Genomic DNA, 115,343 nt, shown 5'->3' with positions numbered 1-115,343 from the left:
TTTTTTATACTTCCTTCTCGCCTAATGGAACGGGAAGAAGTAACTCATCCATGATGACATACGTAATATTATTTTACGCATAATAGAAACATGCGCAAAACTATCGGAATAAATCGCACTTTGACCGTACGACCCACCCGGTACATGCTGAGCAAACTCAGCAAAACGTGGGTCAGTGATCTTAAGTTGTACTGGAATTCGCCCAGCGATACGACCCGTTAAGCCAAGTCGAATCATAGTACCATTCGCTTGCACTTCACCTTCAGCTAGCACAGGCAATACTTTAACTACTTCACCAGTAAACACTTTACCCGGTAAGGCATCAAAAGCTATCTCTGCTTCAAAACCTGCTTTTAAACGCATCGCACTGTTTTGGCGATACCAACCGATATAAGCAAATGAATCATGCTGTACAAATACCATCGCCGGACGCAGTGGCATAGGCACAACGTACAAACCTGGATAAACTAACATCTGAGTAACGTATCCGTCACTTAGTGCACGTACTTCAGTACGATCTAAATCGTATTGTGCATCACCGAGTTTAGCGGTTAAATCATCCATTTTAGCTTTGGTAATATCCACATCACGTTGCTTACCAATCTTTCTTTTTTTCAGCTCTACTGCTCGATCATAATCTAACTTAGCAGAAACAAGTTGGGCATTTAACGAGTCAACTTTGTTTTGAAAAGGAACAGGGTCAATCGTAAATAACAAGTGGCCTTTTTTAATCGGCACATTTGCTTCAACATTAACCGAAATAACTTTACCGCGAACAGCCGGTACAACAGGTGTTGATACAAAGTATTCACGTGATGTTTCAGAATAAGGGTGGTTATAGTTCATTAACATGATCAGCGTACCGATCAATATAATGCCGCCTAACACGGCTGTTGGCACAGTCCATTTGTTCAACGGGATTTTGAAAATTTTAAAAATAGCGACACAGATAGCTGTGTAGGTTAATACCAGTATTAAATCCATTATTTACTTCCCTCTTGATCGGCAATGATACTGCCCTCAATCTCACTGAATGAGTCATGTGTTGTTTGTGGCTCTGGCGCTCTATTTTGTTTGCTTTCTTGCAATGATTTTTCTAATTTTTCAATGCGTTCGTTGAGCACTTTAAATTGTGCTTCATTGGCGCTGTTATCGACTGCCACATTGCCTTTTTCACTGAATCCCCAGCCTCTATCTTCACGATAAAGTGTTGCCCAGATCCATAAGAAAGGCCATAAAACATGTAAGGTAAATAAACTAACCCAGCCAGCCACGTGTAATGCGTCTTGCTGTGGGTGATTGCGGTGCTTAGCAATCTCATAAGGGATATCATGAATGACAATAATGCCGTAGAAAAGGGTCAGGGCGACAAACACTAAGATGCCAAGTGCGAGGTATTCGAGCATAACAAACTCCATTTTATAAAAAATTGGAGCAAGTATGGCAGATATAAAAAAACCTATATTGATATTTGTCTGATAGTTTCAATACAAATCACAAAATAGGCTTTAAAAAAGAATAACTTGTCGAAATTATGTCCGACTTATTCTATTAATCTTCAAATAGAGGCATTTTTTTCAGGTAAGTTGTTAGTAGCACGATACGTACACCATTAACACGCCCTTCAATTTGATCAGGGTTATCTAAGATTGAAATATTACGTACTGGCGTACCACGTTTTGCCGTAAAACCAGCACCTTTAACATCAAGGTCTTTAATGAGCGTAACATTATCACCCGCTACTAACACAGTGCCGTTAGAGTCACGCGTTGGTGCAACTTCTTCAATGTTATCCGCCGCAACACCGTATTCAGCCCATGCTTTAGTTTCATCTTCCATATAAAACATATCAAGCAAATCCTGCGCCCAACCTTCCGTTTTTGCTAAACGTGTTAATACACGAAAGGCAGTCACTTGCACAGCAGGTACTTGGCTCCACATACTGTCATTTAAACAACGCCAATGGTTATTATCCATCGGTGTTTCTTTATCAAGTTGTGATTGGCATGTTTTACAGACTAATACTGATTTATCTGAATTAGGCTCTTTAGCCGGTGGCACTTCAAAAATTGATAGCTCATCCGTAGCAGCACAAAGTTCACACGCGGAATTGTTACGTTCTTTTAGCGCCGTTAAAATTGGCATAGTTTATAACCTTAAAAAATTGAGGGATAAAAAAGGCGACATTATGCGCCTCTTTGTAACTAAACAAAAGTAACAATTACTGACAAACACTCACTGTATTACCTAACACGGTTTCATTGATGACATTTACTAATGAGTATTCACTAAAATCAACGTCATCATTATTACGCTGATAAATATCCTGCTCGAGTGATTTCATCATCATGCCACCGGCATTAGAAAGTGCGTAATTGGTTTTTTCTACAATCGTTGGAATGCCATTATAATTTCGACGCTCACTTTCATCAACACAGGCATAGCTAATATCATCACGAATCAGGTAGTCATAACTTTGCACCGCATTACCACGCGAATAAAAAGGCACACCTAAAACTAATTTGTTTTTGACAACACAACGCTCGGTCCAATAACTCAGTGCGTCTTTAGCATCTTGCAGGGACGAATGCAGCGAATCATTATTAGTTGAATCAAAAGCTAATACATTAATAAAGTTAACATATTGAAAGTTATCGGTTGAAATCTTATTAGCGGCTTTATCATCTTCACCAGAAGGCGCTGTTATACTTAAAAACTTACCTTCCTGCGTTAATTCATCAGAAAGCGCTTCGAGTAACGCTTTAAAGCTATCTGATTCTGATTCTGAATCGATGTTTTGCCAGTTAATATCAACCCCATCTAATTCATAGTCATCAATAAAATCGATAAGATTATTTACAAATTTTTTGGTCAGCGTTTTATCATTAGCGATTTGATTAAAAATAGTATTATCGGCGTCTTGCCACTCTCCAATCGAAATGGCAACTTTAACGCTTTGCGCATGGGCTTCCAACACCAGATTTTCTAAAGGCTCCTCATCTGCAGGGATAACCAAAGTGCCATCGGCATTTAAAACAATGGACGTGTAATTCACATGTGTTAATGAAGAAAAATTGATCAAGGTTAAGTTGTCATTATCACTATCAATTGCATCGGGAGTCCAATAAGCGACTTTTTTAAAAGTGACAGGCGTTGTATCTTCGAGACACACTTCTGGGTCTTTAATCCAATTATCGCCAATCACGTCGGTAAATTGATTATCTTCACAGCCCGCAAGCACGAATAACAACAATAAAGGTAAGATTTTATAAATAGGTACCACGATAAACTCCATTATTTTCTATGATATGCAGAATAAAAATAATATTACTTACCTAATAAGATGAAGCAAGCTAAAATAGCTAATTACTTTACTTACACCTTAATTTAGGCAGATTCTATGAATGAACTATTAACGATTGCAGATCAAAATTTGGTTTTGCACCGTCACCCAAGAAACAAAAAAGAAACATTACAGGCATGGGATTCTGCTGATGAGTACTTAATTAACCACTTTACCGAAAATGAACTTGAAAAACAGTTAGGTGAAGATGGTCAATTATTGATTATAAACGATAGCTTTGGCGCATTAAGCTGTTTTTTCCAAGGCATTGAACGTACTACGATCACTGACTCATACCTTTCTTTAAGTTCTATTAAACTGAACATGCAGCGTAATAGCTGTAGCGAAGATAACTTTTTAGTACAGGATTGCTTACAAGCATTCCCTGAAAATGTAAAAGTAGTGTTAATTAAAGTGCCTAAAACGAACTCTTACCTTGAGTACCTTTTACAGCAACTACGTGCAGTGGTATCTGAAGATACGATTATTGTGGCAGCTGGTAAAGTGAATATGATTCACAACTCTACTTTACAACTTTTTGAAAAGTACATCGGTAGCACTAAAACATCACTGGCTAAAAAGAAATCTCGTCTTATTTTTAGTCTTGTTGAACGTCAAAACGTACCAGAAGATGACATTGCGGTTACTTGGGAACTTGAAAGCCAAGAATGGAAAATTCATAACCACGCAAACGTATTCTCACGTAATCACCTTGATATTGGTGGTCGTTACCTGATGGAAAACTTACCTCAAGGTAAGTTTGAAAAAATCGTTGATTTAGGCTGTGGTAATGGTGTTGTTGGTATGACAGCAATGGAAACTTACCCTAAAGCACACGTCACTTTTATTGATGAATCTTACATGGCGGTTGATTCTGCTCGTATTAACGTGATTAAGAACTTTGAAGAAGAACAAAGTGATAATGCACGTTTTGTTGTAAACAATGGCTTGCTTGGTTTTAAAGGCGGTAGTTACGACCTTATTCTTTGTAACCCTCCTTTTCACCAGCAACAAGTGATTACAGACCATATTGCTTGGAGCATGTTCAATGAAGCACGTTTCGCGTTAGCTGATGGTGGTGAGTTAGTGATTGTTGGTAATCGTCATCTTGATTACCAAGATAAACTAGAGCGTATTTTTGGTAACTGTGAATTAGTGACTGAAAACAAAAAGTTTATTATTCTACGCGCAGTTAAAGAAGACTAATATTTAACTTAGCTTAGTAAAAAAGCAACTCAATTGAGTTGCTTTTTTTATGCCTAAAATCTGTGATTACTTGATTCAATCTCCGTATAACAATGAACATCACCCCGAAGCTACTTCGTTACACAGAGGGCACGAAGAAACCCTAAAAATGAGATGATTATTTAACCTTGCTGTTGCCATTGCTTTCAAAATATAGACATAAAAAAACCGTTAAGCGAATACTTAACGGTTTTGAATAATCATTGAATGCTATAATTCGTTACTTAGAACAAACCAATCGCATTAATGAATACGAAGATAATCGCAATCGGTGCTACATAACGTAATAACACCATAATCACTTTAAACTGACCTTCTGATAAATCGAACTCTTCTTTTACAAACTCGTCTTTCATAAACCAGCCTACAAACACAGAGATTAATAACCCCCCTAGCGGTAACATGATATTAGCCGTTAAGTAATCAAGACCATCAAAAATCGTTTTACCTTCGCCCATAAATGGCAGTAACGTCCACTCTTCACCCGATAGAGAGAAGATAGTAAGTAAGCTTAATAACCAAATAGCAACACCGGCTACAATAGCAGCTGTACCACGTGTTAACCCTTTACGCTCTACTAAATAGGCAGCAGCAGACTCAAGTAATGCAATAGCCGATGTAAAGGCAGCAAATACAACCATGACGAAGAATAATGTACCAACAACATCACCCATTGGCATTGAACCAAAAGCGATTGGTAATGCTTGGAATAATAAACCAGGACCTGCGCTTGGCTCTAGACCATGTGCAAATACGATTGGGTAGATAGCAAGACCTGCGATAAGTGCAACCACCGTATCCGCAACCGCAATCATGATAGAAGTTTTAGCGATTGATACACCTTTAGGTAGGTAAGCACCGTAAACCATCATGATACCTGACGCTAAACTTAACGTGAAGAAGGCATGACCTAACGCAGTTAATACACCATCAATGGTTAATTTAGAAAAATCGACATGGAACATGAATGCGAATGCAGCCGCAAAGTCACCCACAATTGACGAGTAAATCATAATACCAACAAGTAATACGAACATTGCAGGCATCAAATACGTTACCGCTGTTTCAAGGCCGTCTTTTACACCTTTAGATAAAACGTAAATAACAGGAACAACAATTAACGTCGTGTAAATAAGTAATTTAGGCACACTAGTGACTAGCTCACCAAACAAACTACCAATTGCGCTTGCATGTGTTGCTGGATCAGCAGCTGCCGCGCTGAACTCACCCGTACCCGCATAATAGACGTAAGCGACAGCCCAGCCCGCAATAACAACGTAGAAGCTTAAAATAAGAGAACCCGCTAACACACCCATTGAGCCAATCACTGACCAATGAGATGATTTTCCGGATTCAGTTGCCACCATAGAAGCGGCATTTGCAGGTGTAGAACGTCCGCGCTTACCAATGGCAACTTCCGCCATCATCACAGGAATACCAATGAACAAAATACAAAGTAGATAAACTAAAACAAAAGCACCACCCCCGTTTTCACCCATTATATAAGGGAACTTCCATAAATTACCTAGGCCAACCGCGGCGCCTGTTGCCGCAAGAATATAGGCGTATTTGTTTGACCATCGATTCGAAACATGGGTTTCAGTTTTCATTTTAATCCCTTAAATGTAATAAATATGCTTCTTTATAGAGAATTCGACAGTGTATTTCAAGCTTCTGAAAACGGAATATTTACCAACAAATGACAAACAAAAAATCACAGGGTGACTAAAAACTCACTAAAGTGAATTTAAATTCAATAAAGAACAGGAAAGGTGAGTTTTAATTCACTTGAGGGAAGTGTGTTACAACAATGTTAATAGTTTCAAATGGGATCTTAAGCAATCTGAAATGATTGCCTGCTGTTCTCACCGGCTATTTCTACCAAACTTAACTTATCCAAGGTCACTTTAATAATTTGAAATTGTGGCAATGATTTTCGCTTGGTTAATTGATGAATTTTGTCAATAAGCATGCACAGGGCGAAGTCTTTTTCATCTTCTAGCACCAGGTAATGCGCTGATTCATGTTTATCTTTAGCGGTTAAACTGATGTGCACCATAGGTTCGATATTTGCCGTATTTATCGACTCACTATCGGAGAATAACCAACTTTTAGGCATGATAGGTTTATGAAATAACTCAATGGCGAGGATATGTAAAATGATATTACAAGCAAACTCATCTTGGTAATCTTCAAATGCAGCACTCTCAAAAAGCTCTGTGTAACGTGCAACATCATCCACAGTGAAAGGCATAGGCATTGTATCGGGTAAAACCAGCATATTATTTTTATAGGTGATATCAACAAGATAATCACCCATTTGTAATGTTAGAAGGTCTCTCTGTGTATCAAAAACCCACTGCCAATTGGACTTTGGTATAAAATCCATGTTTCACCCGATGTTATTAAATGATCTTAAAATCTTAACGCTTGATTAGTATTTAATCAAATATTGTTTACTATTTGCTTAACCAATGGCGGTCCTTGGTAAATAAAACCGCTGTATATTTGTACTAAACTTGCACCCGCTTCGATTTTTTCTTTGGCTGCAATCACACTATCAATACCGCCAACGCCAATAATAGGCACTTCACCTTTAAGGTGTGAAGCAAACTTTTTAATCACTAATGTACTTTTACTTTGTACTGGGCGTCCACTTAAACCACCCGCTTCTGATGCATGTGACATCCCTTTAATCATACTGCGATCAAGCGTTGTATTAGTTGCAATCAAGCCATCAAATTTATGTTCAAGCACTGAGTTAGCAATTGACTCAATCTCTTCATCACTTAAATCAGGTGCAACTTTAAGTGCGATTGGTACATATTTATCATGTTTTTTATGTAGCTCTGCTTGACGTGTTTTTAATGATGATAATAAATCATTTAATGCGTCACCGTATTGTAAAGAGCGTAATCCTGGCGTGTTTGGCGACGAGATATTCACTGCGATGTAATCAGCATGTGCATACACTTTGTCCATACATAAAAGGTAATCATTTTTCCCCTCTTCAACCGGTGTTGAAAAGTTTTTACCGATATTAATACCGATGATACCTTTGAAATTACTTTCTTTAACATTGTTAATAAGGTTATCAACACCATGATTGTTAAAACCCATACGGTTAATAATACCTTCAGACTCTAATACACGGAAAATACGTGGAGAGTCATTACCAGGTTGCCCTACAGGTGTCACAGTACCAATTTCAATGTGACCAAATCCCATCGCGCCAAATGCATCAATACATTCGCCATTTTTATCTAAACCGGCAGCAAGACCTAATGAGTTAGGAAAAGTAAGGCCCATTACTTCTACTGGACGCTGTTGCACTTTTTGACGATAAAACATGTCCAACACAGTACCGTGTGTCATTTTTAACTGTTTTAACGATAAATCATGGGCTTTTTCAGGGTTTAGTAGGAATAAAAAACTACGCATAATGCGGTATAACATAATAAAGGCCTTTAAAATAAGTGGGATATATACCCAAGCTACTTGAAGATGCAGGAATCAGCCAGTTGAGAGGTAGCCATATTCAAGGCATGAAGTTGAAGGTTTAGTCATTCTAAATCAATGCTTCATAACACTGAAGAGGGTTACCTCTCACCTGGCCCTACGGGAGGTTCGCTCGAAAGCCAGCTCTGCGTTACAACATTCGAAAAGGGAATAACCCTTATCTTCATGTCGCGCCTTAATCTGACATCCGAGCGATCCTCTGAATCTGCATCTTCATCTTCAGGTAGTTTGGGTATAATAATTGGCGCTATTGTACCGCTATCCCCATGTTATACCAAGTGCATTAAATATGTGATCTTGTATTACGCAGGAAAAAGCAGTGCTATCAAGGCATGAGTTACAGGAAGTCGTTGTTCTCTTTTTACAAAATCATCAGGAATTATTTTGAACCGCTTTAGCTGGCCACAACGTAGTGAAGAACAGGACGTACTGAGTGATCATGCATTGTCATGAATGACCACAATAAGGATAGTTAATTATTTTATAGTTAATTATTTTATAGTCAGGTTTTGATAAGCATGCACACGTAATCGCCAGCCTTTTAACCAACGAAACTCATCTCTAGGCGCATTTTTTACACGACGCGTGAGCATTTCATCAGCCGCTAAGCCAAAACTGCGTAATGGATTATCGTAATTTTTAGGCATCGCAAGTAACACTTGTTTTAACCCCCAGCCTTTACCTTGATAACGCTCTTTTTCATTCACGCCTTCGCCTTTAAAATTCACATAATCAAGTAATGTGAATACTGCTTCTGGTGTTTTAAGACGCTCAAGGTTTTTGCTGATTGTTTTTTGCTCAGTAGCGGTGCTTTTTTCAAGAATAAGTGGAATGGATTTTTCTAAACGTAGAACAATAAAACGGACTTGTAATGCTAATTGCTGGCTAAGTATTAGACGTAATTCAGTGAGTTGTGGCTCATTAAATGCGTTATAAAACTCTTCTCGAGATTGCCAAGGTGCTACTTTTAATTCAGTCAACCAGTGAGGTAGTTCAACGTTATTCTCTAGCATAAATTGCACTAATTGCGGGAATTGCTCTTTGAACGGGCCTTTTTCAGCAGTGGGATACCAAATGAAATGTCCAAGTCCTAATGAAGGAAAGTCTTCCCCTCTATTCCACGTGGTGAGGTGTTCAATTTTTTGTTGCCCTTCATTTTTCCAGATTAAGTAACCTAACTGCTTAGCTTGTTCTGTTGTTAGATTAACCGTATAGGGCGCACTGAATAGCGAGAAACTAGAAAGGGATAATAACAGCAGAAAAGCGAGTCGAAACATTTGGCAGACCTAAAAAATAAAATAATGCCATTAAACCACAAAATGAAAACTCATGCTCTCCATAATTGATTCACGTTTTTCCTGTGCTGCAATTTGTGTATATGCATTCACAGCACCCTGCTGTTTCGGGCTCGGTTGATCATAACCCAGACTTTGGTGCAGTGTATCTTTTTGTTTTTCAGAGAGCACCATTGAGAACTGTTCAGACTTCGCTTTTTTTACAACAGGTGTTACTTCACTAACGCTCGCAGAAGGCGCACTTTTTGTGCTAGCGCCTTTGCTCACATTAACGGGTGAAGTCATAAATGTTGTGTTATTTACGATTGCCATCTAATACCTTACTCAGTTCTCAATGTTAATTTAATTCAATTCAATTCAATTCTTATATAACCATCGGTTATTCACGACCTGGTAGTTTTTTCCAGGTTACTTTATCACGTAAATAAACAGGAACGGCTAACTCAGGCTCAACGGCCAACCCTTTTTGGACATCATGACAGACTTGATCGAGCATGTATTTAGACGATGGGAATTCGATATCTAATAACTTACCCATATTAAAATAGTCTAAAAGTACAGGATATGCCTGCCAGCCACTGCCAACTAATCCAGAATTTTCAACAACTGTTAACTCAAGAGCCAAAAGATCCTCGGGTTTAATCACCACTTCTTCAGCAACCAGTGTCATCAAATCACCAATCAACTGATAATGGCCAAAATAGACTTCGCCCATGCGCGCATCAATGGCAGCATAAACATTTGATACATCGTTTGTTTTATACGCTTGCTGTGCCATCGCTTGTAATGTTGACACCCCAACCATTGGTTTTTCAATACCGAATGCTAAACCTTGTGCAATACTAATGCCAATTCTCACACCCGTGAAACTACCAGGGCCACGCCCATAGGCAACAATATCTAAATCATTCACAGATAAATTAGCTTCAGCTAAAACAGACTCTACCGTCGGTAGGATTTTTGTTGTGTGCTCACGAGGGGCAAACATAAAACTATCGAAGATGACTTTCTCACTACCATCCTGTTTTAATATCGCCACTGAACAAGCTTCCGTAGAAGTATCAACACATAATATATTTAATTTTTGAGACATTTTTAACCCTGTTTTATTATCATTGCCCAGAATAACGCCATTATAAAAGCTTGTTTCTGTATGTGAAAGGCATACTGCTGTTAATCTATATTTTTTAAGAAAGCAATTGCGTTATCTAGTGAACGAGTACGCGGCATGCACGGTAAACTATTCAAGAAAAGATTACCATATTTACGTGTTACCAAACGATTATCACAGACAATCAATACCCCCTTATCTTGCTCTGCACGAATTAAACGCCCGATACCTTGTTTGAAGGTGATCACCGCTTGTGGTAATTGCACATCAAAGAAAGGGTCTTTGCCCTTTAACTGCGCGTCTTCAATACGTGCTTTTAAAAGGGGCTCTTCGGGCGAGCTAAAGGGTATTTTATCAATGATCACGCATGACAACACTTGCCCACGAACATCCACGCCCTCCCAAAAACTGCCTGTTGCCACTAAAAGCGCATTACCGTGGTCCACAAATTCATCAAGCAAGGCTTGTTTACTCTTTTCACCTTGCAGTAAAACCGGCATGGTCAGTGTTTGTCTAAAACCTGTCGCTAGTTGATTCATCATCGAATGACTGGTGCATAAAAAGAAACAACGTCCTTTGCTTGCTCGGATAACAGGGGCTAACTGTTCAACTAATTTTGTTGCCAGTCCTGGTGTGCCCGGCTCTGGTAATAGTCGCGGTACAACAAACAAGGTTTGATTAGCATAATCAAAAGGACTATTAAGCTGTAAGCATTTACTATTCTGCAAACCTAACAACTCAGTGAAGTGATTAAATTTTCCTTTCACGGAGAGCGTTGCCGAGGTAAATACCCAAGCGGCTTCTTTTTTCTGACATTCTAATTGAAAACGATCTGCAACACTTAGCGGCGTAATATTTAAAGAGAAATGTTGTCTTGTACAATCAAACCAATAACTAAAACCACTCTCATTGACGTCATTTAATTTTTTAAACAGTAAGGTGAATTGATTTAATCGCTCATAACAGTGATCCAATACTTCACTTTTTCCAAGGCGCTCAAGTAACACTTCATTTAAAAAATTCATCACTTGCAATAAACGTTGTGCATGCAATTGCATAACACGTTCTTTTGATTTGTCACGCCAACTACCTGTGCCTTTATCAATGGCAAAGGCTAAACGAAAATCAAGCGTGGCCACGCGCAGTTGTTCTGCAGCTTTAGATATTTGTTTTGCTTCACGTAATTCGGTGCGATAAACAAAATCAATTTCTTTGGCTAATTCGACTAATTGACGGCTTGAAAGTGACTCTCCAAAATAGAGACTCGCAATATCAGGGAGTTGATGTGCTTCATCAAAAATGTAACTGCTTGCATCGGGGATTAATTCTCCAAAACCCGTTTCTTTTACCGCTAAATCCGCAAAGAAAAGGTGATGATTAATCACCACGAGATCCGCATCCATCGCTTTTTTACGCGCTTTAACAATAAAGCAATCATCAAAGCTTGGGCATTCTCTGCCGAGGCAGTTGTCGTTGTTACTGGTAATCGCAGGGATAATAAAGGCATCTTCTGCTAAATCATCTATTTCAGCAATGTCCCCTGTTTTCGTTGAAAGCGACCAGTTTTTTATTTTAACCAGTTCTATTTGTAACGATTTTTCTTTATGTTTACTTTCTAACATAAAGCGACTTAGGCGTTCATTACACAGGTAATTACTGCGCCCTTTTAACAAGGTCACTGTGCCCGTGAAATTAGTCGCTTTAACCAATAACGGAAGATCTTTGATATAAAGCTGTTCTTGCAACGCTTTACTACCGGTAGAAATGATGATTTTTGACGCATTACTTTTATCAAAGCTCAACAGAGCAGGCGCTAAATAAGCAAAGGTTTTACCCGTGCCTGTTTCAGCCTCTACGACTAAAGGCTGTTTGCTTTTAATCACCGATGCGACAGCTTCCGCCATCTCGACCTGCGCATCACGCGCAATAAAATGGGGTAAAATTTGACTTAACGCACCCGATGGTGAAAAAAATGATGAGATCAAAGTGACAACTCTTGATGGCTGATTAATTGACTGTATTCTACAGCCATAAGGGTAATTTAATAGGGTTAAAATTGATGCTAGATTTACCAGGTTTACTTGGGCTTGAATTTAAAACCATTAACGCGATGGTGAGACTTTATTGTCAGCGCTTTCATACGCAACAGGGAGAATGTACTGAATGCAGAGACTTTCTGATTTACGCAAATGAGAAACTAGACAGATGCCCCTACGGTCAAACTAAACCGACCTGTAACCAATGCCCTATTCATTGTTATAAAGCAGAGCAGCGCGCGCAAGCCAAAACAATTATGCGCTACGCAGGCCCAAGGATGTTAATTTACCACCCTATTCTTGCCATTAAACATTTACAGGCAGAAAAAAGAGTGGTGCCAAGTGAAGTTCCTGAGCAAAAAAGTAACCGTCATTTACGAAAGCTTAAACCGTAATATCAATGACAGATTGTGATTCCGCGTCGTGAACCGTTTTTTCTTTGATATGTATTTTTTTGAGATTATGCGTGCTTTCAGCAACATCTTCCGGGGAGCTATTATTTTTTCTATTTGAAGGTTGGTATTTTTTAAGTTTTTGATTGGCAATTTTTGAATCGCTAAAGGGCTTAAAAATATAAGTGCGGTTAATAAATTGTGTAATTAAATGCTGACTCATTGAACCTCTCCCGTCGATAACCTCAAATAAGAAATAATATAACTCTCTATAAAGGTTATCGGCAGAAGTGATCAATGCTTAAATGAAAAACGACAAATAATTGATTATTATTTGTTAACCACGTAATAAAGCCATTTCGCGTAATATTTGCTTTTCTTTATCAGAAAGAAAGGCTTGCTCTAAACCGTTGATTTGAGCTTGACGAATCTGCATTAGGCTTAGACCTGCATTGGGAGCCGCCACTTCATATTCAAAAGGCAATTCAATGCCTTCAACAGCGGGATCATCCGTATTAAGTGACGCGCTAATACCATGCTCTAGGAAAGTTTTAATGGGATGATTTTTAATATCAGCAATGGTGCTTGTTTGTAGGTTTGAGGTAATGCATGACTCAATACCAATTTGATGAAGCGCTAAATAATCCATCAGTTTAGGATCTTCAATCGCTTTAACCCCGTGACCAATACGCACAGCGCCTAATTCATTAATGGCTTGCCACATACTCGCAGCACCGGCAGCTTCACCCGCATGCACAGTGACTTGTAGCCCTGCATCACGCACTTTTTTGAAATGTCCTACAAAAAGATCGCCCGGCTTACCCAGCTCATCACCCGCTAAATCAACCGCAACGAGATTATCTTTTTGTGAAAGTAATCCCTGCAACTCTTGTGAACAGGCTTCTTCGCCAAAAGTACGACTTAAAATACCAATCAAATTAGCTTTAACATTAAAATCACGGCAACCCGCTTGTACGCCGTCAACCACTGCTTCAACAACACCCGCAATCGGTAAGTTATGTTTCATCGCCATGTAATAAGGTGAAAAACGCAGTTCTGTATAATCAATACGCGCATTTTTAGCATCTTCAACATTTTCATAAGCCACACGACGACAGGCATCAAGATCACCTAATACAGCAACTCCCCAATCAAGCTTTGATAAGAAAGCCACTAAATTTGCTTCTGTTTCTACTACTTGCACAAAAGGACGAAGGGATTCAACCGTAAAAGCCGGAAGATCTAATGCAAATTTTTGACCGAGTTCTAAAATGGTCTGAATACGAATGTTACCGTCAAGGTGGCGATGGATGTCGGTAAGTGGCAAGTTGGTAGTGATCATAGTAGAGTCCCTTAATGTGCACGATGCAGCCATCATGCTAAATAGCTGAGTAGTCTTATTGTATATATAAATTATTGGACAGTATAATGTAACACTGGCTAATTTATCATCGCTTTATTGTGTTATTTCACTGTATTTTTAACAAAAAACAATTCAATTACATAATCTGTTGGTTATGCTAAAACTTGTATTTACTAACCAGACCTTTACAATGCCATTTTTTAAAAAGCTAGGAACCAATTATGAACCGCAAGAAAAAATTAAATAAGATTTTAAATTCACGTATAAAAAAAATGAATGCAAAAAAAGGCCCTAATAGTAAGGCAACATATGTTTCTAAAGCAGAACGTGAAAAGTTAGCACTTGCTCAAGAAAATGAGACTGAACAAGCCATCACAGAGTAAAAAATCATAATTATTGCGTGCTCGAGGTTAAAAAATGCACCTCGACGTAATAGCCACGATCTTCAATCACACTGTGGTATTTCCAACCAAATTGTTTGCTTAGTTTGTTAATCAATTTTAACCCTAAGCCAAAACTAATAGGTTGATCCTGTGAACAGCTGCTCGCTTCAGCGTTAACGTTACGAATACTAATGAAATTAGTGCCTTGCTTAATGGTTACTATACCATTATCAGTATGTTGAAAAGCATTACGTAACAGATTAGCCACCACAATATGACAGCCTCCCAGTGGTAATTCCAGCTCACTGTTTAACGTCTCTAACTGCACCGAAACTTGCTTACCAAATAACAAATAACGCAAGCTATCAACGGCAGACTCAACCAAAGTATCTAGGCGCAATAAGCTATAACTCACCGAACGTTCATCTTCGCGACTTAACCATAATAATGTTTCGGTTATATGCAACATAGTTGAGTTAGCACGCGTGATACGGCCTAACACCACTTGTTGTTGCTGTTCGGATTTATTGGCTTGTTTCATTTTTTCTAATAGCGCAAGATTACTGTTAATCACAGTAATGGGAGTGCGTAATTCATGGCTGGCATTACGTAAAAACTGATGCTCTCTCTCGAGAGTCACTTGCACTGAATTTAAACTGCCGTGGATAATCTTTGCCAGCGAATTTAATTCAATATAATTAAAGTCAGGAGGCGCTAGCTGTAAACTCGTTGCAGTAAGTGATTTAGCCCAGTCTCGTAGGCGCTTAACAGAATGGTTTTCGTAAAGTACTATCGCCATCACCACCGCTGTAAAAATAATAATAGCGATAATCGCCAGTATAAAAATCAATGATGTGTGCGCGGTGCCAGAAGCATTAATTAATGCGGAATGTGAAACAAAACGGAGTAGCCCTTCTTCATTAGTGAATAAAGAAACAATAAAGATAGCATTAGGCACTGAAAAAATACTATCGCGAGTGACAACGACACATACGTCATTTAATTGCAGGTTAGCTTGTGCACACTTCGCTTGAATATCGACAGGTATATCTTGCCAGGCACTAGCAATCGAGAAAACTAATACCGACACCGGATTACCGTTACTCACCCCTTCCACTTTTGCCAGTTCACCCATGGTTAATAGCAAACTCACTTTGACACCGTCAATAAACGAAAAATAGGCGAAATAGGCAAAAGACAAAATCAAACTAACACCGAGTAATAAAATGCCTAATAAAGAAAAAAGACGTCGATTAGTTTTTTTTTAGGCTGGCTTTTATTGGCCGTTATCGTGTCTTTATTGATTGTTTTATCGTTACTCATGCGGTTGATCCAACCTAAACGCAAAACCATGCCCTTTTATGGTGTGTAACAACTCACTTTGTTGAACTAAATCAAGCTGTTTTCGTAAATGATGTATATGTACTTTTAAGCTATTACTATCGGGGCTAGCATCTCCCCAGATACGCTCTATTAATGTATTACGGCTGACCGCATTAGGGCTATTCGACATGAGTAGGGTTAATATTTTTAGCCCTGTCGGGGAGAGTTTTAATAATTGATCATCGCAATAGACGGTTTTATCTAAGAGATTAAGCTTCAATTTACCAATCGTCAGTGACTTCATTTGCCCACTACGACGTCGTGATAATGTACGAACACGTACAACAAGTTCATCCATATCAAAGGGTTTGACTAAATAATCATCAGCCCCTGCATCAAAACCTTTAATTTTATCGGCGAGCGCATCACGTGCAGTCAGCATGATAACGGGGGTATCAATGCCTTGTTCTCGAATATTCCGACACAGTGTTAAGCCGTCCATTTGTGGCAAACCAAGATCCAGAATGATCACTTGATAAGCATTTTCTGTGATTAAATTTAATCCAGAGACACCATTATTTGCATAATCACAGCGTATATTTTCAAGTGAAAAATAATCAATAACCCCACTAGCAAGGTCAATATTATCTTCAACTAAAAGCAGGTTTAGCATATTTATTAATCTTTTAAATTAAAGTAACAAGAGGATATGAAACAACCGAAGGCGAAAAACACTAATTACATGACTATTTTTAAAAATATTAACCCAACCTTAACCTTCGCAATGCTAAAGTCCGGCTTAACCTACAATATATTTCAAACGAATCTCTAATGGACTCTTAGTAATGAACAAATTTATCGTTCTATTTTACCTCGCATTTCTTCCTGGCTGCTCAGCTATTGTCGAAAGTGTCGAAGGCGTCACTGAAAAAGTACAAGAAAAACAAGACAACGAACAGCGTCAAGTAACTGCAAGCACCCATAGCAGTTCTCCAATTCCAGGAGACCCTTATTATGCACCGATTGAACCGCGTAGAGAACCCGCGCCAATCGAGATAACGGGTTCTTTATTTAATATTCATATTGCCAGTGATTTATACAGTTATTCACCAACATTTGCACTAGGCGACACGATTAATGTGCTATTAAAAGAAGAAACCGTTGCCACTAAATCAGCTAAATCGAATCTTTCGAATGAAAATGATTACACACTGGATCCTATTACAGTGCCCGGTGGCAGCATGACAGTAAATGGTAAAGTGGTCGAACTTGGTATGAGTCAAGACCAAAACTTTGATGGTGAATCCGGTAGTAGCCAACGCCACAACCTTTCAGGAAGAATTACTGTCTCTGTGGTTGATATTTTAAATAATGGCAACTTAGTCGTCCGCGGTGAAAAATGGTTAGTGATCAATAACGGTAAAGAATATATCCGCCTTACCGGTATTATTAGACCATTAGATATTTCAGAAGAAAATTCAGTTGAGTCATATCAAGTTGCCGATAGTCGCATTGAGTTTAGTGCAACAGGTGAACATGCCGATGTGCAAACACGTGGCTGGTTATCGTCCTTATTCAGTGGTAGTTTATGGCCGATTTAAGGGTTAAATAATGCGATATATACAACAATGTAGTTTAATCATCAGTGTATTACTTAGTTGCTCATTTAGTCTGCAAGCAGCCTGGTTTACCGGAAGTGGCAGTGCAGAACTGATCCCGGGTAACATGGATAAGTCTCGTGATAAAGCCATCTCTAATGCATTACTTACGGTTGTGCATCAAGCTGGAACGAGTGTAGAAACACGTCAGGTTGTAGAATCAGGCCTGCTAACCGTTGATGAAATCGTTGTACGTAGTAATGGCGAAATTCATGATATGCGCTTACTTAGCGAAAAAGTGATCGCTGGAATTATACATGTCACCATTGAAGCCGATTTATACCCCTTTTCTAGTTGCCCGCAAGAGAAATACGCTAAACCTATCTTTGTTGGCCCCTTCCATTTAGAGTCTCGACAACATGCCCAATTAGGCGGTATTTACGAAAGTGATGAAGCCATTTCACAACGTTTGTATTATCAATTAAAACGCCAGTCATCGAAAATAGACCCACGTTACGTAATGGCCCAACAAATAGCCTTCACCCGTGATTCTCATTATAATAATGAATTACAAATATTAGATATTGCCCCGCAGATAGCCAGTAAGTATAACGTTCAATATGTGTTATTTGGCACGATTGAAGATATGTCAGATTTTTATGAAACAACGAATTATTTATTAATTAAAAATACGGTTCATAAACGTCACTTTCAGATGAATGTTTTTTTGGTTGATGCGATTAACAATACCACCATATTTCAAAAAAATTACGCAGCAACCAGCGAGTGGCCTTATAAAATGACACATCGCTTTGATGTTAAAGGTGCGGAGTTTTGGCAAACAGATTATGGCAAGATAATTGATGAAAACATCAATAAAGTGGTCAAAGATATTCAGAAATCACTTTATTGCAAACCCACAATGGCCACGATTATTTCGCAATACAACGATCAAGTGATCATGAATATCGGGCACAATAATGATGTTGAGAAAGGCGATAAATTTCAGTTAATTCGTAGCCAATATCAACCTCAAGGTACGATTTTTATTCCCGATGATATTTTACTGACGGTCGTGTCGGTACAAGCAAATCGTGCCATTTTAAAAACAATCGATCCAACTGATATGAATAACATCCAAATTAGAGACATGTTAACGCCTGTTGATGAATACACATTGCAGCGATTAGCAGAAAAATATGAAACTCAACAATCAACTGATAAAGGTGAATGGTAATGTCAACTTTAAGCGCACTTAACAACATTCAAAATAAATTCTCAGATTCAGCATCAAGCAATAGTACAGCGAAAGAAAAATCATCTGGAGGCGAAGCCTTTAGCAAAACCTTAGGTTTTGCAATGAAAAATAAAGCAAGTGTCCTACCTGCACCTGCAAACCAAGCATTAGATGCAGGCCTCAGTATGCTTGGCCAAACACCCAAAGCAGGTCCAGCTTCAATTAAAGACAGTCTTGAAGGTGTCTTTGGTGAATTAAGTACCGGTATTGCAGGCTCTTTTGCTGCGGCTTTAGCCGGTGAAGACAGTGCAACGGCGGTAGCGCCAACGGCTGAGAGTATTAAAGAGAAAGCGGCAAAAAACAACATTGCGCCTCACCCTGAATGTTTAGCCCATGATCCCATTGATGCCAACCCATTATTAACGGCAGCAAACCTTACAGACACTAAAAAAGCGATCGACAGTATTGCGCCTTTGATGCCTGATAATAAAGTGATGCCGATAGCGAATAGTAGCTTGTCGACACTTGAAGATTTATTGTTAGATAATGAAGACGAAAAAGAGCAACGAAAAGGGTAAACATAAGGTTGAATAATCAAAGATAGTGCATATTTATTCGATATTTATCTTACTTATACTGAAAAAACAGTTCACTTTTCAGCCCTAGATTGGTAATCTACATTCAATTAATTTAAAGAGATTTACGTAACCGTGAAAAAAGTTATTCTGAAAGCACAGCATCACCATCATACTATCTAATCTTTCAGGATTTTGTTCTTGGGAGAGGTTTTATGTGCTTCCAACGGTTACCAAAAAATATAAACCCTCGGAAGTAAATCTCCCGAGGGTTTTTTAGTTTATAGCCCCGTTGTTTTAACCCGGTAAGATTAATTACCCGTTAAATAAAATGGGCACACAGCAAGGAAAATGACTATGTCAGAGCAACGTTTAAGAATCGCAATACAGAAGAAAGGCCGTTTAAGTGACTCAACGGTTAAACTACTAAAAGCATGTGGTATCAAAGTTAATCTAAATACTCAGCGTTTAATTGCACACAGTGAAAATATGCCGATTGATATTTTACGTGTACGCGATGACGATATTCCAGGCCTGATTATGGATGGCGTTGTTGACCTTGGTTTTATCGGTCAAAACGTACTTGAAGAAGAAAGCATGATGCGTGCTGTTGCCGGTGAAGCGACTGCACATAAAGTAGTAAAAGAGCTGAACTTTGGTGGTTGTCGTTTCTCACTTGCCGTTGACAATGATTTTGATTACCAAGGTGTTCAATCACTTTCAGGTCTTCGTATTGCAACGACTTATGTCCATATCCTTAAACGTTTCATGGAAGAAGAAAACGTACCTTACACATCTTGTATGCTAACTGGTTCAGTTGAAGTTGCCCCACGTGCCGGCCTTGCTGATGCGATTTGTGACCTTGTATCTACTGGCGCAACATTAGAAGCAAACGGTCTTAAAGAAGTTGAAGTTATCTACCGTTCAACGGCTGTATTGATGCAACGTGAAGAAGCACTTTCTGATGAGAAACAGGTACTAGTTAATAAACTACTAACACGTATCGATGGTGTACAAACGGCGAAAGAGTCTAAATACATCATGCTTAACGCACCAAAAGCAAACCTACAAGCCATTACAGATTTATTACCAGGTTCAGATTTACCAACGGTAATGGAATTAGCAGGTAGTAGCGACCACGTTGCACTGCACGTAGTAAGTAAAGAAAACCTTTTCTGGGAAACAATGGAACAACTAAAAACATTAGGCGCAAGCTCGATTTTAGTTTTACCAATTGAAAAGATGATGGAGTAAACACCATGTCTTCTGGTCTGAATGTAAGCGAAACACAACCAAGTGGAATGAAAACCGTCAATTGGACAGGTTTATCAGATACGCAGCAAACACAATTATTGGCACGACCTGCAATGGCAGATTCAGCAGCGTTAGGTAATACCGTTGCTGATATTATTAGCGCAGTTCGCCGTCAAGGTGACAGTGCTGTCATTGAATTGACTAAACGTTTTGATAAACTCGAAGGTGATAATTTCACCAAAAATGTGACGGATATCGAACAAGCAACAGCGCGTTTAGGCTCTGATATTAAAAATGCGATTAAAACAGCTTATGAACAGGTTGTTAAATTTCATCAGGCTCAAATACAAGATGTTATTCGTGTTGAAACAATGCCTGGTGTTGTCTGTGAAATGCATACTCAAGCAATTGAATCCGTTGGTTTATACATTCCAGGAGGCAGTGCACCACTTCCTTCAACCGTGATCATGACCGGTGCACCTGCGCAAATTGCAGGCTGTACACGTGTTGTATTATGTACACCACCACCGATTGCAGATGAAATTTTATATGCTGCATCATTATGTGGTGTGCATGAGATTTACACAGTGGGTGGCGCGCAAGCCATTGCTGCGCTAGCTTACGGCACAGAAACAATTGCTGCTGTTGATAAAATATTTGGCCCGGGTAACGCATTTGTTACCGAAGCAAAACGCCAAGTCAGTAATGATTTTGCAGGCGCGGCTATCGACATGCCAGCAGGCCCTTCTGAAGTATTAGTGATTGCCGATAAAGATGCAGATCCTGCCTTTATTGCTGCCGACCTATTATCTCAAGCAGAGCACGGCCATGACTCACAATCAATATTAGTCACACCTTGTGCGACCATTGCAGCACAAACTGCCATTGAGCTTGAAAAGCAACTTGCTGTGTTAGAGCGTAAAGAGATTGCTGAAAAAGCAATTGCACATAGTGTTAGCATTGTTTGTGAAGATATTACTGAAGCCGTTGAAATATCAAACCGTTACGCACCAGAGCACCTTATTGTGCAAACAGAAGATCCTCGTGCGTTACAACCTAGTCTGAGAAATGCAGGTTCTATCTTCTTAGGTGCTTGGACACCTGAGTCGGTCGGTGATTATGCCAGTGGGACTAATCATGTATTACCGACTTACGGTTATACAAAAACCTATTCAAGCCTAGGTTTAGCAGATTTTGTTAAACGCTACACAGTGCAAGAATTAACAGCAGATGGTTTACGTCGCTTAGCACCAACAGTCATTTGTCTTGCTGATGCAGAAGGGTTAACTGCGCACAAAAGAGCAGTGACAATACGCATGGACAAACTAAATAAAAAATAGTAATTAGCTGTTAGCTGACAACTGACAGCTTCTAACCGATACACTAAATCGATGTAGCGGTTATCATTTCAAAATTTGTTAGTTAGGGAAGATTTAATAGATGAGTGATATAAAACACCTCGCCCGTGGCACCGTGCAAGCATTAACACCTTACCTTTCAGCGCGTCGTATTGGCGGTAAAGGTGATGTTTGGTTAAATGCCAATGAAGCACCTGATTGTAGTGAATACCAACTAGACTCGAGTAACCTAAATCGTTACCCAGAATTTCAGCCTCCAACGTTAATACAAGCCTACGCAGATTACGCTTCAATTAATGGCGCATCTATTTCACCTGAGCAAGTGCTCACCAGTCGTGGCGCCGATGAAAGTATTGAAATTTTAATTCGTACTTTTTGTGAGCCCGCGTCTGCATCAACAAGTGGCGACAGTATTTTAATCTGTCCACCGACTTACGGTATGTATGCAATTAGTGCAGAAACCTGTGGGGTCCAAGTTGACCAAGTGGCTTTAGATACTCATTTTGATGTTGATTATGTTGCGGTTGAGCAAGCTGTCAATGCACCTAATAGCCAAGTTAAAATTGTGTTTTTATGCGCGCCTAATAACCCAACGGGTAATATGCTCGACAAAGCAAAATTGGTCGATTTATTACACGCAGCAAAGGGTAAAGCACTGATTGTTGCCGATGAAGCGTATATCGAATTTTGCCCAACGCTTAGCCAAGCAGACCTTATCAACAACCATGAAAACCTGGTTATCACACGTACTCTGTCTAAAGCCTTTGCATTAGCTTCTATCCGATGTGGCTTTACCCTTGCACAAGCAAGTGTTATCGAAATGATGAGTAAAGTGATTGCGCCCTACCCAGTGCCTGATCCTGTCGCACAAATTGCAACACAAGCCCTCTCTATACAAGGCTTAGAAGTGATGCGTGAACGTGTTGCCATTTTGAATAATAATCGCATGGTATTAGCTAATTCGTTACAACAACTAGATTGTGTCACCGAGCTATTCCCAGCAACCGGTAATTTTGTATTAGTGCGCTTCACTGACGCTAAAAAAGTGTGGCAAGCATTCTCTGAGAATGGCGTTATTATGCGCGATTTCGCGAGTAAAGATCGCTTAGAAAACTGTATTCGTATCACTATCGGCAATATCGATGAGATGCAAGTAACACTCAAAATATTAAACTCACTGTAGGAAACAAAAAATGAGCCAACAAAAATTTCTTTTTATCGATCGTGACGGTACATTAATTGATGAGCCTATTAGTGATAAGCAAGTAGATAGCTTAGAGAAACTAGTTTTCGAACCTTACGTCATTCCAAGCCTATTAGCGTTACAAGATGCGGGTTTTATTCTTGTAATTGTGTCTAACCAAGATGGTTTAGGGACTGAAAGCTACCCACAAAGTGACTTTGATATTCCACAGAATAAAATGATGGAAATCTTCGCTTCTCAAGGTGTTAATTTTGAAGCAACACTGCTTTGCCCGCATTTTACTGAAGATAACTGTGCATGTCGTAAGCCACACTTAGGTATGGTTAAAGAATACTTACAGTCTGGCCGTATCGACCATAAAAACTCTTACGTGATTGGCGATCGTCATACGGATATTGGTCTTGCTGACAACATGGCAATTACCGGCCTTCTTTACAACAAAGAAACACTAGGCTGGAAAGAGATTGTTAAACAGTTAACGACCAAGCGAGGCCGTGTAGCATCTGTCACACGTACGACAAAAGAAACTGACATTAACGTATTTGTTGATTTAGACACCACCGGTGAAAACGTGATTAATACAGGCATGGGGTTCTTTGACCATATGCTGGATCAAATCGCTACACACGGCGGTTTCCACATGAATGTTGATGTTAAGGGTGATTTACACATTGATGATCACCACAGCGTTGAAGATACAGCCCTTGCATTAGGTGAAGCGTTAAACATCGCATTAGGTGATAAACGTGGTATTGGCCGTTTTGGATTTGTGCTTCCAATGGATGAAACAAAAGCCAGCTGTACACTTGATTTATCAGGTCGCCCTTTCCTTAAATTCAAAGCAAATTTTCCACGTGAATTAGTCGGTACAATGTCGACTGAGATGGTTGAGCATTTCTTCTACTCTTTAGCACAAGCGATGCGTGCAACACTGCATTTAGAAGTTGAAAACGGTAATGCACATCACATGGTTGAAGGTTTGTTTAAAACATTCGGTCGTACTTTACGCCAAAGCGTCACCATTATCGGGACAGACCTGCCTTCAAGTAAAGGTGTTTTATGATAGTCATTATTGACACTGGATGCGCAAATTTGTCTTCAGTACGTTTTGCTATTGAACGCCTTGGTTATCAAGTCACAGTAAGTAAAGACCCTGCTATTTTGCAACAAGCTGACAAACTTTTCTTACCCGGAGTAGGCACGGCGAAGGAAGCAATGGCAAACTTAATTGAACGTGATTTAGTAAACCAAGTATCAAAATTAACACAGCCTGTATTAGGTATCTGTCTAGGAATGCAAATGTTAGCTGAAGGCTCTGAAGAGTCTTTTTGTGAGCAAAAAATCATTAAAACACTCGGTCTGGTTGACGGTTTTGTTAAAAAAATGGATGTTGCTCCACTACGCTCTCCACACATGGGCTGGAACCAAGTAACACCAGAAGTAGGCAACCCACTGTTCAAAGATATTCCTGCTGGCAGTTACTTTTACTTTGTGCATAGCTATGCATTACCAGTAAACGACAATACGATCGCAAGTTGTGAATACGGCACGCCCTTTACGGCAGCCGTTAATAAAGACAATTTTTATGGGGTGCAATTTCACCCAGAGCGTTCAGGAAAAACAGGCACGCAGCTAATTAAAAACTTTTTGGAGCTTTAAAATGATTATCCCAGCATTAGACTTAATCGACGGTAAAGTAGTGCGTTTGTACCAAGGCGATTACGCACAAAAAACAGTTTACAGCGATGATCCACAAAGCTTATACACTATCTACAACGAACAAGGCGCCGATTGGTTGCACTTGGTTGACCTAGATGGCGCAAAAGATACTACTAAACGCCAATTATCGGTTATTGAAAGCTTAATCAAAAATACGCCCGCTAAAGTTCAAATTGGCGGTGGTGTACGTACTGAAGAAGACGTTAAAGGTCTTTTAGATGCTGGTGCACATCGTGTTGTTATCGGCTCTACAGCGGTTAAAGAGCCTGCAATGGTTGCTGGATGGATGGAAAAATACGGTCCTGAGCATATCGTGTTAGCACTTGATATTAATATTGATGCCGACGGTAACAAGATTGTTGCCGTTTCTGGCTGGCAAGAAGACAGTGGTCAGACGATTGAGTCACTGCTTGAAATCTACTTAAAAGTGGGTTTAAAACATGTACTCTGTACTGACATTTCTAAAGACGGCACCTTAACAGGCTCTAACGTTGATCTGTATAAAGAGATGGTTGTTACCTTCCCAAGTGTTGCTTGGCAAGCGTCTGGCGGTATCGGCTCTTTAGAAGATATTGCTGATGTAGCCCGCTCTGGCGCACAAGGTATGATCGTTGGTCGTGCATTGTTAGAAGGTAAATTCAACGTTAAGGAGGCGATTCAATGCTGGCAAAACGCATAATTCCTTGTCTTGATGTTAAAGATGGTCAGGTCGTAAAAGGGGTTCAGTTTCGTAACCACGAAGTCGTCGGTGATATTGTGCCTCTTGCTAAACGTTACGCTGAAGAAGGCGCTGACGAATTAGTATTTTACGATATTACAGCCAGTTCTGATGATCGTGTTGTTGATAAAAGCTGGGTATCACGTGTTGCTGAAGTCATTGATATTCCTTTCTGTGTGGCAGGCGGTATTAAAACTGAAGAAGATGCGCGACGTATTCTAGAGTTTGGCGCAGATAAAGTATCTATCAACAGCCCTGCGCTTGCAGATCCAAGTTTAATCAATCGTTTGTCTGCTAAATTTGGCACACAATGTATTGTTATCGGCATCGACTCTTACTTTGATGAAGCCACTGGTCAGCATCAAGTTAAACAGTTTACGGGTAACGAAAAAGCAACGGTAACCACGAAGTGGAATACTTTTGATTGGATTAAAGAAGTACAATCACGTGGTGCGGGTGAAATCGTATTAAACGTGATGAATCAAGACGGCGTTCGTTGCGGTTATGATATCGAGCAATTGAGCACGGCACGTGCCATTGCAACAGTTCCATTAATCGCTTCAGGCGGTGCGGGTGAAATGGTTCATTTTGCTGAGGTATTTAATACGGCAGACGTTGATGGCGCATTAGCGGCAAGTGTATTCCACAAACAAATAATTAATATTGGTGAGTTAAAATCTTACCTTAAAACACAACAGGTAGAGATCAGACTATGAGTTTAACAAAAGCGAGCTTAATGAACGAAGAACAACTAGCATCACTTGATTGGGCAAAAGTTGATAACCTAATGCCAGTCGTAGTGCAAAACCGCACATCAGGTAAAGTACTCATGCTAGGTTACGTTAATGAAGCATCATTAGCAGCAACACTTGAATCTGGAAAAATGACTTTCTTTAGCCGCACAAAACAGCGTTTATGGTGTAAAGGCGAAGAGTCTGGTAATTTCTTAAACGTATTAGAAATTAGCTCTGATTGCGATAACGACACGTTATTAGCGATTGTTGAGCCAGTGGGTCCAACTTGTCATCTTGGCACTGAAACTTGTTTTAAAGGCGAATTACAGCCTGCGTTAAGCTTCATTGCAGACCTTGAGCAAGTGATTGCTAGCCGTAAAGGTGCTGACCCAGAAAGCAGCTACACTGCCTCTTTATACGCACGTGGTACAAAACGTATTGCACAGAAAGTCGGTGAAGAAGGTGTTGAAGTAGCACTAGCTGCGATGGCTAAAGACATGGATGAGTTAACTTGTGAAAGTGCTGATTTGCTATATCACTTAACAGTTTTATTGCAAAATGAAGGTCTACAACTTTCTGATATTGCAGCAAAATTACAAGAACGTCACAGCAAATAATCACGTTTCTTATATCAAAAAGGAGAGCTTCGGCTCTCCTTTTTTGTTTCTAAACGAGCCATTAATATTGGCTAACAGCCCTCATCGACCACACCCACTGTTGGTGAATTTCCATCGGATGGATTGTAATAAAAGGCATAACATAAATCGTCTAGTTTTGTACCTTCAAGCCAAAACATAACTAATCCCCGTGCAATGGCAGGAGAAGGCACAATACTACTAGGTAATCCTGAGTGGTTACGCTGATTTCCCACACCACAAATATCATTCAGCGTGCAGGTGGCGTTAGTACGAGTAAAACCAATATCTTTACCTATATCGAGCGCATGGCGCCAAGCGTTATTCCAATGGCCGGTAATATAAGCATTGTTGACTAATACTGTTTGTCCGTTAAGTTTAATACCTCCATTTTCCACACCTTCGATTTTAGCTTTCATTTCAACGAGCAACGATGTCGATGCCATTGCACCTTTAATAACTTCTAATGTCGCAATACGTGCATCACGACTTAAGTTCACAAACTTGGGCAGAGCGACCGTACTTAAAATACCAAGAATAACAATGACAATCACTAATTCAATCAAGGTAAAACCTTGCTGCTTAACCGTATTTCCCTCTTCCTTAACATTTTAAATCACAGGTAACTTTAGCAGTCTCTATAGAAATATATCCTAGTTAGAGCAATAAATCCCATTAAGCTAATTTGATTTTATTATCTTTCAAAATTTGGTGATCAACAGCAACTACTCAGCTTTAAATCGTTCAAAACTTGCACATTATTCGTTCGTTGACTATTTGTTTATCCGTCACTTGATTTAAATCAGTTTATTGATCATCAAAATAATCATTCAATAGATTGTTTAATAGATACAAATTAAGCCATTTTATAATGAAACATCAGAGGAGAAAGGGATGACTCTTGTTCGCGCTGTTGCTTATTTGACATTAGTTTTACCTGAGATTGCACTAGCAAATAGTACGATCAACATGCGCCAAGGTGTCACTGATATTAGTGAAAATGTTTATCAGTTGCACATGACCATTTTTATTATTTGCTGTGTGATTGCCTTATTAGTTTTCTCCGTTATGTTCTGGTCAATCATCCACCATCGAAAAAGTAAAGGCGCAAAACCCGCACAGTTTCATGAAAGTACCAAAGTTGAAATATTATGGACTGCAATCCCTGTGGTTATCTTGATTGCCATGGCCATTCCTGCGACGCAAACATTAATAAAAATGGAAGACCCAAGTAAATCTGACCTCACCATTAAAGTGACAGGTTCACAGTGGAAATGGCACTACCAGTACTTAACTTACGAAGAAAAACCCTTAGATATCGGTTTTTACTCTATTATCTCAACGCCTCAGTCACAAATAACCAATCAACAAGAAAAAACAGACACCTACCTCTTAGAAGTAGATAAACCATTAGTGATCCCAACGGGTAAAAAAGTACGCTTTTTGTTTACTTCAGATGATGTGATTCACGCCTGGTGGATTCCCGATTTTGCAGTTAAAAAAGATGCTGTGCCCGGCTTTATTAATGAAGCGTGGACCAATGTTAATGTTGAAGGCATATACCGCGGCCAATGCGCTGAGTTATGCGGTAAAAATCATGGTTTCATGCCTATTGTGGTCGATGTTCGCAGCCCAGAACAATTTGACCTTTGGTTAGTTGAGCAACAGGTATTAATCGCACAGCAAGCACAACAGGAAGCTGCATTAAAAGATGTCAGTTTTACTATGGATGAGCTGATGACATTAGGTAAAGATGTTTATGAGGCTAACTGCTCTGTCTGCCATCAACCTAGCGGGCAAGGTTTACCAGGCTTGTTTCCTTCTTTAAAAAATAGCCCAATCACCACAGGTGATGTGCAGCAACATATTGATATTGTCGTGAAGGGGAAACCAGGCACAGCAATGCAAGCCTTTGCAAAACAGCTTTCAAGTAAACAACTGGCGGCAGTGATTACCTATGAACGAAATGCATGGGGCATTAATTCAGGCGATCTCGTTCAACCGAAAGACGTTCAAGCAGATGACAAAGGTGCAACGTCAGCAGCAGAAACACAACCTACAACCGTTGATGAAACGCCAGCAGAGCCTCAAGACCCTCTTATAGACCTTGATAAAACACAGTTAATGAAACTCGGTGAGCAAGCTTATATTGAGCACTGTGCAATGTGCCATCAAGCAAGTGGACTGGGTTTACCTGGGGCCTTTCCAGCCTTAAAAGACAGCCCGGTAATCAATGGCCCAATAGCGCAACACATCAACCTTGTTTTAAACGGTAAAGAGATGACAGCCATGCAAGCATTTAAAGGTAAGTTGTCCGCTACTACGATTGCGGCCATTGTGACTTACGAGCGAAATGCATGGGGACGTTCAGGTGAAATTATTCAAGCATCAGACGTCACTCAAGTGTCAGAATCCGATAGCCAATCTAAAGGAACTGAATAATGGATGATTCAATGTACCAACAAAATGATTCAGCGGAGCACCACCAGCCTTCAGGTATTAAACGCTGGTTATATACGACCAACCATAAAGATATCGGCACCCTGTATTTAGGCTTTTCATTATTGATGTTATTTGTCGGTGGTGCAATGGCGATGGTTATCCGCGCAGAGTTATTTCAACCCGGACTACAACTCGTTGAGCCGAACTTTTTTAATCAAATGACCACAGTTCATGGATTAATCATGGTATTTGGTGCGGTTATGCCCGCATTTGTTGGCTTAGCAAACTGGATGATTCCACTGATGATTGGCGCGCCCGATATGGCGTTACCACGCATGAATAACTGGAGCTTTTGGATTTTGCCCTTTGCCTTTGCGATCTTAATTGGCTCACTGTTTATGGAGGGAGGTGGCCCTAATTTTGGTTGGACTTTTTACGCCCCACTTTCAACAACATACAGCAATGACAATACGGCCTTGTTTGTCTTCTCAGTGCATATCATGGGGATTAGCTCCATCATGGGCGCGATTAATGTCATTGTGACTATCTTTAATTTACGCGCGCCTGGCATGACCTTAATGAAAATGCCGATGTTTGTTTGGACATGGTTAATCACCGCCTTTTTATTGATTGCAGTGATGCCTGTATTAGCGGGCACAGTCACTATGGTATTAACCGATAAATACTTTGGTACTAGTTTCTTCGATGCCATGGGCGGAGGGGATCCGGTGATGTTTCAGCATATCTTCTGGTTCTTTGGCCACCCTGAAGTCTACATTATGATTTTGCCCGCTTTTGGTATTATCTCTACCATTATTCCTACTTTCTCACGCAAACAACTCTTTGGTTACCATTCGATGGTGTATGCGACCGTCTCTATCGCCTTTTTATCTTTTATTGTGTGGGCGCACCATATGTTTACCACCGGCATGCCATTAGCAGCTGAATTGTTTTTTATGTATAGCACTATGCTTATTTCTGTCCCCACTGGGGTGAAAATCTTCAATTGGGTCGCCACCATGTGGAGAGGATCACTAAGCTTTGAAGTACCTATGTTATTTGCTATCGCCTTCATTGTGCTGTTCACCATCGGCGGATTTTCAGGATTAATGCTAGCAATAACCCCTGCTGATTTTCAATATCACGATACCTATTTTGTTGTTGCACATTTCCACTATGTATTAGTCACAGGCGCCCTATTCTCAATAATTGCAGCCGTCTATTTTTGGTTACCAAAATGGACGGGCCATATGTTTAATATCCGCTTAGCGAAAACCCATTTTTGGTTATCACTAATCAGTGTCAACGTTCTATTTTTTCCTATGCATTTTGTTGGTCTTGCGGGAATGCCAAGACGCATTGCCGATTACGCACTACAGTTTGCAGATTTTAATATGATCATTAGTTTGGGCGGTTTTGCCTTTGGTTTATCACAGCTGTTATTTGTTTGGTGTGTGGTGCAATGTTTTCGCGGTGGTGAGAAAGTCCCCGCTAAAGTATGGGATGGAGCAGAAGGGCTAGAATGGCAAGTCCCCTCACCCGCCCCTTATCATACCTTTGCAACACCACCGGAGGTTAAATGAGCCAACACAGACCTTTGCTGAAGCGTTTAATTATTACCTCTGTATTGATGTTTGGTTTTGCTTTTGCGCTTGTTCCTTTATATGACGTATTTTGTCAAGTAACCGGACTAAATGGAAAACCGTCCATGGAAAAAGCAAAAGTCAGCGAGTCTGTTGATCATACGCAACAAGTGGCTGTGGATTTTTTAACCCACGCCAAAGAAGGGGCTCCTTTTAAAGTGACCACCGAAAGCCGAAGGTTAACCGTTAATATTGGCGAAATGAACAAGGTCAGCTTCATCGCAAGCAACCTAAGTGATAAAGACCGAGTCTTTCAGGCAGTGCCTTCGGTAAGTCCGGGGTTAGCTGCGCAATACTTGCATAAAGTGCAATGTTTTTGTTTTGAACAACAACCTCTGAAAGCGAATGAAAAGATAGAGATGACACTGCTGTTTTATGTTGATGAAGCCTTGCCCGCTGAAATTGAAGAGATGACACTCTCTTATACGTTGTTTGATATAACGGATAAGATCTAACCATGAACGCACCGAATTATTATCATTTACTAAGAAGTTAATAGGGGATTTTATGTCCGTTGAAAATAAAAAATTACCACAAAGCTATTATGTGCCAGCGCAAAGCCCTTGGCCTATTGTGGGTGCGATTGCCCTGTTTTTTATTGCTGTTGGTAGTGGTTTAACCATTATGCAACTCAATAATAGCAATGTTTCCGGTGTGTTTTTATTAGTGATTGGGCTGGCTATATTATTTGTCATGCTGTTTTCTTGGTTTAAAGATGTGATCACTGAATCCAATAATGGTTTGTATTCCACGCAGATGGATGTCTCTTTTAAGCAAGCTATGTTGTGGTTTATATTCTCTGAAGTGATGTTCTTTTTAGTGTTCTTTGGTGCTTTATTTTACACGCGTAACCTTTCAGTCCCCTGGTTAGGGGGGGCTTCGAACAATGTGATGACCCAACAAATTTTATGGCCAGATTTTCAATCATTTTGGCCATTACTAAAAACCCCCGCAGGTGACACAACACAAGCGATGGGCTGGCAAGGTCTGCCTCTTATCAATACGCTTATATTAATCACCTCTTCCGTGACGTTACACATTGCTGAAAATGCAATGAAAGTAAATAATCGTCGAAAATTACAAACCTTTATTGGGCTTACCGTCGTACTCGGAGGCTGTTTTTTAACACTACAAGTACAAGAATATATTCATGCCTATACAGAGCTAGGGTTAACCTTACAGTCTGGTGTTTATGGTAATACCTTTTATTTATTAACCGGTTTTCATGGATTACATGTGACCCTTGGACTGATACTGCTGGTGATTGTTTATGCGCGCATTCTCAGAGGACACTTTAACGACCAACAGCATTTTGCGCTGCAAGCTGGTAGCTGGTATTGGCATTTTGTCGATGTGGTGTGGTTATGTTTATTTTTCTTAGTTTATGTCTTTTAAAGATGCCTATTATTAGCGCCTCTTTAACCCTGCTGGTTGTTTTAACTTGCTTGTTTTTAGCCAACTGGCAGCTTAATCGGGCGCAGGATAAACAACAACGGTTAGACAATATAAGTGTGGTGCAAGCGAAAGGCGTTATGAGTTGGTCTGAATTGAAATCATTACCTGAAAATGTCGATAAAACGGGTATTAAATTACAACTCACCGGGCACTTACAAAGTGATCAATATTGGCTCTTAGACAATCGTGTTTTTGAGAAACAAGTAGGTTTTGATGTAGTCGGCCTTTTTGACCCTGAGCAAAGTAAGCAAGCTATCGTGGTTAATTTAGGTTGGATAAAAGCGCCTAAAAGCCGTCAACAAAAAGCACAAGTCACATTACCCTCAACAAAAATCAGCTTAAACGTGCAGTTAAAACAAGGAGAGTTAGCGGGATTTTATTTACAGGCGCAAGCGCTTAATAATGAGCCATGGCCTAAACGTATTCAATATATCGATTTAGCCCTTATGCAACAGGAAGTGCAACAAGAAAGTAATACACAGCTCATTGATTTTATGGCCTACAGCAGTGAAGCGCGGTTTTCATTACAGCCTCATTACAAGCCAGTCGTGATGCCACCTGAGAAACATTTTGCTTATGCACTACAGTGGTTATTGATTGGTATTGCTGCGCTATTGGTTTTTCTTTTTGCTGTTAAACCTTTTACTGCGACAAAAAAATCAGGAGAACACTATGAATAAGAAGGAGAATAAAAAGGTGAATGGAAATGTGAATAACAAAAAAGTGATCAGTCTCTTTGTGTTCAGTTTTATTGCCCCCTTATTATTGGCCTTTATTCTCTTAAAAACAAACTGGTCGCCTTCACATCAAGTGAATAATGGCGAGTTTCTCGCACAAAAAATCACCTTAACAGATTGGCAATTAATCGAACCTAAACAATGGTCGATTGCACAACAAGTCGCAGGTAAGTGTGAAAATAAATGTTTGTACAATCAGCAACAAATACAGCAAACAGCTAACGCACTTGGCAAATATAAAGACAAAGTAGATTTAGTTTTATTAGGCAGTTTACAACCCTTGCCAGGGGGGAAAAGCTACCCTTTGCAACACCATGCATTACAAGCTAATACCCTCTATTTAATCGATCGCTTTGGTTTGATCGTGCTCGCTTACCCTTTATCTGATAACCCAGAAGAAAATCGTCTTATCAAACAAGGTTTGATTAAAGACCTGAAAAAATTATTTAAATTTGCGCGCAGTGCCTAGCAATACCTAATAGGAGAGTTGATTTGCAAAAGCCTATTCCAAAATTTACAACAAAAGACAGTCATCAGCCGAGTCATTATTATAAAAGATTAGTGCAATTCACTTTTTTATTGGCGGTGGTGGTGATTGCATTAGGTGCTTACACCCGTTTAAGTCATGCAGGTTTAGGCTGCCCTGATTGGCCAGGCTGTTATGGTTTTTTAACGGTGCCACATATTGATCAAGTCCCCCCTGAGTTAGGATTGTTAGAAACAGGAAAAGCGTGGAAGGAGATGATACATCGCTATTTTGCAGGTAGTTTAGGGTTACTTATATTAATAATATTTATCAGTTCATTAGCACTAAAAACGTACCACTCCACAAGAGCATTAAGCACCCTATTATTGCTATTAGTCGTATTCCAAGCAACCTTAGGTATGTTAACGGTCACTATGTCTCTACAGCCTTTAATTGTTGTAGGACACCTTTTAGGTGGCTTCTTAGTGCTCAATTTAATCTGGCTATTATTGCTTAATATTAATAACGATTCAAAAAACACAAATCCAGCCACGAGTCATAACCAGACAGTTAACAGACCCTTTATTATTAGCTTATTCATCATCGTTTTAGTATTAAGCCAAATAGCGCTAGGCGGCTGGTTAAGTGCAAATTACGCGGCCTCTTTTTGTAATGGGCTACCTTTTTGTGATGGTTTTAGCAGCAGTAACAGCTGGGAACAGTTCTCCTTTAAAAGTATTTGGCAATTGCCGGCCAGCAGCAATTATGAGTTTGGCGTGCTACCTACCCAAGCGCGTTTATCGATTCATCTTTTTCATCGCTTTTGGGCCATCATCACTAGTTTGATCGTCTTAACATTTGTTATCAGGCTTTATGTCAGCCACGCTGAATTACACATTAAAAATGCAGCCTTAATGGTCATCTTTTTAATCACTAGCCAAGTGCTATTAGGCATCATGATGGTGTTTTGGCACTTCCCAATATCAATGGCACTTGCACATAACCTGTGTGCTGCTTTGTTATTAATGAGCTTAATACGTTTAAGTTATGGGCTCAGTAAAATACAGAAAAATTACCATACACAGTGATAAGGAGGCGAACATGACACAATTAGTGACACACAATGAATTAGCAACAGTGGCTGAGAATGACGACCCTGTTCAGTTAAAGGATTATTTAGAGCTGTGTAAGATAAAAGTGATCGCGCTGTTAGTGCTTACTGCCGTTATAGGGGCCGCATTAGCACCCGATATGGGCAGAGGTTATATTGAACAGTTGCTTAGTTTATTAGGCATAGGATTGTTATCGAGTAGTGCCGCTGTCATTAATCATGTCGTAGACAGTCGCATTGATGCAATCATGGCACGCACAAAAAACCGCCCCATTGTAAAAAAGAGAGTCTCCCGTAACCGCGCTTTAGCTTTCTCTGGATTGTTGTCTGTCACCGGTTTCACCTTATTAGTTATTTTTGCTAACTGGTTAACGGCCTACTTAACCCTCTTTGCCTTGCTAGGTTATGCAGTGGTTTACACGCTATTTTTAAAACGCGCCACACCACAAAATATCGTGATTGGTGGGCTTGCAGGCGCAATGCCTCCTTTATTAGGTTGGGTATCTGAAACAGGCGCGCTAGCCCCTGAACCCTGGATTCTAGTGATGATTATCTTCACTTGGACCCCGCCACACTTTTGGGCGTTAGCAATACACCGTAGAGCGGATTACGCGAGAGCCAATATTCCTATGTTACCCGTCACTCACGGTATTGATTACACTAAAACCTGCTTACTCTTATATACGATTCTGTTAACGCTAGTCTGTGTATTACCTTTCTTAATTCATATGTCGGGTTATGTTTATTTGTTTAGTGCGTTAATGCTTAATGGAATATTTATCTATAAAGCTTTTTTATTAAAAATATGTTCGCATCACCGCAATGCTTTCGCGTTGTTTAAATTTTCAATCGTGCATTTAACCCTATTATTTATTGCCTTTTTTGCAGATAAATTAATAATGTAAGTAAATAATGTAAGCAAATAATCAATGTATTGAGTCACTTAGTACTCGAGCAGTACTAAGTGGTTTTCTTCGTAAAACCTCCCCTGTAAACACCTTACGCCCTCCCTAAAATGCACATAAATAAGCTGAGCAGTGATCCTATCTGCAATATATTATGGGAACGGTTATCATTTATACTTATCAGACTTATACACTATACTCAAATGACCAAACACGCATACAGAGGTGATTATGTTCTTACAGACACAGAATACCGGTGATCGCGTTGAGGTCATTAATTTGGCTGAATTAAGTGATGTTTTTGAAGATAAAATTCATGGACGTTACCAAGCAGGAGAAGAGTTGCAGGATGTAGAAGTTTTTAATAAATCATCATTATTATTTCTTTCTGGTGAAGCTTTACCCGTTTGTTGGACTGACCCACACTACCGCGATAAAGAGTTCCAACGCTAATAGAAAGCATAAAATACAGGTAAATTTACAAACAAAAAAAGCCCAAATAGGAAACTATTTGGGCTTTTTAATTTATACCAATACAGTGAATCTAATTTCTATTCGAAGGCACGTTGTTTTTTAGTTTTAATCGTGGCGATATAAGCATGCCAACTGGCAAAGCTCAATAAAGGCATAATAATAATAAAACCAACTGCGGAGGTAGCAAAACCAATCGCAACAGCAACAATGATCATCGCTCCCCATATACACATCACAAAGAGGTTATTTTTCACCGCATTAGCAGAGGTAAACACTGCCGTCATAATATCAACACGACGTTCCATAATAATTTGTGGCGTAAAGGCGGAAATAACCAAAACTACCATTGATAAGCCCCCTCCAATGAGCGAACCGATTCCTAAAAAGACTGCAAGTTCCATTAATGCTGGATTAGTATCAGTAGGATAAAGAACAAACACTAAGCTTGCTAAACGTACCCATAACGTCAAGATCAATAACAATATAACCGCAAATCCCCACAAGCCAACTTGATTTCTTAACAGGGATTTAAAGCTATGACCAAATGAAGGTTTGTGTCCTTTTTCTAATTCCCAAGCTACATCATACAATGCAGATGAAAAAATAGGCCCAATCAGGGTTAAACCAACAATCATGGGAATAATGAACATGGGATTGGCTTCTATTGCAAAAAGTTGCATTGCGACAAAAGGGATGATGCTAAATATGATGCCATAACCGAGGCTAATCATGGGGGTGGCAAAAAAGTCTGCAACCGCCAGAGAAAGCCATCGAAATGGTGCTGTCACTTCTAATTTATTGCATTCTATCGTTCTTGCATACTCTGTTTTTTCGCGTTTTACCGCATGAGTTGTCGACATATTATTCTCCTAATAAACAGTAGGTAATTGATAACAATCGTTTCTATATTTTAGATGATTTAATTCACCTCACATGTAAATCTTAAGATGAAAAATCTTGCTAGCAATCCTCACTACTTGCTCACCTGACATACTCAGTGTAAAACGTTAGCAATGTGGAAAATTAAATAACTAACAATTTTCAGTTTCAGGTTAAACCTGATTTGAAAATGAATAAATAGCGTATTTGAAATGGCAATGTTGACCTGATTGTCTATAAAACATTCAAATAACGCTAATATTTATACATCAAGAATAGTATAGCTAAGCAATTTTATACAAAAAATAGCAGCTAAGAGGGAGAAATAATAGTAAAAAAGAGATCAAGCACCTTGATTGGAGCAAAGTTATATGTGCGCTCATACGAGAGAAATAAGTGTTATTTAATAGAAACCGCTATAAATATTTTTCCTCTGAGAATTCATTCAACATCCAGAGGAATCATATTTCAAAACTAGTTATTTGAAATCTGCGTGATAGGTGGGAAATAACACACTATCTCAACCCCAGCCTGTTTTGCTTCTTCGAATAATAAGGCATATTTTTCATCGATATGTTTAGCCGCTGTCACAGAGTCGATACCAGAGTGTAAAACAGCAAAAACTAATACGGATCGGAATCCTAGTGCTTTCATTGCCATTAATTCACGAAGGTGCTTTTGCCCCCTTACAGAAACAGCATCGGGGAAAAAACCTTGTCCACTGGAATATTTTTCATCCAATAAAGTACAACTTTTTACTTCAACGTAGCAATCTGCTTTTTTAGGATCCGTGAGTAAGAAATCGATACGGCTATTCTCTTCGCCATATTTCACTTCTGCTTTTATACACTCATACCCTATCAAGTCATCAATATCATTAGTCTGTAGCGCCTGTGCAACAATGTTGTTTGCATGTGCAGAGTTAATGCAAATCCAGTGCCCTGCTTGGGTCAGCGTTAACTCCCACGTATAACGATATTTACGCTTAAGATTATCGGATTCGCTGTAATAAATACTATCCCCTGGCTCTGCACAATTTGTCATTGCGCCCGTATTAGGACAGTAGATCGTTATTGTCTCACCGTTTTCTAATACTACGTCGGCTAAGAAACGTTTATAGCGTTTGATTAATGTCGCTTTTTGAAGGTTCTGAAACATAAGTGAATGTCTTTATAAAAATAGAATTAAACAATGAGCAGTTAAGCAATAAGTGAGTAAACAATTATTTAAGCTGATAACTCTCTTTAGAGGGATAGATCATAAAATATTTTTCTACTTCAAGCGCCTGCTCACAAAGAGGCGTATCCCAAAATAAGCCTAATTGCATGCCCCCATTAGGCGCCCGATAAGCCTCACCAAAATCATTATAAAAGCGAACGCAATGATCCGCTTCTTTACCTTGATCATGAATACATTTTTCAATTTCAAGATCTCTAAGAGATGCAATTTTATCCTGACGCAAAGTCTTACACGCTTGCATTAATGTCTTAGCTTGATCTCTAGAAATAGGGTTAGGGTTAGCATGCAAAGAATGCATGCTAAAAATGATAACAAATAAAATGGCCACTTTATTAAACACTGATATCACCTTTTAAATTCAACTATTATCAAGTGCGGTAAAGTATTTTCACAATATGAAAACCGTGTTTCGTTTTCACAATAGCGGGGGTTAATATCTCGCCTGTGAAACAAAAATTATCAAAAGCAGATACCATTTGGCCTTTTTTGAATTCGCCTAAATCACCACCTTTTTTACCTGATGGGCAAGATGAGTATTTTTTAGCGAGCGTCTGAAATTTAGCGCCTTTATTAAGTTGCTCTAAAATTTCTTCTGCTTTCTCTTTATGTTTTACCAAAATATGTAATGCGGCTGCTGTTCTTGCCATAATTGCCTCTAAAGTTTGTCTCAAATTAAACATCTAGTTACAGTCACAATAACTAAAACAAGAATTGTAACATAGGCATTAACTGTTATGCTCCTGCGTTTGGAAAAGTTATTTAGGACAGACAGTATGCAACGCTATATTACAAATAATGATAACGTGATTTATACAATACCTAGCGCTGAAAATGGCCAACAATCGGCTTTTCAATTGACAGATATTCCAGACATAACGGGAGTTGGTGAAACACTTTTTATCGCCTATGACCAACAAAAAGTCTTATTCGAGCAAAACTACGAATGGGAAGCGGTTGATCCTGAAGTGAAGCGTTATGATGCGCAGCTATTTCGTTTTGAAAGTGCAGATATTGAAACATTGAAAGCCTTTGTAGAGTCACAAACGCCAGACGTTACACTGTGGCAAAATGTAAGAAAAAAACGCCCACAGCCAGCTGATTTTTCTTTAATGATTCAAGCGATTGTTGAGGCGGCACAACAACAATCTATTTTTGAATTTTACCTTATACAAAGCTAAGCACTTAAGACCTTAAGTGCTTAGCTTTGAGGTACGTAGCCGTTATAGACTTAGACTTTAAATCTATTTAGCTGAGTATCTTGCTCTTCTACTTGCTGTTTCATTAGCTGCGCATATTGCACCTGCTCCTGCGCACCATTTGAAACCTCTTGACTAATATCACGGATATTAGTGGTATTACGGTTGATCTCTTCAGAGGTTGCAGACTGCTCCTCTGCTGCAGCTGCAATCTGTAAATTCATGTCGCTTATTTGTAAGATGGCATTACGAATAGTTTCCAATGCGTCATTGGCTTTACTCGCTTCTTCTGATGTTGTTATTGCAACTTCACGGCTCTCTTTAATATTCGTTTCCGCCTGGCGAACCCCCGTTTGAAGTTGATCTATCATAGAGCGAATTTCACTGGTTGACTGTTGAGTACGCGATGCTAATGAACGTACCTCATCGGCAACAACTGCAAAACCTCGTCCTGACTCACCGGCGCGAGCAGCCTCAATCGCGGCATTTAAAGCAAGTAAATTGGTTTGCTCTGCAATACTGGTAATAACCGTTAAAATTGACTCGATGTTATTACTGAAATTTGCTAATTCAACCACGGATTCAACTGCGGTTTCCATTTGAGTTGCAAGTTGGTTAATTGAATTGGTTGCATTGGAAACAATGGTAACACCCTTTACTGTTTCTTCATCTGCCGTGGTGGCCGATTGTGCAGCCACTTGCGCATTACTCGCTACTTCAACTGCGCTAGACGCCATCTCGTTCATTGCAGTCGCCAGTTGATCCAGCTCTGCGAGTTGTTGATTTAAATCACTTGAGGCTTTTTCCGCCTCACCACTGACCTTCTCGGTACTTTGATCAACTTCTGAAGCAAGGTTTTTAACATTGATAATAATGTCCTGTAAATTACCGACAAAAATATTGAACTGCGTGGCTACATCGGCAAACTCATCACGAGAGATGATCGGTAGACGTTTTGTTAAATCCCCATTACCACTGTTTATTTCAACTAAAGAGGCAGAGAGTAAACCCACTGGTTTTAGTATTTTTTTCATTACCGCACCTAATAGAACGATACTCAGTAAAACACTAATTAACCCACCGATTAATGTTTTAACACCCATTGCATTTGCATCCGACATCACGATGTCAGCATCAACAACAACACCGATGTACCATTCCATGCCACGTAAATTTTTCAAAGGCGTAAAACTTACCCACAAAGTATCACCATTAACGTTTATCTCTTGCATCTGTTTATCAAGCGTCAATGTTTTCCCTGCAAATAATTGGCTGTAGTTTTTACCATTTTGTTCACTCTTAGGATGGCTAATAATATTACCGCTTTTAGTTAATAAAAAGGCGTAACCCGCATCATTAAACGTCAGTGTATTAAGTGAATCAGAAACTGTCTTTAAACTTAAGTCGCCACCAAATGCGCCTTTAAATTTACCTTTATCAGTGAAGTTTGCCACCACTGAAATTAAAATATCTTTTGTTACTGCGTCTGCATAAGGTTCAGTGATTTTTGCATTATCAGAAAATTTTGCAACGTCATACCAGGGTCTTTTACGGGCATCCCAATCTTTAGGATTCCATGACGGGTCATTGGTAATGGCCTTACCATCGGTTGATAAGCCACCAAAGATAAGTAAGAAGTTGTCTTTTAATAGGGGAGCATTGACTGTTTTTTGAATCGTCTCAATATTGAAGTCACTATCGATGACTTGCGACATTAAATCGATGATCTCTAATTTACCGTTTAGCCAGTTGGTTATTTGTTGTGCGAGCGCGTCACTTGACTCCTCAATGGCATTACTCGACTGCTGACGTAATGTATTGGTCATCTCTTTATACTGAAAGAGAGACAGTAAGCTAATCGCAAGGATTAAAACAAATGAGGAAACTAAGACAACTTTTACGGCAACTTTCATGGTGAACTCCAGATTCTACAAATTGATAACTACTTTGAGATTAGGACGAATGCGGGTTATTGCCAGTTAAATATAAAGGTGTATTAAAAAATGCGTAGTAAGCCACATCATAAAGTATTTGATATCTCTTGTTTAATGAAAGCTTAAACGGAAAAGGCTATCTGAATAGAGCATTAATTCTTATAACGACGCAGGTGGGGAATATTAACAGGCATGAAAAAGGCGACTAAATAGTCGCCTTTATAAGGTCTAACTTAATGCTTTTTAATTAGTCAGCAACTGGATATTTAATATCTGCATTTGCGATTAATTGCGCCACTAATGATTGGTATGTTTCATCAGAAGTAGAGCGTGCTAGCATATTTTCGATTTGTGCTTTTGCTTCTTTATCATCCGCACTTGTTTCGATAATTTTTGATAGCTCGATGATTGCATAATCACCTGTACTTGCTGTTACCCAATGGCGAGAAACTTCACCTTCAGCAGGTTTTGCAAGTTTAAACAACGCTTGAACAACTTGATAGTCATACTCACGGCTATAACGAGCAAAGGTTAAGTCTGCGCTAAAGCTAAGGTTTTTCTCAGCAAGTTGTGCTTCGATAGACTCGTTGTTATCAAGCTTCAGTGTTACAGCTTCAACAAACGCTTTCGCTAACTGTTGAGATTTTTGTATGGTTAATTGATGTTTAATTTGCGCTGATACTTCAGATAAAGGTTTTACAGCAGCTTCTTTATATTCATTAACACGTACAACAATCGCTTGGTTATCTGAAAGTTCAATCAGTTCTGAGTTCATGCCCTCTTCACGGAAATCTTGTCCAAATACAGTTTGTAATACCGTCTTGTTTGACAGTGCTTGAGGTGCGTTGTCAGCAGAGAATAATTCACTCGTTTGCACTTCAGCTGAAATTGCGCCAGCAGCTTCTTCAAGATTGTCAGGAGATTCAAAGGCCACTTCACTTAAACTTTGGTGAAGTTCGTAATAAAGCTCATTTGTTTTCTCTTGTTGTAATGCACTTTTAACACGCACTTTTACGTCTGCAAGAGGTAATGCTTTATTCGCTTCGATAGCCACTAATTTAATAACATGGTAACCAAACTGCGATTCAACCACTTCAGATAAAGGCGCTGCTTCTGTTAATGCAAAAGACGCTTTATCAAAGGCAGGATCCATCACACCAGATTCGAACCAATCAAGCTCGCCGTTATTTTTAGCAGAGTAAGTATCGTCTGATTTTTCAGTTGCTAAGGTAGCAAAATCAGCACCGCCATTAAGCTCTGTAAGAATCGCTTGTGCTTTTTCTTTAGACGCTTCAGTAACACCTTGAATTAAGATGTGTGCCACTTTACGACGTTCAGCACGTTGGTATTCTGACTGATGAGTATCGTAGTAAGCTTCGATTTCAGCATCAGTAACCGTTACTTTGTCTGCTAATGAACTGCCATCTAGCAATACGTAATTAACACTGACTTGTTCAGGTGCTTGGAATAATTGACTGTTACTTTGGTAATAATCCTTTATTGCTTCATCTGTTACCGCGTCAGCATTTTCAAAATCAGTTGCGCTAACCGTTAATACTTTAGCAACACGTTGCTGTGCTTGTAAGGTATTAGCAAGATCAACTTCCGTTGGTAAAACAAACTCACTGCCGACTAACATTTGTAATAACTGACGGCGTGCTAAATCACCTTTTAGGCTTTGGCTAAATTGTGCAGGAGTGTAACTTGCACGACGTAACATCGCTAAATACTGTTCATTGTTGAATTTTCCATCAAGCTGGAATTCAGCCATGCTGCGAATTTCATTTTTGATTTGCTCATCACCAACACGTAAACCCATGTCGTTAATAGCTTGTGCAATCAGCGCTTCAGAAATCAAACCCTGTGTTGCTTGTGCACGAACTTGTTGAGCAAAGTTAGGATTAGACGCTAACAAGTCAAACTGTTCGCCATATTGTTCTTGTAAACGAGCACGTTCGTTTTGGTAAGCTTGATCGACGCTTGATTGGCTAATTTCTTGGTCATTCACTAAGACAGCAACCGCGACATTGCTTCCACCTAAATAGCTACTCACGCCAGCTAAAGCAAACGACAATATAATCACAACTAATATTGTTTTAGCAACAGGACCTTGTGAGCCTTCGCGCATTTTATCTAACATAATCTTTTCTCTATAAGTTATTACTCAGTACATATCCCTATATTACTGAGTTGTTAAAAACCTTTTAAAGCAATTTATGCCTAGGTTTAAAACAAAAAAAGCGCATCATGTGACGCGCTTATTACATTATAAAAATTAACCAAACAACGAATTAAGCGTTGATAGCGTCTTTTAATGATTTACCCGCTTTGAATGCAGGAACTTTAGCGGCTTTGATTTCGATTGGCGCGCCAGTTTGTGGGTTACGACCAGTACGTGCTGCGCGATCTTTTACAGAGAAAGCACCGAAACCGATAAGTGAAACAGTATCACCCTCAACAAGTGCACCAGTTACACTTTCGATGAATGCGTCTAATGCACGGCCAGCCGCTGCTTTAGAGATATCAGCACTTTCAGCGATGTTGTCGATTAATTGTCCTTTGTTCATTTTTAATTCCCCATTTTTTATAATAATTATGGTGTGCCCCCTAACTAGGTGAAAACACACGTTAAAACATATTGGTTGTTAGGCTACTTTTTAATGCAAGCGGGTGCAAGTAAATTCAGTAATTTTTCTGCTACAAGCCCCTATTTTATGCGGTTTATCACCTATTTTTTATTTTTTTTCGGTGTTTTTTCGACAGAGAAGCCTTTAAGACTTTCACTCAGCGCTAACTCTAAAACTTCGTCAATCCAACGTACCGGTTTAATTTCTAACTGATCTTTAATATTTGACGGAATATCTTCTAAATCGCGCGTATTTTCAAAAGGAATTAATACTGTTTTGATACCACCACGGCGAGCTGCCAGTAATTTTTCTTTTAAACCACCAATCGGTAATATTTCACCACGAAGTGTGATTTCACCGGTCATCGCAACATCAGCACGAACAGGAATCCCCGTTAAACTAGACACCATTACGGTACACATTGCAGCGCCAGCACTTGGTCCATCTTTTGGTGTTGCACCTTCTGGTACATGCACGTGTAAATCGCGTTTTTCATGGAAGTCGCTATTAATACGCCATTGCTCAGCTTTTGAACGTACCACTGTCATTGCCGCTTGAATAGACTCTTTCATGACATCACCTAACGAGCCGGTGTAATTCAATTTACCTTTACCTGGCATTGACGTCGCTTCGATAGTTAATAATTCACCACCAACTTCCGTATATGCAAGACCGGTTACTTGTCCAACTTGGTTTGCATTTTCAGCTTTACCAAAGTCATAACGGCGTACACCTAAATAATCTTTTAGATTATCAATCGTGACGTTTATTTTCTTAAGCTTTTTGTCTAATAAAATTTCTTTTACGACTTTGCGGCATATTTTAGAGATTTCACGCTCTAAGGCACGCACACCCGCTTCACGCGTGTAATAACGAACGATACCGATAATCGCGCTGTCATCAATGCTTAGCTCAGTTGATTTCAAACCGTTGCGTTTAATCTGTTTGTCAGTCAAATGCTCTTTAGCAATATTCATTTTTTCATCTTCTGTGTAACCAGAAAGACGAATCACTTCCATACGATCCAATAACGGACCTGGAATATTCATTGAATTTGAAGTGGCAACAAACATAACATCACTTAAGTCATAATCAATTTCTAAATAGTGATCGTTAAACGTTGAGTTTTGCTCAGGATCTAATACTTCTAATAATGCAGAAGCAGGATCGCCACGCATATCAGAGGCCATTTTGTCGATTTCATCTAATAAGAACAGTGGGTTTTTAACACCCGCTTTAGTCATTTTTTGAATTATTTTACCCGGTAACGAACCAATGTAAGTACGACGATGACCACGAATCTCAGCTTCATCACGTACACCACCTAATGCCATACGCACATACTTACGACCCGTTGAACGCGCAATAGATTGGCCTAATGACGTTTTACCGACACCAGGAGGACCGACTAAACAAAGGATTGGACCTTTTAGTTTATTGATACGTGTTTGCACGGCGAGGTATTCTAAAATGCGTTCTTTTACTTTTTCTAAACCGTAATGGTCTGCATCTAAAATTTCTTGCGCTTTAGCAATGCTCTTTTTAACAGGCGAGCGTTTTTTCCACGGCACATTCACCAAGCTTTCGATATAAGTACGAATAACACTGGCTTCAGATGACATTGGCGACATCATTTTTAATTTTTTAAGTTCGCCTTCCGCTTTCTCTTTTGCTTCAGCAGACATGCCTGCTTCTTCAATTTTTTGAGCAAGCAGATCATTTTCATTACTGCCCTCTTCCGATTCACCTAACTCTTTTTGAATCGCTTTCATCTGCTCGTTAAGGTAGTACTCGCGCTGACTGCGTTCCATCTGTTTTTTAACACGGCTGCGAATGCGTTTTTCAACTTTTAAAATGTCTTCTTCGCTTTCCATCATCGCCATTAAAAATTCAAAGCGTTCAGTGATCGACGTAATTTCAAGTGCCGTTTGTTTATCATCTAAACTCAACGGCATATGCGCGGCTATGGTATCTGCTAAACGCTCAGGTTCATCAATACCGTTCACTGACGCTAATACTTCAGGTGGAATTTTTTTATTTAACTTAATGTAAGATTCAAATTGTGTCAGTACGCTACGTACTAATGCATCTTCTTCTTCATTATCCACTTCTTCGCTTTCTAATAATTCAATTTCAGAAAAGAAGTAATCTTTGTTTTCAATATTGTTAATAAGTTGCGCACGTTGCACACCTTCTACTAATACTTTTACAGTGCCATCGGGCAATTTTAATAGCTGTAAAATATTTGCCACAGTACCAACACTGTAGAGGTCTTCCATTTTAGGATCGTCTAAAGAAGCCTCTGTTTGGGCAACCAATAATACTTTTTTTCCCTGCTCCATAGCAGCTTCTAAACAGTTAATCGATTTTTTACGGCCAACAAATAGTGGAATGACCATATGCGGGTACACCACTACATCACGCAGTGGTAAAACAGGCAGGGTTAGTTGCAGCTCTGATTCAGTTTTCATAAATTCCCCAGAAAATATTTACCCGTCATTAAAAAGAGGTAAATTAAATACACATTGAATTATTAATACTGGGGATGTTAGGATTTTTTTCAAGGTCTGAAATGAAAAAAGGGAGCCTAAGGCTCCCTTTTATAACAATTAATTACAAAATTGTTTATTTATCAGACGAAACTAACTTTGCTTGCTCTTCTGAATAGATAAGTAATGGGCTTGAATCACCTGAAATTACTTTCTCATCAACAACCACTTTAGCCACATTGTCGACCGATGGTAGGTCATACATTGTTTCTAATAACACAGACTCAACAATTGAACGTAAACCACGTGCACCGGTTTTACGTGTCATCGCTTTTTTAGCGATAGCGAGTAAGGCTTCATGGCGGAACTCAAGTTCAACATCTTCTAAACCAAATAGTGCTGCATATTGTTTAGTAATTGCATTTTTAGGTGCAGTTAAAATTTCAACAAGTGCTTCTTCATCTAATTCAGTCAGTGTTGCAATAACCGGTAAACGGCCAATGAACTCTGGAATCAGACCATATTTAGTTAAATCTTGAGGCTCTACTTTCTTAAAAGTATCGCTTAATGATGCTTTATTGTCTTTATCACGTACTGTTGCGCCAAAGCCAATACCTGCGCCCGTATCAATACGTTGTTCAATAATGCCATCAAGACCAGAGAATGCACCACCACAGATAAACAATATCTTAGAGGTGTCTACTTGAATAAACTCTTGATTTGGATGCTTACGTCCGCCCTGTGGAGGAATAGACGCAACCGTACCTTCAATCAGTTTAAGCAATGCTTGTTGCACACCTTCACCCGATACATCACGTGTGATAGATGGGTTTTCAGATTTACGCGTTATCTTATCAATTTCATCGATATAGATAATGCCACGCTGTGCTTTCTCAGGATCGTAATCACATTTCTGTAATAACTTCTGAATGATGTTTTCAACATCTTCACCAACATAACCGGCTTCAGTTAATGTTGTTGCATCCGCCATTGTAAAAGGAACATCTAATAAACGTGCCATTGTTTCAGCCAGTAATGTTTTACCACTACCCGTTGGACCAATTAGCAAGATATTACTTTTACTTAGTTCAACACCATTTGCAACATCGCCATGTTTAAGACGTTTGTAATGATTATAAACAGCCACCGCTAATACTTTTTTAGCCGTATCTTGACCGATAACATAATCATCTAAATTCGCGCGAATTTCATGAGGTGTTGGTAATTTCTTATCTGACGTATCGGTATCAATCGCGTTGCTTATTTCAGCGATCTCTTCTTTGATAATATCGTCACAAAGATCAACACATTCATTACAAATATAAACTGAAGGACCTGCGATCAGTTTTTTGACTTCATGCTGACTCTTTCCACAAAAAGAGCAATAAAGCAGGCTGCTATTATCGCCTTGTTTATCTGTCATAGTTCTTCCTTTAATTCTTGTCGATTATCGCTTAGTTAATACAGAGTCTACGATACCGTACTCTACGGCTTCATTAGCGCGCATAAAGTTATCACGGTCTGTATCTTGCTGTATTACTTCAATGTCTTTACCAGTATGGAAAGCCAATAACTCGTTCATGCGTTGTTTTGTTGCCAAAATCTCTTTTGCATGAATTTCAAAGTCAGATGCTTGCCCTTGGAAACCGCCAAGTGGTTGATGAATCATCACTTTAGCGTTTGGTAAACAATGACGTTTACCTTCAGCGCCACTTGCTAATAAGAATGCGCCCATGCTCGCAGCCATCCCCATACAAACAGTGCTTACATCTGGTTTAATGAATTGCATTGTATCGTAAATTGCCATACCAGCACTAATTGAACCGCCTGGCGAATTGATGTAGATAAAAATATCTTTTTCTGGGCTTTCAGACTCTAAAAACAGTAACTGAGCAGCAATAACGTTAGCCATGTGGTCTTCAACAGGGCCAGTCAAAAAGATAACACGCTCTTTTAAAAGACGAGAATAAATATCGTATGAGCGCTCACCTTTTGCTGTTTGTTCTACAACCATTGGTATAAGCGTATTATTAATTGGATCAGTACTTCCAGCAAATGGGTTTGACATTTTCTATCCTAAAATTGTGTAATTGAGTGTTAACTATGGGCGCGATGAATGAAAAATGGCCCGAGTGATATCACACGAGCCATTCAAAACTTAAACAGTTGCTACAATTTTTACGCTAAACGTAAAATTATTGTGCAGCAGTTTTGTTCATCACGTCATCAAACGATTTATTCACTTCGCTTACTTTAGCTTTTTCAATGATAAAATCAACCGCTTGCTCTTCTAATGCAACATTTTCCATGTTTTGCATCATCTCTTTATTATTTTTGTAGTACTCGATCACTTCAGTTGGGTTTTCGTATGCAGAAGCTGCAGACTCAATCAGTGATGCTACTTTAGCTTGATCAACTTTTAGTTCGTTCGTTTTGATCACTTCGCCTAATAGAAGACCTACTTTAACGCGCTTTTCAGCTTGCTCAGAGAACAATTCAGCTGGAAGCTCTGGCATGTTTTTAGGGTCCATTTGCTTACCGTAACGTTCCATCGCTTGTTTGCGAAGAACATCTACTTCACCAGCAACTAATGCTTGTGGCACTTCAATAACGTTACCTTCAACTAATGCTGTTAATACAACATCTTTTGCATTGTTTTTAAGCACTTGCTCAAGTTCACGTTGCATGTTTTGTTTAACGTCAGTTTTAAGTGCTTCAATATCGCCACTTTCTACGCCGAATTTTTTAACAAATTCTTCAGTAATTTCTGGTAAAATTTGCTCTTCAACTTTAGTTAGTTTGATAGCAAATTGTGCAGCTTTACCTTTTAGGTTTTCAGCGTGGTATTCAGCAGGGAAGTTAACTTCGATAGAGAATTCGCTTCCTACTTTATTACCAACGATGCCTGATTCGAAACCAGGAATCATACGGTCAGAACCCAATACGATTTGGAAAGCTTCAGCTTTACCGCCTTCAAATACTTCGCCGTCGATAGAACCTTCGAAGTCAACCGTTACTTGGTTGCCGTCAACAGAATCAGTTTCAACTTCAGTCCATGTAGCATGTTGCTTACGTAGAGTACCAATCATTTTATCAAGATCTGCATCAGTTACTTCAGCAGTTTCTTTTTCAACAGTAAGTTCAGCAAGTTCTGCTAATTTAACTTCTGGGTAAACTTCAAACGTAGCAGTGAAAACAAACTCTTCACCTTTTTTACGTGATTTAGGTTCAACTTTTGGTGCGCCAGCTGGGTTTAATTTCTCAGCCATGATTGCTTCAAAAAAGTTGCGTTGCATTACTTCGCCCGCTACTTCGTTTTCAACAGCAGCGCCAAAACGTTTCATGATAACTGAAGCAGGTACTTTACCAGCACGGAAACCGTCAACACGTTGTGTTTTTGATAATTGGCGAATACGGCTATCAAATTCTTTTTCGAATACTTCAGCAGCAACAGAAATTGTTAGTGTACGTTCTAGGCCTTGAGATGCTTCTACAGAAACTTGCATGTGTTTTCCTTTATCTTTACGTTAGTATTTTTAAAATTCTTAATCTGTTGCTTAAAGTGAGGGCAAACTAAGAGATTACAAGGGCTAGTCTAAAAAAAGCCTGATATTTTCTTGTTAAGAACTAAAAATCAAATTGATTGATGAAATTTAAGACGCGCCATTATAAACATGCTTTTTGTGAGAGTCGAGTTTTACACCGCACGCGCATCACATTTTTACTCGGGTGAGTTGATTCTGACCACTTTATCCCATCAAAAACCCACTTCATCGCAATTCAATTGCCGCCAATCAGTTGCTCTCCTTATACTTGTTGCTGTTTTAACGTACTCGCAATCCTAAAGGAATAAAACGATGAGCCTTCTTAACGACCGATTTAACAACACACTTAAGCACACAATAAAGCATAAAATATTAGCAACCACTTTTACCTGCCTGTGCAGTTTTTCAGTACAAGCCGCGACACCTTTATTAGATTGGCAAACACTCAACCAACAATTTCGTCAAACACAACTTGAACAATTCAATGCCGATAAGAACCTGCAAGCCTTTGAAAGTTACTTAAACGCACACCCTAATAATACCCTCGCGCAACTTTACGTAGGCAGCAGTCATTGTTTAGTTGGTCGTGATGCCTGGATGCCTTGGAATCAAGTCAATTCAGTTAATCGCTGTATTGATAAAATGGAACTCGCTTATCAAGCGATACAAAATAAATTTGATGTAAGCAGTGCTGAGCGACTTAATGCCGATTTAACCTTTGGATTAACCACCGCTGAACTACCTGGTTTTTTTAAACAACAACAAGCCACTATCGATACCTTAAGCCATGCCGTTCAACACCCTGCGTTTAATCACTTGCCTGAATATTTACAAACACAAACAAATGACATATTAGCCGATTATCTGCAGCGCTAAGGAGGCAGCGATGAAAACGTTAATTGAAGTGAGCGATTTACATAAAACGTTTCAGCAGGGTTTAGAAACGATCCACGCATTAAAAGGCGTTAATCTGTCTATTCAACAAGGAGAGTTTGTTGCTATTAATGGTTATTCAGGCAGTGGTAAAAGCACCCTGCTTAATATTATTGGCACATTAGATAAACCCACCAGCGGTGAAGTGCAGTTATTTAATCAAAGCATTAATTTTAAAAACCAGCTCGAGTTACAGAAGTTTCGTGCACAGAAGTTAGGGTTTATTTTCCAAAATTTTAATTTGAACCCCGTATTAAGTGCGCTTGAGAATGTTCAAATGCCGTTATTGCTCACTAACCTCAGTCAAAAACAACGATTAGAAAAGAGCGCTCAGATACTCGAAAAAGTAGGTCTGGCCAATCGTCTACATCATAAACCCAAACAGCTTTCGGGTGGTCAGCAACAACGTGTCGCGGTGGCACGTGCATTAGTTAGCTCGCCTGCGCTGTTATTAGCCGATGAACCCACGGCTAATTTAGATAGCCACTCGGCATTGCAACTGATGTTATTACTTAAAGAGATGAATCAAGCCTCCGGATTAACCGTGCTTTTTTCCTCACACGATCAACGCTTGCTGACACATATAGATCGCACCATCACACTCAATGATGGCGTTTTACAATCATCACAAGGAAGTAACTATGAAGTGGCTTAAACTCAGCTGGTTAAACGTGATTCGTAATACACGACGTTCATTAATCGCTGTCTCTATTGTTGCGCTTGGCGCGTTCTCACTGATAATTGCGGCCGGTTATGTATTAGCAAGTTACGAGGGGCTACGTGAAAGTACCATTCAAGGTGGGCTTGGCCATATTCAGCTTGCCTTACCCAATGCCTTTAGTGATAAAGAGATCGACCAAGGCGGTTTTAGCGCAATCCAACAACAGAAAATTCAGCAACAACTGGCAACCATGCCCGAAGTGCGTTTAAGCACCGAGCGTATTTTATTTGAAGGCCTCGCTTCCACGGGTGATATCACCATTGCCATTATGGGCCGAGGAGTGAATATTGCGAAAGAACAAAAGATAACCTTATTCACCCCGATTATAAAAGGCAAAAACCTGCCCTATAACGTGGTTCAAGATACCACTATTAATGAACAAGATATTTACACTGCCGTTATTGGTGACGTTTTAGCACGAGATCTTAAAGTGAGGGTCGGTGATTCAATCACCTTACTCGCGAGCACCGCTTATCAGGGCATTAATGCGATTGATGTCGTAGTGGTGGGTATTAACCGCTCAGGTATTCCTGAAATGGATGCACGCAGTGTCATGATTCCCGTTAGCGCGGCTAAAATATTACGTGACTCCGATAGTGTTAATCGTTTAGTTATTTCATTAAATGAAACCCGCGATACCGATAAAATCAGCCAACAAATATCGCAACAGATAAATCACGTAACACAAAAAAACTGGTTACAACTGTTCCCCTATTACCAAAATGTAGTCAGCCTATATAACAACATCTTTGGTGTGATGGGTTGCATTATTCTCTTGGTGGTATTACTTTCAGTTAACAATACCATGGTGATGGCCATTATGGAGCGCGTTGCAGAATCAGGCACATTACGCGCCTTAGGTTTTAGCCAACAACGTATTAGCGCACTATTTGCGTTAGAGGGTTTTATTGTTGGTTTATGCGGCATTCTCAGCGGTATTGTAAGCGCAAGTTTAGTGATTGTGTTTATCAACATCAGCCAGTTTGAAATGCCCCCTCTTCCCGGTCGAAGTATCGGTTATCCCCTTTTTATCAATTGGGATCTGCCCGCTATTTTATTCATCAGTATGGCGATGTTAGCGAGTTGTACCCTAGCAGCCTGGTTACCGGCTAAAAAAATGCTAAAAATGGATGTTATCAATGCCATTAATCACTATTAAAGGAAATATTATGCCAAGGCTTATAGATTCGTTACTAAGATACATCGCTTCATTTGGCAGGTTAACCCTATTGGGATTTTTAACCCTAGTTACATCAACAAGTTTTGCCACTGAAACAGAGCAACAAGTACAAGCATGGATAATAGCAGCGGACAGTTACCGTATGCCTTTTAAAAGTGGTGAGCTAAAAAGCGCATTAACTCTTTATAAAAACGAAGAGAAACAACAAAGCAGTGAGTTCTTCATTCAAGTCAATGAGCAAGGAGACTCGCGCGTGACTATGCTAAACCAACGCAGTAAAGGTCAAAAGGTACTATTAACAGAAAGTGCGATGTGGCTGTATGTCCCACGCACTCATAAAGCGATTCGTATTACACCGATGCAACGTTTAATGGGTCAAGCAAGTTACGGCGATGTTTCCTCGTTAAGCTGGCAACATGAATATCAGTGGGATAAAAACCCAGTGGTGACAAAAACTGATTCAGTGTGCTTTAGCGTGACTGCGATTCGTAAATCGGCAACCTATCGTAAGATAAACCTGTGTTTACAAAAAGACAGTTTACGCCCTGTTAATGCGCAGTTTTACCTTGCCAGTGGAAAACTCATGAAACAAGCCACCTATATTACTGATATAGACAACCCACAAAGAATCAGCACAACAAAGTTCACCCAGCCCAACAAAAAAACGCAATATACCTTAATGCACAACAGTGATTACCAGGCGAAGAAACTCAGTAAACATATTTTTACACGCCAAGGTTTTATCAAAAGATGAAAACGTTGTTAGCAGTGCTGCTATTGAGTTACATGCCATCTTTGTTTGCGGATGATCGGTTTGCTGACGATCTATTTTCTGATGATCGGTTCGTATTAACACAAGCAAAGTGGCAAGACGTGGATCATCGTGCCACGCTCGCAACGCGTCTTTCTCATCATAAAGTCGCCACGACAATGGGCAGTGTTTTAAGTGAAAGTACCCTTATTAGCGATCATCAATATCAATCGCTTATTGCAGTCTGGCGCTTAGATAACCAACTTTATCAGCCACCAACACAGACAGGAAATGACAGTCATGGGCTGCAAAGTGACACTCAATTTAAATTAAGTGAACTTTCCTATTCTTTTAGTTTATTAGCCAGTGAAAATGACTTTTGGCAACTAGGGCAATTTAATAGCGCGCTTGATCCGGGTTATGCACTGCGCAGTGTTGGATTTTTTGAGTCCACTAATAATCCCTTTGATGACTTTGCTTCAACACAGGGGTTACAAATGGCCAATGTTTCACTGTGGTTAGATGATTATTACCTGAGTTTATTACTCGCGCTTGAAGGTAATAGTGTCGCCACTGAAAATCTAAAGCAATGGGCACTGGTTTTACAAAAAGACTATTTCGCGTTATCAAGTAGCTTCATGCTTCAACAATATGAGGGAAATAATATTGGGTTAGGCGCGACCTTTACTTATGTCGTCGGTAATAGTTGGGAATTCCACGGCAGTATTTTTACCCGTCGAGGTAGTGTGTGGCGAGATCAATTTTCCGACAGCACATTAACCATCGCGCCTCATTACAATGGCCAAGCAGAAGAGGATCAATGGTTGCCTAAAGGTGTTATTGGCAGTGTTTGGACATCAACACATTTACAGCTATTAATGGAATACAGTTATCAAAAAGAGAAACTATCCCAGACTCAAATAAACGCCATCAACGACTTTCAGCCTCAATCACTGCAACAAGCACAACAGTATCAAAATCATTTGATTGAGCTTTATACACAAGCCTATCAACAACATTACCTTTTTGCGCAATTACAATACACACTTGAAGATCACATCATCACCGCGAACAGCTTTATAGGTGGAGATATCAGTGCATTATCACAATTAAAATACGAGTATCTCGCGACCTTTAATCTCAGCGGTTGGTTATCAATGGAACTTGCATCGGGCACATCAGAAACAGAATTCAAACGCATCCCATGGCAAAATAGAGTACAAATAGGATTACAATGGAAAATATAACCATCAATAAAGAAGATATTACCGAGGCAATACAATCGGTGAAAATCACTTTTTGCATTAATACACTGATTGCCGTATTTAATAGTTTGATGATCTCTGAATCTACTTTTATCGAGCAGTTTTTAGCCGCACAAAGTATCGGCTTAACCATTGTAAGTATTATTCATATTGCCAATGTGTTTTTTCCCATACTTGTTTTAGAGTTTAAATATCAGTATTTCTTTATGCCCTTTCCAGTATTAATCGCCACCCTTATCGGGCATAACTTTGTTGGACAATATACAAGCCTATTGGAGCTATACGGCCTCATTTTTATTATCACTTTACCGGCACTGTTTGTTTTTCAATATCGTAATAATGAGAAGAAATCGAAAATCTCATTACAGCAGGAACAAATAAAACGCACACAGAGCGAACAAGCCTTGCTAGAAAGTAAGCTGTTATTATTACAAGCACAAATCAACCCGCATTTCCTGTTTAATACACTCGCTAATATCGATGCCTATATTGATGACTTTCCCGATAAAGCCAAGCAACTGCTCAATGATTACACGCAATTTTTGCGCCATAGTTTGAAAACTACGCAACAAAAAACAGGTTCATTAGCCGACGAAGTCGCCTTGATTGATGCATACATGGCCATCCAACAAACACGTTTCCCTAACGTCACCTTTGTTAAAAATATACAAGATCCTCTACTGCAGTACCCATTGCCACTTTGCTCATTCAGCCGTTAATCGAGAACGCCTTAATTCACGGGTTAGCACCACAGGGTAATCAAGGAAAAATAACATTACACATTAAGCAACAGAAGCAACAATTACAGATCATCGTCACTGATGATGGTGTTGGACTTGATAGTCGTGATAAAAACAAAAAAAGTAATAAAAAAGGTAATGAAAATAATAACGGGGTGGCGTTAAAAAATATTCAGGCGCGTTTACAACTAACACATAAAAACGCCAGTTTATCGGTGTTACAAAAGACACAGGGAGGCACGGATGCAACCATCACAATACCCGACTAAAAGCGCAATGCTCACCGCCATTATTGCAGAAGATGAACACCCTTTAGCGAAGGTGCTTGAAAAATCCTTAAAGACGCTATGGCCCGAATTAACCATTACGGATATTTTCCCTGAGGGGCGAAGCGCACAAAATGCATTAATGACTAATAACATTGATATTGCCTTTTTGGATATTTCGATGCCCTATCAAACCGGGCTAGAAATAGCGGAGTATTGTGCTCAACATAAAATAGAAACCTTAATTGTATTAGTAACGGCTTATCCGAATCATGCCTTAGATGCGTTTAAATTTAATGTCTGCGACTATCTGCTCAAACCACTTTGCAAGGCACGATTAGCCGACACCATTACACGCTTAAAAATGCGTTTAGCCACGCCTTCTTTGCCAGCAACGCCCGAAACTTTACAATGCTTACCGGTACAAAAAGGCAATCACACACAGCTTCTCAATATTAATGATGTGTGTTGCTTTGTGAGCGAGCAGAAATATGTAAAAGTGATCTCGCTTGATAACACCTTTTTAATCAGTAAAACATTAATAGAATTAGAAAAAGAGTTGGATGGGCAGCAATTTTGGCGTGTTCATCGTAATAGTATTGTTAATATAAAGCAGATTAAATACAGTAAAAAAACCTTAACCGGTCGATTGGAATTAACACTGTCGAATCCTCTCGAAAAACTAACCGTCAGCCGAGCTCATATTCATCGCTTTAAAACACGCTGATCTTTCGTTCCTCTTATGATCACTGAGCTTGCAACCCACAGGTAAAGTCAATAAAATAGCAAAAAAACGGAACTTACAAATGAGAAAGCTATGGAAGCTGTAATTATCACCAAGGAAGATGTGCAAGAAATTGTGCAAGCGGTACAAATAACCTTCATCGTCAATTGCATTATTGTTATTTTTATTCTTAATTCAAACGTTGATGTATTAACACAATTTTTAGCCTCACAAAGCATCGGCCTCACCATTGTTACTATCATTCAAACCGCAAAAGTGCTTCATCCCCCCTTTAAAACAGATTATAAAAAGCTCTATTATTTCTTACCTGTCCCTGTTTTACTCGCAAGTTTAATTGGCATTAACTTTCTCCACGACCAGACCTCTTTACTTTACCTGAACTGATTATTTTAGTCGCCATTATTTCCATGCCCGTGATGCTACTTTTCCAGTACAAAGATAAGAAAATAAACTTCTCTTATTACAAGCGCAAATCAATCCCCATTTCCTGTTTAATACCTTGGCTAATATCAAACAATATATCACCAGTGACCCCAAAAAAGCGGAACACTTGTTAACCGACTACACCTTTTTTCTGCGCCAATCACTGCCTTCCACGCAAACCACTAAAGGCACCATCGCCAATGAGTTAACACTCATTAACGCCTATATAGCAGTCCAACAAACACGTTTCCCGTATATTCGTTTTATTGAAAAAACAGATGAAAAGTTAAAAGATATAAGCCTGCCTCCGTTACTGATTCAACCGCTTATTGAAAATGCAATTGCACACGGACTTGCCCCTCAAGGGCACCAAGGATTAATCACATTAACCATTAAACAAACCTTGGAGAAATTGATCATTGAAGTTGCAGATAGTGGCGTTGGTTTTGCAGAGGTAAGTGCAGAGGTACATGCAGAGGTAAGTGTTGAGGAAAAACCCGAGCAGGAGTCGATTGCGCTTAAAAATATTCAAGCACGTTTAACGCTACATCACCCTTTAGCAACCTTAAATGTTTTGGTGCCAGATCAAGGTGCAACAGTACAAATTGTAATACCGTTAAATAAATATTAACTAGGAGTGCATTAATGAAAATTGATTATCTAGAAATCCCAAGTAAAAATATGGAAGTAACAAAAGACTTTTTTAGCGCAGTATTTGGTTGGACGTTTGAGAGTTACGGCCCTGAGTATATGGTATTTTGGGGAGCTGGCGTTAATGGCGGATTTTATTTCCACCCAGATTTAACCTGTACAACGGCCACTGGTTCGATATTACCCGTGCTTTACAGTGATAATATTAGCCAAACAGAAAGTGAGATTGTTAAAGCAGGCGGTGACATCATTAAACCCGTTTTTGCTTTTCCGGGCGGTATTCGTTTCCACTTTACCGACCCAAATGGCAATGAATATGCCATCTGGTCAGATGCTAAATTACCAACAGGCATCTGTTAACTGATAGCTGGAAAGCTAGAATGCTAGAAAGTCTTTGCTTCAAGCCTTCTAGCCTTCTAGCACTAAAGCCTTAACGCTTTCCTATTCGTGGCAACCGACAAATTGCCACGACACTTTAAACTTCAAACGTTCAAGTAAGTCATTGCCACCCGCTTCACGCCAGACTAGCTCTCCATCTTGACTTTCTTGTACTTGTATTTCAACACCACGATCCATCCACAAACGCCATTTACCCGTTAATTCTTTCATATTTGAACCTTACCGTTTATAGGTTTTTAGAGGTTTAAAAAACCTTGTATACCTGAAAAAATAATTTGTGCGCCAATGGCAGAAACAAATAAACCTGTAATTTTAGGTAATATTTCCAAACCTTGCTTACCCATTAAATGCTGGAGTTTATTCGCAATCAATAAGACTCCCGCCAGCGAAACAGCAGCGGCAATCAGTGATAACGAGACCAGTGTTGTTTCAACGGGACCAGATATTTCAGCACCGTAGACCATCAGGACACCAATCAGACCAGGGCCAACCACACTCGGTATTGCAAGAGGCACGATCGCAAAATCATTACGATTAAAATCACTGCTTCTTGTTTCGCTACTTTCAACGTCATTATCACCACGGATCATATCCAATGCACTTAAAAATAACACTGTACCAGCGCCAATTTTAAAAGCATCAAGCGTAATACCAAACATACTAAATATATATTTACCGAACAATAAAAATACCAGGCCAGAGACAATGACAGCAATGGTCACTTTTAAAATGACCTGTTTCTTCTCAGGTTTAGTCAAGTTTTTACTCATGGTTAAAAACAGTGATAAAACAAAGAAAGGTGTCATCATAAAAAATATTTTTAAGTACAGTGTAAAAAACTGTTCGGCCATTGCTCTACTCTCGCTGTCAAAAAAGGGTTAGGATTAAAAAAGGCGAGATTAACATAAGTCAGCCCTAAAGAGAAAGGACATTTTATAAGCAAATATTTTCTTTTTTTGCACCGAGGCAAGACTGTAAATCGATTGCTTTTAACTGTACTTCAAGACCACGTTTTCCAGCACTGACAAATATATTTTCAACATCAAAGGCACTGCTATTGATCACTGTTTTTAAACGTTTTTTCTGTCCGAGTGGGCTGACGCCTCCCATCACATAACCCGTTGAGCGCAAAACATCTTCTTTATCTGCCATCTGCACTTTTTTAGCGCTAAAGGTTTTTGCCACTAATTTCATGCTTAATTTTTCAGCCACCGGTAAAATCGCAACCACTAGCTCACCATTATCCAATGCAACCACTAAGGTTTTAAAGACCCATTCGCTGCTAATGCCCAGCTTTTCAACGGCTTCTAATCCATAAGAGGCACTGTTTTTATCGTGTATATATTCATGCAAGGTAAAGGCTATTTTTTGTTTTTTTAATAATTTTGTTGCTGGTGTCATTAATAATCCTTTCTACCCAAAACTCAGGTAATAAAGTGATGGATACTTTTATAGGTCAGTGACATAACGCCCTGCGACGGCTTCATCAACCTGTTTAATAAATTGATCATCGGCCCCACTATTCTCAGAAATCTCCCTGCCAAAGGAGATTTTAATCGGATCCGGCCAAGTATTACTTTCCCAGAGTTGGCTACGTAATAAAGCTTTGGCGCAATGGAAATAAGCATTTTTAACGGTTATCTCTAAGACCAATAGCGCGTTATGAGAATCTGATGCTAATTTTTTACAAATCAGCTCGCCCGTCACTAATTTACACTCACCGTGTATGCGCAGTGTTTCCATGCTGCCCGGCACTAATAAAAACAGTGCCACCTGTGGATGCTGAAGAATATTATTTAATGAAAATGCGAGTTTGTTACCACGTAATTCAGGAATCAGTAATTGGCCCTGTTTATTCACTTTTACAAAACCGGGTTTATCGCCTTTAGGGGAGATAGTCGGAAAGCCAAACTCATCAACCGTTGATAACATCAGTAGAGGCGATTTTTCAATAAAATCGAGCATACGTGGGTTCAAAAATGGATAGATCTTTTTACTCGCCATCGGGTTAGGCGTGCCAATAATATCGCGTAATTGTGCTTCATTAGTAATATCAATCATTCTATTGTTCCGCTTGTAAACGCTCAACCAAACGGCTAAAACGTAATGTTTTATCTTTGATCGCTCGCGCCATTAAAGGCAAATCGGCAAACAGTGTTAGTTGTTTTTTAGCCCTGGTAATACCCGTATAAATAAGCTCACGGGTGACAACCGGTATTTGCGTTTGTGGCAAGGCTAATACCGTATGTTCAAATTCAGACCCTTGGCTTTTATGCACTGTCATTGCAAATACAGTTTCATGGCTCGGCAGTCGACTCGGCTGAAAATCATAAACCTCACCATCTGCCATCTGGAAATAGACACGTAGTTGATTATTTTCATCTAATAAACACAGACCAATATCACCATTGTACAGACCTAGATGATAATTATTTTGGGTTATCATCACAGGTCGGCCAACATACCAGTTATTCGCGAGCTGGTTGTTATCACTATTAAGCGTGATAAGCCCCGCTTTGTTTAACACGGTTTCAGCCAATTGATTCAAACCCATCACGCCCCAATCGCCTTCCCGAATAGCACATAGAATCTTAAATTGGCTAAACTGCTTTAATAACTTTTTTGGTAAATCGCGGTTGTCCACGGTCACTTGTGCAATATTTTTAAGATAGGTGGCATATCCTGTGGCGATCAACTGACTTAATAATTCATGGCTACTGTCGTTATTGGCATAATGACTCAGGTCGTCGTATTTTTCACACAGTGCAAGTACCTGTTTCGCACTTGCTTTGCCTTGATTGATGGCAGCTGCTAAATAACCAATGCCGGAGTATTGATCAAAACGGTAACTTTTTTTCAATAAACATAATTTATCAGCCATGCCAGCGTTATTCTTAGGCGCGCTATTTTGTGTATTAAGCAAACTATCAAAACCCGTTAATGAAACCAGTTGCTTGGCTTTTTTCTCGCTATAACCTGAATTGATAAATGCACAGATATCCCCTAATACGGCACCCGCTTCCACAGAAGCAAGTTGATCTTTATCGCCAAGTAAAATTAAACGCGCATGCTCAGGTAGTGCCATTAACAATTTGGCCATTAAAGGTAAATCAACCATCGAGGCTTCATCCACCAGTAATAAATCTAAATTTAAACGCTTCGCTTCATTATGGCGAAAGTGGTTACTGTTTGCCTTTACGCCTAATAAACGATGAATGGTACTTGCTTGAGTAGGGATTCTGTCTTTGATACTTTGATCAACGTCTAAATCCTCTAACGCATGGGTAATTGATTCGGTTAATCGCGCAGCCGCTTTACCCGTAGGCGCCACCATTTTAATGTTGAGATCTTCACGCACTTGTAATAACAGCGCCAGTAACTTAGTCACGGTGGTTGTTTTACCCGTACCGGGTCCTCCAGAAATAACACAGCGAGCACTACAAAGTGCCAAGGCTGCACTTACTTTTTGCCAATCACAACGACTTTCAAGTGGAATTAATTGGTCTAAAATAGCTAAGTCCTGCGCGCTGTTTGCCGCTTTAAAACAGTGTTCAATAGCGGTCCAATCTAAGCTATTTTCTGCTAATACATCCAAATATTTTTCACAGAGCAGTGTTAAAGATTGTTGTTTATCAAGGCAATAAGCTTGATAGATATAGTTGTAATTAACCGCAAACAGTTTATCTAACTCCATTTTTACATCACCAGTGATAATAATCTCTGGTTGATGTAGGAGTTTATCGGCAATCAATTGCTCAAACTGTGCGTAACGACGAAGATATAACGCGTCATATTCAAGGCTCAGAGGGGCTTTTGTCTCTTCATCTTTAATGCTTACGCAATTAGAATTGGTTAAACGAGCATGGGTTTCGCTATTACCTGCGGGGAAATGGTTTTGCAACAAGCAGTTTAAATCATGCGTTTCACAAAAGGTCTGAAAATCAGTCTCTGTTTTTAAACACTTCTCATTTAGCTGTTTTGCTATCTCTTCGACCGGTAGACAAATATGCCCAAGGCCTAAATATTCACTGCAAAAAGTAGCACTTAATACGGTTAAATTATCAGCGCCAAGTTCACCAATAAACTGTCCAAAGTGGTAATCAATCGCACGTAATAAACCTAAGGTTTTCCATTGTTTTAGCTCGTTGAGCATTGTGTTATCCGTGATGACTGTCTCTAACATTAGCTTGCCTCCCCACTAAACAATTTATCTAATCCATCAATCAATGCAAAATCGGGTTTATTAAAATAAACGCCATAATTTTCCTTGTCCTGCATGCCACGAATAAAGGTGTAAAAAACCCCACCAATATGTAATTCGTAATCATAGTCAGGCAGGCGTGAGCGTAATAAACGGTGTAACGCTAAGGTATATAATTGATATTGGAAATCATAACGATGCTCGACCATCATATTTTCGATATTAGTCTGATTGTAATCTTCAAGGCTATCACCAAGATGGTTAGACTTATAATCTAACAGGTAATATTGTCCTTCAAACTCAAAGGTTAAATCAATAAACCCTTTCAGAAAACCCTGTACGCCCTGAAATTGTAAATCACCTGCACGCTGTGAAAGTGCGTCATATTGTTTAATCAGTTTATTGACCTGATAAGAGTGCAACGCTTTCATATCGATAAAGAACTGCATCTCCACTTTTTTAGCGCGGGGTGTTAATTGATTAAGAGCAAAGTTTTCCATTAATGGAAAAGCGAGTAATTGCTTAAACCATGTGACTAAAATAGGCGTCCAAAGATCAACGTCACTATAAAGGTGTTTCTCAAGCTGTTCTTGAATAATGGCACTCATCAATGTTGCATCTTGGTTTTGAAAATCAATTAACTCAAACAACAAATGTAAGAAAGAACCGTGCTTTGCACCTCTGGGGAAACTAAAAGGCGTCTTTTTAGGTTCAAGTTCAATCTCAAGCAACTCATTACCCATAACATTTGATGTAACAGGTGTTTGGTGGCTGCCGGTATGAAAACGAGACAATGACGAATAACTGCTTATCCACCAGTTGCGCTCTATTTTTCCTGTGAATTGAGCCGGTGGCTGTAGCGTGTAATCCCCCTGTTCAACGATATAAGGAAGCTCGTTATTAATCGGTGTTGTACGCACAGAGATGTTATTACTTTGTTTACACATGCTATCGAGATGGCTATTTAAACCCGCACTATCACCCGCTAATAAGTCTTTGCTGGTTTTCAGGCAAATATAACCGAGTGCACTTTTTGCCAATGGACTGTTTTTAACACGTCCTGTTTTGTAACTGCCAATACCGATATAACAACGGTAAACACTGCGTGTTAGGCCAACATATAAAAGACGTAGATCTTCGGCTAACTGTTCTTTTTCCGTTAGCGCAACATGTTTACTATTATTTTGCAGATCATAAAACAGCTGAAAGTCTTGTTCAGGGTCGTGATATAAACAATCACGTGGTTTTTGGTGTAACCCGGTAAACGGCATAAATACAATATCGTATTCCAAGCCCTTTGATTTATGTAAGGTACTCACTTGGATCAGGTCTTTTTCACTTTCTAAACGTTGTTTTTGTTCGCTATTATCACCGTTTACTTGGCTTACTTGCTCACCGAACCAACGCATCAGGGCAAAACCACCATCATGCTCAACACTATTTTTTTGTAATAATTCACCAAGGTGCAATAGATCGGTTAATAAACGCTCCCCTTTGGCATCTTTGAGTAACTGTTGATTAATGCCCTGCTCATTGAACAGTTTGTGTAACATCACCAACACGCCACTTTTGTTCCATAACGCTTGGTATTCAAAGAATTGCGCTATTTTCTGTTCCCATATTTTGGTATCAAAAAGTAGCTCATGAATTTCTACAGGACTCAGTGCAAACAACTTACAGCCAATCGCACTACGAAGTAGTCGTTCATCTTCTGGATTTAAACAGGCTTTTAAAATAAACAGTAGATCTTTGGCTAATGGCGTGGCGTAAACACTTTCTTTAAGCGACAGGTAAACACTGTTTATATTCTCATCAAGTAAGGCTTTACGGATTAACGCGGCTTCTTTACCCGTGCGCACTAATATCGCAATATCATTCGCGCCAATGGATTTTTTATCTCCCGAAACACTTTCTAAATAAGCACTGCCTTGCTGGGCAAGCATCAGTAGATTTTTAATTTCATTGACACAAGCAATCGTAATTGATTGTTTAAAACCATCCGCATTTTCACCGCTCACTGGGTGAATAAACTGTAACGCCGTTTGGGTTGGATCGTCAAAGTTCTTCACCACCAATTTTTTACGTTTAATGTTAGGTGCTTGTACCGCTATAAATGGAATATCATCCTCATAAATAAAGGGTGCAGGGCAAAACTCGAAGAAGGTATTCACCGCATTAATCATTTCTGGTGATGAACGATAGTTAAAGTCTAAACTGTAATGGGCCGCCACATTTTGGCGGGCTTTCATGTAAGTAAAAATATCCGCACCACGAAAACTGTAAATCGCTTGTTTAGGATCGCCAATCATAAATAACCCAGAGCTACGTAACGGCGCTTCGATTATAGATAATTCAGTGTTCGCTTCAGTATTACCTTCTGTATTTACTTGCTCAGACCCTTCACTTTCTGCAACGCTTTCATGCGTAGAATAAATCGTTTGGAAAATACGATATTGCACCGGATCGGTATCTTGGAATTCATCAATGAGCGCGATCGGATAACTCGCTCTTATCTGCTCTGCAAGGTGATTCTCAGGTGAATTTTGTAACGCATCATCAAGACGCAGTAATAAGTCATCAAAACCCAATAAACTTTGGCTGTGTTTGCTCTTCTGTAAATCAGCACGCACCCATTCGGTCGCTTTGATCAGAATAGTATTTTTAATGGACAGGTCTAACTCAAGTATCTTTTCGATAGCATCGAATATGGCATGAGTAGGTGTTGCGCCCTTAGGGGTTTTCTCATCCAGGGTTTTCTGTGAAAATTTAATCAGATTTTTAGGTAAATCTAATGAACTGCTGACTACAAAAGCCCAATCAGATACCTCTTTTAACCATTTAGGCAGATTTTTCTTGGTATAACTACGTTTAGAAACATCAGAGTGACTAATAATATCCAGGTAATCGCCTTGACTCGCTAGCCAGTCATTCTTCAATTGCTCTATTTTCGCTAAACTATTTTCATATTTAGCTTTAAAATCAAAGTCTTCAATATGTGGAATAAATTGCAAATCATGGCGAGATAGCCAGCTACGTAACTCATTCTTTAATTGATCAGGATGTTGCCAATAGCTAAAAATAAGCTCTGTTAAGGGAATAGACAGGTCGTAAAAATGGCGACGCCAAAAATCATTGGTCGCTTGTAATAACAGTTGGCTATCATCTTCTAATAAATTTTGTTGGAACAGGCTTCCTGATTCAAAGGCATTTTGCATCAACATACGCTGACAAAAGCCATGAATTGTATAAATAGCCGCTTCATCCATCTGTAATTCAGCAAAGCGTAATAGACGAATATCAATACCGATATCATCACTTTGATTAATCAAGGTTTGGATAAAGGGATCGCCACTTTGCCCTTTCATAAAGTCTAAACGTACGCCGATTATACGTTCTCTAATACGGCTACGAAGCTCAGCAGTGGCCGCTTCGGTAAAGGTCACCACTAATATTTTGTCCACCGTTAATGGTATTTGGTGACTATATTCTTTGCCGTGACCTAATAAAAGACGAATAAATAAACTCGCAATAGTATAGGTTTTTCCCGTACCGGCCGAGGCTTCGATTAAACGCATGCCATAAAGAGGAAAGGTTAACGGGTCTAATGATTGTGGTTTTATGCTATTATTATCTGTCATTATTCCTCACCCTCACCATATTCAATGGTGCTTATATTACTAAAAATTGGTTTAAATACTTTAAATGCAATACGTTCAAAATCTAACCAGTTATCTTCTAAATTATCATAAACACGGCTGATATAGGGATCGCCTCCTTCTTGGAAACCACGGCTATTAGCAAAAATGTCCAGTGCTGCTTTCTGCGCTTCAGAGCGCGTCTCAAAGTCGATATCTTCAAGAATAAAACAATTCGGCTGTTGAATATTGACTAAGGTACACCAAGCAAAAGCACTTTGAATAAAGAAAGGTAACGGCTGTTGTAAACCCTCTTCATATAACTCAATCAATTCACTTAGACGCTGGTATGCGTAATCTGCAGGCACCTCTTCAAAAAAGATACCATTACCCTGACCGAGTAAAGTAGAATTAAGATTTTGCCCATGGGTAATACAGTAACAAAGGTGCTCTAACCACAAGGTTAAGATGTCTTTACCTTTGATGCCACCGGTTTTAATACGCACTAAACCATTATCACAATGATCCGTTAACTCACCGAGTAAACGTTTCTCTGCAAACTGCAAATCAACCGTTACGGTTTCCATTTCGCCAATAAAGTAACCTGCGGTTATATCCGCTAAATCAACCATCTCTTGTAAATCACGATTAAAAGCCAGGGGTGCAAACTCAGAAAGTGGTAATTCACCAGTCGCTTTAATCTCTTTAAAAAGATCAATCAGTGAGCGCCCTTCCAGTGCCACTTCGAACTGTTGCCCTTTAAGATGGTACTGTTGCAAGTTATCAAGCGCAAAAGGCTCATCGTTATCTTGCTCGTGATCATCAAGCTCAAAATAAATATCTAAACGACGATTAAAAAATGTTTTACAAGGATGTTTCAAGAATTGTTTAAGGTGTAATAATTGCACCTCCACTAAGGGTTCCGCTAAGGGTAACGCCTGTAATAAATTTTCATTTTCACTGCGTGGTGCGTTTAACGCTTGCCACCAAATCGGATTATAAGTATTCAATTCCCCTTTATAATAGGATTCGCTAAAACTTTGCATCGGGTAAAAATTACTCATCATTGCTAATAATTGTGCGCTAGCAAGTGCACTTTCATCATCTCTATTTTTTGCTAATACATAACTTTGCTGACAATAGTTAATGAGTTCCGTAACCAACACAGAAGCCATTTTTTCACTGTTATCATTGATATCACGACCAATATAACTGATATATAACTTATCTTGCGCAGAGAGTAACGCTTCTAAAAAGAGGTAGCGATCTTCCTCACGACGCGAACGGTCACCGCGTTTACGATGCCCCGCCATTAAATCAAACCCCATTGGCACGATATTACGCGGGTAAACCCCATCATTCATACCCAGTAAACAGACCACTTTAAAAGGAATAGAACGCATGGGCATAAGTGTACAAAAATTCACTTTACCGGCTAAAAACTTCTGGCTGTTCGATTGCATTGAAAGATGATTTTCGAGGTATTCAAGTAATACAAACAGTGAAATAGGCTCGTCAAATTGTGCCTCTTCAGTGCCTTTTACTAGGTTATCAGCCTGTTCGCGAATCAGACTAAACAGATCACTGTTTTCATCGTTTTCAAGATAAAAATCATCAACAAGTTGGTAAATAAACTGTTGCCACTGCGCGGCGTTATACGTCGACTTCAAGCTAGTTTCAAGGTTGATCAGGGTATCAATGAAATCGATAAATCGGCCTAATAAATCCCCTTGTAAACCTTGTACATCATCATAAGGAGAGATGCCTTGAAAGAGATCATCACCCATCGCATAACCGAGTAACATACGCTTTAAGCCAAATAACCAGCTATTTTGAGAGAGTTTAGGTAAATCCCATTGCTCGCTGCTTTGCTCGTTTAGCCCCCAACGAATACCACTCTCATTTATCCATTTTTGTAATAACACAAAATCATTTTGAGTAAGTTTAAAGCGCTGTAAAATAGCAGGCACTTCCAACAACCCTAGAATATCTTCGCGGGTATAGCGGCTTCTATTAAGGTTTAATAATTGCAGAAAACTCACTAATACAGGATTTTCTTGTTGCGCACTGACATCAGAAATAGTGAAAGGGATATAACGATTAGAATCAAAGCCTTGATTTGCAAACACCGCTTGCACATAGGGTGCATATTGGTCGATATTAGGCACCATGATAATAATATCTTTGGGTGTTAGCTGTTCATCATTGTCAAACATACTCAATAAATTATCGTGTAATACCTCAACTTCACGCATGATGCTATGACTAAGGTGCAAGCTTAATGACTGATCTCCTTCTTCAATAATACTTCGCCCAGTAGCTAATAAGCTCAGTGCTTGGCTACTGTCTTGTAATTCTAAGATATCTGCTTGTATATTGTGCAGTAGACTGTCGCGATTAATATCAACAAAAGCATCAATCTCGTTTTGCTCAAGGCTGTAAAGCTGATAAAGGAAATCACGGCCCATTTTTCCCATTGAAGCGAGTAATGGGTTGCCTACTTCACTTTGCTCATCTTCACTGAGTGCCCAATTAAGATGTGCTTCATCTTTTTGCCAACTAGAATCTGAAAGGTTTTCAATTTTTCCTTTTTTAACAATTAACTTCTGACGTTCCTGTGCAAAGCGTTTTGCCAATAATTTAGGATCAATGATATCTGCCCAATAATAACGGCAAGGATTCGTTAATAAAAAATGCACTTCACAGTGCTTTGAAAGGCCTAACAGTGCTTGTAAATATGATTCGGGTAATGCGGAGATCCCAAAAATAAAAATGCGCTTAGGCAGATGACTCACACTCTGTGTGTCTTCAAGTTTGCTTAAAAATGCCTTATAAAGCCCAGCACGGTGATACGCTTTGCCTTGCTCGCTAAAACCGAGTTCTATTTTTTCGCTAAGTTTCTTCCACAATTTAGCCTGCCAGCGTTGCTCTTCTATCCATAACGGAATGGACTTAGGATTATCGGCTTGCCAGTCACTTATTTCACTACTATCAACTTCATCCCAGCGATCAATCCACTCAGGACGATACACTAAATATTGGTCAAAAATATCCGCTATTTTTTCGCTTAACTGGAAGCGTTTACGGCATTCGTCATCATTTTCAAGATAATGTTGTAAGGCTGAAAAATCAGGATCATCTAAACACTCAGGCAATAACTGCATGATATGCCACGTCATCGACATTTTATTAAACGGGCTACTTTCTGGCACATCCTGCAAAATATGGGTGAATTGTTGCCAAATAAAACTCGCGGGTAAGGGGAAATCTATATTAGCAGCAATGCCTGTTGAAGCAGCTATTTCTAGCTGTAACCACTGCGCCATACCCGGGCTTTGTACTAAAATGGTTTCATTATCAAAGGGGTTTTCAAGTGGAGATTGTTGCATCAGTGCAACAAGAAGATCTTTTAAAAGAGAAAGCTGATTAGAGTGATAAACTTGAAACACAAGCACCTACCTATATATGTAGTGAGATGCTTAATAGTATACAAAAAAACAGCGCTAGTGCGCTGTTTTAATTAGTAAGAATTACTTTTTAATTTACAAACCTAGAGAAGCTAGCTCTTTCATTACCACTTTACTTGGTAATGGGATGTAACCATCTTTCTTAACAATCGCTTGGCCTTGCTCAGACAATACCATTCTTAAAAATTCAGCTTGTAGTGGAGAAAGTGGCTTGTTTGGGTGCTTGTTCACGTAAACGTATAGGAAACGTGACAATGGGTATTTACCAGAAATAGCGTTATCCATTGTTGCTTCAACAAATGGGCCGCCTTTCTTAGAAAGTGCAACGGCTTTAACACCGGCAACTTTATAACCAATACCAGAGTAACCAATTGAGTTAAGCGAAGAAGCAACAGACTGTACCACAGAAGCAGAACCAGGCTGCTCGTTTACGCTGTTTTTGTAATCGCCTTTACATAATGCTTTTTTCTTAAAGTAACCGTAAGTACCTGATACAGAGTTACGACCAAACAATTGAATATCTTTACCTGCCCAGCTTCCTGTTAAACCAACATCAGCCCAACGAGTGGCATTTTTATCATTGCCACATTTTTGTGTTGCAGAGAAAATAGCATCAACTTGTTTAATGCTTAATCCGTCAATTGGGTTATCTTTATTTACAAATACTGCTAAAGCATCAATCGCAACACGAACAGCCGTTGGTTTATAACCGTAACGTTTTTCGAATGCTTCAATCTCTTTAGATTTCATTTTACGACTCATTGGACCGAACTGAGAAGTACCTTCTGTTAAACCAGGAGGCGCTGTTGAAGAGCCAGCAGCTTGAATTTGGATATTAATATTTGGGTAGTTTACTTTAAATTCTTCAGCCCAAAATGTCATCATATTCGCTAACGTATCAGAGCCAACAGAAGAGAGGTTTCCTGAGATGCCACTTACTTTTTCATAACTTGGTAATGCAGCTGCAGAAACAGAAGTTGCAACAGTAAATAATGATGCGCTAAGTGTTACAGCAGCAGCTAATTTTTTAAGTTTCATCTAAAACTCCGTGTAGATAGTAATATAATTTAAGTAGTTATCTTATTAGTTATTTAATAAGAAGTGGTTCACCCCTTGGCGATGTGCCTAATATGCCCATCTTGTATGACACTTTAATGACATATGAAATTAAATTGAAAAAAAAGGCCTGTTAGCAAAACTAACAGACCTTAATAATATAGATTATATATATTAACGCGTAAAACGGCGAATAAAGACTAATGGTAATGCAAATAGCCATAACCAGAATGTCGCGCCACCTTGTCGTTCATAAGGTTCATCATGTACTTTCAACAAATCAGACTCCCAACAATTAGGGCTATCATTAGGTGATGACATAGCAGGGTTTGGTGTTAGCTTAAACGCCTTTGGAATAGCATTTACCTTATATTTATAGTCATCGTCCGTTGCATACTCAAAACCGTCGACAAGCACAACACCCGCGTCATTAATCACACGCGCAGTACGTATGCGTAGACGTGGTGAAGTAACAACATCACCGCTTTGGCTACAAATAAGATCATTCATCAACCATGCTTGCTTTTTACGATTATCAAACAAAAAAGCAGTTTTACTACGAGGACCTCCATCATAAACGGGGTCAACCTGATCAAAGTCATCTACTTCACCTACCATTAAGCCATTTTCATTAGCAGCATAAACACGACTGTTTGCACCACTTTTGGAAATATAGTAATTACCACCATTTTCAAGGCGTTGTTTACTGGTTGCTACTTTTTTATCTAAAAATGGCAATGTAATTATTTTACTAACGCTATCATAAACAAAAAATTCAGTGGCTTTATTACGCCCTTTAGGAATATCAAATTCACGGTTACCTGTGACGATACCCGCATCAGAAATAGTCAGTGCCCAAGTGTTGTAGATTGAATCTTCTTGGTCACTCACCCCCGCCGTAGCAGCAGTGAGTTCCGTCGGTTTTTCATAAATGCCGTTAGCATCCGGCGTCATGATAATTGCGCGTTGGCGTGCTCCTTCACTATCAGTGTTATATTGAAATGTTGAAGCACCTACAGCAGTACCAGAAGCATTCATATCAAAGGCATTTGCACTAAAAGTTAAACTATTTTGATTCGTGGTATTATTTTCTAACCAAGTTGTTGCTAGAGAAGCCCCCGTTAATTCGCTAGGACTAGCATCAGAATTAACAATATCAGTAACATCCCAAGCCCAAGCTTGTGTATCAAAGCCTGGACACCTTACTAAGTCATTCATATCATAGCGATCATCGTATTCATTACTATTGTAACAATCGTTAAAATATTCAGTTGTATTACGCGGGTATGAGCGACTAGCAGCGCCAATTACAAGCGTTTTTTGCTCACCATTTGTATAAGTCACCTGCTGAAGTTTATAAGCACTACTAAACCCACCGCTACTCATAAAATCAGGTAATAATGATGTGATAGTTCCACTTTCCGATTTGATATAAGCACGTCGAGCAAACTCTCGGTTCGCGCCTTCATAGGGAGCAGAAGCATACCCCACCACAAAACGTTCTATACCAATAATATCCGTAACATCAGTGGTTTTTATATCACTACTATTAACAGGTAAAAATGGCCCTTCAGCCTGATCATTGCCGTTTAATAGCGTATTACCCATCATATAGCTGCTGTAACTGCCATTATCAGCATCTGATTGTGCATTACGCCATGCTTGGTAAGCATTTTCATAACTATGTTGATTAGCAGTTTGACTGCCAAAAAAATCTAATTCACAAAGAATATCATCGTACTGACACCCTCTGTTAAACGTAAATGGTAAGCCAATATCAACATTACTTGATAGTGAGGCTTTCATCGAATAAGTGCCAATAAACTCACCGTCTGTAGATATAGCAACAGGGAAAGGACCGTATAAAGCCCCATCTGCATTTACACTAATTTCTGAAATTGTATAATATGCTTCATTCTGTGCCCAAGCATTGTTAGCCATTAACAATGCAAGTGAGGCAACTGTAACTTTAAATTTCATTTAACGTTATTCTCCGTTTTGTAGCTCTTCTAAATGTTCCCAGCGTTCAAAAGCAACCTCTAGTTTTTCTTCTGTAGAGGCAAGGTCAGCAAGGAATTTATCAGCATCTTGTTTATCTTTAGTAAAAAATTCAGCGGTATTAATCATCGCCTGTAACTCTTCAACTTTACTTTCTAAGCGTTCAAGTTCTTTAGGTAATGCATCTAATTCAAGTTGCATTTTATAAGATAATTTTTTAGCCGGTTTTGTTTTTTCTGCTTTAGCTACATTTTTTACAACTGGTTTTTCAGCTATTACAGGTGTTTCGCTTTGTGCTTTATGACGCGCAGCATCACTAAAGCCACCAACAAACTGTTCAATATTACCATTGCCATCAAAGAACCAAGTATGTGTTACGGTATTATCAACGAAGCTACGGTCATGGCTTACTAACAACAAGGTGCCTTTGTAGTCCGCGAGTAACTCTTCTAATAATTCCAACGTTTCGACATCAAGATCGTTGGTAGGTTCATCGAGAATTAATAAATTGTTCGGTTTTAAGAAGATTTTCGCGAGCAGAAGGCGATTTTTCTCACCACCCGATAATGCTTTAACAGGTGTTCTTGCGCGCACAGGGTGGAAAAGGAAATCTTGTAAGTAACCTAATACATGACGTTTAAGGCCATTGACTTCTACTTCCTGTTTGCCTTCTGCAAGATTGTCCATCACTGATTTTTCAGGATCTAACGTATCTCGGTATTGGTCAAAGTAAGCCACTTCTAATTTAGTACCACATTTCATGGTGCCTGAATCAGGTTGTAGTTGGTCTAAGAACAGTTTTAATACAGTACTTTTACCACAGCCATTTCGGCCAACAAAGGCTATTTTATCACCACGCATAATCGTAGTTGAAAAGTCTTTAACAATACACAGATCATCGTAGCTGTAGGCCAGATTTTCAGCTTCAAAGATGATTTTACCAGAGCGGCTCGATACATCGATATTGATTTTAGCTTTACCCTGCACACTTTGACGATCTGAGCGTTCAGTACGTAATTCTTTTAATGCACGAACACGACCTTCGTTACGTGTGCGACGTGCCTTAATACCCTGACGGATCCATTTTTCTTCGATAGCAAGTTTACGGTCAAACTCAGCATTTTGTTCGCCTTCAACACGTAATGCATCTTCTTTAGCAATAATATATGCGTCGTAACCACCCGGCCAAGAGCTTAAATTACCACGGTCAATATCGATAATACGTGTAGATAGACGACGAATAAACTCCCTATCATGGCTGATAAAGACGATTGAACCTTTAAAGCTTAATAAGAACTCTTCAAGCCATTCAATGGTGCCAACGTCTAAATGGTTAGTAGGCTCATCAAGTAGTAATAGGTCAGGATCATTTACTAACGCTTTCGCCAACGCCACTTTGCGTAACCAACCACCAGAAAGTTCATTAAGATGAATATCAGGAGAGATAGCTAAACGGTCTAATATTTGATTGATTTTACTGTCTAATTGCCAGCCATCAAGTTGGTCTAATTGTTCTTGTAACTTAGCTAACTTATTAAGCTCTTTTTCACTGCAATCTTCAGCAATAACATGAAGTTGATGATGATAAGCTTTTAACACTTCACCCGCTTCATTCATACCAGAGGCTACAAAGTCGTAAGCACTCATGGTATTTGCCGTTGGTGGATCTTGTTCTAAACGGGCAACGGTAACGTCTTTGTTGATAAGCAATGAGCCATCATCAAGTTGAATGCGACCATCTAAAACTTTTAACAGTGTCGATTTACCGGCACCATTTCGGCCCACTAAACAAACACGTTCATTGGGTTCGATAACTAAATTACATTTGTCTAATAATGGGTTGTCACCAAAGGCGAGCTCTGCATTATGTAAGGTTAATAGTGCCAATTTTTAATTCTCTATATTAAATACTTGTAATTGTTGCAGTGAAAAAGGCCAATTTAATGTTGACCCTGATTCATTTTCTACAACCGGGATAAGTGTGCCGTAAAGCTCAACCAAAGACTGTTTTTTAACATTCATTTCGACAATGCTATCAACAATATCTACTTTCTGATAACTCAGATTGAGTTGCTCTAATAACACCATCGCGTCATCACAAAGATGACAACCATCGGTATAATAGAGCGTCAGACGACTAGTCATGTTTAGTTAAAATCCAACATTGGTGGATTTTAAAGTTACGTTTAAAGTCTTCTGGGATAGAAGCCTTAGAGATATCTTTAATGTAAAAACCAAGTGCTTTAATCGCGTCAATATCTAACTTAAAGTTACGTTTGTTATTAGAGAAGATGATTTCACCGCCCTCATTTAAACGTGCACTTGCCGATGTTAACAACGCTACATGGTCATCCTGTACATCAAATACCGCACTCATACGTTTAGAGTTTGAAAACGTAGGTGGATCAATGAAGATTAGGTCATACATTTCGTGGGCATGTTGTAACCACTTGATACAGTCTTGTTGGATAAAGTGATGTTGACCTTGAATGTTATTCTCAGCAAAGTTTTTCTCACCCCAAGCAATGTAGGTATTTGACATATCAACACTTGTTGTTGATTTTGCGCCACCTAAAGCCGCATGCACAGAGGCTGTTGCTGTGTAACAAAATAGGTTTAAGAAATCTTTACCCTTTGCCATCGTACCAATTTTTAAGCGTACTGGACGGTGATCTAAGAACAGTCCTGTATCTAAATAATCTTGTAAGTTAACCACTAATTTTGCTGGGCCTTCATGCATAATCAATGACTGTTTTTTAGCATCAATTCTTTCATATTGTTGACGCCCTTTTTGGCGTTCACGTACTTTGATAACTAACTTATCATCAGAAAGGTTCAGCATATAACGTACAGTTGATACTACGTCTAAGAAACGACGACGTACTTTACCGAGTTCAATTTCTTTTGGTGCACGATACTCTTGAATGATGATGTAATCGCCATAGCGGTCGATTGCAACGTTATATTCAGGAAGATCAGCATCGTACATACGGTAACATTCAACGTTTTCACGCTCAGCCCACTTTTCTAACTTTTTAAGGTTTTTAGTTAAACGGTTAGCAAATGCTTCTGAGTAGATAGCCGGTTTGATTTGTTTTACTTCATTAAAAACAATTTCAGACTCACTTTCTTGCGCCATTACAAACGGTTTTTCAGCGACAGTTTCTTCAACGGCTTCATCACCACGACCCATCGTCCACGGGTTAATTGTTTCTGTTACATCGACCTGTTCTTCAGTCTTTTTATTGTCGTGTTTAGTACTGTATTTACTGGTAATATCGCCATAAATATCATTGTTGTCGTTATTTTCTTCAACAACAGGCGCTAACACAGGCTCAACATTACGTTTAGGCGAGATGCGGTAGTTTTTAAGTACACATTCAATAGGGCCATTAAAGAATTTAAAGTTTTTGCCTGCGCGCATACCTAAACAGCTTAATAGTTCAGTATCCATCGCAAACATCGATAAATTCCAGCCTGCAAAAGCATCTTTAAAATGGAAGCCTAGCTCAGTATAAAGGGTCATTGTGTCACTGAAGCCACCTAATCGTTCACCGTAAGGAGGATTAGAGATAAGCATGCCCGTTGTTAATCCTGCAGGGGGTAATATTTTTTTAGCATCTTGTACTGAGAACTCGATAACTTCAGCTACACCAGCACGTTGTGCATTTTGTTTAGCGATACGAATCATTTCTTGGCTTAAATCAGAAGCAAAGAATTTAGTCTCACATTCATTAACTGCGCGTTTACCGTAAACCTGTGCAGATGTTTTCAGTGTTTTCCAACACTCGTCATCGTGCATTTTCCACTTTTCAAAACCAAATCTCGGACGCATAGAGCCCGGCGCAATATTAAGCTTCATCATAGCAGCTTCAATAATTATCGTGCCTGAACCACACATAGGGTCAAGTAACGCTTCATCTTGCCAGCCACTACGCTTAAGAATACCAGCGGCTAATGTTTCACGTAACGGCGCTTCACCAGCAATCGTACGGTAGCCACGAATATGTAACGGTGAACCAGAAAGGTCTAAATAGATAGAGACTTTGTCTTTCCATAAACGACCATTAAAACGGATATCAGCATCGCGTTTTTCAACGTTAGGACGTTGCTCATCAAATTTCTTGCGGAATCTATCAACAATCGCATCTTTTATTTTAAGTGCGCCAAATTGGGTATTACGAATTTCATCGTTAGCACCAGTGAAGTCGATAGAGAAAGTACTGTTGATATCAAAGTGCTCTTCCCAAGGGATATTGCTACAACCCAGATAAAGATCCAGCGTGGTGATTACTTTGAATTCACTTAATTTAAGTAATACGCGAGACCCGAAGCGGGACCATAAACAAACTTGATAGCCTTGCTCTAGTGAACCATCGAAACTCACCCCGCCATTTATTTGCTTAGGGTTTTCAATGCCCATCTCTCTCAGCTCAGCCTCAAGTAGTGGGGCTAAACCTTTAGCGGTTGGTACGAAGTAACTTTGCATTTTTTGCATATTGGTTCTCTAGATTGATTGGAAATCGTTAAAATAAAATGAACGCTATTATACGCTTTAAAAACAAAAAAACACGGTAAAAACCGTGTTTTTAATTGTGCTGTTATTTGGCGCTTAAGCAGACAGTATTTGGCTTATCATCAATACGCCATGTCCTTTGCCACCCGTTGCCCATAAAGCATTGCCACCCATTTGATAACTGCCAGAAAGATCAAAGTGTAACCAATCTTTTTCAGGTGTTTTAACAAATTTAGCAAGGAATGCAGTGGCCGTTGATGCTCCAGCCATACCTTCACCACTGTGAATATTCGCAATATCGGCAAATGAAGAGCTAATTTGCTGCATATGAAAATCTTCAAAAGGTAAACGCCACAACATCTCATTGTGTGTTTTTGCACACTCACTTGCGAATTGTGCAAACTCATCATCCATGGTTAATAGGCAATTATAATCACGCCCAACCGCCATTTTTGCAGAGCCAGTTAACGTAGCCGCATCAATAATTCTTTTTGGATTGTCTTCTTGTGCCGCTAATAATCCATCCGCTAAGACTAAGCGCCCTTCGGCATCACTGTTTAACACTTCAGCCGTCACCCCATTTTTATAAGTGATGACATCACCTAACTTAAAGGCGCTGCCACTGACCAAATTTTCAGCACAACAAAGATACAGCGTCACACGTTTTTGCAAACCATTTACAATCGCAAGCGCAAGCGCGCCCGTTAACGTAGCCGCTCCCCCCATGTCACTTTTCATGATAGCCATACCACCACTCGGTTTCAAGCTATAACCACCAGAGTCAAAAGTAATACCTTTACCTACTAAGGCAAACTCAACGGGCGCATTTTCATCACCTGTCGGATTATAATCAAGCTGTAACATCGCAGGTGGTCGCTCACTGCCTTTACCCACTTGATAAGTACCATGAAATCCCTGTTCTTGCAGTTGCTCTCCGCTAATAATTTGGTAATTTAAGTGCTTGTTATCCGCTAAAACATGCTTAATGAGATCAACTGCTTTCGTACACAACATTTCTGGAGAAAGTGCTTCAGGACCAAGATTAATAGTATTGCGCACCCATTCAACGATCAGTTTTCGTGATGTAAGTGTTTGTAATTGTGCCTCATCAATCTCACCAAAGTGTACGTTAGCGCCTTTTTTAGCGTTAAAGAGCCCTTGGCTAAATGCCCAACGTAATTCGCAATCCCAGTGTTCTCCCTGCAATTTAATACTTTCAAGAGACATGCTATCAAGCTTACGCGCAGCACTTTGTACTTGGCGAACTAAGGATTTTGAATCATCAAGATGGATAACAGCCTGCGCCTCTGAAAAGCTTAATAATGCATTGTTTCCCCATACTGATGATGCGGGTTCAAAACTCAGTGATACACAAAAAAAGTTGCTCATTTTATTTCCTTCGTTATTCATTAGTACAAACAAAAACGCAAGCCTAAGCTGCGTTTTTACTATAACCCGTGTTACATCTCTTCAATCCAACACTGTTGAATTGCTTCTAATATACGTTCGCTGCAATGTTTGGGGTCGTCGCTAAATTCATCTAACGCTAAAACCCAATCGCGTAAATCAGTAAAGCGAATTACCATGGGATCTTGCTCTGGATACTGTTCAATTAATGCTAATGCGACTTCTAAAGAGTCTACCCATTTGATGGTCATGTTGTTCTCCCTATCATTTTGCAACTAGTGAGGTGAGAATCTGTTACTTGAACAGGAAGCCCACTTTAATAATACCTTATAATTAAACGCCAACTACTTACTATTGGCAAGTAGTTATAACGAATGATTTTACGCCTGTTTTAATTATAGTTCTTCGGATTCAGGCAGTTGGGTTTTACTATGTAAAAAATCGTTGTCTACTGCTTTGTGTTGCCGAACAAGAACAAAACACAGGTTTAATGAAGATTTCAGATCAATAAGAAAAGGCACTAACAAAAGTGCCTTTTAGAATGTTTTCATAGGTTGCTAAGAAGTTAGAGAAAGACCTATCCCCCTATTTACCTCCACCTTTAAACATATTTCGCAGATCTAATTCACCGTGTTTCTGTAACGACAAACTAAACATAAAAAACAGGGCTGCAACAATATACATAATGGCAGTACTCACGACAGGCAACTGACTGATAACTTGTAGTGGATCAGTGGTTAATATCAACGATGTTGGTAAATCAATAAACTGATAAAAGAACTGTTCCAATCCACTCTCAGGCAGTAATAACGAACTGGCAAATTTCAGCGCATATAGACCAATAAGTACACACAACAATGGAGAGTTAATCATCTGTGAGACAGCAAACATTAAGCAAGCAAAAGGTAATAAAGCCCCCGCAATTAATAACATATTAGATAGGAAGCTAATATAGTTTTGCATTACGCTAAACAGGGTAATATCACCAATTAACATGTTAACTTGGTGCGGATTAAACACAGACAACACCCACAATAAAAGCTCAGCGCTTAATACTAACAGAGAACAAATAACAGGAATCACTAATAGTGCAAAGCCCAACTTTACCGTATGTGTTAATAGATCAGACACAGGCATACTGCGCCAAAATGGCGAACTGCCCTCTTGGCGCTCCTTAGTCATTGCTTTACTTAAATATAGAATTGATAACAAATAAGAAACTAACGCAGTAGCAAAACTGATCACGGCGCTAAAACCTTGCTGCACATTAGGCACATCTACATTACCCATCCCATTTAGAGAGAATTCAACATCTGCATTCGAACTCATCACTAATGAGCCTATTATCAACAACGAAAACATTAATAAAAACAGCGGTACACGCGTTACAATTTTGTGATGTAACAATTCTTTTTCAAGCATATAAATAGCAGGGTGCATTAACGACTCTCCTTTTGTAAGGCAATAAACAACGCTTGTAATGACGGGGTTGAGATTTTACCAAATTCACTGACTTGGTCTCGATACTCAGAGCTGATTAGCCATTTGTTACACCCCAATCCTGGCTCCGATGAAAGTGGCTTTAACACTTGTAGCTGTTCTGTAAATTCGTGTGTTGCTTCAACCATGATGTATCGCTGTAAAACATCTTCAATAGCGCCTTGGCAAATACTGTTACCTTGCTTTAAAATCAGTACATCCGTTAGTAGATGCTCGATTTCATTCACTTCATGGCTGGCAATAATTAAAGTGCGCTCACCATCCTGCATCCATTCGATTAAGTGACGGTAGAAGGTATCGCGGTAGATCAAGTCTAAACCTAACGTTGGCTCGTCTAAAATAAGCACCTTTGTGTCTGTGGCAATCGTCAGCGCCAAATGTAATTGCACCTTCATGCCTTTAGACAAAGTACTAATTTTACTCCCTTGCTGAATATCCGTTTTTGTCAGCAATTGCTTAGCTTTAGCTAAATCGAAACTCGGATGTACGCCGTTTGTATAGCGTAAAATTTGTTTTACCGTCATCCACTTGGGTAGTACATCCACATCAGAGATATACGCTAAATGTTGCATCAGAGGCGCACGTTGATTAACAGGGTTTAAACCACAAACGGATATATTACCTTGGTAGTTATTTGCACCTAACAAAGCATTAATTAACGACGACTTTCCTGCGCCGTTATGCCCTAACAACCCTAATACTTGGCCACTTTTCAAGGTGAATGAAAGGTTGTTAACGGCTATTTTTGATTGATAGCTTTTACTGACGTTCTGTACATCGACTAAGTGCATCATTGCTTTTCCTTGATCTGCTGTTTTAGCGCTTGAATAAAATCATCAACCGGTATCTCCAGCTGTTGTAATTTTTGAATTATTTCTGGGATACCTTCATTTAAAAACAAGTTGGTTTTATGTGCTTTTAATTGAGCTTGTGCCCCTATTAAAACGAACATGCCCCTACCCCGAACTTTTTCAATTAAAGAGTCATCAACAAGTAATTGATAAGCTTTCATTACCGTTAAGTGGTTAATTTTCAAGTCTGAAGCAACGGTTCTAACCGATGGCAAAGCTTCTCCTTCAGGCCAAATTCCAGCTAAAATCTGCAGCTCTATGCGTAATTTGATTTGCTGATAAATGGGCTGTTTATCATTCCAGTCTGACATTAAATCCTCGATATAGTGCTATACACGTATACAACACCATAACCAATTATAACTTTAATCACCAGCCCTTTTTCAAAAAAGTAAATGAGCATCAGTTAATCCGTGAATAACAAGCGTAATATTGAGCTTGGTTGTGTCATGGATAGACGTTTATCAACGCGTTTAAAAATCGTTATAAGCTGTAAATTGGTTTATGACAGTAGGATTTTTAGTGAGTAAATAAATTCATAAACACCCTGCTTCACTTTTCTCTGGTACCTGAAAAGAATCTTAGCGTTATAGTAGATAAAAACTACGTAGGGAATTTAAAGAGAAGTCACTCATCCGCAGGCAAAAAATCATTAATTAGCTTAACTGGCAGGGAGAGATTAATGGAAATATATGAGGTAATGAATATTTTAGAGTAATAAAAAAGACACTAAGATAAGTGCCTTTTAAAATAACGCGATCAATTTCTAAAGAACAGAAACGGACTAGGTCGATTAATGATTTTCCGACACAATATTAACTGTGTATTTTGGAATTTCAATCACTAGGTCTTCTTTTGCGACACAAGCTTGGCAACCTAGGCGAGAATCCGGTTCAAGGCCCCATGCTTTATCAAGCATATCGTCTTCTAGTTCATCACTTTCTTCCAAAGAATCGAATCCTTCACGAACAACAATGTGACAAGTGGTACAGGCACAAGATTTTTCACAGGCATGCTCAATATGAATATGATTAGCTAATGCAAGATCTAAGACCGTGTCGCCCTCTTTAGCTTCAATAACAAGACCTTCTGGACATAACTCTGCATGGGGTAGAAATATTACTTTTGGCATTTTAAATTACCTTACTTATATATTTATAAAAATTGTTGTTACTAAATTGTGTCAACAGACTGGCCCGTTAGAGCAGCTTTAATCGAAGCATCCATGCGTAATGTAGCATAATGATCGGTTAATTTATCAATCGCTTTTAGCGCATCTTTGATAGCAGTAACATCAGTGCCTTCACCGATCTTCGCTAATACTTTAATGTTATCTTGGATGACTTCAAACTCACCGTCATCCAATAATTGATGACCATCTTTTTCAAGCGCGCCTTCAAGGTTTTCAATAACACGTTTTACTTCGACTTGTTGCTCTATCAGCATACGAGCATCAATATCTTGCTGTGCAAAGGTTTGTGAAGCGCTGAGCATTTCCATTACCTGAGCATCACTTAAACCATAAGAAGGTTTAACTTCGATATTAGCTTGTACACCCGATGATTTTTCCATCGCAGTTACACTCAATAATCCGTCTGCATCCACTTGAAAAGTCACTCGAATGTGAGCAGCACCGGCAGCCATTGGCGGTATATCAGTTAATACAAAACGCGCTAATGAACGGCAATCTTTTACCTGCTCGCGCTCACCTTGTAAAACATGGATAAGCATTGCCGTTTGCCCATCTTTAAAAGTAGTAAATTCTTGTGCGCGTGCAACAGGGATAGTGGTATTACGCGGAATTACTTTTTCAACTAACTCACCCATTGTTTCAAGGCCAAGCGAAAGAGGTAAAACATCCAGTAATAACATTTCTGAATCAGGCTTATTACCGACAAGAATATCAGCTTGAATCGCGGCGCCCAGTGCCACAACTTTATCAGGATCAATAGAAGTTAATACTTCACGCTTGAAAAAATCTGTGACTTTACTGCGTACTAATGGAACACGTGTTGAGCCACCAACCATCACCACTTCAACGATCTCATCTAATGAAACTTGTGCGTCTTTCACTGCACGTTTACACGCACGTAGTGTTTGTTTTACTAATTTTTCAATCAACGATTCAAAATCAGCTTTTGTTAATGTCAGATTAACGTCACTATTAGTTAAACTAATATTGACTTCATTAACATCACTTAACTGCTGTTTCGCTGCGCGGGCTACTTGTAATAACTCTTGTTGAAGCGTTGGTGATAGTTCACCACTGATATTCGCTTCACGCTTAATCCACTCAACAATAGTATGATCAAAATCATCACCGCCAAGCGCAGAATCACCGCCTGTTGCTAATACTTCAAACACACCTTTATGCAGGCGTAAAATAGAGATATCAAAGGTACCACCGCCTAAATCATAAACGGCGATCACCCCTTCTTGTCCAGAATCTAAACCATAGGCAATCGCAGCGGCCGTTGGCTCATTCAATAAACGTAAAACATGTAGTCCAGCTAATCGAGCTGCATCTTTTGTGCCTTGGCGCTGCGCATCATCAAAGTATGCTGGCACGGTAATCACCACGCCATCCAATTCTGCTTTTAACGTTTCAATAGCACGTTGATTTAATGTTTTTAAAATTTCGCTTGATGCTTGCAATGCATTAACTTCACCAGCACGCGTGACGATTTGTGCGAGACCACTTTCATGTTCACTAAACTGATAAGCAAGATGAGTTTGGTCGATATCAGCTAAGGATTTACCAATTAATCGTTTCACCGAGACTAATGTATTGAGGGGATCAGTTAGCAATTTTGCTTGAGCGTCGATACCCGTGGTGATTTGACCGTTCTCACCATAGTGAATAACAGAGGGCAACATATCTTGGCCATCTGTATCAACTAAGGTAGTTGCAACACCGCTACGCACAGTCGCCACAAGAGAATTTGTTGTCCCTAAATCAATACCAACCGCTAGTTTATGTTGGTGGGGAGCTGCAGATAAACCAGGCTCTGCAATTTGAAGTAATGCCATAAGAGTTGTAACCTTAAATTCTGTAATCTCAGTCGAAGAGCTTCTCTTCAAGTTGCTCTAGTTCAGTTTGCAGCTTCAACATAAATTTTAGTTTACGTACACTATCGGCCGCCGCTTCTAACGATTCTGCCACTAACTGTTGTTCAATTGTCGATTCTAAATCATTCACTTGTTGTTGTATATTCTCAGCAAAAGCTTCGATTTCATCTTCATCATCTTGTGTAAATGATTCAATCGTTTCGCGCCATTCCATTTGCTGCATCAAAAAGTCAGTATCTTGTAGCGTTTTCTGCTCCAGTGCGATATCAAATCCGGCTAACAAGAGCAGGTATTGAGCGCGTAAACAGCTGTTTTTTAATGTTTGATAAGCATCATTTATTTCAGTGCTTTTTTGCATAGCCGTCAGTCGTTCTGCATCAGATAGCATGACAAACTTATCAGGGTGGTATTGTTTTTGTAATTCGCGATAGCAATGAGCAACTGAGTTTTGATCGATGCTGAATTCAGCGGGTAACGAGAAAAGTTGAAAGTAGTTCAATTTGAGATCCTACTATAATAAAGAAGAGGTAATAATGAAGAGGATATTTGGAGGTAAGGTAAAAAGTAATCTACTTTGCACCTTACTCCCAATATTATTTATTAAACGCTGAAGCTTTCGCCACAACCACATTCACCATCGGTATTTGGGTTGTTAAATTCAAAACCTTCATTTAAACCTTCTTTGACAAAATCAAGCTCAGTACCATTAAGGTAAACAAGGCTTTTTTTGTCAACGATGATTGAAACACCTTTATCAGTGAACACTTCATCGTCTTCGTTTAATACATCAACAAACTCAAGTACATAAGCCATACCTGAGCAGCCAGAAGTTTTCACACCTAAGCGTAAGCCAATGCCTTTGCCACGGTTTACTAGAAAATCAGCAACATGTTTAGCCGCTGGCTCTGTCATTGTGATAGCCAAAATAGACTCCTTAAACGGGACTGGTTATGCGTTTTTACTCTTATAATCTTCAATTGCAGCTTTAATTGCATCTTCAGCAAGAATAGAACAATGAATTTTTACAGGAGGTAAAGCAAGCTCAGCGGTGATCTCTGTATTAGTAATCGCTGCTGCTTCGTCTAATGTTTTGCCTTTTACCCATTCAGTGACTAATGAGCTAGACGCAATCGCACTACCACAACCATATGTTTTGAATTTTGCATCTTCAATCACACCATTAGCGTCGATTTTAAGTTGCAGTTTCATTACATCGCCACATGCAGGTGCACCAACCATACCCGTTGCAACACTCTTATCGTCTTTATCAAATGAACCCACGTTACGTGGATTTTCGTAATGATCGATTACTTTTTCGCTGTAAGCCATGATGTTATTCCTTTATTTAATGTCTGTTTTCATATACCGATATCGCTAAGCCAGTTGAGTCTATTTCAAGGCAAAAGCGCGGAGCTTGGTTTACCAAGTGAGCACTTTCAACGTAGAAATAGGCTCAAATGGCAACGCGACAAGCAATTTTAGTGGTGAGACCACTCAATGCTGTTTATATCGATGCCTTCTTTGTACATATCCCAAAGTGGCGACATATCACGTAATTTACCGATATTTTCACAAATAATTTTAATGGCATAATCAATTTCTTCTTCAGTCGTAAAACGACCAATACTGAAACGGATTGAGCTATGTGCCAATTCGTCATCACGACCAATTGCACGTAAAACGTATGAAGGTTCAAGACTTGCAGATGTACATGCACTACCCGATGAAACCGCTAAGTCTTTAAGTGCCATAACTAATGATTCGCCTTCAACATAGTTAAAGCTGATATTAATGTTACCCGCGATACGGCTATCCATTGAACCATTAACATAAACTTCTTCCATACCACTTACACCGTCTAGAAGACGTGTACGTAATTTAAGAAAACGTTTATTTTCTTCTGCCATTTCTTCTTTTGCAATGCGGAAAGCTTCACCCATCGCAACGATTTGATGTGTCGCTAGTGTACCACTACGCATACCGCGTTCGTGTCCGCCACCGTGCATTTGTGCTTCTAAACGAATACGCGGTTTACGCGAAACATAGAGTGCGCCAATCCCTTTAGGGCCATACACTTTATGTGCAGAGAAAGAGATTAAATCTACTTTCATTGTTTGTACGTCAATGTCAACTTTACCCGCGCTTTGTGCAGCATCAACGTGTAAAACAACTTTGTTTGCGCGACATAATTCACCGAATGCAGCGATATCTTGGATAACACCGATTTCGTTGTTTACATGCATTAGGCTCACTACGATTGTATCTTCGCGTAATGCTTCTTTTAGCTGTTGTGGTGTAACAATACCGTCAGTACCTGGTTCAAGGTAAGTCACTTCGTAACCTTCACGCTCTAATTGGCGACAAGTATCTAAAACAGCTTTATGCTCTGTTTTAGCGGTAATAATATGTTTACCTTTTTTACCGTAAAAATGCGCAGCACCTTTAATAGCAAGGTTATTTGATTCAGTTGCACCAGAAGTGAAAACTATTTCACGTGGGTCTGCATTAATTAACTCTGCAACTTGTTCACGTGCAACGTCAACGGCTTCTTCTGCTTGCCAACCGAAACGATGTGAACGAGATGCTGGATTACCAAACTCGCCATCCATTGTTAAGTATTTCATCATGAGGGCGGCAACACGTGGGTCAACTGGTGTTGTTGCTGAGTAATCAAGGTAAATCGGTAATTTCATTATTATCTCCGCTGCGTTATCGACTGACTTTTACATTCAGTTGTGCAGATTGTTTAAATTTATTATTTTGAATTTCTGAAATAGTTTGAACGTGATCTGTTTCCATTAATTCTTCTAGGGTAATGCCGTCTAGAAAACTACTAATGCGATCGCTCAACTGTTCCCACAATAAGTGTGTTAAACATTGAACACCATTTTCGTTACAGCCACTTTCGCCGCTACATTTGCGTATATCCACAGATTCATTGACTGCATCAATAATCATTGCGACAGAAATTTCTCCGCGTGTTTTACCTAGGCGGTAACCACCACCTGGGCCTCGAACGCTGCTAACTAATTCTTTTTTACGTAATTTAGAAAACAACTGCTCTAGATAGGATAACGAGATCCCCTGACGCTCAGAAATATCAGCAAGCGGGACAGGACCTAAATGCTCTTTTATTGCAACATCAAGCATTGCAGTGACCGCATAACGGCCTTTTGAGGTTAGTTTCATAAACTTCGCTTCTTTTAAAGGTGAACTAGATCACTTATTTATTTACTTACTTATGACTGAAGTATAAATACCTGACTAAAATAGTCAACTAAAAAACCACAAAGTTTAGTCGGTTTTATTTTTCGTTTATATCTGTTTCTTTTTTGCTTGCAACTAATGATTTTTGAATGCTACTTAACACACCGCGCCACATACGTAATTCAGCTACTTCAGGGCGTGCGCGGTTGAAGAAACGACGTAATTTTGTCATTACCAAACCAGGGTGAGCGGGTACAATAAAACCAGTGTCTGTTAATGTTTCTTCAAGATGATTAAACAAACCTTCAAGCTCGCCCGAAAGAGGATACTCTTCTACTTGTTCTGGATAAGCGGTTGCTGACAAAAATGCCATGCGAATTTCATAGCTCAATGTTTGTACTGCCATTGCTAAGTTAAGCGAGCTATAGTCAGGATTTGCTGGAATAAACACATGAAAATGACATTTCTGTAGTTCATCGTTAGTCAAACCACTATTTTCACGACCAAACACTAACGCGATAGGATGCTTTTGACCTTCAACAACCGCTTTTACGCCCATTTCACGAGGGTCTAACATTGGCCAATCTAACGTGCGCGGACGTGCGCTTGCGCCAATCACTAAACCACAATCTGCAATGGCTTCATCTAATGTATCAAAACGTTGGTGATTTTTTAGTACATCACCGGCACCGGCAGACAGTGCAACAGATTTTCCATCGATTTCACACTCTGGATCCACTAACACTAGATTAGACAAGCCCATAGTTTTCATTGCGCGCGCAGCGCTACCAATATTACCAGGGTGAGAAGTACCGATAAGAATGATACGTACGTTATCTAACATAGGGGTTCCTTGAATAATTTATAAGCTCAATAGAGCTTGCTGAAAATAAGCGCGCAGTTTAGCAGAAACAGCGCCACAAAAAAATAGATTCACATCGATCAGCGATGAGAAATATTTGCACAATTTTGTGATCTGTGTATAATTTTGCGCCGAAGGAATCTCCCTTCATGTTCTTTTACAATCTAATGGTGATCAAATGCATCCAATGTTAAATATTGCAATTCGTGCTGCCCGTAACGCAGGTAAAGTAATCGTTAAAGGCTACGAAAATCTAGAATCAGTTGAAGTTGAAGAAAAATCGTTAAACGACTATGTAACAAGTGTCGATAAAGAAGCTGAGCTTGCAATTATTGGTACATTACAAAAATCTTTCCCTGACCATAGCTTCATTTGTGAAGAGTCAGGTATTCTTGAAGGTAAAGATAAAGATCACCAATGGATTATTGATCCGTTAGACGGAACAACTAACTTTATTCACGGCATTCCTCATTTTGCTGTTTCAATTGCATTAAAAATCAAAGGCCGTACTGAAGTTGGTATCGTATTTGATCCAATCCGCAATGAACTTTTCTCTGCTGTTAAAGGCCAAAGCTCACAAATCAACGGTTACCGTACTCGTACAAGCGCAGTGCCTAAATTAGCAGGAACATTACTTGCTACTGGTTTCCCATTCAAACAGAAGCACCATACAAAAACTTACTTAGAAATCTTCAATGATTTCTTCTTAGAAGTGGCTGATATGCGTCGTGGCGGTAGTGCTGCACTAGATTTAGCTTATGTAGCGGCTGGTCGTATGGATGGTTTCTGGGAATACGGTCTAAAACCTTGGGATATCGCTGCTGGCGAATTATTGTTAAAAGAATCAGGCGCAATGGTGACTGATTTTAATGGCGGCAACGATTACATGAAATCAGGTAATGTTGTAGCTGCAAATCCAAAACTTTTAAAAGAGATGTTAACGGTTATCCGTAAACACCACATTTAAAACGTTTGTTTAAATAACAGTTAATAGTTGATACATTACGGATGATGTCATCATTATTAGCTTAAAAGCCCGCAAGTTTTCGTTTTCTTGCGGGCTTTTTTGATCTACCCCAACTTACTCCCTTATTAATTTGCAATCTGCTTTCAAGCCCTTATGATGAAACTTCCCCTATTCAAGAGAAGTGAGAAATCATGACTAAAAATTATTCTGATACCCTGTTTGAAGAGATGAAATTACTAGCTAAGTTCCCAACACAATCTCAATTAGAAGGCATTAAAATTCACAACGATGCAACCCCTATTGTCATCACTGCTGCAAAAGCACTTTTCGATAAAGGGCTTATTTCACAAACAGATGGCGGTTACTTAACAGACAGCGGCATCGAGACAGTTGATAATCTACATCGAGTTTTAGCAACACTAAGTTAAAACAGTTGAGTTCTTAAACTGACCGCGCTACATTCAGCCCTAATTTTTTAAATTAGGGCTTTTTTATGAAAGTTATCTCCTTCAACATTAATGGGCTTCGTGCTCGCCTTCATCAACTACAAGCAATTATCGATAAACATCAGCCCGATGTTATCGGCCTACAAGAGATAAAAGTACACAATGACATGTTTCCTGTCGAAGCTGTCGAAGCGATGGGTTACCACGTTTATTTTCACGGCCAAAAAGCACATTATGGTGTGGCTATGTTGTGTAAAAAAGAGCCTGTTTCAGTACAGTATGGTTTTCCTAGCGACAATGAAGAACACCAGAAGCGTATGATAATGGTGACGCTTGAAGATGATAAGGGTGAAAAAACCACTATTTTAAATGGTTATTTCCCACAGGGTGAAAGCCAAAAGCACGAAACAAAATATCCTTATAAACGTCAGTTCTACATTGATTTAAATACTTATCTTAATGAAAACCACACCCCAGAAGACAATGTGATTGTAATGGGAGATATCAATATCTCACCTGCAGACATTGATATTGGTATTGGTGAAGTGAATGCTAAGCGTTGGTTACAAACAAAGAAATGTAGTTTCTTACCAGAAGAGCGTGAATGGTTAAAAACGTTGATGGATTTTGGTTTTACCGATACCTTCCGTTTGTTAAACCCAGAAGTAGATGATCAATATAGTTGGTTTGATTACCGCTCTCGTGGCTTTGATGATAACCGAGGCTTACGTATTGATGTGGTATTAGCAACACAGAAATTAGCGGATAATACAGTTGATACTGGTATCGATTATGAATTAAGAGCGATTGAAAAGCCTTCTGATCATGCCCCTATCTGGACAGAATTCGCATAAAGAGATGGTTTTGTAAAAAATGAAACTATCAGTAATAAAAAAGGCAGATTAACGTTTAATCTGCCTTTTTTATTCACATTCATCTAAAGTGCTTTAATTAACACTTCTTCAATCGTCAGTGGTTTAAAATAAAAGAAACCTTGTGCGATGTCAGCGTTTAACGCAATCAGTATATCGGCTTGTTCTTGCGTTTCGACACCTTCAACCACTACTCTCATCGATAAATTTTGGCAAATTTGCAACATACCTTCTAATACAAACAACGCCTTTGCCCCCTTTTCAATATGAGTAACAAAAGAGCGATCTATTTTTATTACATCTAAAGGTAATTTAAGCAGATATGAAAGTGAAGAGTACCCGGCGCCAAAATCATCTAAACAAAGTACAAACCCCAGGGCTTTTAATTCTCTAAGATGCTGAATGGCCATATCGCTGCGTACCAAAGCATTTTCAGTGATCTCGATTTCTATCTGACTAATATCTGAATCTTTTTCAGCAATGATCTTCTTCAATTCACTGATAAAATCTGAATGATGCAAAGAATTGGCTGATACATTAACCGATATTGGTTTTGTTATTGCTGGATTCTCTGCAATAAGCGCTAATGCTTTCCTAAAAACATACATATCAATATCAAAGTACAAGCCAGATTGTTCTGCAACCGGAATAAAAGCATTGGGTGAAATAAGCCCTTTAATAGGATGTTGCCAACGTATTAAAGCCTCATAACCAACGACATATCCTTCTGTCATTGAAACTTTTGGCTGTAATACTAGAAATAACTCTTCGTTTGCAATGCCGTTACGCAAGTCAGCTAATATATCCAGATGTGCACGTTTATCATCTTCAAATTTTGATTCAAATAACTGCCCCACCCCACGCTGATGCTCTTTTGCAACCTTGAGTGCAATTTCTGCATGGCGTAACAAGAGCTCGATATCAAAGGTTTCAGTGGATAAATCACAGGTTGCTTCACCGACAGTGACACCTAAACGTAACGAATTTCCTTCAATCATAAAAGGTTTTGAACATTCTTTAGTGATATCTCGATAATGCCAATTTGTATCGGGTAGCAATAAAGCAAACACATCTGAGTGTAAACGCGCAATAATACCATCACTTAAAAAATCTCGATTAAGTGATGACGTTACTGCATTTAAAACCATATTGCCAAACTCAAAACCCAGGCTTTCGATAATTTCGTGAAAATAATCTATATCAACAATAAATAACGCCATGCTAGATTTCGCTGATTTTAATATTTCAGAGGATTTTTCAATAAAACCAGTGCGATTATAAAGCCCTGTCACCTCATCATAAAAAGCAGCGTTATTAAGATGCGTAAAGAATTTAGCGTTTTCTAAGCCTAAAGAAATATTTAAACAAAATAATTTAAGTAACTCTTCGTCAACTTCATTAAGACTGAGCGGACTGTTGATCACCACCACACCTTCCCAACCCGAGGGAGTGGAAAGATATAAGCTACAGAGGTTTTCTTGTATCTGATTTTGTTTATTTATTAAGGTATTCTGAGCGATCTCAACTTCGTGGCTATTCGATATATCTTGTAAATCTTTACCATAGAAATCATGAAAACTCGGTGAGGTAGCAACAACAAAGTATTGGCTATCACTTTCATCAATTAGCTCAATGGGGCCATCTGATGGGCTCTGCGAGACACAAAAAATGCCTTGGCTAGAGAGGTTAAACAGTGCGTTAATCTGCTGTAAAACACCACTAGCGAAATCATGAACAGAGCGTTCTTTCATTAAACTCGCAGATGCTTCGATAACATTTCTTAAGCCTTTTTTGCTCTCATCGAGCGCCCTTAAATGGTTATAAGAACGTATGGCCGTGGCAATAGAGGTAAAAAGCTTATCTCGGGTTAATTCATTTTTAGTTTTATAATCATTGATCTCGTAGCGAGATATAATTTCTTCTTCAGGGCTATAACCAGGTTGCCCTGTACGCAAAATGATTTGCACATTATCCATCAACAGTTCATTTCTAATTTTATCAGCAAGCTCTAAACCCGCATCAGAAGTCTCCATAACAACATCTAACAGAATAACTGCACAGTCAGGGTTATCTTTTAATAATAACCTGCCCTCTTCACCCGATAATGCGCTGATGAATTCAATTTTACGACCTAATATCTTAACGCCAGAAAGTGCCAGTTTGGTGACGTCATGCACTCCTTGATCATCATCAATAATCGCAATTTTCCACTTTTTAAGGTCATTACTCTGATCATCAACCGTTGTGATTTCATCATCAATAATGGTTAGCATTAAGTCATCCATCGCACCTTCCTTGTTTTAGCGCATTACTTATGATAAGAATAGAGATCTATTACTTCAAAAGTGTAGTACAAAACAGAACGACAAAAAAAGTTAAAACAGGTGATGAAACTCACTAATAATAAATATTATACTTTTGGCCAAGATAGCTGATTTAAATCCTGTAGCGCATCGAGTTGTTCAATAAATTCTTTACATTGAAACCATGCACCTGTTCGAGGTAAACAGCTGAAAGTAAACGACTCACCTAATAAACAGAAATTTATTTGATAAGCGTGTAAATATCCACGATCATAGTTATTTTCACTTTCTGCATATAAGTGGTCACCACAAATAGCACTACTAATACTTTTTAACGCTACGCGAATTTGATGTGTTTTACCGGTTTTAGGTTTCACCACAAACAGTCGTTTTCCCTCAACTAATGGATAACTAAAAAATTGTGTGATAGCGAGATTTTCTTTATTAGTCGTTAGCTTCCACATTGAGCGACGAGACTTTTCCATCCCGCCTTTAATTAAGCCCTGTTTTTTTTTCGGTTTTTTATCACTAATAGCGACATAGAATTTTTGTATTTCTTGTGTTTTAAAAAGTGTCGCGAGTTCATGCGCAATCGTTGATGATTTCGCTAACAACAATAAACCTGATGTCATTTTATCCAGACGATGCACGCTATATAATTTTTTATTTAAAAACTTCTCTGCTGCAACAACCACACCAAATTCACCGTCTTCACTGTGGAAATTGATACCCGCCTCTTTATTGATAACAATAAAATGATCGTTTTCAGCAACCAGTGAAAAATACTGTTGATAATCTAACATGCAGCTTCTCCAACCAGACATTGATGGCCATAACGGCTCAATAAAGTAGGTAATAAACTAATAATGTCAGACTCTGAAGGCAGTTGCTCAAAGAGCGCTAATTTCTGTGCATCTTCGGTTTCACTTGAGGCCAGTTTGTCCAATAACAACAAACAGGTTTGCTGTAAGTTAATCGCTGTTTCACCTTCTGGGCCTAGTTGCATATTATCAATCAACATGACCGCTTGAAGATAACCCTGCGCAAAGTCGACAATCTTCAATACTTGTGGGTTTTGCTTATTATCACTTTCTAATGATAACGGCAACTGTTGTTGAAAACAGTGCATCGATTGTTGGTAGATAGCTAACGCTACCTGCGCAAAATCTGTTGCTAATTTTTCATTTGAGAAACAGCTCTCTCCGCTTAGAAAAAGCATCGGCATCCATTGCTCAAGCTCTAGCTCACTACTTGCCATTGCACAGATAAAAGCATAAGCAAAATCAATATCAACACAACTTTCACTTATCTCAGACCAGTTATATAGTTTTTGTAAGTCTTGATAATTTTTCATTTTATTTCTCCCATAAAAAAACCTACCAGAGGGTAGGTTTTTATCACTTCAACAAACAGCCATTTCTAGAATAGTGCGTGTGAAAGGTCAAATAAATCTTGACGGAAAGGACGTTTCATATCTTCTAAACATTCAATAATATCATGATGAACCATCTGACCATTTTGAATGCCGATACAACGTGCGCTTTCGCCTTTCATTAACAAATCAACACCAAAAGCACCCATGCGGCTTGCTAAAATTCGGTCAAATGCCATTGGAGCACCACCACGTTGAATATGACCTAAAACAGTTGCGCGTGTTTCACGGCCTGTTTTAGCTTCAATTCGTTTAGCCAATTCATTGACATCGGTTACATGCTCAGTGATAGCGATAATAGCGTGTTTTTTACCTTTTGCTTCACCGTGAGCAAGTTGCTCAAGTAGTTCTTCTTCATTGAACCCTTTCTCAGGTACGATAACGTATTCACTACCACCTGCAACCGCTGCCCATAGTGTTAAATCACCACAGTAACGGCCCATGATTTCAACAATAGAAATACGATTATGCGAAGATGATGTATCACGTAAACGGTCAACAGCATCAACGATTGTATTTAAACAAGTCATGAAACCAATAGTATAATCAGTGCCCGCGATATCATTATCAATCGTGCCAGGAATACCGATACAAGGGTAACCCATTTCGCTTAATTTTTTCGCGCCCATGTAAGAACCATCACCACCAATAACTACAAGTGCTTCGATACCATGTTCTTCAAGGTTAGTAATCGCTTCTCGACGAACACTTTCTTCTTTAAATTCAGGGAAACGCGCTGTACCTAAGAATGTACCACCACGATTAATAATATCTGAAACAGAGCGACGCTCTAATTTTTCAATTTTATTAGCGTGAAGTCCAGCGTAACCGTCGTAGATACCGTAAACTTCGATACCATTTGCTAAACAACTACGGACAACAGCACGAATCGCTGGGTTCATACCTGGCGCATCGCCACCACTTGTTAGTATTCCAACTTTTTTAATCACGTTTTACCTCAACCAATAATGGAAAATAATTTTTTAATTCAGTTTAGCCGTTCTGTTATACGAGACTTGTACGGCATTTTTATGACACAGGTCGTTTATGATACTGAATATTGTAGACAGTTTCTCTATAAACCCAGTGTACCTTTTTTTTCTAATGATGTGCTTAAATGATCATAAACTTTCGCTAAATAACTAAACTCAGCGAATTACACCATTCACATCAAATTATTTAGTGATTATCTTACAGCAAAGTCTCAATTTCTTTGTTCTTTCGCAATTAAACAGTAAAAAACAATGTCATCATACTGTCATATCCGTTGATTAAATTAACCTTACTTAAACAACCAAGAGAGTGAATATGAAGAGCAAAAAGAGAACTTTACGAAATAAACATATTTGGTACTGTGTTTGGAACAGTAAAACCCCGAACCAAAGCCCTAAGTGCGATGCGATTTATCAACCGACACGCCACTCAGCAAAATAAAAACAGCGCACCGGCGCTGTTTTTATTTTCTAATACTAACCTAACGTATCTGAAGTCACTTTATACGATGGATCTTCTATTAAGTTAACTTCAACTAATACACCCGCTTTATTCAATAACTTTCTACAGTCTCGGCTCAAGTGACGAATATGTATTTTTTTACCTTCACGCGTATAACGATCAGTTAATGTGCTTATCGCTTCGATTGCAGATTGATCTACAACACGTGAACCTTCAAAGTCGACAATAACGTGATGCGGGTCATTACTAATATCAAATAACTCTAGGAAATTACTCACAGAGCCAAAGAACAGAGGTCCGTTGATGCTGTATGTCTTTTCATCTTTCTCTTCATTAGCAGAGGTAACTGCATGAATATGTTTTGCATGTTCCCAAGCAAATACCAATGCAGAAACAATAACACCCACAAAGACCGCAATGGCTAAGTCAGTTAATACCGTCACTAAACTTACCAATACAATAACAAAAGCGTCTTTCTTCGGTACTTGAGACATCATTTTAAAAGATGCCCATTCAAATGTACCCAACACAACAATAAACATGACACCAACTAATGCAGCAAGTGGCACAACTTCAATTAAACCAGAAGCGAATAAAATAAATGCAAGTAACGCAAGGGCTGCAGTAATACCAGATAAACGACCTCGTCCACCCGAGTTAATGTTGATCATTGACTGACCAATCATTGCACAACCACCCATGCCACCGAAAACACCATTGACCATATTAGATGCACCTTGAGCGATACATTCTTTATTCGCTCGACCACGTGTGCCTGTCATCTCATCAACAACCGTTAATGTTAATAATGATTCAATTAAACCAATAGCAGCAAGAATAAGTGCATAGGGTAAAATGATATATAACATGTCAAATGACAGTGGCACATCAGGTAATGCAAAGCTTGGTAATGTACCCGCAATAGTGGCAGATTCATCGCCAGACATTGCACGTAGGAAGTCAACAACTGTACGAGTATCAAGAGCAGGAACAAAATAAACTAATAACGTAACAGCAACAATTGCAACCAGTGTTGACGGTACTGCTGTCGTAAATTTAGGGAGATAATGAATGATAGCCATGGTAAGCAAGGCTAAACCAAGCATAATGTAAAGTGGGGAGCCTTGTAACCATTCCAGTTCACCGGCTGCATTTTTCACTTTAAACTGCCCTAATTGAGCCAGGAAGATAACAATCGCAAGACCATTAACAAAGCCTATCATTACCGAATGTGGCACCATGCGGATAAATTTACCCAGGTGAAATACACCAAATAATACTTGTAATAAACCGGCTAATAATACGGCAGCAAAAAGATATTGGATGCCGTGATCAGCAACTAATGAGACCATTACAACGGCCATTGCGCCTGTTGCACCAGAAATCATGCCTGGACGTCCGCCAAAAATAGCAGTAATGATACCTACCATAAATGCGGCGTATAATCCAACCATAGGATCAACACCAGCAACAAATGCAAATGCCACCGCTTCTGGCACAAGCGCCAAGGCAACTGTTAAGCCTGATAAAACATCATTTTTTACGCTGTTCTTACTGAATTTGGGGAACTCAAACACGCTTATCTTCCTTTATTTAACACTCAATTTTGTGGGCGCAAATTATAGCGATTTTTTCGAAAAACAGCAAAACAAACCTTTTTTAGTTATAGCAAGTGCCACGGTAAGCGCATGGTAAATATAACCCGATAGATTTAGTGTGGCTTAGCTAAGTTCAAAAGTAATTAACCATAAAGTCACGAAGAAAAAGAAAGCTGAAGGAGTGTTTTACAAAAAGGCAGGGAATAATGTGTTAAGTCAGTGTGAAATGGCAATATATTTGCCATTAATAATTTCTTTAATAACGACTTTAATAATTACTTTTATGTTTGAGCGTATTGCTCATTTAATGCAGCTGTCTGTTCTTGATAAGCTTGCATATTTTCCATTGCTTGCTGTTGTGCATTAGTCTCTAACACAAGTTCACGGGCATCTTCATTGTTAGAAAGATAATATGCAGTCGATGGAGACATATGACTGTCGTTATCTTTAGATAAGATATTAGCCATGTCTGAAGCGACTTGATAGTGCGTTTGTGCTTTTTTCACTTGTACCGCTTGCTCTAGTTTTTCACCTGTTAATGGGCTTTCTGGAATACTAGGTAATGTAACAGGTCGTTGAGAAATTGGCTGGCTAGCTACATTATCTGCTTTGGCTAATTGTTGCGCTTCAGCGGAGATAGAAACTTGAACGCCTTGTTCTTGTGCTGGTTGTGATTTATTAATAGGTGCAGGCGCTGGTGCAGAGTTTGATCGGCTAGTAGGGATAGCTTGAATTGCTTGATAACTATTGATTTGCATAATTGATCGCCTTATAAATAAGTAAGTAGAACTTGTTTCCTACAACGCACTCTTTTAGTAAAAAAAACAGTCAAAATCCATTTGTAAAACAAATATATCTTACCTTGGTCACAAAACAAACATTAATTTAAAATTATCTGTACATATTTCATTCTGCTTATCATTTCATCCGTGAATTACTTCACGCTTAAAAGGTGAAACCCTCCAAGCAAAGCTAAAAGCTGATATATTAGGCGTTTATTATTACGCATTTAACCAAGGAAGATTTATGTTTTTACCACTGGGGAAAAAAACACTCACCTGCCTATTAACGTCAGCATTAATCAGCACATTATTTAGTCCACTTGCAAGCGCACAAGAAGGCGCGACTAAAAAGAACGTACTGACGCTAGTTTCTCAGTTTAAACCTAAATGGGAGCGTAATTTCAATCCCTTTCTAGCACAAGAACGTGTGCCAACGACGATGCAGTTTATTTATGAGCCTTTAATTGTTTTTAATGATTTAAAAGGTGGCACACCAGAATATCGACTTGCAACCTCGCATCAATTTTCAAGTGATCTAAAAAGTATCAGCTTTGATATTCGTCATGCAGTGAAATGGTCAGACGGCACAGATTTTAGTGCAAATGATGTTGTTTATTCTTTACAACTTGCTTTGAAAGGCGGGAAATTGGATCCACAAGGTCTCGCTAAAAGCATCACTGCCGTTGAAAAAGAGGGTTTGAATACCGTTAAAGTATCATTAACTAACATCGATACTAATATTGCCAATAAAATTGTACGCGCACCGATTGTCCCAAAACATATTTGGTCCGCCATTGATTCTCCAGAAACCTTTAGCAATGAAAACCCGGTTGGTACAGGCCCTTTTACAAAAATAGAAGTCTTTAAAGAAAGTGTTTATGTTCAATGTCGAAATCCGCATTATTACGACGATAAAAACCTCTCTGTTGATTGTATTAAAATGCCTCAAATTAGTGGTAACGAGCAGCTATTAGCAGCCGCAATCAAAGGTGACTTAGATTGGACCTCTGCGTTTATTCCAGACATAGATGAGGTATTAGTCGCTAAGAATAAACATTATAACTATTGGTTACCTGCAGCAGGTAGTGCGTCATTTATTCTCAATTTCAAATCACCTAAAGCAACTAACCGAGCCGCATTTAACGACATTAACTTTCGTCGCGCTTTTTCAATGGCATTAGATCGTAAAGCCATTGTTGAATTAGCCGGTTACGGTTACTGGTCAGAAAATAACTATCCCGATGCATTGGGTGATCAATTTATTGCCTGGTCAAATCCACAGGTACAAAAAACCTATGGCAAATTTAATACCTACGACCTACGAGCTGCAAAACAGCTTTTAGCACAGAGTGGTTATATTGATATCAACGGTGATGGTTTTGTTGAATCACCAGAAGGTAAACGCATTAAATTTCGCATAATGGTGCCTAATGGATGGTCTGATTTTATTAATACTGTGCAAATTGCAGTAGAAGGGTTAAAGGAAGTTGGCATTAATGCAACGGTTTCTACACCTGATTTTGGCATCATGGTTGATAAAATGAAGAATGCACACTTTGATGCGGCATTCACTAACTACTTTGCTGGCCCTAATCCGTACCGTTATTATTTTACTGCGTTCCATTCATCGCAAATGGATAAAGACCGCTTTGCTGCACATCATTATGTAGATACCGAGTTAGATAGACTGATTGACTCATTTACACAAACAGCTGATAAACAAGAGCAGTTAGCCATTATGCATGATATTCAAGCGCGTATAGCGGCCAATCAAACAACCATTCCAACGATGAGTACTAACTATAACTATCAATACAATACAGAGCGTTATACGGGTTGGTTCAATGAACAAAATCCAGGTGCCATGCCCGTTGTATGGCCCGATACACCCGCGCGTTTATTACACGTGTTGAACCTAGAGCCTGTTCAATAATACAAAAACACTTAATGAAGTGTTCAAGAATTACGCTGTAAACATTTGCATTAGCAAAACATAAAAACAAAAATGCCGCTTTATTAGCGGCATTTTTATTGGTGTTGATTTATATTGTTAGTAATGATGATTACTCTTTATTCTGTATCAATCGCTCTCTATCGGGCCATGCATTGAGTACCGCTTTCACTAAGGTTGCCAGTGGGATAGCAAAAAACACTCCCCAAAAGCCCCACAACCCACCAAATACTAAGACCGCAATAACAATAATAACAGGATGTAAATTCACCGCTTCAGAGAACAACAGTGGCACAATTAAGTTACCGTCTAATGCTTGCACAATACCGTAGGCGACCATCAAATAGACAAAGTCTGCTGAAAGTCCCCATTGAAACAGCGCCACAACCGCAACAGGTACCGTAACGGCAGCAGCACCAATATAAGGAATAAGAACAGATAAACCAACCAGTACAGCGAGCAAGGCGGAGTAGCGTAAATCCATAAAGAAAAACACAAAATACGTCGCCACACCAACAATTAAAATTTCAATAATTTTACCACGAATATAATTCATGATTTGGCCATTCATTTCTACCCATACTTGCTCAGCAAGCATTATGTTATCGGGTAAAAATTTCTTCATGCTGTTGGTTAATACTTTTTTATCCTTAAGGAAAAATACCATCATTAAAGGCACTAAAATGGCGTATACAATCAAAGCTGCAATATTCAATAATGAACTAAATGACTGCGATAATAAAAAACCACCGCTATCGAGAATATAAGTTCGAATGTTTTCCACAATAAGTGCAATGGTAATAGTATCAATCATGTCAGGATACTGCTCTGGTAACGTCGCTAAATAAACCTGAGCTTCATTAAACATCGCAGGTAAATCTCGAATCAAAGCAGCGCCCTGCTTGAATACCGTGGGTAAAATACCTAAAAAGGCAAATACCGCCACAGAGATAAACAGCGTCATCACTATAAACGTCGACACCGTGCGGTTGAGCTTGAAACGCATTAAATAATTGACCGGCCAATCAAGCATGTAAGCCAGCACTAACGCAACAAATAATGGTGCAAGGATGCTACCAAAAAAATATACGGTTAAAAATGCAGCCGTTAACAGTAAAAAGAGCACACTCAAGTTTGGATCTGCGAAACGGTTTTTATACCACTCTGTTAGCTGTCTTAGCATTCAGTATTACCTTTATTAGCATTGATGATGATTAGTGAGAACAGTGTTTCATGTTTTAATATTTGATAGTGATACGCTTTTTTATCAAGATACAAAATTATATCCGACATCGCAGATTCGCTAGAAAAAAGAAGTTTAAGTGAACAATTTTTTGTATCGGGTGTCGATAATAGTTCACGCTTTAATGTGACTTTTAGTGTAACTAATGCAAGTGGGCAGCGTATTGATCGTAAATCCAATACGGTCATAACAGACCTCAGTCATAAAAATGAATCATTATTACCTTTGCTTGCAGATAAGACAATCATCACTTGCAATAAATTGAAGCTTGTTTATGATTTTATTCTTCTCTTTTCAGATGAGCCGTTAATGTGTTTAACAAATCGATAGTTGTATCTCTTTTTTTTCTATTTTTCTTTTTATCTACGGCTAGCAAAGCCTCAAATTCGTTACCCGATATTGGTACCGTAGGTGCTGGTGCGCTCACGATTGAAAAAGAAAAAGAATATGGCTGGGCATTTCGTTTAATGGCCAATCAGGCTTTGCCGATGGTGCACGATCCGGTATTAAACCATTATATTAATGATCTTGGACAAAATATTGTTTCTCATGCTGATTCTGTAAAACTGCCCTTTTATTTTTTCCTTATTGAAGATAAAGAAATCAACGCAGCAGCCTTTTTAGGCGGCAACGTAAAAATACATACAGGTCTGTTCTTGTATGCAAAAAATGAGAGCGAATTAGCCGGTGTTGTTGCCCATGAGGTGGCACATATTACCCAACGTCATCTAGCACGTATGTTAGAGCAGCAATCATTTAGTAACCCCGCAACCATGGCTGCTATGGCAGGTTCAATTTTACTCGCATTAGTTTCTCCAGCGGCAGGTATGGCGGCATTGAGCACTAGCATGGCATTAACTATGCAGTCACAAATTAACTACACTCGTTTGCATGAATTTGAAGCGGATAGGATTGGCATTGCCACGCTTTATAACGCTGGGTATGATCCTTACGGTATGGCTGATTTTTTTGGTAAATTAGCAGAGAAATATAAATACGCCTCGATGCCACCACAAATGTTATCAACCCATCCTTTACCAGAAACCCGTTTAGCCGAAGCGCGTTTACGTGCGGGGCAACTTCCCCCTAAAAAAATAAAAAGTAACCTCGCCTACCAGCTCAGTAAAGCTCGCATCACCGTACGTTATAATAACTTAACGGGTGCAGGCGCTGTCTCTTATTACAAGAGCCAACTTAAAAATCACAAATATCAGCTTAAAGAAGCAGCTCAATATGGTCTTGCACTGGCTTACTTTAAAGATAAAAATTATAAACAAGCGCACAAATTGGCGATTGAACTTGTTAAGGCCAAACCAAGAAACCTTTTTTATCTCGATTTTGTTACTGATACTTTATTAGCCTTGAAGCAAGCTGACAAAGCGATTCAATTGCTCACGCCCTATCAGAAACAAACACCAGAAAATTCTGTACTGACACTCAATTTAGTTATTGCACTGCAAACAGTCGAAAAATACGATCAAGCAGAGAAATTATTAGAGCGTTTTTTACGTACGCATCCAAAACACATATTGGCACATTTATTAGCCATCGATCTTTATAAAATCATGAAAGAGCGCGCCAAAGAACACGCCGTTAAAGCACAGTATTTAGCACTACAAGGACGCTTTAGAGAGGCGAGTCAAGAGATGGGTAGTGCATTGGTATATGCAAAAAGCAACTTAAACCAAGCACGTTATAGCGCCAGTATCGAACTTTATAAAAAGCAGGATCTGCGCTTACAATCTTTACAAGAGTAGTGTCTGTAGGGTGAAGTATTACCCTGGGAAATAAAGAGGTGATACAAAGTGACTTTAATACGCAGAGTGAAATCGAGGAGAAAAGCTTAATTGATTATTAAGCTTTCATATTTAAGCTTCAACATTCCACTTTGCGTATGATTCTACTTTTAAAATTTTAATCGCTTCAAACTTTGAAAGGTCGAGTAATTTTCGTGGTATATAGCTTCGTGTTTTAACATTTAAAAAGACTTCAACAATCGGTTTTAACATGTTCTCGTTAATATCGATCACTTTCGCTAAATGTTGATTACTTAACATCACTAAACTATCAGGCGGATAAATACCAACCGATTGAATAAATTCTCTGACAAGACTCGGATTAAAATGCGCCCCACCCCACTTAACTAACAGTTTTAATACCTCAGAAGGCTCTTTGCCAACGTGGTAACAACGATCTGCCGTTAACGCGTCATAAACATCAACAATCGCAGACATCTGACCATAGCGACTTATTTGATCTCCTTTTAATCCCAGTGGGTAACCATTACCATCAAATTTTTCATGATGCTGTGCCGCTATATCCATCGAAATTTGAGAAGTTCCTTTGGTTTTTTGCAAAATTTTACGACTGTGCACCACGTGTTCTTTCATGATAACAAACTCTTCAAGCGTCAATTTCCCGGGGTTATTTAATATCTCATCGGGTGTCAGGGTTTTACCAATATCATGCAATAAACCACCAATCCCCACTTCATGGATTATTTTATCCGAAAGTCGCATGCTTTTAGCAAACGCCATCATCAAGATAGAAAAACTAACAGAATGCTCAAAAGTATAAATATCCATAGAGCGAATACGTGAAAGCCCCAGTAATGCATTGGGGTTACGTAAAATGGATTGGCTGAGTTTATTAATAACAGGGTTTACCTGCTCAAGCTCAATATGTTGACCCATTTTAACATTGGCCATCATCTCGCTAATAAATTCCCCAGCTTGTGCAAAAGCAACCTTGGCTTTTCCCAGTTCTTCGAGTGCAGTGACTTTAGTCGGTTTATTATTAACGCGTTGATCGATGGCTTCACGTAACTGACTATTTCTAGGTTCGCGCTTTTCTACAAAAACATCCAACCCTTTATTTGTATCTATTTCAATACTTTTAACACCGGCTGAAATTATTTTTGCAAGGTCAGATGCTTTTTCTAATTTAAAACGATTTAACGCAAAAGGATGATTTAACCAACCACACTTTAAATCGTTAATGTACATCCCTTCTTTAAGCTCTGTCACGCTGATTTTTTTTAACATTTTTTCACTTTTACATCGCTATTATCGGCCAAAATATTGGTTAATAATGGCTTCTAAATTGTTTTCAAGCTGTTCTTCAAAATGATCTAAATTTTCACCAAACACAGCAAGGTATTGGCCAGCTTTAGCCGTGGTTAGTTTTTTAGAAGATAATTGAAATTCCATTTCCACTAAGCTTTTATCTAATCTAGGCACGATTGCCCAACGAATATACATTTCCGCGCACGCTTGAAGTTGCACCTGAGCAAATTCACAAAATTCGGCAACATACTGTGCCCCATCAGGCCCTAATGAACCCGGTTCCATACGGAAAAGTACCGTCATTTTTTTGTTTTCAGGAAAATTATCTGCAGTCACTACTTTATTACCCCTTTTGAATTTCCTTAATAATACAACAGCATTCAATAAAGGCAGGCTATATTGCTAAATTATTCATAATGAAATTGTAATTAAAACAAAAAAACCATCAAAAATATTGAATCTCTCTATCTAAACTATCAAATATTATTATTCGTTTAATCTCGATATTGTAGTTGGGCGTTACCAATAACGCTTTGTTTATAAAAGGAGAACAGCATGAATAAAACAAATTGTATCGATAACCTACTAGGGAGCGTGAATTATCACGATTGTCACTATGCACCCTAACTCACTTTATAGCGTAAAAAATGTAGCCCAAGATAATAATCAAGCAAACAGCTTAGTCGTCGATAATTTATTTGATACCGCTAAGCAATATGGCGTCAGTAAATGTGAAAAAAGTTTAACTAACTCTTTCATTCTCGCTATTTTCGCAGGTACTTTTATCGCTATTGCTTTTGTTTTTTATACCACAGTGACTACGGGCGCTTCCGATGTCCCTTGGGGGATGAGCAAACTCGTCGGCGGTTTAGCGTTTAGCCTAGGGCTTGTTTTAGTGGTTGTGTGTGGCGGTGAGTTATTCACCAGCACGGTATTGAGCTGCATCGCTTGGACACAGGGGTTGTGCTCAACCAAAGCCTTACTCAGCTGTTGGTCGCGGGTTTACCTTGGCAACTTAGTAGGCGCGCTACTGGTTGTCGGCTTGGTGCTGTTAGCCAAGATGGAACTATTAAATGGGGGAGCTTGGGGCATTAATGCCATGCAAATAGCACAACATAAACTTCACCATAGCTGGGGACAAGCCTTTGCGTTAGGCGTGCTGTGTAACCTATTAGTGTGTTTGGGTATCTGGATGACCTTTACCAGCAAAGATATGTTAACCAAAGCAGTACTACTGATATTACCCGTTGCCATGTTTGTCAGCAGTGGTTTTGAGCATAGCATCGCTAATTTATTCATGGTGCCCTTAGGTATTGCTATCAATGCATTCAGTTCAGCAAGCTTTTTAGAAGCACATGGCTTTGGCGCAAACGCCTTTGCAGACCTGACCTGGAGTAACTTTATATTTCATAACTTAATCCCAGTCACGATAGGCAATATCGTTGGAGGCGCCTCTCTGATTGCATTGGCTTATGCCAATAAACCTAAACATACGACCAATACACTGAACAACGCTTTAACCACTCAAACTTTATCAACTCAAGTAAATAACCAAACACAAGGAAACACTCAGATGAAAAACAAATTAAATAAATTGATTGTAAGTGACATTATGCAACCACAAACACTGCTTTTCTCTGCCGATAGTTGCATCTATCAAGCGTTAGCAGTCCTTAGCGAGCAAACATTAAGTGCAGCCCCTGTGGTGAACGATAAAGAACAACTGATTGGTTTTGTTTCTGAACAAGATATTCTGCGCTTATTATGGTCTGAAGAATACTCAGCGGATCTTAATTACCAGCTAAAAGATGTTATGCAGACAGAAATTCTAACGGTCGATGCGAGCCAAGCGATTACTACCTTGCTTGAATTTATGGTGGTGGACAAAGAGAAGCTATTCCCTGTAAATCAATCAGGTATGTTAATGAGTTCGCAATATCAGAGTTATGATCAACGTTTAAAAGCAGCAAGTGCCAACCGCCCAAGTATTTATCCGGTGATTCATGAGGGGAAAATATGTGGCATTATTACACGTAAACAACTTGCGCAACTGATGGCTAAGCAATATCAACCAGAAGACAAGCAGGAAAAAAAGGTCGCTTAGTTTTCACTACTCCATAACGGCTAAATAGCCGTTATGGAAATATAAAGGCAAAATATATTATAGGTTTTGCCTTTTTTTATAGGATCTAATCAAACGTTTTGCTTCTGCTAAAATACATTCGCGCAATGGGTTTTCACCTGCATCTTTACGCCAAACAAACGCCAAGTTACGTGTCATGTTCAATTCTGGCGTAGGCAGAATCACTAATTTGCCTTTTTTAACATCCGTGACAACATCTAAATAGGGTAAACAGCCTAAGTATGTCCCGTTTTGCACCAAAGCCTTAATAACAGCAACACTCTCATATTCTTTGTACACATCAATATTCTCAATTAAACCGTGTACCGCGCCATCAAATATACGCCGAGTACCCGCGCCCTGCTCACGTAAAATCCATTTTGCCTGTTCTAACTGAGCCAGATTAACAATCTTATGTTTTACATAAGGATGAAAAGCGCTGCAAATAATAACTAAATGATCCTCAAGTAAGTTTTCTTGGTAAATACGATTATCATCATTGCGCCCTTCAATAATGCCCATTTCATAATTATGATTAAGTATGCCATTAACCACACGGCCAGTATTTTCCACTGTCAATTCAATACGTAATTCGGGGAAGTCAGTATCAATTTTACTGATAAGAGAAGGCAGTAAGTGTTCCGCAAAAGTTTGACTAACAGACAGCGTGAATGAACCACTAATAATCTGCTGATCGTGTAAACCGAGCTCAATTTGTTGTGCATCTTGTAACAGACGTTTGGCCTTTGGCCTTAACCAACGCCCCCAGTGGCTAAGGGTTAGGCGGTTTCCTTGGCGTATAAAAAGCGGTCTATCGAGGATGTTTTCAAATTGTGATAATGACATGCTCACAGCAGATTGAGTCATTGATAATTTACGAGCAGCGGCACTGACACTCTCTTGACTTGCCACAGCATCAAAGACAGAGAGCTGTTTCAGGGTATATTTCATTAATAAGCCTTTTTATGAGTATCAATTTTATTGATACTTGATTGTGCTCAATATAATGAAAAGAATACCGACTTGCAAAGGAGGAATAATGATTGCTTGTTTTACATCAACTTTACATCAGTTTTATCGTTGATTTAAAACAAGACGTTAAGCTTGAATTTCAAAACTAGGGGAAGTGATGGTACTGGCACTGCTTTGATAATGCGCATTAATGTGAAAACTACGTTCACTCATCTGGGCTTGTATCGTACTATCAATATGAGAATGAGACTCTGGATCGCCTTCAATCGCTAAATTTTGTTGCCCTGTAAAATGATCCGGAGCATTGCTTTCACGGCTAGAGCTTGAAACTCGATTACTTTTTTCACCGCTATTATTGTCCTGTAAATCACTGCGTGCTTCGGATGCCATTTGATCCGCTTTAGCCGCTACTTTTCTATCTTGCCCTGAAGGCTCAGCGGGGGCCAGTGCAGCCGCTTTTATTTGTTGTGCTTTTTGTAGCGTCGCCTGCGGATCACCAGAGACTTTTGAAGTATCAATAGACACTTCTCCCGACACTGCATATTTTACGCCATCGGGCCCGGTTTTATAGCTGTACGTGGGTGAACCCGCATGTTGTCCGCCTACAGCAGCATGCGCCCTTTCATGTGAGCTCACTTCAGCATCACGTGATTTTAATGAACTGATCACCTCTAATTCAGCTTCACTATAAGTCGAGTGTTCACCTAGTTGCGGTGAATCTGGCGATACTTTCTTTGAAGCCTCTTGTGCGCCTGATGCTTCATCGGGAGAAACTTGTTGGCCTGCCTGATTAGCTGTTTTTTCAGCTTCATTCGCAGGTACGTTAGCCCCTGTAGGTTCAGTGAAGGTAGGTTTATCGTAAGTTGGGTTAACTGAGTTAGGTATAGAGGGGGATGTGGTATTTGAAACAGGTTGATGAGTGGTATTAACAGTAGCAGATGCATTTAATGGGGTGTCAGCGACACCCGCCACTTTTATCGGCGTTATGGAGGATTGTATCGGTAAGTGAGCAGCTGAGATATTCATCTAAGCGCAACTTAAACTCGAACGTCAACCAAGCTACCAACGGCTTCATCCGCAGTCACTTGATTATTTGATGCAAGCGATTGATATTCTGATACACGTGTATTAACCGCATCTTCATTCAGTTTTTTTGCTTCCTGAACCGGTTGTTCAGTAGTGACTTTATCAACACTCTGAGTCTGCTTTTGCACTTGCGTCGCTTGGTTCTGTACATTTGACGTATTTGGGTCATTACGTAATGCAGTAACCGATTGACTATTAACATTCACACTGCCGTTAATATCCATAGATGCTCTCCTCAATATTATTATTCATGATTAATTATCGTACAAAGAACAAGGGAATACGAGTTTTAAATAACAAAAAACCGCTACTTATTGCTAAGTAGCGGTTTCTAAAGAAAACAATAAATAATGAAGCGCGTTAGCTTTGTGTTGTTTCCTCTTTGAGTGTAGCATTTTCAATGCCTGAGCTATCAGTGCCTGAACGATCGATGACTGAATTATCAGTGACAGGTTCATCGGCAATGTGTTTGCCTTTAGAAATTTTGATCACATAAGTTGTTATCATCAGTGTCGCAATAATGCCCATTGTTGTTGCGATATCGATACCTAAACCCAAGCCTAATGAATTATTATTAAGAATAAAGGTAATCACAACGGTTGTCATAAACATCGCAGGTACCGTAGCAACCCAATGTAATTTATTGTGGCGTAATAGGTAAGCAGACGCAGTCCATAACATCATCACTGCGGTTGTTTGGTTAGCGAAACCAAAGTAGCGCCAGATAATACCAAAATCAACTTGTGTCAAAATCGCACCTAAGACAAACAGCGGTAACGCCATTAATAGACGATTACGAATCGATTTTTGTGGCATATTGAAGTATTCCGCCATGATCAAACGGCTTGAGCGAAATGCTGTATCACCTGATGTAATCGGTAAAATAACCACACCTAAAAAAGCAACAATACCGCCAAACACGCCTAAAAGACCAATTGAAGTATCATAAACAATCGCACCAGGGCCACCCGCACTTACCGCTTCTGATAATGCTTCAACGCTGCCAAAGAACGATAACGCTAATGCACACCAAATTAGCGCGATAACACCTTCACCAATCATTGCCCCATAAAAGACAAAACGACCGTTACTTTCATTTTCTAAACAACGCGCCATCAACGGTGATTGTGTTGCATGGAAACCAGAAATCGCGCCACAGGCAATCGTGATAAACAGTGCAGGCCATAATGGTAAGTCATTAGGGTTCATATTCGTGAACATCATGCTCATCTCATAATCGCCTAGCAGTGTATGTTCGCTTGAGAAACCTAATGCAACCACAAGTCCAACAGACATAAACACTAATAACGCGCCAAAGAATGGGTAGAAACGACCAATGATTTTATCGATAGGGACAATCGTTGCGATAACATAATAAGTAAAAATAATACCGACCATGACGATCATCGGCATCGCTAAGTCAGTTTGCTGATTAACCAAATTAGTGATCATGCCAGCAGGCGCTGAAACAAATACCACACCCACTAATAATAATAAAACAAGGGCAAAAATATTCATGAAGTGTTTAGCGCCATTACCTAAGTATTTTCCGGTAATCGTTGGCACTGAAGCGCCGCCATTACGGATAGATAACATACCCGAGAAATAATCATGTACTGCGCCGGCAAAAATACACCCTAATACAATCCATAACATAGCGGCTGGACCATATAACGCGCCCATAATTGGACCAAAAATTGGGCCAACACCGGCAATATTGAGTAATTGAACCAGATACACTTTGCTTTTTGACATCGGTACATAATCAACACCGTCTGTTTTACTAAAAGCAGGCGTTGTTCGATCTGTTTGTATGCCGAATACTTTTTCTATGAATGCGCCATAGAAAAAATATCCGCCTAATAACAATGCAACACAAAAGAGAAACCACAACATAGACTTAATCCTTTAATAGTTATAATAAGTAGTCTGCACTTTCAACTAAGCAATCACCAATGTCATGGGCTGATTAAGTGAGTGGTCATATTGCGCTTTAAGTGGCAAATAGAGGGAATAAGCGGTTTTGATAAAATTGAATATGGGGATCACCACGAAGAGAATCTAAGTGATGGTTGACTGACTTTCCTTCGTGATAAACCATTTTTGAATGGTTAGGTTAACCAACAATACAAATAATCACCACGAAGACGCTACGCTACACAGAGAACACGAAGAAAGACAAAAGCATTAAGGGTTACTTCCTTTTCCTTTGTGGTAAACCGTTTTTTGAACTGTTAAATTAACCAACAAAACAACTCATCACCACGAAGACGCGGCGCTACACAGAGAGCACGAAGAAAGACAAAAGCATTAAGGGTTACTTCCTTTTCCTTCGTGGTAAGTCGTTTTTGAATGCTTAATTAACCAACAAAACAACTCATCACCACAAAGACGCTGCGCTACACAGAGAACACGAAGAAAGACAAAAGCATTAAGGGTCACTTCCTTTTCCTTCGCGGTAAACCGTTTTTTAAGTGTTTTTCAGTTGAAAGCGTTGTAATAATTAAATTAACTCAGCTGAAATCTATCTTTAAGCATTTTCAAATAGCGACGGCTTACCGGTGCAACCGCCCCACTCGTTGTTATAATCTCAGCCAATGAGTTATCCAATAAACGAATCTCGCGAATAGCATTAGGGTTAATTAAATACTGTCGATGACAACGCAATAATTCTGTTTTTTCCTCTAATACTTTCAAACTTAGCGAACAGCTATTTTCAGTACTATCCGCTTGGTTACCGATAATATGTACACCCGATTGGTCGCTATAAGCGATTTCTATTTCACTCGGTTTCAGCAAGACATAACGATTAAAACCCGCACAGGGAATCAGGCTCAAGGGTTTATTCGTCAATGCCTTATAATCCGTAGGTTGCACTGACGATTGAACACGTTGTAATGTTTTTAGTAAGCGACAAGGCTCAACGGGTTTCAAAATATAATCAAAGGCATTATCTTCAAATGCTTGTAGTGCATACTCATCAAAAGCCGTCACAAAGACCACTTTGGGCATGGTTTCAACATCTAACATTGCCAACATTTCCATGCCACTAATTTGAGGCATTTGAATATCTAAAAAGATAAGATCTGGTTTTAACTGATGTACTTTTTTTAGCCCCTCGATAGCATTATTACAAGCGCCTACAATCTCGACATCAACTTCGTCTTGCTCATCTAATAATGCAATAAGCTCTTCACGCGCATATTGCTCATCATCTATTACTAATACTTTTAGCATCTATGATTCTCTTTATTATAAGGAAACCTAATTTCAGCTCTGGTGGAAATACCAGACTGGCATAACATGGTTAAACCATAGCGCTCACCAAAACTATTCTTTAGGCGTTTATCTACTATCTGCAAACCAAGCCCCGTTTGTAGCTCTGTCTCATTCAAACAATAAGTACCGGCATTATCAATCACCTTTAATAACACAACACCATTTTCAAGATACCCCGTCACATCAATCACGCCATTTTCAAGCAAGGTTGAAGTGCCATGCTTAATGGCATTTTCGACCAGAGGTTGCAACGTAAACGTAGGTACATACTGCATTAATAATTGCTCATCAATATTGATATTAACCTTTAACCTATCTGAGAAGCGCGCCAGTTCAATCTCAAGATAGGCATGAATATGTTTAAGCTCATCTTGAATCGTCACTGACTCTATATTGTGTTTTAAATTTCGACGGAAAAATTGTGATAAATGCTGAATCAGCTGACGCGCTTTATCGGGATCACGTCGAATCACCGCACTAATCGTATTAAGAGCATTAAACAGAAAATGTGGATTCACCTGCGCCTGCAATAACCTTAATTCCGCCTGTGTTAACAAGGTTTGTTGCTCAATATAACGACTACTTAATATTTGATTAGATAACAGTTTCGCCAGCCCTTCTCCTAAACTACGATTCAACGAAGAAAATAACTTCTGTTTAGGTTCATAAAGCTTAATGGTACCTAATACCTGATTTTCGCTGTCCAACAATGGGATAATTAATGCAGCGCCTAACTTACAGCTATTATCAATCGAACATTGATAAGCGACCTCGTAACCATCGGCAAAAATAAGCTCTCCATTCTCAATAGCTTGTTTGGTATGTTGTGATGAAATCAAGGTACCCGGTAAATGGTGATCATCACCAATGCCAATAAAAGCTAATATTTTATCTCGGTCGGTTATCGATACCGCCCCGACGCCCGTTTCTTCATAAATTATCTGGGCAATTTTTTGTGTATTCTGCTGATTAAAACCACTGCTTAAAACACCCACAGTGCGCTCTGCGATGGTTAAAGCTTTACTAGAAAATGAAGCAGAGTATTTTTCATAAATAGTTTTTCTGTCCTGAATAATACTCATGAACAAAGCAGCACCCAGCGAATTGGCAATAATCATCGGTAACGCAATGGTTTTCACTAGGTCGAATGCTTGCTCATAGGGCTGTGCGACTAATAAGATAATCGACATCTGCATCACTTCAGCCACTAGCAAAACGGCAAAGGCTAAAAATGGATTGAAAATTCGTTCCACTAATCCACGGCGCATATAATAAAGATGCACTAACCCACCAAGCAAGCCTTCAGCCGTGGTTGAAATAGCACAGGCGACATCAGTAAAGCCTCCCATCGAATAACGGTGCAGTCCGCCGGTTAAACCAACGGAAAAACCCACAAAGGGGCCACCTAACAAGCCGCCCATGACCGCACCAATGGCACGTGTATTTGCAATTGCATTTTCAATCGCCAAACCAAAATAAGTACCAAGAATACAAAACAGGCTAAATACTACATAACAGGCTAAGCGTTGTGAGAAACGCCCTGAAAGCATTGTAAGAGGCATAAAAAGAGGGGTTTTACTGAGCAAATAAGCGATCACTAAATAAACGCTAAGTTGCTGTAATAAAGAAAATATAAGTTCCATAAAAGCTTTTTCCGGGTGCGGGAATAAAAAAAGGTTATAACTGTTATTAACGAGTACGTTATACTCGCGCTCTTTAAAAATATTTGCAATAAAGTGGTGATATAAATGAGTGTTGATGCAATTGGTTTATCTTCAGAATTATTAAAAGCGGTTAAAGCTTGTGGTTACAAAACCTTAACGCCGATTCAACAACAAGCGATCCCGATGATCCGCTCTGGTGCGGATGTCCTGGCGAGCGCGCAAACAGGTACGGGTAAAACAGCAGCCTTTACTTTACCTATTTTAGATATGATTGCTAAAAATAGCAGCGATAAAGTAGCGAACAATCGAATTATCAAAGCCCTGATTTTGACACCTACACGTGAACTTGCGTTGCAAGTGGCTAAAAACGTCAGTGAATACAGTCAATTTATGGACTTAACTTCAGGGGTTGTAACGGGTGGAGCAAATACGCCACCACAAGTTAAAATGCTAAAAGAAGGTGTTGATATACTGATCGCAACACCAGGACGTTTACTTGAGCATCTTAATGCACGTAACGTAAACCTCTCACATATTAAACACTTAGTATTAGACGAAGCCGATCGTATGTTAGATATGGGCTTTTTAACTGATATTCAGCAGTTAATGGATGTGGTTAAACAAAAGCACCAAACAGTGATGTTTTCAGCAACATTTTCGCCAAAAGTAAAAACATTAGCGAATCAACTGCTACATACACCTAAGACAATTGAAGTTTCACCATTAAACTCAACCTCAGGTAAAGTAAAACAACAGGTTTACTGGGTATCAGAAGCGCGTAAGCGTGAATTGTTATCTGAGCTTATTGGTGTTAAAAACTGGAAACAAGTATTAGTGTTTGCAGGCACAAAAGAGAGCGCTAACTTACTGGCTAAAGAACTTAAGCTAGACGGTATTAAAACAGCGCTTTGCCATGGTGACAAAAACCAAGGTGCGCGTAATAAAGCCATTGAACAATTTACTGAAGGCAAAGTACGTGTTTTAGTTGCAACGGATGTAGCCGCCCGTGGTTTAGATATTCCCAACCTACCTTATGTTGTGAATTTCCATCTGCCGTTTTTAGCAGAAGATTATGTGCATCGTATTGGGCGTACTGGTCGTGCAGGAAAAACTGGTACCGCAATCTCACTGGTTAGCCCAAAAGACGAACGATTCTTAGATAATATCGAAACATTGATTGGTCGTCAGTTTGAGCGAATCGTTTACCCTGGTTATGAAATGAGCGAACATTTTGAAGCGCAAGATGGCGGCACTGAAAAACCATTAAAGAAAAGCCGTTACAAAGCATCGCAAGAACATAATCAAATGATTGAACGTAAAAAAACAGAAAATACGCCAGCGGCATTACGTCGTGCTAAAGCGAAGAAACGTAAACAACGTTAGTTTTTAGTCAATATGGTCACGCATTAACCATCAAAACGTTAATGCGTGCATTTATTGTTCATCTAACACATTAAACGCAAATAGTATTTGACGAGTGCGTCACAACTCTTTAATATCTCGCCTCGTTGACCAGGCACAAACCTTTCAACGTTAGGTGGTTCGTGAATTAAGTAACTTATCTCCATTACTTGCAAGAGTATTAATAAATGTCGGTGATTAGCGCAGCTTGGTAGCGCACCTGGTTTGGGACCAGGGGGTCAAAGGTTCGAATCCTTTATCACCGACCACATTACAAAAAATATGTTTGTAAAACGTGTTTAAAGTGAACCAGCTATGCGCCCTTAGCTCAGCTGGATAGAGCACCTCCCTTCTAAGGAGGTGGCCACAGGTTCGAATCCTGTAGGGCGTACCATATTTAAAAGTATAGTGGCGGATGTAGCTCAGTTGGTAGAGCCCCGGATTGTGATTCCGGTTGTCGCGGGTTCAATCCCCGTCATTCGCCCCATCTTTTAGATATAAAGTAAGTGAGAAGCAGTACAGTTTAAATAGATGCGGAAGTGGCGGAATTGGTAGACGCGCTAGATTTAGGTTCTAGTATCGTAAGATGTGAGAGTTCAAGTCTCTCTTTCCGCACCATTTAAACAAAACAAGTTTGAAGTGAAATCTGGATTTAGGTTCAGCTATTCCTTAGGTAAG

The 115,343-nt window shown here is 39.2% G+C and carries 109 protein-coding genes, 4 tRNA genes, 2 pseudogenes and 1 other annotated feature; of the genes and pseudogenes, 47 read left to right on the top strand and 68 right to left on the bottom strand.

What is annotated here, in order from left to right; all coding sequences use genetic code 11:
* Positions 1 to 21 precede the first annotated feature (21 nt).
* From CXF74_RS05660 to CXF74_RS05645, 4 genes are all read right to left on the bottom strand, one after another.
* Positions 22 to 984, bottom strand: a complete 963-nt coding sequence (locus CXF74_RS05660) for an HlyD family secretion protein (RefSeq protein WP_101081437.1) — start codon at positions 982 to 984, stop codon at positions 22 to 24.
* Entirely contained in the window at positions 984 to 1,406 is a 423-nt protein-coding gene (locus CXF74_RS05655; RefSeq protein WP_101081436.1) for a DUF3302 domain-containing protein, read from the bottom strand. Before CXF74_RS05655 ends, CXF74_RS05660 begins: the two co-directional genes overlap by 1 nt.
* A gap of 145 nt (positions 1,407 to 1,551) precedes the next feature.
* Positions 1,552 to 2,145 carry a PhnA domain-containing protein gene (locus tag CXF74_RS05650; RefSeq protein ID WP_101081435.1) on the bottom strand — a complete coding sequence of 198 codons (594 nt, stop codon included), beginning with the start codon at positions 2,143 to 2,145 and terminating at the stop codon, positions 1,552 to 1,554.
* Between the two features lie 76 nt (positions 2,146 to 2,221).
* Positions 2,222 to 3,295, bottom strand: coding sequence for a glycosyl hydrolase family 18 protein (locus tag CXF74_RS05645; protein ID WP_101081434.1), 1,074 nt, complete (start codon positions 3,293 to 3,295; stop codon positions 2,222 to 2,224).
* A 105-nt stretch (positions 3,296 to 3,400) separates the two neighbouring features.
* On the opposite strand from CXF74_RS05645, the gene CXF74_RS05640 reads away from it, so the two are divergent.
* A complete protein-coding gene (locus CXF74_RS05640) occupies positions 3,401 to 4,549 on the top strand; it encodes a methyltransferase (protein WP_101081433.1) in 1,149 nt (382 codons plus the stop codon).
* Positions 4,550 to 4,812: 263 nt separating this feature from the next.
* On the opposite strand, the gene CXF74_RS05635 is transcribed toward CXF74_RS05640, so the two are convergent.
* The 7 genes from CXF74_RS05635 to CXF74_RS05605 form a co-directional block, all read right to left on the bottom strand.
* Entirely contained in the window at positions 4,813 to 6,198 is a 1,386-nt protein-coding gene (locus tag CXF74_RS05635) for a sodium-dependent transporter (protein ID WP_101081432.1), read from the bottom strand.
* Between the two features lie 224 nt (positions 6,199 to 6,422).
* Complete coding sequence (locus tag CXF74_RS05630) at positions 6,423 to 6,977, bottom strand: cell division protein ZapC domain-containing protein (RefSeq protein ID WP_101081431.1); 555 nt, start codon at positions 6,975 to 6,977, stop codon at positions 6,423 to 6,425.
* Positions 6,978 to 7,033: 56 nt separating this feature from the next.
* On the bottom strand, positions 7,034 to 8,044 hold the full coding sequence (gene pyrD / locus CXF74_RS05625) for a quinone-dependent dihydroorotate dehydrogenase (protein ID WP_101081430.1): 1,011 nt from the start codon (positions 8,042 to 8,044) through the stop codon (positions 7,034 to 7,036).
* Positions 8,045 to 8,598: 554 nt separating this feature from the next.
* Entirely contained in the window at positions 8,599 to 9,384 is a 786-nt protein-coding gene (locus tag CXF74_RS05620) for a hypothetical protein (RefSeq protein WP_101081429.1), read from the bottom strand.
* A gap of 30 nt (positions 9,385 to 9,414) precedes the next feature.
* On the bottom strand, positions 9,415 to 9,714 hold the full coding sequence (locus tag CXF74_RS05615) for a hypothetical protein (protein WP_101081428.1): 300 nt from the start codon (positions 9,712 to 9,714) through the stop codon (positions 9,415 to 9,417).
* Between the two features lie 67 nt (positions 9,715 to 9,781).
* Positions 9,782 to 10,495, bottom strand: coding sequence for a tRNA (adenosine(37)-N6)-threonylcarbamoyltransferase complex dimerization subunit type 1 TsaB (gene tsaB / locus CXF74_RS05610; RefSeq protein WP_101081427.1), 714 nt, complete (start codon positions 10,493 to 10,495; stop codon positions 9,782 to 9,784).
* 80 nt (positions 10,496 to 10,575) lie between these two features.
* Positions 10,576 to 12,498 (bottom strand): ATP-dependent DNA helicase, encoded by a 1,923-nt coding sequence (locus CXF74_RS05605; RefSeq protein ID WP_101081426.1) that lies wholly within the window; start codon positions 12,496 to 12,498, stop codon positions 10,576 to 10,578.
* Between the two features lie 74 nt (positions 12,499 to 12,572).
* Here CXF74_RS05605 and CXF74_RS05600 point away from each other — a divergent pair, with 74 nt between their 5' ends.
* Positions 12,573 to 12,944 carry a nitrous oxide-stimulated promoter family protein gene (locus tag CXF74_RS05600; RefSeq protein ID WP_101081425.1) on the top strand — a complete coding sequence of 124 codons (372 nt, stop codon included), beginning with the start codon at positions 12,573 to 12,575 and terminating at the stop codon, positions 12,942 to 12,944.
* On the opposite strand, the gene CXF74_RS05595 is transcribed toward CXF74_RS05600, so the two are convergent.
* A complete protein-coding gene (locus tag CXF74_RS05595; protein WP_101081424.1) occupies positions 12,934 to 13,164 on the bottom strand; it encodes a hypothetical protein in 231 nt (76 codons plus the stop codon). The two genes, CXF74_RS05600 and CXF74_RS05595, sit on opposite strands and share 11 nt — an antisense overlap.
* A 114-nt stretch (positions 13,165 to 13,278) precedes the next feature.
* Positions 13,279 to 14,283 carry an adenosine deaminase gene (gene add, locus CXF74_RS05590; RefSeq protein WP_101081423.1) on the bottom strand — a complete coding sequence of 335 codons (1,005 nt, stop codon included), beginning with the start codon at positions 14,281 to 14,283 and terminating at the stop codon, positions 13,279 to 13,281.
* Positions 14,284 to 14,525: 242 nt separating this feature from the next.
* Here add and CXF74_RS05585 point away from each other — a divergent pair, with 242 nt between their 5' ends.
* The gene (locus CXF74_RS05585) at positions 14,526 to 14,687 is read left to right on the top strand and encodes a DUF2986 domain-containing protein (RefSeq protein WP_101081422.1); all 162 of its coding nucleotides are present in this window, start codon (positions 14,526 to 14,528) and stop codon (positions 14,685 to 14,687) included.
* Between the two features lie 10 nt (positions 14,688 to 14,697).
* Here the strand turns inward: CXF74_RS05585 and CXF74_RS05580 are convergent, their stop codons facing one another.
* Both CXF74_RS05580 and CXF74_RS05575 read right to left on the bottom strand, forming a co-directional pair.
* On the bottom strand, positions 14,698 to 15,840 hold the full coding sequence (locus tag CXF74_RS05580; RefSeq protein ID WP_101081421.1) for an ATP-binding protein: 1,143 nt from the start codon (positions 15,838 to 15,840) through the stop codon (positions 14,698 to 14,700).
* Between the two features lie 162 nt (positions 15,841 to 16,002).
* Positions 16,003 to 16,683 (bottom strand): response regulator transcription factor, encoded by a 681-nt coding sequence (locus CXF74_RS05575; RefSeq protein WP_101081420.1) that lies wholly within the window; start codon positions 16,681 to 16,683, stop codon positions 16,003 to 16,005.
* A gap of 172 nt (positions 16,684 to 16,855) precedes the next feature.
* Here CXF74_RS05575 and CXF74_RS05570 point away from each other — a divergent pair, with 172 nt between their 5' ends.
* The 11 genes from CXF74_RS05570 to hisIE all read left to right on the top strand — a co-directional run bounded on the left by CXF74_RS05570 (position 16,856) and on the right by hisIE (position 27,024).
* Positions 16,856 to 17,611 carry a flagellar basal body L-ring protein FlgH gene (locus tag CXF74_RS05570; RefSeq protein ID WP_101081419.1) on the top strand — a complete coding sequence of 252 codons (756 nt, stop codon included), beginning with the start codon at positions 16,856 to 16,858 and terminating at the stop codon, positions 17,609 to 17,611.
* A 10-nt stretch (positions 17,612 to 17,621) separates the two neighbouring features.
* Positions 17,622 to 18,845: a flagellar assembly protein T N-terminal domain-containing protein gene (locus CXF74_RS05565; protein ID WP_101081418.1), complete on the top strand. Its 1,224-nt coding sequence runs from the start codon at positions 17,622 to 17,624 to the stop codon at positions 18,843 to 18,845.
* On the top strand, positions 18,845 to 19,423 hold the full coding sequence (locus CXF74_RS05560; protein ID WP_101081417.1) for a hypothetical protein: 579 nt from the start codon (positions 18,845 to 18,847) through the stop codon (positions 19,421 to 19,423). Before CXF74_RS05565 ends, CXF74_RS05560 begins: the two co-directional genes overlap by 1 nt.
* Before the next feature lie 155 nt (positions 19,424 to 19,578).
* Positions 19,579 to 19,701, top strand: a sequence feature (His leader region).
* A gap of 76 nt (positions 19,702 to 19,777) precedes the next feature.
* Positions 19,778 to 20,674 carry an ATP phosphoribosyltransferase gene (gene hisG, locus CXF74_RS05555; RefSeq protein WP_101081416.1) on the top strand — a complete coding sequence of 299 codons (897 nt, stop codon included), beginning with the start codon at positions 19,778 to 19,780 and terminating at the stop codon, positions 20,672 to 20,674.
* Positions 20,675 to 20,721: 47 nt separating this feature from the next.
* Positions 20,722 to 22,014: a histidinol dehydrogenase gene (hisD, locus tag CXF74_RS05550; protein ID WP_101081456.1), complete on the top strand. Its 1,293-nt coding sequence runs from the start codon at positions 20,722 to 20,724 to the stop codon at positions 22,012 to 22,014.
* Between the two features lie 100 nt (positions 22,015 to 22,114).
* Positions 22,115 to 23,215, top strand: coding sequence for a histidinol-phosphate transaminase (hisC, locus tag CXF74_RS05545; protein WP_101081415.1), 1,101 nt, complete (start codon positions 22,115 to 22,117; stop codon positions 23,213 to 23,215).
* A 10-nt stretch (positions 23,216 to 23,225) separates the two neighbouring features.
* The gene (gene hisB / locus CXF74_RS05540) at positions 23,226 to 24,299 is read left to right on the top strand and encodes a bifunctional histidinol-phosphatase/imidazoleglycerol-phosphate dehydratase HisB (RefSeq protein ID WP_101081414.1); all 1,074 of its coding nucleotides are present in this window, start codon (positions 23,226 to 23,228) and stop codon (positions 24,297 to 24,299) included.
* Complete coding sequence (gene hisH, locus CXF74_RS05535; RefSeq protein ID WP_101081413.1) at positions 24,296 to 24,895, top strand: imidazole glycerol phosphate synthase subunit HisH; 600 nt, start codon at positions 24,296 to 24,298, stop codon at positions 24,893 to 24,895. The genes hisB and hisH overlap by 4 nt, the downstream gene beginning before the upstream one ends.
* 1 nt (position 24,896) lies before the next feature.
* Positions 24,897 to 25,634 carry a 1-(5-phosphoribosyl)-5-[(5-phosphoribosylamino)methylideneamino]imidazole-4-carboxamide isomerase gene (gene hisA, locus CXF74_RS05530; protein WP_101081412.1) on the top strand — a complete coding sequence of 246 codons (738 nt, stop codon included), beginning with the start codon at positions 24,897 to 24,899 and terminating at the stop codon, positions 25,632 to 25,634.
* Positions 25,616 to 26,389 (top strand): imidazole glycerol phosphate synthase subunit HisF, encoded by a 774-nt coding sequence (gene hisF, locus CXF74_RS05525; protein WP_101081411.1) that lies wholly within the window; start codon positions 25,616 to 25,618, stop codon positions 26,387 to 26,389. Before hisA ends, hisF begins: the two co-directional genes overlap by 19 nt.
* A complete protein-coding gene (gene hisIE, locus CXF74_RS05520; protein ID WP_101081410.1) occupies positions 26,386 to 27,024 on the top strand; it encodes a bifunctional phosphoribosyl-AMP cyclohydrolase/phosphoribosyl-ATP diphosphatase HisIE in 639 nt (212 codons plus the stop codon). The genes hisF and hisIE overlap by 4 nt, the downstream gene beginning before the upstream one ends.
* 71 nt (positions 27,025 to 27,095) lie before the next feature.
* Here the strand turns inward: hisIE and CXF74_RS22800 are convergent.
* Positions 27,096 to 27,617, bottom strand: a pseudogene (locus tag CXF74_RS22800) (type II secretion system protein); the annotation flags it as partial.
* A 319-nt stretch (positions 27,618 to 27,936) separates the two neighbouring features.
* Between CXF74_RS22800 and coxB the strand changes: the two are divergent.
* From coxB to CXF74_RS05470, 9 genes are all read left to right on the top strand, one after another.
* Positions 27,937 to 29,484, top strand: a complete 1,548-nt coding sequence (coxB, locus tag CXF74_RS05510; protein ID WP_101081408.1) for a cytochrome c oxidase subunit II — start codon at positions 27,937 to 27,939, stop codon at positions 29,482 to 29,484.
* Complete coding sequence (gene ctaD / locus CXF74_RS05505) at positions 29,484 to 31,067, top strand: cytochrome c oxidase subunit I (RefSeq protein ID WP_232772449.1); 1,584 nt, start codon at positions 29,484 to 29,486, stop codon at positions 31,065 to 31,067. The genes coxB and ctaD overlap by 1 nt, the downstream gene beginning before the upstream one ends.
* Positions 31,064 to 31,582, top strand: a complete 519-nt coding sequence (locus tag CXF74_RS05500) for a cytochrome c oxidase assembly protein (RefSeq protein WP_101081407.1) — start codon at positions 31,064 to 31,066, stop codon at positions 31,580 to 31,582. Before ctaD ends, CXF74_RS05500 begins: the two co-directional genes overlap by 4 nt.
* Positions 31,583 to 31,634: 52 nt before the next feature.
* Positions 31,635 to 32,522, top strand: a complete 888-nt coding sequence (locus CXF74_RS05495; protein WP_101081406.1) for a cytochrome c oxidase subunit 3 — start codon at positions 31,635 to 31,637, stop codon at positions 32,520 to 32,522.
* Complete coding sequence (locus CXF74_RS05490; protein WP_101081405.1) at positions 32,492 to 33,262, top strand: SURF1 family protein; 771 nt, start codon at positions 32,492 to 32,494, stop codon at positions 33,260 to 33,262. Before CXF74_RS05495 ends, CXF74_RS05490 begins: the two co-directional genes overlap by 31 nt.
* Entirely contained in the window at positions 33,255 to 33,788 is a 534-nt protein-coding gene (locus CXF74_RS05485; RefSeq protein ID WP_101081404.1) for a transmembrane cytochrome oxidase associated protein, read from the top strand. Before CXF74_RS05490 ends, CXF74_RS05485 begins: the two co-directional genes overlap by 8 nt.
* Positions 33,789 to 33,811: 23 nt before the next feature.
* Entirely contained in the window at positions 33,812 to 34,873 is a 1,062-nt protein-coding gene (locus CXF74_RS05480) for a COX15/CtaA family protein (protein WP_232772448.1), read from the top strand.
* 13 nt (positions 34,874 to 34,886) lie between these two features.
* A complete protein-coding gene (cyoE, locus tag CXF74_RS05475; protein WP_101081403.1) occupies positions 34,887 to 35,801 on the top strand; it encodes a heme o synthase in 915 nt (304 codons plus the stop codon).
* Positions 35,802 to 36,032: 231 nt separating this feature from the next.
* Positions 36,033 to 36,254 carry an acetyltransferase gene (locus CXF74_RS05470; protein ID WP_101081402.1) on the top strand — a complete coding sequence of 74 codons (222 nt, stop codon included), beginning with the start codon at positions 36,033 to 36,035 and terminating at the stop codon, positions 36,252 to 36,254.
* Positions 36,255 to 36,352: 98 nt separating this feature from the next.
* Here CXF74_RS05470 and CXF74_RS05465 read toward each other — a convergent pair whose 3' ends face one another.
* The 4 genes from CXF74_RS05465 to CXF74_RS05450 all read right to left on the bottom strand — a co-directional run bounded on the left by CXF74_RS05465 (position 36,353) and on the right by CXF74_RS05450 (position 39,040).
* A complete protein-coding gene (locus CXF74_RS05465) occupies positions 36,353 to 37,135 on the bottom strand; it encodes a DUF2189 domain-containing protein (protein ID WP_101081401.1) in 783 nt (260 codons plus the stop codon).
* Positions 37,136 to 37,628: 493 nt separating this feature from the next.
* Positions 37,629 to 38,312 carry a DNA/RNA nuclease SfsA gene (gene sfsA / locus CXF74_RS05460; RefSeq protein ID WP_101081400.1) on the bottom strand — a complete coding sequence of 228 codons (684 nt, stop codon included), beginning with the start codon at positions 38,310 to 38,312 and terminating at the stop codon, positions 37,629 to 37,631.
* 64 nt (positions 38,313 to 38,376) lie between these two features.
* A complete protein-coding gene (locus tag CXF74_RS05455) occupies positions 38,377 to 38,733 on the bottom strand; it encodes a hypothetical protein (RefSeq protein ID WP_101081399.1) in 357 nt (118 codons plus the stop codon).
* A gap of 28 nt (positions 38,734 to 38,761) precedes the next feature.
* A complete protein-coding gene (locus CXF74_RS05450) occupies positions 38,762 to 39,040 on the bottom strand; it encodes a peptidylprolyl isomerase (protein WP_101081398.1) in 279 nt (92 codons plus the stop codon).
* Between the two features lie 126 nt (positions 39,041 to 39,166).
* On the opposite strand from CXF74_RS05450, the gene CXF74_RS05445 reads away from it, so the two are divergent.
* Positions 39,167 to 39,571, top strand: coding sequence for a hypothetical protein (locus tag CXF74_RS05445; RefSeq protein ID WP_101081397.1), 405 nt, complete (start codon positions 39,167 to 39,169; stop codon positions 39,569 to 39,571).
* Between the two features lie 50 nt (positions 39,572 to 39,621).
* Here CXF74_RS05445 and CXF74_RS05440 read toward each other — a convergent pair whose 3' ends face one another.
* The 7 genes from CXF74_RS05440 to tig all read right to left on the bottom strand — a co-directional run bounded on the left by CXF74_RS05440 (position 39,622) and on the right by tig (position 50,145).
* A complete protein-coding gene (locus CXF74_RS05440) occupies positions 39,622 to 41,502 on the bottom strand; it encodes a methyl-accepting chemotaxis protein (RefSeq protein WP_101081396.1) in 1,881 nt (626 codons plus the stop codon).
* A gap of 268 nt (positions 41,503 to 41,770) precedes the next feature.
* Positions 41,771 to 43,663: a SurA N-terminal domain-containing protein gene (locus CXF74_RS05435; protein WP_101081395.1), complete on the bottom strand. Its 1,893-nt coding sequence runs from the start codon at positions 43,661 to 43,663 to the stop codon at positions 41,771 to 41,773.
* A gap of 151 nt (positions 43,664 to 43,814) precedes the next feature.
* Positions 43,815 to 44,090, bottom strand: coding sequence for an HU family DNA-binding protein (locus tag CXF74_RS05430; protein ID WP_101081394.1), 276 nt, complete (start codon positions 44,088 to 44,090; stop codon positions 43,815 to 43,817).
* A gap of 161 nt (positions 44,091 to 44,251) precedes the next feature.
* On the bottom strand, positions 44,252 to 46,621 hold the full coding sequence (gene lon, locus CXF74_RS05425) for an endopeptidase La (protein ID WP_101081393.1): 2,370 nt from the start codon (positions 46,619 to 46,621) through the stop codon (positions 44,252 to 44,254).
* 154 nt (positions 46,622 to 46,775) lie between these two features.
* Positions 46,776 to 48,062, bottom strand: coding sequence for an ATP-dependent protease ATP-binding subunit ClpX (clpX, locus tag CXF74_RS05420; RefSeq protein WP_101081392.1), 1,287 nt, complete (start codon positions 48,060 to 48,062; stop codon positions 46,776 to 46,778).
* A gap of 24 nt (positions 48,063 to 48,086) precedes the next feature.
* Positions 48,087 to 48,707, bottom strand: a complete 621-nt coding sequence (clpP, locus tag CXF74_RS05415) for an ATP-dependent Clp endopeptidase proteolytic subunit ClpP (RefSeq protein WP_101081391.1) — start codon at positions 48,705 to 48,707, stop codon at positions 48,087 to 48,089.
* 127 nt (positions 48,708 to 48,834) lie between these two features.
* A complete protein-coding gene (tig, locus tag CXF74_RS05410; RefSeq protein WP_101081390.1) occupies positions 48,835 to 50,145 on the bottom strand; it encodes a trigger factor in 1,311 nt (436 codons plus the stop codon).
* A 351-nt stretch (positions 50,146 to 50,496) separates the two neighbouring features.
* Here tig and CXF74_RS05405 point away from each other — a divergent pair, with 351 nt between their 5' ends.
* The 12 genes and pseudogenes from CXF74_RS05405 (at position 50,497) to CXF74_RS05355 (ending at position 58,219) form a co-directional block, all read left to right on the top strand.
* A complete protein-coding gene (locus tag CXF74_RS05405; RefSeq protein ID WP_101081389.1) occupies positions 50,497 to 51,060 on the top strand; it encodes a hypothetical protein in 564 nt (187 codons plus the stop codon).
* A gap of 10 nt (positions 51,061 to 51,070) precedes the next feature.
* A complete protein-coding gene (locus tag CXF74_RS05400) occupies positions 51,071 to 51,772 on the top strand; it encodes an ABC transporter ATP-binding protein (protein WP_101081388.1) in 702 nt (233 codons plus the stop codon).
* Positions 51,759 to 52,997, top strand: coding sequence for an ABC transporter permease (locus CXF74_RS05395; protein ID WP_157822335.1), 1,239 nt, complete (start codon positions 51,759 to 51,761; stop codon positions 52,995 to 52,997). The genes CXF74_RS05400 and CXF74_RS05395 overlap by 14 nt, the downstream gene beginning before the upstream one ends.
* A gap of 10 nt (positions 52,998 to 53,007) precedes the next feature.
* Positions 53,008 to 53,772, top strand: coding sequence for an outer membrane lipoprotein-sorting protein (locus CXF74_RS05390; protein ID WP_157822334.1), 765 nt, complete (start codon positions 53,008 to 53,010; stop codon positions 53,770 to 53,772).
* Complete coding sequence (locus CXF74_RS05385; protein ID WP_101081385.1) at positions 53,769 to 55,016, top strand: hypothetical protein; 1,248 nt, start codon at positions 53,769 to 53,771, stop codon at positions 55,014 to 55,016. Before CXF74_RS05390 ends, CXF74_RS05385 begins: the two co-directional genes overlap by 4 nt.
* Positions 55,004 to 55,753 (top strand): histidine kinase, encoded by a 750-nt coding sequence (locus CXF74_RS05380; RefSeq protein ID WP_101081384.1) that lies wholly within the window; start codon positions 55,004 to 55,006, stop codon positions 55,751 to 55,753. The genes CXF74_RS05385 and CXF74_RS05380 overlap by 13 nt, the downstream gene beginning before the upstream one ends.
* Entirely contained in the window at positions 55,735 to 56,043 is a 309-nt protein-coding gene (locus tag CXF74_RS05375; RefSeq protein WP_157822333.1) for a sensor histidine kinase, read from the top strand. The genes CXF74_RS05380 and CXF74_RS05375 overlap by 19 nt, the downstream gene beginning before the upstream one ends.
* The gene (locus CXF74_RS05370; RefSeq protein WP_101081380.1) at positions 56,018 to 56,767 is read left to right on the top strand and encodes a LytR/AlgR family response regulator transcription factor; all 750 of its coding nucleotides are present in this window, start codon (positions 56,018 to 56,020) and stop codon (positions 56,765 to 56,767) included. The genes CXF74_RS05375 and CXF74_RS05370 overlap by 26 nt, the downstream gene beginning before the upstream one ends.
* A 90-nt stretch (positions 56,768 to 56,857) precedes the next feature.
* Positions 56,858 to 57,169: a hypothetical protein gene (locus CXF74_RS05365; RefSeq protein WP_101081378.1), complete on the top strand. Its 312-nt coding sequence runs from the start codon at positions 56,858 to 56,860 to the stop codon at positions 57,167 to 57,169.
* 76 nt (positions 57,170 to 57,245) lie between these two features.
* Positions 57,246 to 57,449, top strand: a pseudogene (locus CXF74_RS22990) (histidine kinase); the annotation flags it as partial.
* Positions 57,423 to 57,839 (top strand): sensor histidine kinase, encoded by a 417-nt coding sequence (locus tag CXF74_RS05360; protein ID WP_332870265.1) that lies wholly within the window; start codon positions 57,423 to 57,425, stop codon positions 57,837 to 57,839. The pseudogene CXF74_RS22990 and the gene CXF74_RS05360, both read left to right, overlap by 27 nt.
* A gap of 14 nt (positions 57,840 to 57,853) precedes the next feature.
* Complete coding sequence (locus CXF74_RS05355; protein WP_101081374.1) at positions 57,854 to 58,219, top strand: VOC family protein; 366 nt, start codon at positions 57,854 to 57,856, stop codon at positions 58,217 to 58,219.
* Between the two features lie 81 nt (positions 58,220 to 58,300).
* Here the strand turns inward: CXF74_RS05355 and CXF74_RS21905 are convergent, their stop codons facing one another.
* From CXF74_RS21905 to trmJ, 25 genes are all read right to left on the bottom strand, one after another.
* Positions 58,301 to 58,468, bottom strand: a complete 168-nt coding sequence (locus tag CXF74_RS21905) for a hypothetical protein (RefSeq protein ID WP_157822332.1) — start codon at positions 58,466 to 58,468, stop codon at positions 58,301 to 58,303.
* 26 nt (positions 58,469 to 58,494) lie between these two features.
* Entirely contained in the window at positions 58,495 to 59,109 is a 615-nt protein-coding gene (locus CXF74_RS05350; protein ID WP_101081372.1) for a MarC family protein, read from the bottom strand.
* Positions 59,110 to 59,191: 82 nt separating this feature from the next.
* Positions 59,192 to 59,659 carry a Cys-tRNA(Pro) deacylase gene (gene ybaK, locus CXF74_RS05345; protein WP_101081370.1) on the bottom strand — a complete coding sequence of 156 codons (468 nt, stop codon included), beginning with the start codon at positions 59,657 to 59,659 and terminating at the stop codon, positions 59,192 to 59,194.
* 48 nt (positions 59,660 to 59,707) lie between these two features.
* Positions 59,708 to 60,319, bottom strand: coding sequence for an MSMEG_1061 family FMN-dependent PPOX-type flavoprotein (locus tag CXF74_RS05340; RefSeq protein WP_101081369.1), 612 nt, complete (start codon positions 60,317 to 60,319; stop codon positions 59,708 to 59,710).
* A gap of 1 nt (position 60,320) precedes the next feature.
* Positions 60,321 to 62,441 carry an exodeoxyribonuclease V subunit alpha gene (recD, locus tag CXF74_RS05335; protein WP_232772446.1) on the bottom strand — a complete coding sequence of 707 codons (2,121 nt, stop codon included), beginning with the start codon at positions 62,439 to 62,441 and terminating at the stop codon, positions 60,321 to 60,323.
* Entirely contained in the window at positions 62,441 to 66,097 is a 3,657-nt protein-coding gene (gene recB / locus CXF74_RS05330) for an exodeoxyribonuclease V subunit beta (protein WP_101081367.1), read from the bottom strand. The genes recD and recB overlap by 1 nt, the downstream gene beginning before the upstream one ends.
* Positions 66,097 to 69,543 carry an exodeoxyribonuclease V subunit gamma gene (gene recC, locus CXF74_RS05325; RefSeq protein ID WP_101081365.1) on the bottom strand — a complete coding sequence of 1,149 codons (3,447 nt, stop codon included), beginning with the start codon at positions 69,541 to 69,543 and terminating at the stop codon, positions 66,097 to 66,099. Before recC ends, recB begins: the two co-directional genes overlap by 1 nt.
* 93 nt (positions 69,544 to 69,636) lie before the next feature.
* Positions 69,637 to 70,599, bottom strand: coding sequence for a PstS family phosphate ABC transporter substrate-binding protein (locus tag CXF74_RS05320; RefSeq protein ID WP_101081364.1), 963 nt, complete (start codon positions 70,597 to 70,599; stop codon positions 69,637 to 69,639).
* Between the two features lie 192 nt (positions 70,600 to 70,791).
* Positions 70,792 to 72,597, bottom strand: coding sequence for a DUF3466 family protein (locus CXF74_RS05315; RefSeq protein ID WP_101081362.1), 1,806 nt, complete (start codon positions 72,595 to 72,597; stop codon positions 70,792 to 70,794).
* 6 nt (positions 72,598 to 72,603) lie between these two features.
* Positions 72,604 to 74,502, bottom strand: a complete 1,899-nt coding sequence (gene uup / locus CXF74_RS05310; protein ID WP_101081361.1) for an ATP-binding cassette ATPase Uup — start codon at positions 74,500 to 74,502, stop codon at positions 72,604 to 72,606.
* Between the two features lie 3 nt (positions 74,503 to 74,505).
* The gene (locus tag CXF74_RS05305; RefSeq protein WP_101081359.1) at positions 74,506 to 74,760 is read right to left on the bottom strand and encodes a glutaredoxin family protein; all 255 of its coding nucleotides are present in this window, start codon (positions 74,758 to 74,760) and stop codon (positions 74,506 to 74,508) included.
* The gene (gene rlmKL, locus CXF74_RS05300) at positions 74,753 to 77,113 is read right to left on the bottom strand and encodes a bifunctional 23S rRNA (guanine(2069)-N(7))-methyltransferase RlmK/23S rRNA (guanine(2445)-N(2))-methyltransferase RlmL (RefSeq protein ID WP_232772445.1); all 2,361 of its coding nucleotides are present in this window, start codon (positions 77,111 to 77,113) and stop codon (positions 74,753 to 74,755) included. Before rlmKL ends, CXF74_RS05305 begins: the two co-directional genes overlap by 8 nt.
* 114 nt (positions 77,114 to 77,227) lie before the next feature.
* The gene (gene pepB / locus CXF74_RS05295) at positions 77,228 to 78,520 is read right to left on the bottom strand and encodes an aminopeptidase PepB (RefSeq protein ID WP_101081358.1); all 1,293 of its coding nucleotides are present in this window, start codon (positions 78,518 to 78,520) and stop codon (positions 77,228 to 77,230) included.
* Between the two features lie 71 nt (positions 78,521 to 78,591).
* The gene (gene iscX / locus CXF74_RS05290; protein WP_101081357.1) at positions 78,592 to 78,789 is read right to left on the bottom strand and encodes a Fe-S cluster assembly protein IscX; all 198 of its coding nucleotides are present in this window, start codon (positions 78,787 to 78,789) and stop codon (positions 78,592 to 78,594) included.
* Between the two features lie 334 nt (positions 78,790 to 79,123).
* On the bottom strand, positions 79,124 to 79,978 hold the full coding sequence (locus CXF74_RS05285; protein ID WP_101081355.1) for a hypothetical protein: 855 nt from the start codon (positions 79,976 to 79,978) through the stop codon (positions 79,124 to 79,126).
* Entirely contained in the window at positions 79,978 to 80,832 is an 855-nt protein-coding gene (locus CXF74_RS05280) for an ABC transporter ATP-binding protein (RefSeq protein WP_101081354.1), read from the bottom strand. The genes CXF74_RS05285 and CXF74_RS05280 overlap by 1 nt, the downstream gene beginning before the upstream one ends.
* Positions 80,829 to 81,200, bottom strand: a complete 372-nt coding sequence (locus CXF74_RS05275; RefSeq protein WP_101081352.1) for a GntR family transcriptional regulator — start codon at positions 81,198 to 81,200, stop codon at positions 80,829 to 80,831. The genes CXF74_RS05280 and CXF74_RS05275 overlap by 4 nt, the downstream gene beginning before the upstream one ends.
* Positions 81,201 to 81,682: 482 nt before the next feature.
* Positions 81,683 to 82,021, bottom strand: a complete 339-nt coding sequence (fdx, locus tag CXF74_RS05270) for an ISC system 2Fe-2S type ferredoxin (RefSeq protein ID WP_101081350.1) — start codon at positions 82,019 to 82,021, stop codon at positions 81,683 to 81,685.
* 41 nt (positions 82,022 to 82,062) lie between these two features.
* Positions 82,063 to 83,919, bottom strand: a complete 1,857-nt coding sequence (gene hscA, locus CXF74_RS05265; protein WP_101081348.1) for a Fe-S protein assembly chaperone HscA — start codon at positions 83,917 to 83,919, stop codon at positions 82,063 to 82,065.
* Positions 83,920 to 83,947: 28 nt separating this feature from the next.
* Entirely contained in the window at positions 83,948 to 84,457 is a 510-nt protein-coding gene (gene hscB / locus CXF74_RS05260) for a co-chaperone HscB (RefSeq protein WP_101081347.1), read from the bottom strand.
* 101 nt (positions 84,458 to 84,558) lie between these two features.
* Positions 84,559 to 84,882 carry an iron-sulfur cluster assembly protein IscA gene (gene iscA, locus CXF74_RS05255; RefSeq protein ID WP_101081346.1) on the bottom strand — a complete coding sequence of 108 codons (324 nt, stop codon included), beginning with the start codon at positions 84,880 to 84,882 and terminating at the stop codon, positions 84,559 to 84,561.
* A 24-nt stretch (positions 84,883 to 84,906) separates the two neighbouring features.
* Positions 84,907 to 85,287 carry a Fe-S cluster assembly scaffold IscU gene (gene iscU / locus CXF74_RS05250; RefSeq protein WP_101081345.1) on the bottom strand — a complete coding sequence of 127 codons (381 nt, stop codon included), beginning with the start codon at positions 85,285 to 85,287 and terminating at the stop codon, positions 84,907 to 84,909.
* A gap of 149 nt (positions 85,288 to 85,436) precedes the next feature.
* The gene (locus CXF74_RS05245) at positions 85,437 to 86,651 is read right to left on the bottom strand and encodes an IscS subfamily cysteine desulfurase (protein ID WP_101081344.1); all 1,215 of its coding nucleotides are present in this window, start codon (positions 86,649 to 86,651) and stop codon (positions 85,437 to 85,439) included.
* 16 nt (positions 86,652 to 86,667) lie between these two features.
* Positions 86,668 to 87,147, bottom strand: a complete 480-nt coding sequence (locus tag CXF74_RS05240) for an Rrf2 family transcriptional regulator (protein WP_101081343.1) — start codon at positions 87,145 to 87,147, stop codon at positions 86,668 to 86,670.
* A 115-nt stretch (positions 87,148 to 87,262) separates the two neighbouring features.
* A complete protein-coding gene (gene trmJ / locus CXF74_RS05235) occupies positions 87,263 to 88,009 on the bottom strand; it encodes a tRNA (cytosine(32)/uridine(32)-2'-O)-methyltransferase TrmJ (protein ID WP_101081342.1) in 747 nt (248 codons plus the stop codon).
* A gap of 196 nt (positions 88,010 to 88,205) precedes the next feature.
* Between trmJ and suhB the strand changes: the two genes are divergently transcribed.
* From suhB to xthA, 3 genes are all read left to right on the top strand, one after another.
* Positions 88,206 to 88,994: an inositol-1-monophosphatase gene (gene suhB, locus CXF74_RS05230; RefSeq protein WP_101081341.1), complete on the top strand. Its 789-nt coding sequence runs from the start codon at positions 88,206 to 88,208 to the stop codon at positions 88,992 to 88,994.
* 191 nt (positions 88,995 to 89,185) lie between these two features.
* Positions 89,186 to 89,422: a TIGR02647 family protein gene (locus CXF74_RS05225; RefSeq protein WP_101081340.1), complete on the top strand. Its 237-nt coding sequence runs from the start codon at positions 89,186 to 89,188 to the stop codon at positions 89,420 to 89,422.
* A gap of 65 nt (positions 89,423 to 89,487) precedes the next feature.
* Complete coding sequence (xthA, locus tag CXF74_RS05220) at positions 89,488 to 90,294, top strand: exodeoxyribonuclease III (RefSeq protein WP_101081339.1); 807 nt, start codon at positions 89,488 to 89,490, stop codon at positions 90,292 to 90,294.
* 83 nt (positions 90,295 to 90,377) lie between these two features.
* Here the strand turns inward: xthA and CXF74_RS05215 are convergent, their stop codons facing one another.
* The 6 genes from CXF74_RS05215 to CXF74_RS05190 form a co-directional block, all read right to left on the bottom strand.
* A complete protein-coding gene (locus CXF74_RS05215) occupies positions 90,378 to 92,597 on the bottom strand; it encodes a bifunctional diguanylate cyclase/phosphodiesterase (protein ID WP_101081338.1) in 2,220 nt (739 codons plus the stop codon).
* Between the two features lie 125 nt (positions 92,598 to 92,722).
* Positions 92,723 to 93,418: a TIGR01621 family pseudouridine synthase gene (locus CXF74_RS05210; RefSeq protein WP_101081337.1), complete on the bottom strand. Its 696-nt coding sequence runs from the start codon at positions 93,416 to 93,418 to the stop codon at positions 92,723 to 92,725.
* Positions 93,412 to 93,969, bottom strand: a complete 558-nt coding sequence (locus tag CXF74_RS05205; protein WP_101081336.1) for a UPF0149 family protein — start codon at positions 93,967 to 93,969, stop codon at positions 93,412 to 93,414. The genes CXF74_RS05210 and CXF74_RS05205 overlap by 7 nt, the downstream gene beginning before the upstream one ends.
* A 65-nt stretch (positions 93,970 to 94,034) precedes the next feature.
* Positions 94,035 to 94,997, bottom strand: coding sequence for a 6-phosphofructokinase (gene pfkA / locus CXF74_RS05200; protein WP_101081335.1), 963 nt, complete (start codon positions 94,995 to 94,997; stop codon positions 94,035 to 94,037).
* 519 nt (positions 94,998 to 95,516) lie between these two features.
* Positions 95,517 to 97,079, bottom strand: coding sequence for a SulP family inorganic anion transporter (locus tag CXF74_RS05195; RefSeq protein WP_101081334.1), 1,563 nt, complete (start codon positions 97,077 to 97,079; stop codon positions 95,517 to 95,519).
* Between the two features lie 302 nt (positions 97,080 to 97,381).
* Positions 97,382 to 97,858, bottom strand: coding sequence for a hypothetical protein (locus CXF74_RS05190; RefSeq protein ID WP_101081333.1), 477 nt, complete (start codon positions 97,856 to 97,858; stop codon positions 97,382 to 97,384).
* Between the two features lie 268 nt (positions 97,859 to 98,126).
* On the opposite strand from CXF74_RS05190, the gene CXF74_RS05185 reads away from it, so the two are divergent.
* Complete coding sequence (locus CXF74_RS05185; RefSeq protein WP_101081332.1) at positions 98,127 to 99,815, top strand: ABC transporter substrate-binding protein; 1,689 nt, start codon at positions 98,127 to 98,129, stop codon at positions 99,813 to 99,815.
* Between the two features lie 130 nt (positions 99,816 to 99,945).
* Here the strand turns inward: CXF74_RS05185 and CXF74_RS05180 are convergent, their stop codons facing one another.
* Positions 99,946 to 101,016, bottom strand: a complete 1,071-nt coding sequence (locus CXF74_RS05180; protein ID WP_101081331.1) for an AI-2E family transporter — start codon at positions 101,014 to 101,016, stop codon at positions 99,946 to 99,948.
* Entirely contained in the window at positions 101,010 to 101,264 is a 255-nt protein-coding gene (locus CXF74_RS05175; RefSeq protein ID WP_101081330.1) for a hypothetical protein, read from the bottom strand. Before CXF74_RS05175 ends, CXF74_RS05180 begins: the two co-directional genes overlap by 7 nt.
* A gap of 123 nt (positions 101,265 to 101,387) precedes the next feature.
* On the opposite strand from CXF74_RS05175, the gene CXF74_RS05170 reads away from it, so the two are divergent.
* Entirely contained in the window at positions 101,388 to 102,833 is a 1,446-nt protein-coding gene (locus tag CXF74_RS05170; RefSeq protein ID WP_232772444.1) for a M48 family metalloprotease, read from the top strand.
* A gap of 111 nt (positions 102,834 to 102,944) precedes the next feature.
* Here CXF74_RS05170 and CXF74_RS05165 read toward each other — a convergent pair whose 3' ends face one another.
* Both CXF74_RS05165 and CXF74_RS05160 read right to left on the bottom strand, forming a co-directional pair.
* Positions 102,945 to 104,120: an HD-GYP domain-containing protein gene (locus tag CXF74_RS05165; RefSeq protein ID WP_101081329.1), complete on the bottom strand. Its 1,176-nt coding sequence runs from the start codon at positions 104,118 to 104,120 to the stop codon at positions 102,945 to 102,947.
* 21 nt (positions 104,121 to 104,141) lie between these two features.
* Positions 104,142 to 104,477: a hypothetical protein gene (locus tag CXF74_RS05160; RefSeq protein ID WP_232772443.1), complete on the bottom strand. Its 336-nt coding sequence runs from the start codon at positions 104,475 to 104,477 to the stop codon at positions 104,142 to 104,144.
* Positions 104,478 to 104,757: 280 nt separating this feature from the next.
* On the opposite strand from CXF74_RS05160, the gene focA reads away from it, so the two are divergent.
* Entirely contained in the window at positions 104,758 to 106,245 is a 1,488-nt protein-coding gene (gene focA, locus CXF74_RS05155) for a formate transporter FocA (RefSeq protein WP_101081328.1), read from the top strand.
* A 57-nt stretch (positions 106,246 to 106,302) separates the two neighbouring features.
* Here the strand turns inward: focA and CXF74_RS05150 are convergent, their stop codons facing one another.
* The 6 genes from CXF74_RS05150 to CXF74_RS05125 all read right to left on the bottom strand — a co-directional run bounded on the left by CXF74_RS05150 (position 106,303) and on the right by CXF74_RS05125 (position 113,243).
* Positions 106,303 to 107,214 (bottom strand): LysR family transcriptional regulator, encoded by a 912-nt coding sequence (locus CXF74_RS05150; RefSeq protein ID WP_101081327.1) that lies wholly within the window; start codon positions 107,212 to 107,214, stop codon positions 106,303 to 106,305.
* A gap of 147 nt (positions 107,215 to 107,361) precedes the next feature.
* Positions 107,362 to 108,261: a putative metalloprotease CJM1_0395 family protein gene (locus CXF74_RS05145; RefSeq protein ID WP_101081326.1), complete on the bottom strand. Its 900-nt coding sequence runs from the start codon at positions 108,259 to 108,261 to the stop codon at positions 107,362 to 107,364.
* Between the two features lie 11 nt (positions 108,262 to 108,272).
* On the bottom strand, positions 108,273 to 108,545 hold the full coding sequence (locus CXF74_RS05140) for a hypothetical protein (RefSeq protein ID WP_101081325.1): 273 nt from the start codon (positions 108,543 to 108,545) through the stop codon (positions 108,273 to 108,275).
* Positions 108,546 to 108,681: 136 nt separating this feature from the next.
* Entirely contained in the window at positions 108,682 to 110,217 is a 1,536-nt protein-coding gene (locus CXF74_RS05135) for a carbon starvation CstA family protein (RefSeq protein ID WP_101081324.1), read from the bottom strand.
* 612 nt (positions 110,218 to 110,829) lie between these two features.
* Positions 110,830 to 111,558: a two-component system response regulator BtsR gene (btsR, locus tag CXF74_RS05130; RefSeq protein WP_101081323.1), complete on the bottom strand. Its 729-nt coding sequence runs from the start codon at positions 111,556 to 111,558 to the stop codon at positions 110,830 to 110,832.
* Positions 111,552 to 113,243: a sensor histidine kinase gene (locus tag CXF74_RS05125; RefSeq protein WP_101081322.1), complete on the bottom strand. Its 1,692-nt coding sequence runs from the start codon at positions 113,241 to 113,243 to the stop codon at positions 111,552 to 111,554. Before CXF74_RS05125 ends, btsR begins: the two co-directional genes overlap by 7 nt.
* A gap of 105 nt (positions 113,244 to 113,348) precedes the next feature.
* Here CXF74_RS05125 and CXF74_RS05120 point away from each other — a divergent pair, with 105 nt between their 5' ends.
* The 5 genes from CXF74_RS05120 (at position 113,349) to CXF74_RS05100 (ending at position 115,283) form a co-directional block, all read left to right on the top strand.
* Positions 113,349 to 114,647: a DEAD/DEAH box helicase gene (locus CXF74_RS05120; protein WP_101081321.1), complete on the top strand. Its 1,299-nt coding sequence runs from the start codon at positions 113,349 to 113,351 to the stop codon at positions 114,645 to 114,647.
* Between the two features lie 210 nt (positions 114,648 to 114,857).
* Positions 114,858 to 114,934, top strand: a tRNA-Pro gene (locus CXF74_RS05115).
* 48 nt (positions 114,935 to 114,982) lie between these two features.
* Positions 114,983 to 115,059, top strand: a tRNA-Arg gene (locus CXF74_RS05110).
* Positions 115,060 to 115,076: 17 nt separating this feature from the next.
* Positions 115,077 to 115,152, top strand: a tRNA-His gene (locus tag CXF74_RS05105).
* Positions 115,153 to 115,198: 46 nt separating this feature from the next.
* A tRNA-Leu gene (locus tag CXF74_RS05100) sits at positions 115,199 to 115,283 on the top strand.
* The last annotated feature ends 60 nt before the right edge of the window (positions 115,284 to 115,343 follow it).

The sequence above is a fragment of the Psychromonas sp. Urea-02u-13 genome (assembly GCF_002835995.1).
Lineage (GTDB): Bacteria > Pseudomonadota > Gammaproteobacteria > Enterobacterales > Psychromonadaceae > Psychromonas.
The sequence above is the reverse complement of the archived record's forward strand: the minus strand, read 5'-3'. Positions and strand labels throughout refer to the sequence as shown.

Excerpts from the sequence above, each read along its gene's own strand:
- CXF74_RS05660 (WP_101081437.1), bottom strand. The coding sequence starts at position 984 with ATGGATTTAATACTGGTATTAACCTACACAGCTATCTGTGTCGCTATT.
- CXF74_RS05655 (WP_101081436.1), bottom strand. The coding sequence starts at position 1,406 with ATGCTCGAATACCTCGCACTTGGCATCTTAGTGTTTGTCGCCCTGACC.
- CXF74_RS05650 (WP_101081435.1), bottom strand. The coding sequence starts at position 2,145 with ATGCCAATTTTAACGGCGCTAAAAGAACGTAACAATTCCGCGTGTGAA.
- CXF74_RS05645 (WP_101081434.1), bottom strand. The coding sequence starts at position 3,295 with ATGGAGTTTATCGTGGTACCTATTTATAAAATCTTACCTTTATTGTTG.
- CXF74_RS05640 (WP_101081433.1), top strand. The coding sequence starts at position 3,401 with ATGAATGAACTATTAACGATTGCAGATCAAAATTTGGTTTTGCACCGT.
- CXF74_RS05635 (WP_101081432.1), bottom strand. The coding sequence starts at position 6,198 with ATGAAAACTGAAACCCATGTTTCGAATCGATGGTCAAACAAATACGCC.
- CXF74_RS05630 (WP_101081431.1), bottom strand. The coding sequence starts at position 6,977 with ATGGATTTTATACCAAAGTCCAATTGGCAGTGGGTTTTTGATACACAG.
- pyrD (WP_101081430.1), bottom strand. The coding sequence starts at position 8,044 with ATGTTATACCGCATTATGCGTAGTTTTTTATTCCTACTAAACCCTGAA.
- CXF74_RS05620 (WP_101081429.1), bottom strand. The coding sequence starts at position 9,384 with ATGTTTCGACTCGCTTTTCTGCTGTTATTATCCCTTTCTAGTTTCTCG.
- CXF74_RS05615 (WP_101081428.1), bottom strand. The coding sequence starts at position 9,714 with ATGGCAATCGTAAATAACACAACATTTATGACTTCACCCGTTAATGTG.
- tsaB (WP_101081427.1), bottom strand. The coding sequence starts at position 10,495 with ATGTCTCAAAAATTAAATATATTATGTGTTGATACTTCTACGGAAGCT.
- CXF74_RS05600 (WP_101081425.1), top strand. The coding sequence starts at position 12,573 with ATGCTAGATTTACCAGGTTTACTTGGGCTTGAATTTAAAACCATTAAC.
- CXF74_RS05595 (WP_101081424.1), bottom strand. The coding sequence starts at position 13,164 with ATGAGTCAGCATTTAATTACACAATTTATTAACCGCACTTATATTTTT.
- add (WP_101081423.1), bottom strand. The coding sequence starts at position 14,283 with ATGATCACTACCAACTTGCCACTTACCGACATCCATCGCCACCTTGAC.
- CXF74_RS05585 (WP_101081422.1), top strand. The coding sequence starts at position 14,526 with ATGAACCGCAAGAAAAAATTAAATAAGATTTTAAATTCACGTATAAAA.
- CXF74_RS05575 (WP_101081420.1), bottom strand. The coding sequence starts at position 16,683 with ATGCTAAACCTGCTTTTAGTTGAAGATAATATTGACCTTGCTAGTGGG.
- CXF74_RS05570 (WP_101081419.1), top strand. The coding sequence starts at position 16,856 with ATGAACAAATTTATCGTTCTATTTTACCTCGCATTTCTTCCTGGCTGC.
- CXF74_RS05565 (WP_101081418.1), top strand. The coding sequence starts at position 17,622 with ATGCGATATATACAACAATGTAGTTTAATCATCAGTGTATTACTTAGT.
- CXF74_RS05560 (WP_101081417.1), top strand. The coding sequence starts at position 18,845 with ATGTCAACTTTAAGCGCACTTAACAACATTCAAAATAAATTCTCAGAT.
- hisG (WP_101081416.1), top strand. The coding sequence starts at position 19,778 with ATGTCAGAGCAACGTTTAAGAATCGCAATACAGAAGAAAGGCCGTTTA.
- hisD (WP_101081456.1), top strand. The coding sequence starts at position 20,722 with ATGAAAACCGTCAATTGGACAGGTTTATCAGATACGCAGCAAACACAA.
- hisC (WP_101081415.1), top strand. The coding sequence starts at position 22,115 with ATGAGTGATATAAAACACCTCGCCCGTGGCACCGTGCAAGCATTAACA.
- hisB (WP_101081414.1), top strand. The coding sequence starts at position 23,226 with ATGAGCCAACAAAAATTTCTTTTTATCGATCGTGACGGTACATTAATT.
- hisH (WP_101081413.1), top strand. The coding sequence starts at position 24,296 with ATGATAGTCATTATTGACACTGGATGCGCAAATTTGTCTTCAGTACGT.
- hisA (WP_101081412.1), top strand. The coding sequence starts at position 24,897 with ATGATTATCCCAGCATTAGACTTAATCGACGGTAAAGTAGTGCGTTTG.
- hisF (WP_101081411.1), top strand. The coding sequence starts at position 25,616 with ATGCTGGCAAAACGCATAATTCCTTGTCTTGATGTTAAAGATGGTCAG.
- hisIE (WP_101081410.1), top strand. The coding sequence starts at position 26,386 with ATGAGTTTAACAAAAGCGAGCTTAATGAACGAAGAACAACTAGCATCA.
- coxB (WP_101081408.1), top strand. The coding sequence starts at position 27,937 with ATGACTCTTGTTCGCGCTGTTGCTTATTTGACATTAGTTTTACCTGAG.
- ctaD (WP_232772449.1), top strand. The coding sequence starts at position 29,484 with ATGGATGATTCAATGTACCAACAAAATGATTCAGCGGAGCACCACCAG.
- CXF74_RS05500 (WP_101081407.1), top strand. The coding sequence starts at position 31,064 with ATGAGCCAACACAGACCTTTGCTGAAGCGTTTAATTATTACCTCTGTA.
- CXF74_RS05495 (WP_101081406.1), top strand. The coding sequence starts at position 31,635 with ATGTCCGTTGAAAATAAAAAATTACCACAAAGCTATTATGTGCCAGCG.
- CXF74_RS05490 (WP_101081405.1), top strand. The coding sequence starts at position 32,492 with ATGTTTATTTTTCTTAGTTTATGTCTTTTAAAGATGCCTATTATTAGC.
- CXF74_RS05485 (WP_101081404.1), top strand. The coding sequence starts at position 33,255 with ATGAATAAGAAGGAGAATAAAAAGGTGAATGGAAATGTGAATAACAAA.
- cyoE (WP_101081403.1), top strand. The coding sequence starts at position 34,887 with ATGACACAATTAGTGACACACAATGAATTAGCAACAGTGGCTGAGAAT.
- CXF74_RS05470 (WP_101081402.1), top strand. The coding sequence starts at position 36,033 with ATGTTCTTACAGACACAGAATACCGGTGATCGCGTTGAGGTCATTAAT.
- CXF74_RS05465 (WP_101081401.1), bottom strand. The coding sequence starts at position 37,135 with ATGTCGACAACTCATGCGGTAAAACGCGAAAAAACAGAGTATGCAAGA.
- sfsA (WP_101081400.1), bottom strand. The coding sequence starts at position 38,312 with ATGTTTCAGAACCTTCAAAAAGCGACATTAATCAAACGCTATAAACGT.
- CXF74_RS05450 (WP_101081398.1), bottom strand. The coding sequence starts at position 39,040 with ATGGCAAGAACAGCAGCCGCATTACATATTTTGGTAAAACATAAAGAG.
- CXF74_RS05445 (WP_101081397.1), top strand. The coding sequence starts at position 39,167 with ATGCAACGCTATATTACAAATAATGATAACGTGATTTATACAATACCT.
- CXF74_RS05440 (WP_101081396.1), bottom strand. The coding sequence starts at position 41,502 with ATGAAAGTTGCCGTAAAAGTTGTCTTAGTTTCCTCATTTGTTTTAATC.
- CXF74_RS05435 (WP_101081395.1), bottom strand. The coding sequence starts at position 43,663 with ATGTTAGATAAAATGCGCGAAGGCTCACAAGGTCCTGTTGCTAAAACA.
- CXF74_RS05430 (WP_101081394.1), bottom strand. The coding sequence starts at position 44,090 with ATGAACAAAGGACAATTAATCGACAACATCGCTGAAAGTGCTGATATC.
- lon (WP_101081393.1), bottom strand. The coding sequence starts at position 46,621 with ATGAAAACTGAATCAGAGCTGCAACTAACCCTGCCTGTTTTACCACTG.
- clpX (WP_101081392.1), bottom strand. The coding sequence starts at position 48,062 with ATGACAGATAAACAAGGCGATAATAGCAGCCTGCTTTATTGCTCTTTT.
- clpP (WP_101081391.1), bottom strand. The coding sequence starts at position 48,707 with ATGTCAAACCCATTTGCTGGAAGTACTGATCCAATTAATAATACGCTT.
- tig (WP_101081390.1), bottom strand. The coding sequence starts at position 50,145 with ATGCAAGTTTCTGTAGAAGCATCTCAAGGCCTAGAACGTACACTAACA.
- CXF74_RS05405 (WP_101081389.1), top strand. The coding sequence starts at position 50,497 with ATGAGCCTTCTTAACGACCGATTTAACAACACACTTAAGCACACAATA.
- CXF74_RS05400 (WP_101081388.1), top strand. The coding sequence starts at position 51,071 with ATGAAAACGTTAATTGAAGTGAGCGATTTACATAAAACGTTTCAGCAG.
- CXF74_RS05395 (WP_157822335.1), top strand. The coding sequence starts at position 51,759 with ATGAAGTGGCTTAAACTCAGCTGGTTAAACGTGATTCGTAATACACGA.
- CXF74_RS05390 (WP_157822334.1), top strand. The coding sequence starts at position 53,008 with ATGCCAAGGCTTATAGATTCGTTACTAAGATACATCGCTTCATTTGGC.
- CXF74_RS05385 (WP_101081385.1), top strand. The coding sequence starts at position 53,769 with ATGAAAACGTTGTTAGCAGTGCTGCTATTGAGTTACATGCCATCTTTG.
- CXF74_RS05380 (WP_101081384.1), top strand. The coding sequence starts at position 55,004 with ATGGAAAATATAACCATCAATAAAGAAGATATTACCGAGGCAATACAA.
- CXF74_RS05370 (WP_101081380.1), top strand. The coding sequence starts at position 56,018 with ATGCAACCATCACAATACCCGACTAAAAGCGCAATGCTCACCGCCATT.
- CXF74_RS05365 (WP_101081378.1), top strand. The coding sequence starts at position 56,858 with ATGGAAGCTGTAATTATCACCAAGGAAGATGTGCAAGAAATTGTGCAA.
- CXF74_RS05355 (WP_101081374.1), top strand. The coding sequence starts at position 57,854 with ATGAAAATTGATTATCTAGAAATCCCAAGTAAAAATATGGAAGTAACA.
- CXF74_RS21905 (WP_157822332.1), bottom strand. The coding sequence starts at position 58,468 with ATGAAAGAATTAACGGGTAAATGGCGTTTGTGGATGGATCGTGGTGTT.
- CXF74_RS05350 (WP_101081372.1), bottom strand. The coding sequence starts at position 59,109 with ATGGCCGAACAGTTTTTTACACTGTACTTAAAAATATTTTTTATGATG.
- ybaK (WP_101081370.1), bottom strand. The coding sequence starts at position 59,659 with ATGACACCAGCAACAAAATTATTAAAAAAACAAAAAATAGCCTTTACC.
- CXF74_RS05340 (WP_101081369.1), bottom strand. The coding sequence starts at position 60,319 with ATGATTGATATTACTAATGAAGCACAATTACGCGATATTATTGGCACG.
- recD (WP_232772446.1), bottom strand. The coding sequence starts at position 62,441 with ATGTTAGAGACAGTCATCACGGATAACACAATGCTCAACGAGCTAAAA.
- recB (WP_101081367.1), bottom strand. The coding sequence starts at position 66,097 with ATGACAGATAATAATAGCATAAAACCACAATCATTAGACCCGTTAACC.
- CXF74_RS05320 (WP_101081364.1), bottom strand. The coding sequence starts at position 70,599 with ATGAAACTTAAAAAATTAGCTGCTGCTGTAACACTTAGCGCATCATTA.
- CXF74_RS05315 (WP_101081362.1), bottom strand. The coding sequence starts at position 72,597 with ATGAAATTTAAAGTTACAGTTGCCTCACTTGCATTGTTAATGGCTAAC.
- CXF74_RS05305 (WP_101081359.1), bottom strand. The coding sequence starts at position 74,760 with ATGACTAGTCGTCTGACGCTCTATTATACCGATGGTTGTCATCTTTGT.
- rlmKL (WP_232772445.1), bottom strand. The coding sequence starts at position 77,113 with ATGCAAAAAATGCAAAGTTACTTCGTACCAACCGCTAAAGGTTTAGCC.
- pepB (WP_101081358.1), bottom strand. The coding sequence starts at position 78,520 with ATGAGCAACTTTTTTTGTGTATCACTGAGTTTTGAACCCGCATCATCA.
- iscX (WP_101081357.1), bottom strand. The coding sequence starts at position 78,789 with ATGACCATCAAATGGGTAGACTCTTTAGAAGTCGCATTAGCATTAATT.
- CXF74_RS05285 (WP_101081355.1), bottom strand. The coding sequence starts at position 79,978 with ATGCACCCTGCTATTTATATGCTTGAAAAAGAATTGTTACATCACAAA.
- CXF74_RS05280 (WP_101081354.1), bottom strand. The coding sequence starts at position 80,832 with ATGATGCACTTAGTCGATGTACAGAACGTCAGTAAAAGCTATCAATCA.
- CXF74_RS05275 (WP_101081352.1), bottom strand. The coding sequence starts at position 81,200 with ATGTCAGACTGGAATGATAAACAGCCCATTTATCAGCAAATCAAATTA.
- fdx (WP_101081350.1), bottom strand. The coding sequence starts at position 82,021 with ATGCCAAAAGTAATATTTCTACCCCATGCAGAGTTATGTCCAGAAGGT.
- hscA (WP_101081348.1), bottom strand. The coding sequence starts at position 83,919 with ATGGCATTACTTCAAATTGCAGAGCCTGGTTTATCTGCAGCTCCCCAC.
- iscU (WP_101081345.1), bottom strand. The coding sequence starts at position 85,287 with ATGGCTTACAGCGAAAAAGTAATCGATCATTACGAAAATCCACGTAAC.
- CXF74_RS05245 (WP_101081344.1), bottom strand. The coding sequence starts at position 86,651 with ATGAAATTACCGATTTACCTTGATTACTCAGCAACAACACCAGTTGAC.
- CXF74_RS05240 (WP_101081343.1), bottom strand. The coding sequence starts at position 87,147 with ATGAAACTAACCTCAAAAGGCCGTTATGCGGTCACTGCAATGCTTGAT.
- trmJ (WP_101081342.1), bottom strand. The coding sequence starts at position 88,009 with ATGTTAGATAACGTACGTATCATTCTTATCGGTACTTCTCACCCTGGT.
- suhB (WP_101081341.1), top strand. The coding sequence starts at position 88,206 with ATGCATCCAATGTTAAATATTGCAATTCGTGCTGCCCGTAACGCAGGT.
- CXF74_RS05225 (WP_101081340.1), top strand. The coding sequence starts at position 89,186 with ATGACTAAAAATTATTCTGATACCCTGTTTGAAGAGATGAAATTACTA.
- xthA (WP_101081339.1), top strand. The coding sequence starts at position 89,488 with ATGAAAGTTATCTCCTTCAACATTAATGGGCTTCGTGCTCGCCTTCAT.
- CXF74_RS05215 (WP_101081338.1), bottom strand. The coding sequence starts at position 92,597 with ATGGATGACTTAATGCTAACCATTATTGATGATGAAATCACAACGGTT.
- CXF74_RS05210 (WP_101081337.1), bottom strand. The coding sequence starts at position 93,418 with ATGTTAGATTATCAACAGTATTTTTCACTGGTTGCTGAAAACGATCAT.
- CXF74_RS05205 (WP_101081336.1), bottom strand. The coding sequence starts at position 93,969 with ATGAAAAATTATCAAGACTTACAAAAACTATATAACTGGTCTGAGATA.
- CXF74_RS05190 (WP_101081333.1), bottom strand. The coding sequence starts at position 97,858 with ATGCAAATCAATAGTTATCAAGCAATTCAAGCTATCCCTACTAGCCGA.
- CXF74_RS05185 (WP_101081332.1), top strand. The coding sequence starts at position 98,127 with ATGTTTTTACCACTGGGGAAAAAAACACTCACCTGCCTATTAACGTCA.
- CXF74_RS05180 (WP_101081331.1), bottom strand. The coding sequence starts at position 101,016 with ATGCTAAGACAGCTAACAGAGTGGTATAAAAACCGTTTCGCAGATCCA.
- CXF74_RS05175 (WP_101081330.1), bottom strand. The coding sequence starts at position 101,264 with ATGACCGTATTGGATTTACGATCAATACGCTGCCCACTTGCATTAGTT.
- CXF74_RS05165 (WP_101081329.1), bottom strand. The coding sequence starts at position 104,120 with ATGTTAAAAAAAATCAGCGTGACAGAGCTTAAAGAAGGGATGTACATT.
- focA (WP_101081328.1), top strand. The coding sequence starts at position 104,758 with ATGCACCCTAACTCACTTTATAGCGTAAAAAATGTAGCCCAAGATAAT.
- CXF74_RS05150 (WP_101081327.1), bottom strand. The coding sequence starts at position 107,214 with ATGAAATATACCCTGAAACAGCTCTCTGTCTTTGATGCTGTGGCAAGT.
- CXF74_RS05145 (WP_101081326.1), bottom strand. The coding sequence starts at position 108,261 with ATGAATATCTCAGCTGCTCACTTACCGATACAATCCTCCATAACGCCG.
- CXF74_RS05140 (WP_101081325.1), bottom strand. The coding sequence starts at position 108,545 with ATGGATATTAACGGCAGTGTGAATGTTAATAGTCAATCGGTTACTGCA.
- CXF74_RS05135 (WP_101081324.1), bottom strand. The coding sequence starts at position 110,217 with ATGTTGTGGTTTCTCTTTTGTGTTGCATTGTTATTAGGCGGATATTTT.
- btsR (WP_101081323.1), bottom strand. The coding sequence starts at position 111,558 with ATGCTAAAAGTATTAGTAATAGATGATGAGCAATATGCGCGTGAAGAG.
- CXF74_RS05125 (WP_101081322.1), bottom strand. The coding sequence starts at position 113,243 with ATGGAACTTATATTTTCTTTATTACAGCAACTTAGCGTTTATTTAGTG.
- CXF74_RS05120 (WP_101081321.1), top strand. The coding sequence starts at position 113,349 with ATGAGTGTTGATGCAATTGGTTTATCTTCAGAATTATTAAAAGCGGTT.